Here is a 96,501-nt window from a genome sequence, read left to right on the forward strand (position 1 = left end):
TAGAACGTGTTTATAAGACCAATGGAAAGCGATTTAGGCGCGTCGTTTTTATCTTGGATATCTCTGGATCTATGGATCCTTACGCCCGCGCGCTACTACGATTCGTGCATGCTTCAGTTTTGGCACGTAGCCGAATAGAGGTCTTTACCTTCAGCACCCGGCTGACTCGAATTACTCGTGAATTGACTTGGCGCGAACCGGACCAAGCTTTGAATGACGTATCAAAGCGCGTTGCAGATTTCTCAGGCGGTACTCGATTAGGTGAGACGATCGGCGAGTTTAATAACAACTATGGGGTGCGAGGAATGGCGAGGGGAGCCAACGTCGTAATACTCTCTGATGGCTGGGATCGAGGGGATCCAGATCATCTTGGTTTGGAGATGGCGAGGCTTCATAGGGTGGCACGTAAAGTTATTTGGGTTAATCCCCTAAAGGCTCATGAGGGATATGCACCCCTGGCTCGCGGAATGGCCGCAGCTCTACCCTATGTCGACGTCTTTGTAGAGGGGCATTCCCTGAATGCGCTAGCAAATTTGGTTAGGGTTTTAGATGCGCCATGATTTTGAAGGCCCTTGACCACTTTATCGATCGTTTTCGTGAATGAAGGGCGTCTCGTTGTGGCCTGCGTCCATCTATAAGAGAGCCGTCAAGTTCGGTAGGTTGATTTTTTATTTGAAAGGAGCATACATTGAGGGATGTCTTATCTGATTTGATCCGATGGCGTGCCCAGGGTAAAGCTGTAGCAATAGCGCGAGTAGTAGGTACCGAAGGGTCCAGTCCGCGTGAGCCTGGTGCCACCATGGCAATAAGCGATATAGGAGAAGTTTCAGGTTCGGTTTCTGGCGGTTGCGTCGAGGGAGCCGTGGTGATGGAGGCACTCGCGGCGATGGGTGTCACTAGCGTAGCCGTCGGCAATAATACTGTAATGGATGTGGATGCATCTGGTGTGCAGGCATGTCCAAGCGTATCGGTCTTTGGCTATTCAGATGATGAGGCGTTTGCTGTGGGTCTGACCTGCGGCGGTACTTTGCGAATCTTAATTGAACCCAATGTGGATCGACCATATGATCTAGTCGCTCGACTGTTGGATGAAAATACTCCATTTGTGCGTGCCACCGTGGTCTCAGGTATCGGTGCAGTTCCTGGGAATGATGCTCCTGTAGAGCTACAGATCTCCAGTGAAGGGTTGTCGGCCTTTGAAGTCTTTGGGGCGCTTCCTAGCGTTGGATCAACGCTGATAATTGTCGACGGTAAAGCCATTTATTCGAATTTAGAGAATGATACCCTTTCGGATGTAATCATTCGAGATAGTCAAGGTGCATTGGCGTCTGGCACGACCATGGTTCGTCATTACGGCAGAAATGGACAAGCAAAGCTCGAAGAGGTAGAGGTTCTCTTTGAGACCTTCGCTCCGCCACCTCGCATGATTATCTTTGGCGCCGTAGATTTTACTGCTGCCCTTGCTAGAGTTGGTAAGTTGTTGGGATATAGTGTTTCGGTTTGCGATGCTCGACCTATCTTCGCTACGCGTGTGAGGTTTGCGATGGCTGACGAGGTGGTCGTGGACTGGCCGGATAAGTATTTAGATCGGATTGGTGGCTCACTTGGACAAAGAGATGCTATCTGTGTACTTACCCATGATCCAAAGTTCGATGTACCAGCAATTGTCGGAGCTCTCAAGACTAAAGTGGGCTATATAGGTGCGATGGGGTCGAGAAGGACGCATCAAGAGCGCAGCAAACGCCTGATAGATGTAGGCGTAGATCCTGACGAACTTTCACGGGTAATGGGACCAATTGGGTTAGATATTGGGGCTAGGACGCCCGAGGAGACGGCTATTTCCATTGCTGGAGAGATAATTGCACTACGGACCAATAAGGTACCCGTCTCATTAGCGCTGGGCGAAGGTCCAATTCATCCTAGGAGCCGTTGACAATGGTTATGGCTGGGATCTTACTCTGTGGTGGATCTGGTTCTAGATATAGGGGAGATACCCATAAATTAGAGGCGCCGTTTCGGGGATCTACAGTCTTTGAGCATTCGCTGGCGGGGCTTCGGGGAGCATCTATAGAGCCAATTGCCGTGGTCTTTGGGGTGATTGATCTATCGCATTTACTGCATGAGGGCGAGGTTGCACTTCTGAATCCTAACCCCAATTTAGGGATGGCATCTTCTCTGGCGATTGGGCTAGCGTGGGCGAAGAGCCTCGAGGCGTCCGAGGTAATTGTTGGTTTGGGGGATCAACCTTTAATTGGTTCATCCCCATGGTTAACTCTTGCACATGCAGGCGAAACCTCGCCTATTATGGTAGCAACATATGAGGGAAGACGTCGTAACCCGGTTCGAATTTCCCGCGAGCTTTTCGACCTCATTCCGAGCCAGGGCGAGGTTGGAGCCAGGTCGCTATATTCGCAATTTTCGGAGCAATTGCTAGAGGTCGAATGTGTTGGCGAGCCGATTGATATTGATACAAAAGAGGAGTTGGATAGATGGAATTGGTAAATAAGTTTTCTGTAAATGTTCCAATAGAGCAAGCGTGGGCGCTTTTGACTGACGTAGAAAAGATAGCACCTTGTCTCCCGGGAGCTGCTCTCGAGGAGATTGATGGCGATGAATTTCGTGGATCAGTCAAGGTTAAGGTGGGACCTATTACTGCTGCCTACAAAGGAAAAGCATCTTTTATAGAGCTAAATAAAGAGACACATACAGCGGTTCTCAGGGCAGAAGGTCGAGACACTAAGGGTCAAGGTAACGCCTCGGCTACCGTAACGGCACAGCTGGATGGAGATGAGAATTCGACAAACGTTTCCGTTACGACAAATTTAGCAATAACTGGCAAGGTTGCTTCGTTCGGTAGAGGGGTCTTGGCTGATGTTTCAAACAAGCTTCTAAGTCAGTTCGTAGTATCGCTTGAGGCGCTGGTTGAAAACGATGGCAAAGAGGTACCTTCGGCAGAACCACAATCCTCGGACCCGGCTGCGTCTCCGGCCAAAGAGGCGGTCAGCTCCAACGACGATGAAAAGCCTCCAACCATAAAGAAGACCTTTGCACCTACTGAAACTGCTCCGGTAGACCTTTTGGGCGTCGCTGGATCGCCAATAATAAAGCGGGTCGTTCCGGCTGCAGTGGGCAGTTTGCTCTTTTTGATTATGATACTAATCCGCCGCTCAAGAAAGCGAAAAGGTTAAGTTCAATTGAATATTGATCTTTGGGAAGGTCCTTCGGAAGTCGACTACAACCATGTTGAGCGCCTCTTGGGGCGACCTCCTCAAGGGCGCTTCGTGGTTGTGGCTAGGCGCATCTCCACAGGTATCCCTAGCGTGATTGCATGCTGGCCGATAATTGAGGAGAGGCTTCCGATGCCGACTCTCTTTTGGCTCTGTGACCCACAAATATCTCTTGCGGTTTCACGGCTAGAGTCGGGTGGAATTATCAAAGAGATCCGAGAGAGTCTTGACCTTGACCTGGTCGAATATGGCCACAGAACGTATTCTTCTATCCGCGATGGTTTGATTCCAGATGACTATTTGGGTCCTCGTCCCTCAGGAGGGGTTGGCGGCACTAGAAGTGGATTCAAATGTTTACATGCCCATGTGGGCTGGCACATCGTCTCTAAGGTAGATGCTCCAACTCTCTATGTATTGGAGCATCACCCGCAGAGTTTGGACTTGAGTGACGTTCGAGTTCTTGGGATGCCAGCGGGTTTGGGCCGCGTTATCGACCTCCACGTTGACGCGTTATCGTAACTATTGCACAGGGTGAATAATGCTTGATGGTTCACCCTGGGGCTGGCGCTTATTTGAGGTGATCTTTGATAGTGGAGGTGGTAGTTGCGACTGCGCTCCGTTTGATAATCTCAAATTATACCGTCGATTTAACTACCAAAGAGCGCCTTATTGTGTTGAAATAGGGGTCGCTAGTCGTTCAATTCGACGAACCTTTCCAGAGCTTTCATCTGATTTGCGTGGAACGAGCGTATCTTTTCGATAGAAAGGCCAAAGGATATTCTTCCTCTCTCGATAAATGTTACATAGGGATCGATTGCGCTCGATGCCATGAAATATTGATTTTGAGAACTCTCTGTTGCCGTGGGTGCGATAGATTCGGCGATGAAACGGCCATCTTGATCGAAGTGGCGAGTTACTTTTTTCGATCCCGGAATCGTCTCCTTGCCGATCGAAGCCTTAGAGACGCCAACCATTTCGCCATTGACTTCAATCTCGGAGAGTTTGTAAACCAAATTGGCGCTAGGGTGTCCTGAGCCAATTACAAAGCGCGTTCCTACACCGTAGCCATCGATTGGGGCATCTCTCAGACGTTGGATCTCAAATTCATCCAGGTCGCCCGTGACGATGATTCTCGTCGATTTGGCGCCCTTAGAGTCTAGAAGTTGTCTCGCGTTGGTGGCACCTTCAAAAAGATCTCCTGAGTCGATACGAATAGCTCCTGGTTCCCCGTCGCAAGCCATAATGGCATCTAAAATTCCGCTATCTTGATCGTATGTATCCACTAAAAAGGTAGATGATGCCCCTAGCGTCATAGCTTGAGCATGGAATGCCTCGATTTGATTTTCAAAAGCCATTACCAATGCATGGCCTGCCGTGCCAGACGCTGGAATATTGTAAATGCGTGCGGCACCAAGATTTGACGTAGATGCCATCCCTACGATGTATCCGATCCTTGCTGCGGCTAGAGCCGCTTCTTCATGAATCCGACGGGAGCCCATTTCGATTATTGGACGTCGATTGGCAGCCCTTACCATTCTCTCGCCAGCTGCAGCTAGAGCAGAGTCGAAATTTAGAATTGAAAGGACCAATGTCTCGATTATTAGGCACTCTGCAAAGGTCCCTTCGATCTTCAAAATCGGCGTTCCGCCAAAGTAGAAGCTTCCCTCTGGGAGTCCGGTTATAGTGCCGTGAAATTCGAAACTTTCTAGATAACCTATTGTTCGCTCACTTAAAAAGTTAGCTCTACGAAGAAAGGAGATATCAGCTTTTGAGAACTTGAATCTAGAAAGTGCTTCAAGAAGGCGTTGCTGGCCCCCTACGATTCCGTACTTTCGCCCTTGAGGTAGGCTTCGAGTGAAGACCTCGAAGACGGCTCTATGGAATGCTTTATCTGCATTTATGGCAGTATCGAGCATCGTGAATTCATATTTGTCGGTATGTAGAGCTGTAGTTTCAAGGCGGTTTTCAGTCAAGATTCCTTCTTGGTTTTAGATGATCTATTCTGTGATCTTTAAGATGGTTTGTTTTCGTCAGGTTGAAGGCCATCCACTAAGATGTGTTCGTTATCGTTGGCATTGGTCATTCCGGTATTGGTCGAATCTTCGCCCTCGCCGTCATAGACCTGTGTGTTTTGAGAGTTGCGTCTTTCTGGCGAGTTCAGAATTAGAAATGCACATGCCGAGCTTATGATCAAAATAATGGAGAATACCTCTACTGCATCCCATAGGCGGGGAACTGCTAGCCAGAAGTATTCGTCCCAAAATCTTGGGATCGACCATAGAAAAAGTCCAGCTATGGCTAGGCTGCCGCTTCGATACGGTGGAGCTTTTGTAGTCATCCATTTTTCAATTTTAAGGAGAATCAGAAAGATTATAAAGTCTTCAGTAGCCTGAAAAATGGGAACTGGTATTCGATATCCGACCTGCCCGGCGTATTGTAGACCATACCAAGCATTGGTAGGTCGTCCTCCACCTTGGAACATCAACTGTGGCCCCAAAATGCGACCTATCGACCAAGCTAAAATGAGCGCTGGAACCAGCTTGTCAAAGGTGTCGGCGATGCGGAGGTCTGGAGCATATTTACGCTTTAGATAAATACCAACGGGGATTGCTCCTGCTAATCCGCCAAACGAAGAGAGGCCGCCGTGCCAGATCAAGGGAATTTGTGCTGGAAATTTCAAATAGTATGAGATATTTGCTATGACATGGACTATTCTGGCGCCAACTACAGCTGCCGCAATTATCCACAGGAACGATTTTCCAACCCAGTTGTATGGCATCCCTGAATCTTTAAGTCGTTTCTCGAAATATCGATAGGCAACGTAGAATGCGATAGCCAATCCGATACCATAGGTGTGTACCTGAACGGGACCGATATTGAAAACGATGGGTATTGGTTTCATGTTTCACCTAAAATTGTGTGGTGCATAGATTTCTCGATGATCACTGAAATGGTCGTTACATAGTAAGTGCATTGGAAGCGTAATGATTCCATCTTTTTGGTCAATTATATTTTAGAGCTATTTTAAAGCTTTGAGGAGGAGATCTATGACAAAGCATTTGCCAGGCCAGTTTGGCATAGAGGGTAAAGTTGCGATTGTAACTGGTGCGTCGAGTGGGATCGGTGCTCGCCTTGCGACGGTATTGTCACAGGCGGGAGCGTCGGTGGTTTTAGCAGCACGGAGAGAAGAACGTATTGCGGCGCTCTCGTCCACCTTGCAAGATTCTATTCACGTGGTGTGTGACGTCACTTTGGATCACGACCTGGAGAATCTGGTTGCCAGAACGATTGAGCGCTTCGGAAAGATAGACATCTGTGTCAACAACGCCGGAATCGCCGAGCCATTGTCGGCCCTTGAGGAGTCGCCAGCTCAATTTAGGCGGATAGTAGAGACAAATTTGACATCGGTTTTCGTCCTATCGCAACTTGTCGCCCAGAAAATGATTGATTTGGGTGGTGGCGGTACCATTGTAAATGTTGCATCGGTGCTTGGACTTATCGCATCGAACTCTATTCCTCAGGCAAGCTATACCGCTTCAAAGGCTGGTGTCGTGAATCTGACAAGAGAGTTGGCTTATCAGTGGGCCAAGCATAAGATAAGGGTCAATGCTATCGCTCCAGGTTGGTTCCCTTCTGAAATGACTTCTGTAATGTTTGAGGAAGGGCGAGGTTTGAGTTGGATTAATCGTAATACGCCACTGGGACGCGGTGGTAATATCGATGAGCTCGACGGGCCTTTGCTACTGTTGGCATCGGATGCTTCTAGTTACATTACTGGCCAAACGCTTGTAGTGGATGGCGGGTGGTCTCTGACTTAGTGGCTAGTTGATGAATGCTACTGGCTCAAGAGGTTTCTTGAATTGTCTCTTTGTCATACTCTTTTACGACCCGGTGGGTCGGAGGGTCTTGGTCTGTGGTTTTGAGTGACTTGTCGAGATGGTAACCCTGTAGTGGCGTCGCGCATGAACTTTGTAAAGCGCATTAGTCGTAGTTTGCTTTAATGTGCGTATTTAGGTGGTGCGGATGCGAAAAGTGTATATGCGTCAGAAAATGGTGGCTTGCTTCATTCTAGCTGTCTCTCATAAGGTGGTTTTTGATAACTCAATCGCTATGTGATAGCCATAAAGGCACTGCCTAAGTGTCTCATGGAACCTTTTCTGGTCCAGATGGTATTTGGCAAAGAGACCGATAGCTGCGGTAAATGTTAAAGTGATCCCAGTGATCTGATTTAGGTTCAGATCACTGGGATCGGATAAGTGCGGCTATATGGTGATGATATCGATTCGGTTTGTGTCTCCAGATATTCGGCCTTGTGACCCCTGTGTTAGGAGTACTACTGACGTCGTGGGGTCGATCTCGGTCATAACCTCTCGAGTCTTGATCTCCCAGGTTGTATCATGAGGCTTGATGACTAAGGGAGCAACCCCTGAAGTAAAGGCTAGGCGTCTCGCGGTCGTTTCTTCTCGTGAAAGCGCTACGATCCAAGGCTTCATTCTGAACTTGGCAATGGATCTAGGAGTCGATCCTGACTCGGTCGGAGTGACGATGTAGTCCGGATCCAATTTTTCCACCGCAGAGAGCACCGATAAGGCGACAATTTCAGGAATTGTTGTGGCGTGATCGCGCATGTAGTCGGCAACCCGTTCACGTGACGGTATAAATGTGGCGTGTTCCTCGGTGTATCGAGCAACCTTGGCCAACGTTGCAACCGCTTCAACCGGGTACTTACCCATTGCGGACTCTTCGCTTAACATTACTGCGTCGGTGCCATCTAAGATTGCATTCGCCACATCTGTTACCTCAGCACGAGTCGGTCTTGGCGAGTCAACCATCGATTCCAACATTTGTGTTGCCGTTATGACTGGCTTTCCGATACAGTTTGCCCTAAAGATTAAGTCTTTTTGGACCAGTGGAATTTCTTCGAGAGGAAGTTCGATGCCAAGGTCGCCACGTGCCACCATAATCCCATCGCACGCATTGAGGATTGCATCGATGTCTCGAAGTGCTGCTGGATGTTCTATCTTGGCGAAAAGAAATGGAGAAAAGCCGTGCTCTCCTGCGATAGCTCTTGCCCGATGGAGGTCTTCAGCCCGTTGGACAAAAGAGATTGAAAGTGCATCTGCCCCCCTGGAGAGGGCGAAATATAAGAGCTCCGCGTCCTTATCTGTGAGTGATGAAATGTCAAGGGTGGCACCAGGAAGGTTGATTCCTTTGTGGGATGACAATTCTCCGCCTGCAGCAACGGTGCAGAGGATGCTTTCACCTTCGACTCGAACTACTTTGAGAGAGATAAATCCATCTGCTAGGTAGATGAGTGAACCTGGTCCAACCGCTCTGGCGATTCCAGGGAAATCAACAGGAATATTTATATCATTATCGACTGCCGGCGAACCGGTAGGGGCGAGCCTTACGGTCATTCCGCCCTTTAGCCCTATCGCTTGGTCTAACTTGCCGATCCTCATCTTTGGACCAGGAAGATCGGCAAGAATGGATATCATCTTTCCGGTATGTCGCTCTGCTCTGCGGACCAGTCCAATTAGTCGTACAATTGATGCTGGAGTTCCGTGAGCTAAATTTAGACGAGCTACATTCATTCCCGCTTTGGCCATCGCTACTACCGTATCAATATTGGCACAAGCGGGCCCGAGAGTTGCCACAATTTTGGTCTTTTTATCTTCGATCAAGGGTCCCCTTCCTTACTTCGAGTTTAAAACTACATACGACCTTAGCCACTGGATATTAAACAAAGGTTGTACACCAGGCAACAAAGTTACAGGATTGACCTGCATGGGTGTAAAAGGGTTTGAATTTATCAAGCCGCGGTGGCAAATATTTGAGATGGCGACCCTTTTTAAATTTGAAATTATCGTTTAGATCGAAAAATCCAAGATGAGCTTGCCTACTTTTGATTTGCTAAAGTCGCTATAGGCAAGTGCGGCCTTCGATGCGGGGTAGACCGCTGATATGAGTGGTCCGAAAGTTCCATCTTTGATTGCGGGTAGGATGTGGCTTTGAATTCGCTGCGCAATCTGCGCCTTCTCTCCAACGCTTCGGGGTCTTAGTGTCGAACCTCTAACAGTCGCTCTTTTAGCCATAATCATACGAAGGTCGACTTCAGCCTTTGGCCCTGCTCCGACTCCTATTATGACTATCCTGCCAAGAAGCGATAGAGCTTGAAGATTGGAGGCCATATTGACCCCGCCGACGAGTTCTAGTATAAGATCAAAAGGGCCAGATGTTGCGATTTGCGATGGCGAGATTGCCATAGCCCCCTGGCGTTCTATGGCCAAGAGTCCTTCGTCGGTCCGTGATACTCCAAAGACTGTGGCGCCAGCAAATTTTGCAAGCGCGATAGCGGCAGTTCCGACACCTCCAGTAGCTCCAGTGATCAAGACTCTATCTCCGGCGCTAATCTCACCTTGGCTAAAGAGTGCATCGTAAGCCGTTGTATAGGCCTCTGGTATCGCGGACCACTTCACTAGGGGTAATGTTTGGTCAACTTCTATTGCGTTGCTAAAGTGAATCTTTACCAATTCGGCCTGGGCTCCGCCTGCGACGATACCCATTATTGGTCTATTGATCCAGTTCGTGGGTACCTTTGATCCTTGAGCAACTACGGTCCCAGAAAATTCCAAGCCCGGAATATCGCTAACCACTCCATTTGGCGGGGGATAAAACCCTCCAACTTGGAGTAGGTCAGCCGCGTTTAATCCGGCACCGGCCACTCTGACGAGTAACTCTTCATCGCTGATAGTGGGATCTGGGCAAGTGGTGAATAGGATTGTTTTGTCTATGATCTTTGCAGCATTCATTGCAAAACAAGCATACGACCCATAGATAAAAATCAATCCACCTACAAGTTGGATCTAGGGACGTCCGGCTCCTACGGGACTTCCGTCCCAATAGAGGCTCCGCACCATGATTGGGTATGAAGGATTATCGGCCACTACTACTTCGCCATTGCCAATGTACATTGCAACGTGGTCTATGGGAGTGAAGTAAAAGACTAAATCCCCTGGTTGAAGGCTGTTGAGTGAGACGTGTTGAATTGAGTCGTATTGTGCTGCAGCGGAATGCGGGAGATAGACCCCAGCGTGCGCCCATGCGTACATTACAAAGCCAGAGCAGTCAAAGTAGTTGGGCCCGGCACCGCCAAATACGTAACTTTTACCGATTTGTGCCATCGCAACCGACACTGCTGTACCTGCTCCAGCACCTGGAGGAATTGCTACATATGCTGGAGCAGCACCTGCTCTAGTACCTGGAGGAATTGCTACATATGCAGGTTGGCCATTTGGGTTGCTTTGTTGAGCATTTGCACGACTTGTAGTAGTCGCACTTCGTTGTTGTTGAAGCTGCTGTTGTTGAAGCTGCTGTTGTTGAAGCTGCTGTTGTTGAAGCTGAAGATGCTGTGCAAGAGCAAGAGCTTGGGCCCGCTTTTGGGCCTGCAGGGCCGCGGCTTCTTGGGCTAGTTGCTGTTGCTTTTGTGCCTGGAGGACCAGTGATGCGATATTGGAATTGACTGTGAGTAATTGCGATTGCGCAGTATTCATCGCGGACTGCGCGGCGGCTTTTGAAGAGGCTGCGCTTTTTAGTGCCGCTGTTGCTAGGGCCTTTTCGGAGGCCAACTTAGCTTTTTCGATGTTGAGGTTGGCATTTGCAAGGTTGAACTGCGCGATTAATGTCTGTTGTGAGTTGGCTACGGTTCCCGCGAAGACGTCTCGCAAGGTTACGTCTGTGGATGAACCATTTAAGACGTCGGCAAAGGAAACGACTGATCCACCCTGGGTGTAAAAATTCACAGCTTCAGCGGCTAGTTTTTTTCTAAGCTCCGCGATCTTTGCTTCTGTGGAGGCAATTGAGGCTTTGCTTATTGAGATCTGCTGATTTAGGGTTTGTAGCTTCAGCTGCGCTTGGTCATAAGCTTCAGAGTAAGCGCTTACTTGGGCATTGAGGGTAGCAATTTTACTCGCAATTGCCGATGCTTGTGCTTTCGCGCTTGAAAGCTGATCGGCCGATGCGCTAGTTGCGAAAGTTGCTATCGGGGTCAACCCTAGTACTAGAGCTGAAATTCCGGTAAGCGCCTTTCGGCTAAATTTTTTGGACCGAACTTCGGTCACTTTGAATTCGGCATCTAAATCCGTATCATCGTTAGGCAGGTTCGTCACAATTCAAATATGATAGTAAGCTCCGCAGAGATATTTGGCTGATTCCATACATTAATGTCTGTTCTAAGGAATATTTTATTTCATCGACGCTTCTTCGAATCGACTTGAGCAGGTAGAGCGTTTTTGAGGGATTTTCCTCTAATAAGACAAAACTTATCTTTGAGATTCCTTGACTCCGAAACGATTCTGGCTGCCTTGACACGGAGGAAGCAGAGGGAATCTCTCATATTGATTGACTCTTACGAAATGGTGATTTTGAGGTCGTCGGTTAATTATTCTCCTCGTGTCGGGGGCTACATGGGGAATTGTAGCTGCTTCTAGCTCACCTAAAGGGATGGCTTTTCCATACGATACTTGGGTTCCAAGGCTCTGGTGTACCAGTGGAGACTAAGCGTAGGCTAGATTTTGTGGGATGGGTTTGGATATGCGTCTCGAATTTGTTGTTCATAGCTGATTCTGGTGAGCATGACGTTGCTAGCGTTATCATTGGCATAATGGTCATTGCAAATTAGCGACGGCATTTATATTTGTAGTAGTTTTGTGAATGATGAGTACAACTTCAAATTCCCAAAACTTCCGGTTAGAACACGATTCCATGGGCGACATTGCAGTCCCGTTACAAGCTAAGTGGCAAGCTCAGACCCAGCGAGCGGTTGAGAACTTTCCCATTTCAGGCCTTCGGATATCGAAACCTCTGATACGGGCTCTAGCGCTCATAAAATCCGCTGGCGCAATGGCTAACTCTCAAATTGGTACTCTGGATCCGAAAATTGCCAATGCCATTTCCAGCGCTGCAGAGCGCGTGGCTAATGGTGACTTCGACGACGAGTTTCCGATTGACGTCTTTCAGACTGGTTCTGGTACTTCTTCGAACATGAATATGAACGAAGTTTTAGCAACTCTGGCAAGTGAGATTCTCGTTGACGTTACCGTAAAGCCGAACGACCATACCAATGCCTCGCAATCTTCCAATGACGTTTTCCCAAGTGCCATTCACTTGGCTACCGCCAGTGAGCTAAAGTTCAACCTGATTCCGGCGCTTTTGGAACTGTCAGCCTCACTTGGTTCAAAAGCAATTGAATTCGAGAGCGTGGTCAAGTCTGGTCGAACCCACCTAATGGATGCTACTCCGGTTACCCTTGGGCAAGAGTTTTCTGGGTATCGTGCAGCAATCGACTACGGTATTGAGCGTATCGAATCAGTTCTACCTCGGGTGTGCGAGATACCCTTGGGCGGAACGGCCGTTGGAACTGGTATCAATGCCCCTAAAGAGTTCGCGCCTAAAGCTATTGCGCTCCTTCGCGAGTGGATGGACCTGCCCTTGACTGAGGCTAGAAACCACTTTGAGGCGCAGGGTTCGCGCGATGCTCTCGTGGAGGCTTCAGGAGTGCTTCGCACTATCGCGATCTCTCTGTATAAGATCGCAAATGACCTGAGGTGGATGGCTTCAGGCCCACGTTGTGGGCTCGGAGAGATCCACCTCCCCGATCTTCAACCAGGATCCTCAATTATGCCTGGCAAGGTGAATCCAGTTGTGCCAGAAGCAGTATGTCAAGTGGTTGCTCAAGTGATCGGTAATGATGCCGCTGTGGCATTCGGCGGAAGCGCCGGCATCCTTGAGCTAAATGTTATGCTTCCCGTGATAGCGCGAAACATAATTGAGTCGATTGAGTTGATCTCTTCCGTCTCAATTGCTCTGGCTCACAAGTGTGTTGATGGCATTGAGGCCGATGTTGAAAGATGTAGAAATTACGCACTATCTTCACCTTCTATTGGTACCTCGTTGAATCCCTATATTGGCTATGAGGCAGCTGCGAAAATTATCAAGCGATCTTTAGCCGAAAATAAGGACTTGCGAACTTTAGTATTAGAAGAAGGACTTCTAACTCCAGAGGAAGCAGATAAAGCATTAGACGTCTTTGCGATGACAAAGGGTGGATTAATAGGGTAACTTAGTAATATGAATCCCCTTGAAATTCTTCGCTATGTAGCGGGTCTTGATGATCGTTCTCCAGAGGTAGTGGCGCTCTCTGCGCTCGACTCGTTGGGTGCGCTTGCGGACCGTCCTGAAATGCTTTTAGTCGCAATTCGCCGCCTATTGGAGTCACATCCAAGAAATGGTCTTTTGTGGACGCTGGCCAATCGAATTTTACTCTCTATCGAGGTCGGTGATGAGGTCGAATTGATTCGGGATGAGATTTTAGGGGATCAGAGTATATCGGGTCTGTTTGGCCAGATCGACAATGGAATGGCTCTGTATTTTTTAGATATGAACCGGGCATTTGAGACGATGACTACTGGCCGTACCAAAGAAAATGGACGGTCAGTACGCTCTGTTTCAAGTAAGAATATTGACACCTTGGATACTCGAGATAAGATAAACTATTTCGATCCTATGAACTCGATCTCTCAGTTGATCGGGAAGGCACACCCCCCAAATCGTTCAGCATTGGTTTTGGAGCCATCTTCTTTTTCAGGCGGTCGGGTTGTAATTGCGAGTCACATAATCTCGATAGCCAACCAAGTCCTGGGGGATGGAGTTAGGGTTATTATCCGAATTCCGTTCGGGTTTGAGCTACCTAGCGAGCTATTTGACGCCCAAATTAGAGCCCTCGCTTTGGGGAGTTCTGAAGGTGGTAGCGAGCTCCACAAGGAGGTAACTACCCTCAGTGAGTTGCCTGGTTTTAGGGCTAATCCTGAGAGCGTCACCTATGTGATGGGGTCACGTAGAAGCACAAGAAACGATGCTGTTGCCTCCGAACTGATCTGACGTCCGTTTTTGTAACTAGTGGTTGGGCCCTTAGGTGGCTATACATACCAACATGGCTGATTTGATATTTATGACTCTATTCTTCAAGGTCTTCAATTGAGACCTTGGCTCCCCAACTCTAGATTTGGAGCGGGAGGCGATCTATTGGTTTTTTAAGGTGATATCAAGTCTCTTAGTAACAATCAAGGATAAGGATCTCATCTCTTTACATTTAGAAGAGAGATTTATTCACAGCATATATGTTCACGGCGTATAAAGGTATGTCTGACAAGGCAATGCCGTTGTAATCCGGAGAGTTCCTATCCTTGCTTTTTGACATTGCTAAAAGGTTTGCGCGAGAGACTCTTGGTGCGACTTTATATCTCTAGTGCTATTTATTTTTTGAGAGAAAAACCATTGGACCCTTGAAGTCCGTTTGTGCAATAAACTCACCACTTGGGCAATGCGTGCGATTGGTTCGATCTCCTATTTATTTTAATTTGGTGATCTTGGCTTTCTGATTAGGGTCGAAGTAAGGATCTCTATCGATGCTCTCTGAAGTCAAAGCTCTCCATCTCGGTTGGGCTTCCGCTCGATTTTAATGGGTTTGACTTTCCTTTTGAAATTTTGAACGAGTCGATTCGCAAATGCCGAAACCCCAGGTGGGGATCTTCAGGTAACAGATCTCGTATCTTTGTCTGACTGCTTTTTCGCGCCAGAGCCTAGCAATGAGAAGTTCGATTTGCCACTTTGCCTCAAGTTTTCCCTCCTATTGCCCTGCAATGTCGTGCAAATCTTGGATATGTTGACAATTATCCGTGAGGTCCAAGACACACCACGCTTTTGCTGGCTAATGTTGGAACTTTAGGACGCTTTTTACGATAGGAGATCACATTGGCCACCAGAAGAGACCTGATCAAGATGACCGAGGATGAATTAGCGGCCTTTTTGCACCTTCCGTCTTCAATGTCGGTCGCAACTCACTCGCCGTCTAACGCAATTCACCTTGTCGCTATGTGGTATGGATTTTACGGCGATGATCTTGCATTTTGGACCTATTCCAAGAGTCAAAAGGTAAAGAACCTTGAGCGCAACTCATCTATTACTTGTTTGGTGGAGAGTGGCAATAGCTATGATCAGCTTAGAGGCGTCGAGATAGTGGGCACTTGTGAGATAGTTCGAGATTTAGAGGTCGTTAGGAGCATCGGAAATTCAGTCTTTTCGAGATATTACCCAGAGGCTGATCCTGCTGCATCGCTCGTATTTCTCTCTAGTACTCCAAAGAGAGTTGGTGTCATAATTAAAGCAACGAAGATGGTTTCATGGGATCACTCGAAGTTGGCCGGCGCTTATTGAGAATTCAGCCATTCACCTCTAGCGACTAGGGTTTTCAAAGCTCTAAGAATTACTTTCGAAAGAGTTGCTTGTAAGAAGGAGTGATTATAACGTTAGATTTTTGAGATCCAGAGAGCTTTCATCTCTGTCCAAATACTATTTCAACCCAGGGATGAGCCGATAAAACGCCTTTGGTTCATTGAGTTTTGAATCGTTCAATTCCTTTCTGAGGAATTTTGTGGCATTTGCTTCACAGTCTTTTGGTCATCGAACTAATTGGATCTACTTTTCTGCTATCTTTAGAATTATGGGCAAAATGATTGAGTTTCCAAGTAATGGAACAAATGGCGTTGGTTATCTCGCGACGCCGACCACTAGCAATGGCAAAGCAATAGTCGTAATTCAAGAGTGGTGGGGTCTTGTCGATCACATAAAGGACGTGTGTGACCGTTTCGCCGCCCTTGGGTATTTGGCTCTCGCACCAGATTTGTACCACGGCAAAGTCGCGACAGAGCCAGACGAAGCGGGCAAGTACATGATGGCTCTTGAGATCGATAAATTCGCCAAGGATCTTTCTGGTGCTGTGGATGAACTGATGGTTCGGGCCGAGACATCTAAGGTCGGTGTCGTTGGGTTTTGCATGGGCGGAGGCTTGGCATTAGTCTTGGCGGCCAATAGACCAGATGCGGTTGGTGCGGTTGCACCGTTCTATGGAGTAATACCTTGGCCAGAGGCGGCGCCAGATTATTCGGCGATAACTGCATCCATCCAAGGTCACTATGCCGAGATCGACGATTTTGCTCCGCCAAAGGTATCCAGGGGACTGGAACGCAGCTTGGTCGAACTTGGTAAAGATGCGGAGTTTTTTGTGTATCCAAATACTGAGCACGCATTTTTCAATGATGCGAGACCTGAGGTCTATGATGCAGCTGCATCAAATCAGGCTTGGGATAGGTTGATTCCGTTTTTAGAGGAATCCCTTAGGTAGCCACCGGTGCAAGGTCAAAGTGCTTACTCATTAGTGATGTGCTTTTTTTGAGTGGAAGTTGCTCTCCAGGGTCGATGTAGCAGTCGTTTTCTGCTTTTTAATAATCCCAATGGGTTGCCTTATGAGGTAATCCATTGGGATTATTTTTATAGTTCGGGCAATGATGGCTTCAATTGGAATCAACGAGAAAACTGAACTCTTTTTGGATTTTTATTGATAGATACCTTTGAGCGGCCTTCCTTGTTTATAGGGCTATTGGAGATTCACTAGAGGCCACAGATGAAAACAGAAGGAGTATTTTTTTTCCGAGACTGGAAAAGCCCTCTCGCATACGGCTGAGATCGATGACCTTTTGTTTGTGTGTCATGTGAAGTTTGTCACTTATCTTCAACAAACCCATCTCTTAGTGGGATTTTGCTGGTATTTATTTTGGGGCTGACATTTAGTTTTAGGTCTTTGACTAGTAGTGCGTGATCAAATTGAGTTATTATTTTTGAATGTCTGATAGAAGTAGAAATTTACCAAGGCGTTCCTGCCTTTCAGTTCCCGGATCTTCTGAGCGCTTTCTTGCAAAGGCGCCAACGATTCCGGCCGATATGTCTTTTTTGGATCTCGAGGACTCGGTAGCACCTCTGGAAAAGGAGGGTGCTAGGACCAAGGTGGTAGAGGCGATACGTAACCTCGAATGGGATGATCGTGTATTGTGCGTGCGTGTGAATGCATGGGATACCAAGTGGACTTACGCCGATGTTATTGAAGTGGTGGGAAATGCTGGTGAGCGTCTTGATGAGATTATGCTCCCGAAAGTCCAGAGTGCAGCAGACGTGATAGCCATGGATCGCCTATTAACCCAAGTTGAGATCAACGCTGGCCTTCCTAAGGGTCATATTGGGATCGAGGCACAGATTGAATCGACTTTAGGTTTGATAAATGTCGAAGAGATATGTGCGGCTTCTCCCCGCCTCGAGACAATTGTCTTTGGACCGGCTGATTTTGCAGCTTCGATGGAGATGCCTGTTTTGACGGGTGGTGTTCAGATTCCTAATTACCCTGGTGATCATTTTCATTATGTCTTCTCGAAGATTTTGATGGCGGGACGTGCTTACGGGTTGCAGGTCATTGATGGACCATTCTTGAAGGTAAAAGACAGCCAAGCGCTTAGAGACTACTGCAATCGTACTGTAACCTTGGGCTATGACGGCAAATGGGCTTTGCATCCTGATCAAGTAACAGTGATAAACGAGATGTATTCGCCAACCGCCGAACAGTTTGAGCTAGCTTGGTCAATTTTGGACGCTTACAAAGTTGCCACCGAGGGTGATCGAAAAGGTGCAGTAATGTTCGGAGATGAGATGATCGATGAAGCATCAAGAAAGATGGCTACCAAGTTCGTTACTCGAGGTGAGAGAGCTGGCATGAAGAGAGTCGTCGAGGACTGAATACAAGACGCCACAGCTCTAGGGCGATAGATTATTGACCAATTCCCCGTGTATTTGTTCAGAGCATGAATACACGGGGAATTTTATATCTTTAAGTAGGAAGACGATGAAATGGAGATACCTCTTCTCTTCGGCTCGCCTTAATGCATTATGATTAAATTAATCGAGCTTGCAATGTGGCTAAGCTAGTGGCATTACCCTAGCTTAAGCTCTTGGGATCGCCACCATCGCTCACTCATCGGTTGCTTGGTGTGTTGTGGGTGAGCGGAGTCAGAATGCACTTGTTGGCAATTCCGGCTACGAAAGGTACAAGTCCAACTATCGAGATCACTATCCAGGCCTTTCCTGGAATCAAGCCCGCGAAAATCAAGATTAGTCCGGCTATAATTCGCGAGGATCTCCCTGTGGTGCTGTTCATAAAGGTAATAAATTTCATTGAGATCTCCTTTCTATATAGATATATACCCCCTATGGTATATATCTATTCCTGTAATCGAATGGCAAGGTCTTCGTGCCCTATTGCTTTTTTGGAGCGCCTTTTGGGCTGTGAAGAATGTTGGACAGACCACTGCCATGATCGGCCTGATTGTGAGGAAGGCGATTTGATTTTTAATGCATAGTCTCAAACCCGCGCCCTGGTCATCGTTTGACTAAGCTCTGTGAGTTTGGTTGCATCAAATTAACAATGGGGTCATTTTTGATTAGAGATGAACCCTTTTATTGATGAGTTGAAATTCGAGATAGTGTCGAATTTTTAACACGTTTTATGAGTAATTTGTCCTAGAATTTTATAAATGATGAGTGATATTTTCGGAGGTAGCCAAATGATAGGTTGTGATTATTAATATAGAATGAATAAAGTTTTATAATAGATACTCTATCTATAATTTGTTTTTGCGATTTAATTTGAGCAGATAATGCGGTTAGAAAAATGAAAGAAATGGGTTTGAATCGCTAGAACGTGGCCGAACTAATAGCATTCTTTTTGAACTGGGCTAACTTGAACTGGGCTAACTAGCGGAAGTTGGAAACTAATTTGGGATGTCGGTAGGCACCGTAGGTATCTTCGTTCTATGAGATAGGACAGTGGACAGTAGTCGCCCTTGCAAAAGTTTTTCTCAAAGATCGATATTCATAAGAACAATTCCATTGATTCGGAGGTGAATATTGTGATTGTTCATTTAAAATAGGATATTTTTAGAGACTGAGTTGACCTTGGCGGCTGCTTGGTTGACGATTTCATGCTTGTAGTCATTTTTGAATATTGATCTGATTGGATATGCATTATAGATACCTATCTCGCTATATTATACTATATTTACTCAAGGTAAAACCATTGATAAATTTGGATTTATGACCGTGGTTGAATCGCTTTTTCTAAATGATATTTGCTATTTTGAGCTACATAAGTTTGATAAAATATCTTGGATAGCGGACGATTTCCGAGATAGATTTACTCTTCGATTTGGTTGGGTAATATCAAATGGTTTTCGCCAATGCAGGTGGCTCGGCTAGGCATTAGGTCTTAGACTTTGTGCATTGCGGGTTATCGTTGAGGATTTGTTAGCAAAGTTGTGAATCGACCAAACGTCTAGCTGATCTCGACTACTTGGCGGTTATAGGTTTTACTTGATCAGATCGATGGTTTCGGCCACTTTTGTGCAGAGGGCAATGGTCTACGGAATGGAAGATTGATAGTTGCATAACAATAGCTCGGCGCCAAGGTTAAAGACAGAACGACTTACCTTTTTCGTTACTGCATTGGGCACCTATATGGCTTCGTTGGATCTCTCGATCGTAAATATCGCATTTCCTTCGATCGAACAATCATTTCCATATGATTCACGGGCAGCCCTATCCTGGGTGGTTAGCGGCTACACCATAATCTTTGGAGCGTTACTGGTTAGCGCTGGTAGATACGGTGATCGATCGGGACGTAGGAGGACCTTCTATCTCGGACTCGTTATCTTTTCCTTGGGATCGGCGCTATGTGCGCTTGCACCTTCGGTGGTTACTGTAATTCTGGGAAGGGTCGTACAGGGTCTCGGGGCGGCGGCATTGCTTCCAGCGTCTTTGGGTCTGCTTCTAGGTGCATTCTCACCCGAGCGGCGTTCGCAGGTGGTTACACTTTGGGCTGGAATTGGTGCATTGGCGGTCGCTACCGGTCCTACTCTTGGGGCTGGATTGATCTCTCTTGGTGGATGGCGATTGGTCTTTGTGGTAAATATTCCAATCGCGATAGTCGCACTTGTTCTTGGTAGGCGATGCTTGGTTGAATCTGAGCGTTCGGTTTCGACAATTCGACCGGATTATTTCGGTGTGGTTTTAGTGACAACATCAATTGCGAGTGTCGTCTTTGGAATATCCCAGGGTGCATCATGGGGGTGGACCTCTCGTTTTGTCCTATCGGCCTTTGCTCTTTCTTTGGTTAGTGGATACTGGTTTATTAGGCGGTCAATGAATCATCTACAACCCGTTGTAGATCTCAGTCTTTTTCGGATTCGTTCGTTCAGTGCAGCGAATGCGGCTACCTTTCTCTATGCGATGGCTTTTTTCGCGATGCTACTGGGCAATATCTTGTTCTTGACTAGCGTGTGGCATTTTTCTACATTGGACGCGGGGTTGTCTATTACACCTACTCCTATAGTCGTTGCCCTGGTTTCTGGCTTCGCAGGAAAGGTAGCCCGACGATATGGGTTTCGTATAGTGATGATCTTTGGTTCTGTTATCTATGCGTGCGGCTTAGCTTCCTTTGGAATATTTGCCGGAGGAGTTCCTAACTACCTTTTTCATTGGTTGCCCTCGTCTTTAATTGTGGGAGTTGGAATAGGTTCGACCTTTCCCATCCTGAGCGCCGCTGCAGTCGCTGACCTTTCTCCTTCGGACTTCGGAGTTGGAAGCGCGTTGAATCAAACAGCTCGCCAGATTGGTGGGGCCGTGGGCGTTGCTATTTTGGTCGTAATTTTGGCGGGTTCGTCACGGAGATCTGGGAATTTCGGTAATTTTCAAGATCTCTGGTGGTATGAGAGTGCAACGGCGATTGCATCTGGGGTCTTTGGATCGTTCTTATCGTCAAGGTCTAGGTCGCACTCCGACCTAAAGGCGAGCGCTGATTGAAGTTGAGACCAGCTGGATTGAGCTTTGTGACTTTGAACTGCGGTTGAATTGTTCTTGTAGGACTAGGTGGAGCCGGAGGTTTCTTGCGTGGGTCACCTTTTGGTAGATGGTTGTAGATCCAGGATCAGTTCCAAAAGAGATAAGCGAGCCTTCGATCTTGGTTTGGATGGATTTAGGCTTATGCCGGTTTTGGTACCAGTTTTGGCTAAACCAAGATCTTAGGGGCCAAGCGATGACGACTATAGCTTGGCGATAGATTTGATCGAATGTGGCTGGGGATACGAATGATTGCCATATTGGCTATAGAAATGGAATAAATCTTGGCAAACTAATGCAACCAATGCCAGTCACAAAGATCGTGATGTAGGTGGCGATAACGGGTCCACCGATGGCCTTTAGTACTATGGAGGCCACTGGTCCCCACGATATTGCGAGCATTGGTATTATCCATTGTGGAAGTATGAAGAAGACGAAGGCGTTGAAGAAGCTTATTGCAATTAGCCTCCAGCCGATCGCTTCAATGACATGTCTTCGCTTAGCTGCAATGATAAATGCGAATCCAAGCAGCAGTCCCGCGCCAACAAAGGCATCACGCTCGACTCGAGGAAGTGCTCGTTTTATAATTCCAAGATTCGGAAGGGAGGTGCCAGGTATGTTGATTACTAGAGGAGTCTTTTGTACCAGAGACGCTAGGGATGGGTCAATCGGTTGGAGAGACGATGCTAGGGTGTTTTGAAATGTTGGACCTCCTATGGTGATGGGGCCAAGTGAGGCGCCATTCAAGTGCGACTGAGCCTCCGATAGCGCATTTGCAAATATGTTTTGGACGGAGGCATTTTCGAAGGTCTTTTGGAGTGCAAGATTTACCTCGTTTGCACTTTGTGGCGATGTCATTCCCAATGTATTGGTTATTGATGAAGTGATTGCATTGGAGATGTCGGCTCTAACCGCGGAACTTGCCATAATTGTCTTTGCAGAATTCGCGAGAGTACCCTGTTGGAAGATGCTCTGCGTTGCCAGAAAGCTGAAGATGCCCACAAGGGCAAAGACCATACCAATATTCATAGCGATCCAGGCAACAGCGTCTCGTGCTTGTTTCATTGAATCTAAACCTCGTGTCGCTGTTAGATATAGGTCACATCTAGTTAACGGTTAAATATCGCAACCGGAACGAATTAATATTACAGTTTCTATCAATATAAGATATTTCGGCTCGTTTATGCCCCCGAATAAATAGTTTTTTAGAAGCTGCGATGGCTAAATGGTCGATCGATAGTACATATTTGCCACTTTGTGGTTGACTCTCTCAAGATAAAGTTCGAGGTCTCCCTGTAAAGTTCGATGGATCTAAATTTTTTACGAACCGAAAGCCCTTGTATGCCATAGCGCCGATGACTATCTAGAGTCGCTTTGAAAGCTAAAATCTGTTGGCGCATTTTCAACGCGGTGCAGGTGTCCAATCCAAAGCATTCTCGCTTAAATTACCCAAGGAACCAAGATGCATCTGCAGCCGACAGCCACAAATCCCGGGATAGTCCAAAGCGTGGAACTTACTGAAATCTTGTGGCTGTGGCCGTCTTCGTGAACTATTTAGAGATTTTGGAGTATTTCATTTTCGACGATTAACTTATGCTGTCGATAAGTTTTCGTGCTATGACCTTCAAAGAGAGGGTTTCGTCGGCACCTTCAAAGATTGAAAGGACTCGTGCGTCTAGAAAAAGGCGACTTACGGGGAACTCTTCGGCGTAGCCCATGCCACCGTGTATCTGCATTGCCTCACGAGTTACCCATTCTGCGGCTCGACATACATAGGCCTTTACCATAGATGCCTCTAGAGCCCCTTCGCCTTTGGCCATCAAAATACAGACTTGATAGGCGAGTTGGCGCGATGCTTGGATGATCGCCGCCATCTTTCCTAGCTTGTATTGGCTTAGCTGGTAGTCAATTATCGGTGCCCCAAAGACCTTTCTATTTTGTGCGTAGACGACGGCACTTTCATATGCTGCCTGCATGATTCCCACTGCTCGTGCTGCGGTTTGAATTCTTCCGTTTTCAAAGCCTTCCATCTGGTAGTAGAAACCTCTTCCAAGGCCGGAATCTTCTCCAACTAGGTTTTCGTTGGCCACGAACCAGTTTTCGATGGCAATTTCATACGAGTGCATGCCTCGATAACCTATAGTGTCGATTGGCCTGCCTTCCATTTTGGCAGGTGCTCCATCGGCGCTAGCTTGCTCAAAGAGAAATCCGCCTGAATCTCCGTGGGGCTTGGGAACAATAAAGAGGGAGAGGCCACGATGAGCCTTTGAGCGATCCGGGTCTGTTCTGGCAAGGACCATCAATACGTCGGCTCGAGCTCCAAAGGTACACCAGGTCTTTACTCCGTTCAAGAGCCAACCACCTTCAGTGCGAACCGCGCTCGTAGTTAATCCAGCCACATCTGAACCATAGTCTGGCTCGGTGACAGCTACGGCGGCCATTATCTCTCCTGAGGCTAGTTTCGGGAGCCAGTACTCTTTTTGGGCTTGTGTCCCTCCTCTAAGGAGTGCCCGAGCTAGTATCTCAGGTCGGGTGATCAATGATCCACCAGACGCAAGAGAGCAACGTGAGAGTTCTTCGGTGGCTATTACCATAGCAAGATAGTCGTTCTCGTTGCCGGTGGAGAAGCCTCCATATTCCTCGGGAATTGAAAGGCCAAAGGCTCCCATCTCGCCTAGGCCCGAAATTATAGATTCGGGTACGTCAAGATTTTTACGATGAATCTCATCGGCAAGCGGTGCGATTTGGTCTTGGGCGAATTTGCGAAATGTATCTCTTACCAGCTCGAAGTCAACGTCTAGGTGTGTTGGTCCCATCTGATTTGCAAGGCTGCTTACGTAATTTGGATCGCGGAAACGACGGACAAAATCGTGCAGGGTCTCCAATTGATTTTCATTTATACCCCAGAGTGACTCTCGGCCAAAGGCTCGCGATACCAGATCTCCAGCTACTTCTGCGATAAAGGCACACGCTAGGCGTGCCTCGATCGCACCGTTAGCACCATAGGTGATCATTGCCTTTGCCGCCTCAACTCCAGATGCCGCATGCGCGAGATCGTAAGCTACCACTTGGTTGGCGTCTATTCCAGAGTTTTTCATTTCGACAATTGCGCTAGCGACAATTTTTTTCGCTGTTTCAACGGCAGTGGCCGCTAACTGCATATCAGGTTCGTACATGAAAGGAGATTTTAGCCTATTTCGCCACTATTTTTGAATTGCCAAATAGCAAAAATTATTCATTTTCTCAAGATATGGATTATTCATCTAGCCATCTTTGCTTTCTCGGGTATCGATTGCGTAGCTTGTGCGTAGCTTGCGACTTCACTCGTTATTTTGAGATCCATCGCTACGTCGCAAGGGCCATTTCTGCGATCAAAGATTCAGCTGCCTAAATGGAGCAGCCAAGGCGTATTTGGCAATTTCGACTACGGAAGAAGTCTATACAAATTAGTTTTTCCCTCAATGGTTATCACTATTTTGCTTTCATGGTGCCCAGTGCTCTTTTCTGGCGCACTATTTCCTTTTGGGCTAACGATTAACTCGTCCTACTACTGTCACCACTGGTGGAAGCACGATCTGTTCATCTAGTACTTCAGTGTCCGTAAGGGCCTCGAGGTATGACGATACTGCTCCTGGGCCAATTCCCACTGGAGCTTCAATCCATGCGTCTTTTACTTCGAGATCTTGGTCTACGAGAAGTTCAAGGAGAGATGCCCCAATATCGGGGTCTACCACAAAATCACTGTCCATGCTTAGAGGTAAGCGACCTACTCGTCCGCAGCTCGTGATCGGTTCTTGGAGAATCACCCAACCTCCTTTTTTAGTCGCTTTGATCATTCGAGATATGACTATCTTTGGCTCTGGCACCGCCAACAAGAGAAATCGGCAGTAGGCTAAATCGACTTGTTCTGGCAACGTTAATTCCTGGGCGGCTTGAGTTAGCGCGATCACTTGAGAGAATTGTGCCGCATGGGTTGCGATCTCATTTCGACGGACTGGATCGATATCAACTGCGTAGATACGCCCATTTTGTCCGCAAAGTTCTGCCAGAGCAATTGAGACATCACCACCGCCAGCTCCTACGTCTACGCAGGAAAATCCTGTCATATCGCGCAGGTGTTGGAGTGCTCGAAGAAGCGGACTTTTATAAAGATCGTCGCGAAGTTGATATGGAATGGCAAATGTCACGCTAAAGACACTAGCGTATCTGACGTGAATGCTACATTACTTTTATGCGACTCCGCTGTGGTCTCTGAGGCCAAGCTATTTATCCTCGGTGGCGGCTGGAGCCTTGTTGGCCCTGGACCGACCCCAATGGCAATTGCTCTAAAGATTGACGTTGACTTTAACGCCGTCGACGACGAGCATCATTGGGAACTATTTCTCGAAGAGCAAAATGGCGACCCCATTATCTTTGAGACTCCGGATGGCCCGCGTCCAATTGAAGTTAGAGGTGACTTTCGTGTTGGCAGACCAGAGGAGATGCCTGCTGAAGCGGCAATTCCAGTCAATATTGCCATCAACTTGGGCCCCCTTCCCCTCGAGCCAGGTAAGTCATTTGTTTGGAGACTGACAGTTAATGGCTATAGCGATCCAAGCTGGAGCGCTTTTTTTGCCACACGAGCAATGCCTGACTTCACAATGATGGAAGGCAATCAGTGACAACCTACGATCGTCCGTTCGGGCGCTATTTTGAAGATTTTGTCCCTGGTGACATATTGAAACATTGGCCAGGAAAGACGATCACAGAGGCGGACGACCACCTTTTTTGTATGATCACTATGAATCATCATCCACTTCACACCAATTTATATTTTGCTGAGCACGAAAGCGTTCAGGGAAGAAATGTTGTGGTGGGGAATTTGGTCTATTCTCTGATTCTGGGTATGTCTGTACCTGATGTTTCAGGCGCCGCGATTGCGAACCTAGAGATCGAATCGTTGATCCATAGAAATCCCACATTCCATGGAGATACGATCTATGCCGAAACCCGCGTACTTGAGTTGATTGAATCTAAGTCCAAACCAGATAGGGGTATCGTTGTGGTTGAAACCAAGGGAATCAATCAAAATGGCCTTGAAGTGTGCTATTTCCGGCGACGAGTAATGGTTTGGAAGACAGAATTTGCTCCAGCGCGACAGCGCCCCTATGCCGGCGAAATTTGGGATTGACCTTAATCGGCATAATTCACTAGAAACTTTAGCAAAATATCACTAAAAGTGATAAATCTTTGATATAATGGCTTCATAAGCTTTTTTCCTACCATGAGTGGTAGGAAAAGGTGGTTACCAAATCAGGGGATAAGATGACGTTAAAGTTTCGAACGAGGGCCGCGATTGCGAGCAGTGTTTCTGTTGCAGGTGCACTGCTCGCTACTCTCATAGTGACAACCTATATTCCCAGTGGTGGTCATGGAACACTTGCCTCGGGTAACTTCTCAAGTCTCGTTTCATCAAATGATCGTCCAACGACGACTGTAGTTCAGCCTATACTTAGTTCTAGTACAACTCAAGTTGCGTCGTCTCAATCTCCAATTTCCACACCCGCCACAATTTCCACACCCGCCACAATTTCTAATACAACTTCTGCTCCTGCTTTGTCACCGAGCCAAACTCCTTCTCCATCTACGACAGGACAATCAAACTCTTTGGTTGTTTCTTCATCTCAAACCGCTCCTGTCGTCTACAACTGCACATCTAGCTCGTCTTTAGATTCCCCAGTCTTGACTCAAGTTCAAAACCCAAGCTCAACTATCTACAATGCGAACCTGGAGATTTTAGTAAAGGGTCAAAATTTGGCGCCCGTTACTCAGATCCTGCTCTGTCCTTTAGCGGGCGAGGCGATCGGGCCGGTATCTATTTCTACCTCAGATGTGAGCGGTAACTCGACCCAATTGAATATCTATCTTGGCTCGGCTGTTGTAAGTGGTGCTTCTTATGATGTTCGGATCGCCTCGGGAAACGGAATTAGCGCGATATCGAATACCGATCGTCTTTATAGCGCTGCGAACCCGTCGTCTGGATTACTGGCTCAGTAAGCTTTACAGATTTATAATAAAGTTTCCATTTTCACCTCCTGCAAAAGATAAAAATGGCCTAGGCGTCGACAGAAGTAATTCGGTCGACGCCTTTGTTTATCCCCATAGACATCGATTGTCTCTCATCCTTTGAGAGCTTTAGGGTCGATTTATACGCACTTTGTTTTGTGTTTTTCTTGAAGTGGATGGCTGAGTTCCACTGTGGTAGTCTTGTTAGTTTAATATTCAAGCACATAAAAGATAATCGTATTTTTGGCTAAACCCGCGCCTTGAATTGTTCGAAAATAAGCACAGCGTCTTAGCCAATGATTAATAAGCCGTTAGTCGTTTCTCAAAAAAGAGAGTTTAATATGATCGATTCGAGATCGTGGCATAAAGGTAGGTTTTCTATCGTCATCTCGATTGTTGCGCTAACCCTTTTTTGCCTAGATATTGTCCTAAGCGGCGGCAATCTCTTTGCTAGTGCATTTTCGGTTCATATGGTCCGAACAACAACTCTTTTTGGCTTGTATCTAGCCACAGAATCCTTCTCGGTGCTTAGGAGATCAGATAATAAGCAAAGACCTTCCGAGGTCTATTCATGGACTTTTTTGTTCGCTTTGATTTTGGTTAATCCATCGCCTCTATTTGTTATGGGGATTGCAATTGCCAAGGTGTTTATTGAGCTGATCGCAAGGCGATCTGTTGGGACAGCTATATTTTCAGGTGCGTCACTCATGATCTCACTTAGCTTTGGAGAACTGATCCTACGAGTTTTTCGCGTGATCCCAGAGGCGGTACCTAGCCTGGCCCTTGACAGGGTGGATCTTTTCACGGTTGTCTTTGCCGGTTTGTTTATCGCGGTTTTTCATGGAGTGCTACGTTCAATTTATTGGTCCAACTCCAGAGATTCATCATGGATATTGGGCCTCAGGAGTGAGACCTTCGACACTACCGTATACGACCTAGTTCTGATCATGCTTGGCGTTTTGGTAACGACATTTGTCTTGAGCGGGTTGGAATCTCTCCCATTGGCGGGAGTCATCGGTTTTGCTATATCCATTGGAGCATCTCTTTCGATTGAAGCTAAGAGAAGTAGAGGTCTGGATTCGCTTACGAATCTTCCCAATCGATGGGCATTTGAGCGTCAAATCGAACGTTATGTTCTTGAAGCGTCTCGTCGTCATGGTCGATTTGGCGTTTTGTTGATTGATCTAGATGATTTTGGTGAGTTGAATGACAAATTGGGAAGTGCCGCAGGAGATGCAACGCTAAGAGCAATGGCAGGCCGACTTGATGGCACCAAGAGACCGAGCGATTTAGTTTCAAGATTGAGTGATGACACATTTGGCTTTTTGGCTTTTGAGATTAAATCCGACGGTGACATTAAAGCAGTAGCGGAAAGGCTTAGGGCTCTAATATCTTTGGATCTGGATGTTGATGGCTTTCCGGTTGTATTGCGAGGTACGATTGGTGCTGCAATCTTTCCAGATCACGCTGGTACGGCATTTGAGTTACTTCGGATGGCCGATGTGGCACTTTATAGGGCGAAGCAGTCCAATAGCGGAGTGGGAATATATGCCGGCAATGGGGAGCGCTTCAATGGAGGTAGATTCTCGTTACTCGCAGATCTATCGGCTGCCATAGGCTCCGACCAACTCCATCTGGTTTATCAACCTAAAGTTGATCTAGCGACGGATCGTGTAACGGGGGTCGAGGCCCTTCTTCGTTGGGATCATCCTAAGTTGGGATCAATTTCGCCATCTCAATTTATGCCATTTGCAGAACAGACCGAATTGATGATACCTCTTACCAAGTGGGTGTTGGAGTCGGCGCTGGACCAGTGTTCACGTTGGCATGCAGCGGGATTGAGGATTGGGGTTTCGGTAAATGGGTCTGCTAGAAATCTCCATGATTTTGAATTTCCCGCAGTGGTTGACTCTGCCCTGCGGCGATTTGGAGTGAGTCCGCAGTGGTTGGAGATCGAGATCACTGAGAGTTCCGTAATGGCGGATCCAGGCAGATCTAAAGCCATTTTAGAGAATCTCCGAAATTTGGGCGTAGCGGTTTCAGTAGACGACTTTGGCACTGGCTATTCGTCATTTACGTATTTGAAGAATTTGCCAATTTCAAGTGTAAAGATAGATTCGTCTTTCGTGACCTCAATGAATGTCGATGAGAGCGGACATGCGATCGTGCGAGCCATAATCGACTTGGCTAGAAATTTGAGTTTGACTACTGTAGCAGAGGGTGTTGAGACCTTTGACGTTATGGATTCACTTCGCGGGTTAGGTTGCTCTATGGCGCAAGGGTTTTACATCTCAAAGCCCGCTATTGCGAGCGAGATTACTAGCTGGATAGCGCTTGACGGGGCGAATCGAAAGGCATCTAGTCATCTTTTAGAGTAGCTTTGATTTTTGGCGAAATTCCTAAGGGGCTAGCCGATCAAAGACGTTAGCGTTCTTGGTGGATAGCTTTGCACAAAGCCGATAAATTATTGCCTGGTGGCTCCGCGAAGCATTCTCGGCTAGTTATATTTGGCTACTAACAAGCGCTTTTAGTCGTTTCCACATTTTTACTGCTGTTTTTTGGCCCATCGTCCGCATTGTATTTATTCTGTCAAATGTGCCCACACGTAAGTAGCGAGACAGCAGGCGGATCAATCTTTCCTTTTTTGCTTGTCTTGCCTTGGGTTTTAGCGGTGTGATCTTTGTTTTGGGATTAGAAACCTTGTGGCCGTTAGCTTTTGAAAGCTGCTAATGGTAGGATGTACGACTTTAAAGTGCGGCTGTATTAATGCCGATTTCATGGTTGTGCATCCTGAAGTGTTAGATGGTTTATTGCGGATCTTAGTTTCCCGGAAGGGTTCCGATCTGCACGTTAAGGTCGGCGTTCCTCCGAGAATTCGAGTCAAGGGACTGTTGAGCGAGATTGGGGGAATACCCCCGGCAACTGCAGTTTTGGTCCAAGAACTGGTTCGCAAATCGATACCTGCAGAGATGTGGGATGAGTTCTTGCATTCAAAGCAGGCCGATTATGCCTACCAATCGCATGATGGTAACCGATTTAGGGTGAATGCATTCTTTCAACGAGGGAATATCTCTATCGCGTTTCGCTTGGTCGCCTCTTCACCGGCATCGATCGAAGAGTTGTATCTACCGGAGGTGGTATCTGCGCTTGCCAATGAGAGAAGAGGCCTGATTTTAGTGACTGGACCGACCGGTTCAGGGAAGTCGTCTACCTTAGCGGCGATGGTTCAAAGGATTAATGAGACTCGAAGTGCTCATATAATCACAATCGAAGATCCAATAGAGACCTTGCATAGCGACATCTGCTCTTTGATAAATCAACGCGAAGTTGGATTTGACGTCACTACATTTCTAGACGCGATAAGGGCGGCTATGCGTGAGGACCCAGATGTTATCTTGATCGGAGAAATGCGTGACGAAGAGACGGTTCGCGCCGCGATTTCGGCGGCAGAGACGGGTCATTTGGTGCTTTCAACGCTCCACACTTTAAATGCAAAGGAGACAGTTTCTAGAATTATTGACTTCTTTCCCTCTCATCAACATCAACAGATTAGATCCTCGTTGGCTGGATCTTTGCGAGGAGTAATCTGTCAACGATTGGTTCGAGTTAACGATTCATCGTTGCGTCCAGTTTTGGAGGTTATGGTCGCAAATGGACGAATAATCCAGTGCATTCTCGAGCCCTCCAAAGGTTCGGAGATACCTGTGATTATCAAAGAGGGGGAGTACTATGGAATGCGAACATTTGAAAGGTCTCTTTTTGATCTGATCGAGAGTGGGCTTATCTCCTCCAGCGAGGCGATGCTTTCAGCGACTTCTCCACAAGATCTTCAGGTTATGTTGCAGCGAAGCGGCTTAGTTTGAGTGGACCCGGACGATTTTGGCTTCATTTAGAGGCGGCCTAAGAGGTGATTGATGTCTCAAATCGTTTGTCTTGGGAATCTTTGGGGTAGTTTGTAAAACCAGTGGCAATAAAAGTTAAATTTTACGGAACTCGCGGTTCGACGCCAAAAGCTGGGGATGATTTCGCAACTTTTGGAGGCGACACCTCTACGGTAGTCCTTTTTGGAGCGGGAGTTCCAGTAATTTTGGATTTAGGAACAGGACTCAGCAATTTTGCACAGGAGTTAGATCCACTTAGTAGCTTCGGCGCCTACGTCCTATTGAGTCACTTTCATTTTGATCACATTCAAGGGCTTGGCTTTTTTGTTCCGTTGGATCAACCCGGAGCATGGCTCGAAGTGCACGGTCCCAATCTCGAATTCGATCCTCTCCGTGCCCTTTTTACTCCACCGTATTTCCCAGTCTCTCCCTATGACGATTTCGCCGGAGAGCTGAGATTTGTAGGCCATGAGCCAGGTTCGTTCTGGCTAGAGGGGTCTTTTGCTCGGATAACTTGTGGAGTGATTGCGCACTCTAATTTGGCGTTTGGCTTTCGAATCGAGATGGGTTCGCACTCGATCGCTTACCTACCAGATCATCAGCAGCCCTATGGCGCCCAAGGCGTCGATAAAGTTGCCTTGGCCTTGGCCGACGATGTAGATCTTTTGATCCATGATGCGCAATACTCTCAGGATGAGTTTGAATCCAAGTCCACTTGGGGGCATTCCACCTTTGAATTTGCGATAGATTTCGCCAGGTCGGCCAATGTAAAGCGCTTAGCGATGTTTCACCACGATCCATCACACAACGATGAATATCTACGCGAGGTTCAGCAGCGCTATGGATTTGTCAACGGAAGTGGGAGCTTGAAAGAGGTCTTTGTCGCAAAGCAAGGTAAAGTGGTGGAGTTCGACTGACCAAGATCTAGAGGCCGAGCCACTAATATCGATCTTGAAGTTCGGGCTTTGCGTGTCGAAATAAGAGGTTCAATTAAAATGTCTCAGATAAATCCATCATCGACGATTGCTGACGTTATTGTCATCGAGCCAATCGCATTCGGCGATGACAGAGGTAAATTCACTGAAACTTACCGTCGATCTTGGTTTCCAATTGGGCGTGAAATGGTGCAAGGCTCGAGGTCGGATAAGATAGCCGACAGTCTTGTAGGTCTTCACTACCATTTGCACCAAGCTGATTACTGGTACGTTGTCACTGGCAGAGCCAAGGTGGTGCTGCACGACCTTAGAGTTGGATCACCGACCAATGGTGCTACATTGAATATCGAACTAGGGGAGGAGAACCCAGTTGGGCTCTATATCCCCCCTGGCGTAGCTCACGGATTTGCAGCAATCTCCGATATGGTCTTAACCTATCTAGTCGATAGTTATTACAACCCATCTGATGAGCTTGGCGTGGCCTATGATGATCCTGAGATTGCCGCAGATTGGGGCGTCTCTGAACCCGTGGTCTCGGAGCGTGATCGTAAAAATCCCTTAAGAGCAGCGATTCCTGAACATTTGCGACCCAGAGTTACTCTTAGGACCTAAGAAATAGTTTAATTCTGGAATTTAACGCTCAGAGTGGTGTTTTTCTACTGGTGTTGTGCTAATTTATATTTACTATGGTTAACGTAACCCGAACAATTCAAGAAGCAGGCCCATGGCTGTTTGTTCCGCCTACCGACGTCGACATCACCCACAAAAGATGGCGTCGGAGACGTTCGTTGATATGGTTGGGAATACTGGTTCCAGTTGCTCTTCTTAGCCTTGCTAGACTTGGCACCTATTTGTGGTTCGATAATCTGATTTCGTTCCCGTCGATACATATTGGCTCTTCGCCTTATCTGATCCCAGCGCTTTTGATAATTGTGCTTATCTTGGTAATGCTTCTGCCGACTTTGGCGCTTGGACGATCGCCTCACGTTCGGTTTGATCCTAGCGATATTAGCGTTGACTTTGGATCCGTCAAAGGCCTAGCTCCTGAGGTTGCGGAAATCAAAAAGACGCTTGAGCTCTTTATGTATCGGGATCGTTTTGGAAGCGAGATGGGTGGACAGGCTAGAAGGGGAGTCCTCTTCGAAGGCCCTCCGGGGACCGGAAAGACCATGATGGCAAAGGCTATGGCCAAAGAGGCCGGGGTGCCGTTTTTGTACGCATCTGCATCCTCATTTCAAGCAATGTATTATGGTCAGACGAACCGAAAGATTAGAGCCTACTTTAAGTCGTTGCGAACCTTGGCAACTCGCTATGGGGGCGCTATCGGCTTTATAGACGAGTTTGATGCAATTGGTGCTGCGCGCAGGGGATTGGGTTCCGGAAGTACCGAGGGAGTGACTGGCGTTGTCTCCGAACTTCTGGTTCAGATGCAGAGTTTCGAGATCCCAAGTCGTTTTGCTCGGTGGAGAGCAAGTATTGGTCGTGGCATACCTTTGTTGGCCCGGCGAAGCCCAAAGGCTACATATGTGCCTAACGTCTTGATGGTTGCCGCAACCAATAGGGCCTCTGATCTGGATCCAGCATTGGTTCGACCAGGTCGTTTTGACCGCATCATTAGTTTTGGACTCCCTTCTCGTTCTGAAAGAATGGAGTTGATTGACTTCTTTCTGACCAGTCGATCTCATGATTATGATTTGGATGTCGAGCTCAATCGCGAGCGAATTGCTGCTAAGACTTCGGGCTATTCTCCTGCGATGCTCGAGCGCCTCTTTGACGAAGCACTTGTGGTTGCAACTAGATATGGCATTTCTGTGATGCGCTACTCTCATATTGAAGAAGCTCTTCTCACCGTCTCGATTGGCATAGCTAGGGTCGAACCGTATCCAACTTCTCAAAGGGTTGCCATCGCCACCCATGAAGCTGGCCATGCCATTATGACCTGGGCATGTGGAAAGAATCGCACAGTTGAGATGGTTTCAATTCTAAAGAGAGGCCCAGCGCTTGGTGCGACCCTTCATGATGGAATAGAGGAGTCATTTGTTGAGACTAGAAGTGAACTTCATGCGATGATGAAGATATCTTTTGGTGGGATGGTCGCCGAGGAGGTACTGCTCGGCGAGTCTAGTTCTGGAGCTTCTGGAGATTTGATAAATGCAACTCAGATCGGTGCGAGATGCGTCGGCACATATGGAATGGAGGGCCTCTTTCTTTCGTTAGCGTCCACTGGGCGTCCCAACGACGACGTAGCTAATGTCGTCAACGATGCTAAGGCACGTGATCTGCTCGAGGACCTATTGGAGAAGATGTATGCCGAGACAGTTGCGATAATCAAAGTCCACAGGGACCTTGTCTCGAAAGTGGCAGACGAATTACTTTTGCATGAGGAGTTGACGAAAGAGCAGCTTTATGAGCTTTTGCCTCAAGGGGATGCTGAGGTGCTTGACCTGAGGGAAAGTTGAAGGAAGCCCCTGCAACTTGAAGATACTCCGTAAGATATTTGGTCAGTCCTACTAGAGTATTGTTTGTATACTCCCCTATTTGGGTCATGGACTAATTGACTGGAGTTGGAGTGAAACTACTACTACTACTCCTGATTGTTTTCGGAGTTGGCGGATTTTTGATGTCGTGGCTTGCGACGGCTTACTCGCGCGAAAGGCGATCAATCGCTCGTCACAATCAGGCTATGGGCGTTATGCATAAGATTTCTGGTGATGCACCTGGTGTCGCTGGGGTTATACCGGTCGAGGCGAATCCTCATATTAGAGTAGTAAAGCCCGGTGGTAACCATGAGGGTGATGATCTTGTAGTTAAAGCATCCAGTGACGCGGTACCCCCGCAAAATTTGCCTGCTGATTCCATAGAGAAAGTTCCTGATCCACCTTCACTCCCAGCTGCGAAGTCGGTTGGTTTTAGTGATGGTATCTCAGGAGACGAACCTAGCGTTTCGAGGCGCCTAGTTTCTGCTTCTAACAATTTCAAGAAAGAGCCGAATTTAGATGAGTTCAATCTCGATTCAACGGGTGAGTTCGCTCCTCGATTTGGCGCTCCACTTGTTTTTGATGAGACTGCTTCACTAGATCCATCTCTGTCTAACAAAAGCCTTGGTCGTTCACCCCGCTTTGGTTGGAATAGGCCACGAGGTTTGGGGAGGGGTTCTGCAACTCCAGTTTTAGCAGCGAGTTCGGTAGCTCTGGTTTTGATAGTTATTATAGGTTTTTTCGCCTTCTCTAAGTCCCCGGCGACAGTCAAGTCGAATATAGTCACAACCACCGTTCCGCCAGTACCTAAAAACAAGACCACAGCTTCAACCACCACCACGGTTCCGTCTTTTCTCGCGCCATCAAGCTCGAATTATTTGGGGGCCAGCTATCCAGCACCGACAGGTAGCTATAGCGTTGTTGTCTCAGTAACATCTGGTGCGTGCTGGGTTGCCCAGAGCACTGCGGCGGGCGCTGTGATATCTTGGGAAGCTGTCTTGCAGGCTGGCCAGATTCGAACTATCTCAACAACCGGTCCTTTGTGGATCCGAGTGGGAAATTCCACAGTAGCTACGCTGTCGATAAATGGGGTACCGCTTCACTTTACATCGAAGCCTGGACCCTACAATTTCACATTTGTGCCAAGTCAAGGGTCGCAGATCTAAACTTTGTAGTAGCCCCTAGTGCTCACTTCGATTCGGTGGATAAGTTATTTTGCGTGTTTTGGCCAGTCGATAACCTGTCCAATTACAAGGTTATCCAAAAGGTCAAGTCCTTGAGTTTGCCGGAGTAGCCCAATTGGAATGCCTATCCAGTGGCCGATTCGCGCCTTTCTTTGCTTTGGGATCCTAAAATCTTTATTGCCTCAATGGCGCTATGGCTATGAATTGTACCAAGAGGAACTTTATTGGTATCTATTTGGGTTTAATTCACAGTCGATTTGGGATCTCTCTTGAGGTGGCTTTGGATGGCGAGCTTTCTCTATTGAACAAATGGACAATTGTGCCTAGTTGACTTTGTTATTTAGCTCTTCGATATCGTCGAAGAGGCATCCCAAGACAAATGCGTAGATTCGAGATTCCATCTCCCACTCGTTGAAACGCCCGGAAGTGCCAAAATGTCCCGCTGAGGTCTCTGTCCATAAAATCACCTTTGGATTGGTGGTTATTTCTCTTATCTTTGCGACCCATTTTGATGGTTCAACGTAGGAGACTCTTGGGTCTGTCAACCCAGAGGTGACTAAAAGCGGAGGATATTCGACTCCAGCTGCGACGTTATCATATGGAGAGTACGAGAGCATCTCTTTGTAAATTGTGTAGTCATCTAATGGATTTCCCCACTCTTCCCATTCGGGTATTGTAAGGGGTAGGCTTGGATTTGAAATAGTGGTGAGACAATCTACGAAGGGAACTTCTGCGATCACTCCTCCAAAGAGTGATGGATCTTGGTTTAGAGCCGCTCCTACCAGCATCCCGCCAGCACTGCCGCCCATGATCATAATCTTGCCTGGTTGGGTCCAACCCAGGTCTACTAGGCCTCGCGCGACATCGACGAAGTCGTTGAAAGTGTTATGCTTTTTAACGAGTTTTCCATCCAGGTACCATTGACGCCCTAACTCTCCGCCTCCTCTGATGTGGGCGATTGCAAAGATGGCTCCACGAGAACAGAGCGATAACCTAAGAGTTGAAAACCTCGGGTCGATGGAATGTTCATACGAGCCATACCCATAGAGAACGACCGGATTGTTGCCATCCTGTGAGATATCGCGGGGATATATCAAAGATACGCCAACTTCGACGCCATCTCGGGCTCGTATTCTTATTACTGCCGAAGAATAGTCGCTCGGATCAAAGCCTCCGAGGACCTTAGTTTGCTTGAGGAGTTTGATCTCTTTGGACTTTAGGTCTATTTCGAAAGTCGATCGTGGTGTCGTCATCGAGGTATAGCTATAACGCAGCGAGTTGGCGTCCATCTCGGGATTTGCACTCAACTCTAGCGTCGAAGCTTCGTCTTGAACTGGGATCTCAAATGAACTTTGATCCAAAAGATCCACAATTCTAATTCTGGCGAACCCATCTCGTCGTTCTTCGATTGCGAGATGATGGTCGAAGATCTCGATTGCTTCGATCTTTATATTGGGTTCAATGGGCAGTAGATCGCTCCAGTTTTCCAGTGACATCTGGCCTCTTGGACAGATTGAGATATGGAAGTTATCGTTTTTTAGATTTGAGAGGATGTAAATCTGATCGCCTATTGGCTCCACTGAGTACTCCAGGCCGTTAGTGCGCCTCTGGAATAGCTCTAGTTGTGCCTGTGGATCGCTCAGATCTAGGAAGTACGCCTCAGAAGATGTTGTTGAACTTGAGTCAACGATGAGAGTCTTGTTGTCTTTGGAGCGGCCTATTGAAACTCCGAACGACTGGTCATCATCTTTGTATAGTTCCATAGAACCCTGCTCTATATTGTTCAGATCAATGACGTTGACTTTGTATGGCCTAGTCGCGTCGTCGCTTTCGACCCAGAAGAGTCGTTTTGCTTGGATATCGAATTCCAAACCGTATGTGGCATTCTGAGTTGGAATGTGGATCGTCTTGCCCGTTGATAGATCCTTGATGTAGATCTCATAGTTTTCTGCTCCAGTGGTATCTATTCCATAGGCGATTAGGTTTTCGTCGTCAGAGAGGGCCGTTGATCCTAGCGAAAAAAATTCATGACCTTGGGCAAGTTCGTTCTCGTTGAGCACAACTTCTACATCTTGTTCTACGATTGTGGGTTCACCGTAACCTCTGTCTTTGTATCGAAAGTGAATCTCATACTGCGACTCTTTATCAGTGGCGCCGTAATACCAGAAATGTTTTCTTCGCTGAGGTACACCGTGATCTTCAAGCTCAATTCTCTCTAGAAATTCGGAGTAAACCTTCTCTCGCAGAGGTTCAAGATTTGACAGAACTGTGCGCGCGAAGGCATTTTCCTCGTCAATAAAGGTGCGTACAGAGGGATTTTCACTCTCGTTCATCCAGAAGTAGTTGTCGATACGGGGCTCACCAAGGCCCAGCAGGATGGATGGATTCTTGGGTGGTAGTTTAGGCGGGGTTAGTGATTTGAAGATCTTTGAAACTGCTGACACAGTTATGACCTTATAGGCGCTTTGATTTGTTTATACCGATTGCACTAAATTTATATTACGCTGGATTCGCAGGTGCCATTTCTAAGTGCTGGCCTTTTTTGGTTTCGGCGAGATCCTAGATAGAAATTTACCTTCGGCGATAGAGATTTCAGAAGGACGACTGCTTTAGCTGAAGCTAGTTTAGATATTTGAAATATTTTCTCCTATCTGTATAGGAGAAATTACTTAGATGGGCTAGTCTTAAAGTAATTCTTGAATGCGTTTGGTTTTCTTTTTTATTATTTTCAAGTGAGGTCCAATGAGTACTGTCGATCTAGATCTTGGTAAGTACAAGCTCGGTTGGTCCGACCGGGAAGACTATGTCTTCAAGCCAAAGAAGGGTATCAACTCTGAGATCGTCAAAGAGATGTCTTGGATGAAGAATGAGCCCGATTGGATGAAGGCCTTTCGGATGCGATCTTTGGCTAACTTCGAGCGCAAGCCGATGTTACAATGGTTTGCAGTAAATATGCCTGATATTGATTTCGATGATATCTATTACTACATAAAGCCAATCGAAAAGCAGGTATCTTCCTGGGATCAGTTACCAGAATCGGTCAAGGCAACTTACGAGAAGCTCGGGATACCAGAGGCAGAGCGAAAGTACTTAGCTGGAGTTACGGCTCAATATGAGTCTGAGGTCGTCTACCACCGAAACCGTGAGGACCTAGAAGAGATGGGTGTCATCTTTTGCGACATGGATACTGCAGTTAGGGAACATTCCGATCTTGTCCGACAGTATTTTGGCACAGTGATCCCACCAAATGACAATAAATTTGCTGCATTAAACTCAGCCGTCTGGTCTGGGGGCTCGTTTATCTATGTGCCTCCTGGCGTAGAGGTGGATATGCCACTTCAGGCATATTTCCGTATAAATGCTGAGAACATGGGGCAGTTCGAGAGAACCTTGATCATTGCAGACGAAGGTTCAAAGGTCCACTACATCGAAGGTTGCTCTGCGCCTGTTTATACTACGGATTCGCTTCACTCGGCTGTGGTCGAGTTAATCGCTAAGCCGGGAGCGCGGATCACCTATACAACGATTCAGAACTGGTCTTCGAACGTCTACAACTTGGTAACCAAGAGGGCAATTGCCGAGACGGAAGCACGCGTTGAATGGATCGATGGCAACATTGGTTCCAAGTTGACGATGAAGTATCCCGCGGTCTATCTTATGGGGCCTAAAGCACAAGGTGAGGTTCTGTCTGTCGCTTATGCAGGAGAGGGTCAGCACCAAGACGCAGGAGCCAAGATGGTTCATGCGGCTCCAGAGACTACATCTACCATCATCTCCAAGTCAATTTCAAAGGACGGTGGAAAGACCACCTATCGAGGATTGGTGCACGTAGATGAGGGAGCTAAGGGGTCTAAGAGCTTTGTTCGTTGTGACGCGCTTCTTTTGGATGATATCTCCGTCTCTGAAACTAAGCCATATATGGAAGTACAGGAGCAGAACGCGCAAATTGGCCACGAAGCGACAGTTTCTAAGATCGGTGACGATCAATTGTTTTACCTCATGAGTCGTGGCTTGAGCGAGTCTGCGGCTATGAGCTTGATTGTAAATGGCTTTATCGAACCAGTCACCAAGACGTTGCCAATGGAGTATGCCGTTGAATGGAGTCGTCTGATTGAATTGCAAATGGATGGTTCTATAGGCTAGTTCTGAAGTCTTATTGATCCTTTGAAGTGCCATCTCACGATGATTTCCTGTATATGAAAATGGGCCCGACGTTATAATCGGGTCCATTTTTATATTTGCATCTTGCCGACTTGGACCCTAGGAGCTCGTGGTGGAGATCTTATTTGGGCACCGAGTGAAAGATATTGCTCAGCCCCGAATCGTCGCCCAGAAGGCTTTGGACAGGGATTGAAAAGGGAACTGTCTGATTCGCCACCTTGAGACCTTTGGGGTAATTTGTCGGTCTGAATTACATTGAATAGTTGGAGTAGCCTTCTTATCGTGCGATTCGTAAAAGGATCAAAATTGCCTATAGCGAGTTTGGTGCCTTGCACTAATGGTCCTTGGGTAGTGGCCTGAATCAGGGGCGTGGGTTTGGCAACTACCATAGCTGTTTTATGCTAGCTACTTGAAAGCTTCAAGGATGGAACTGCCAAATTCATAGGCTGATTCTGCGTGCAAGGACGTATCCATTCCTTCGTTCTCTTGCTCTTGAGAAATTCTTAGGCCCATTGTCTTGTCGATAGTTTTTGCGATCAGCCATGTCATCGAAAACGAATAAAGCCCGCATGCCAGGACTGCTATCAACTGATGCAGGAGGAGCAATGCGCTGCCTCCGTAGAGTATGCCGTTGATTCCAGAGACGGCTGAGGTGCCAACAACTCCGATAAGTAACGTTCCGACTATTCCACCTACAAGGTGGACCCCGCCTACATCAAGTGCATCATCCACGCCGGCTTTGAACTTCAAAGTGATCGCATAGGCACAAACCAATCCGGCAATAAGTCCGATTGCGCTGGCACCGTAGATGTCAACAAAGCCACACGATGGAGTGATAGCTACGAGCCCTGCTACTGCACCCGAGACCGCGCCTAAGGTAGTAGACTTTCCTCCGCGAAGTCGCTCAAATACCAACCAACTCAACATTCCACATGCGCCTGCAGTATTGGTATTTATAAAGGCGTGGGCAGCTAATGTGTTGGCGGCTAGTGCCGAGCCAGCGTTGAATCCGAACCAACCGAACCATAGGATGCCACCACCCAAGAGGGCCAATGGCACGCTATGTGGAGCCATCGGTTTGTGTGGCCACCCTCGTCGTTTTCCTATAACAATTGCTAGAGCTACACCAGCGGCTCCTGAATTAATTTCAACGACATTTCCACCGGCGAAATCTTCTACTTTGAGCTTAAATAGCCAACCGTTGGGGGAAAATACCCAGTGCGCCACAGGCGCATAGACAAGGATTGACCAAAGAATTATAAAGACCACGAACGGTCCAAACGCCAGACGATCTGCAGAGGATCCAGTTATGATCGCCGGAGTTATGATTGCGAAAGACATTTGAAAAATGACAAAGACCAATGGAGGTATATGTTGAGTCAGCGGGCCAGAGTAACCCGGTACGGCTTGTGTTATGTGACCCAGCCCAAAGAAATGGAGAGTTCCAATCACTCCAAATCCGCCTAGGTCCACACCAAATGCCAATGAATAGGTTACAAAGACCCAAAGAACGCTAACTATGCCCATTACGACAAAGTTTTGCATGAGCATGGCTAGAACGTTTTTAGATCGAACCATGCCGCCGTAAAAGAATGCAAGGCCTGGAGTCATAAAGATGACCAATGCTCCAGCGATTAGGACCCATGCGGTATCTCCCGAATTGAAATTCATATCTCTCCCCTGATCGGCGACTGGTGATTTTCCGAGCGAAGGCGGCGCTTGCGCTTAGGATAACTCCCGATTCGTGTCACAATAAATGGGAAATGTTTCTAACAGAATTCCAGAATGTTTCCAAAATGTTTCGTCTTGTTTTTTTGAGATGAATTGGCTTTAGACAGTGTCGCTGGTGGAAAATTTAAAGGTATAAAAATAGACAATGCTTGTGTGGCTCCTGGCCTTAATGAGACAGGAGAGCGGGGCGAATCTCAGATTTCATATAGACCGACTTGCCTGGTCGTTGTCTAAATTGCATCAATGCCGCGTTCGCCGGTTCGAACGCGTATTAGTTCGTCTAGGTCTATCACCCAAACCTTGCCGTCACCGATCTTTTCAGTTCGGGCTGCGGTCACAACGAGTTCCATAACTTCATCGAGGGCTTCATCGGCCACGACTATCTCCACTTTGAGCTTTGGGACAAATCTTGTCTGGTACTCTGCTCCTCGGTACACCTCGGTATGTCCGGCTTGACGGCCATACCCCTGGACTTCGGAGACGGTCATGCCTTTAATGTCTATCTTTGATAGTGCGTTTGCGACGTCCTCAAGTTTGAACGGCTTTATAATGGCGACGATCAATTTCATATCGATTGTAAACCTTTGATTTAGGACCATATTGGTGCGAGATGTCGGAGTCAATGTTAGTGTTTTCTTCGGGTGTCGATTCCTTAAAGTTCAGTTGGGCCGGTACCTACTTTTTGTAGGTGCCAAGCAAAAAGCTTGGGTAAGAACCAAGAGTATGAGCGCCTTCGTGGCGCCTTGTTGTTTGGATCTCTACTGGAGGTGCTACATATTTACGCGTATCCATGTTGCTATTGCTTGATGGTCATTGTGTTAGCTAGCTTTATCAATTAGAGCAAACTCAAGAGAGCGTCGATTTGACCGAAATCTTACCTTTTCACTCCAGGACGGGATCTGCTTGCTTATCTGAACCGTAGCTTACATGGTGGTAATTCCCGCGTAACTTTTTTAGAACACGAGCCAAAAACGGAGGGCTCCCATGCATCGATTTCGGTAACCGTGGGTTCAGATGGCAGAAAAGCCAATCAGATTTAGTTATCATGCTTTTTGATGCGCAGTGATTTCTATTTTTGGAAAATCGATTGAGATCTAGATTGGAAAATCTTAAGCCAGCGGGTGGAAGTTCTGTATGGATATGGCGCCTTGGGTGCCAAATGCTTTTGGTTTCAAAAGGTGGCGCTATGGGCGCTTCGAAGGTGGTAGATGACATGTAATTTCAACTACGAGCACCTTTAGTTCAAATACCAGTTTCAGCGTTATTTATCTTGGACACCCCGGTCCAGGTAAAGTTTGAGTTACCTAGCCCGGGGCTTTTGTTCCAAATATCTCTAATGGTATTTTCGAAGATCTAGCTGATCGAAATCCTAGGAGTTACTTTTATATTGTTTTCCTCGTGGCCAGAGAATTACTGAACCAACTATTGCCAATAGTGCTGCCAGGTACCAATAGACCAGGGTTCCCATGGTTTGCCCGTGTGGGTTGAGGGTACGACTACTTGTGAAGCTGATTTTGGCACAGTAGTTGCCGGATTGGCCGTCGAAGGTGCTGTCACCGGTACCAGTGTTGTCGGAGGCGTCGTGGTCGAGGAAGAAAAGCTAGGCACAGTCACCGGCGTTGTAGTTGGCGGAGCCGTCGTGGTCGTGGTCGAAAGGCTAGGCGCGGTTACCGGCGTTGTAGTTGGCGGAGCCGTCGTGGTCGTGGTCGAAAGGCTAGGCGCGGTTACCGGCGTTGTAGTTGGCGGAGCCGTCGTGGTCGTGGTCGAAAGGCTAGGCGCGGTTACCGGCGTTGTAGTTGGCGGAGCCGTCGTGGTCGTGGTGGTAGCGGGCGAGGAGACCGTTACCGTGTCACTCCATTGTACTGGATTGGCGTCTTCTGATTCCGCTGTGGCGGTGTTGGTAAAGCTTCCAGTCGCGTTTGCTTTTACTCCTACGGTTATGGGTGGAAGTGTCGTGCCCGGGGCAATCGGCGATGCCGGGGTGTATGAACAGCTGAATGAGTTTTGCGGATGATTAATTTGACAATTCCAATTTGGCGTTGCTCCGCTAGGGCCGCTAACGGTGTCGAGGCTAAATTGTGATGGTACGGGGTCAGTTACAGTTATTGTTTTCGATTCGGATCTGTTTTGAATATTTCCAATTTGAGTCGGCAAACCGACAGTTACGGTAAAGTTGAAGTTGCTATCTATCGTCGTGCTTCCGCCGGTGGTAGTGAAGCTTGAGGTACTAGCTATTCCGCCAACGCTATCAGTCTTTTTGATGGAAAGTGTTGGTCCTCCAAAATAGTAGATTGGGTTACCGTTGGCGTAAAGCGCAAAGTCGTCGGCTCCTTCACTTACTCCTGTTGGAGTTTTGTACCAAGTTGGAGTGAGGGTTTTTACGCTAGATGTCCCTGTTACTGAACTTGACAATGCGTTTATGTTGAAATAGCCAAAACTCACATTGGAATATGGGACCCCATTTACGTTGCCAGAGGCAATCCATAGATTGCCTGAATGTGGATCATAAGTCATTGATTCAATTTCGTTGTTAGGACTACCTCCTATCTGATAGTCGTACCCAGTTATGCTTCCGGTGGTTGCAATTGGGATATAACCGACTTGTTTGTTGAATTCACGCACGAACCATAGCTCGGAACTACTTCCGTTGGTGGTGACCCCTTGAAAGTCTCCGAATCCTCCTCCGTTTGAGGGTACGCTATAGACGACATTTGGGGTATTTGGGTTTGATGCAGTGTTATTTGCAGGGGAAAGAGTGCTGAGTAAATAGGAATAGATGTGGTGCGATGCGCCGCCGATATAGGCGTATTTACCGTAGATGCCCATCGCTGACCCAATTGTTTCGGTGGGGTCCAAAATAAATGCAGTAGCAGCCAGAGAGGTGGTTGTCGTGCTGTTTGCATTCTTGATTTCCCATAGAACGTTATAATAAGTGCGCGTAGTGGCAGGGTTCAGAACTAGGGAAGGTTGCGTTAGATAGACGTTGGTTCCATCTGTTGCAATCGAATATGAGGACTGGCCACTTAGGGCTTTGCCCGTTGAACTATTTACTACGCAATTTAATTTCGGAGTGGTGTATTGAAGTGATCCAGCGCTAGTAAAAGTTAATCCGCTTAGTGAGAGCTCAACGACTGTGCAATTGCTTGATCCTTGGTTTATGAAATATAGACGATCAGAACTTCCAGCAACAGGTACTACTACGCCATCGTAGAGTTGATCGGCGGTATGGATATAGCCTATTGCAGAATCCGAGATACCGGAGAATTCAATTAAATACCCACTCGTTGTTGATACCCAGTAGTTGCCATCGGAGGTTTTGAGGGTTTGCTCAAAGTGAGTGCTAGAAGATACAACTTGACTTGTGATGAGATTCGAAAGGTTGAAGGCAATAGGCGTGTATTTCGTGTTCGATGCGGGATCTGCGGAGGCTGTATTTGTGCTGGAGAAAACGGTAGCTAGGCTCGCGGCACCTATCATCGTAAGTGACGAGCCTAGCAAGGCGGCTTTTCTTAGAGAAGTTTTCACAGGGTTTCTACTATTCTTTTCGATTAGGGCGGTCACGATCTCATCTCTGTTGACCGACTGATGATCAATTTTCTTTTATCCGTAGCTTCGGGTCTTTTTGGCTCGGGTGCTCAAGATCTTTAACGTTGGAAGATTTGTTACTTTTTGATGATCGAATCTAAGACCTGCCCACATGGCTGTTGATCTCTGGAAGCTCCATTGATGTATATTCCGGAATAATTCCTTGATGTGTGCGATTCGGCTAGACATTTCTATCCCTGGCGGCGGGTTCGATGGTGTGTCTTTTGTTACGTCGGGCGATGTGTCCTCGAAGCAGCTCATTTCTTTTTGACTCGAAGGTGCAAATTGTCTTTGAAGATTTAGGTCAGGTTTATCTTCAATATCTCTTTTTTCGGCGGATTTTGAGCCTGGGTTAAACATATCAGTAAATATTTTGAAATTTCAATCATTCCAATGTTAGCAATCCTTTGACATTGTCAATTACACCTCGGCGTCATTACTAAAGTTCATTGGTAATACTTTTGTGTGGGTTTTAGCCATACTGGGCGATACGAGAAGTGGATTCTGGTGAGTTTTGATTGGATAAATATCTTTTTGCATCGATCCGCCGTGATCTAGCTCGTAAAAAGGTCTTAGTTGGATAATCTTAGTCATAAATGGCAAATTTAGAATTATTAAAGATTACGTAAGCTAGCTGTAGTCAATGTATGATTTATCTTTTAAATAATTTTTCAGGTTCTGCTGATTCTAGAAAATATAAATTGTCGTTAAATTTTCTGTCTAAATCAATGAATTTCTGACTAAGTTGAACCATTTAGCAACCTTAAAGATTATTTTTTCAAGTATCTGACATTGTCGTAGAGCACATTAGCCATCGTGACTTGGACCTATTGAAGGGAGATCCCTATTGAAGGCAGAATCACATGTAGGTCTCTATGTCAATATTTTCGTAGACGTTTATAGCAATCGGGGAGATTGATGGCAAGATTACTCCAGTTTTGCTAGAAATATGATTTAAGATTGGCTATTTTGTTTCAAAACCATCTCCGGTTAGGTTGGTGTTTACTTCGCGTTGAGACCATAGGTGGCGTTCGATGGATCTATTAGATTTTTATCGAGTTAGCTTATCGTAGAGGCCTATCTGGCCAATACGGGAAGTTGATTAGTTGTCTACCAAGTACTTATTTGTTACTTTATGATTTTTGTTACTTTATGAATTTTTTCAAAAGGAATGCTTTGGTTGTTTAATACAAATCATTATTGCTTTTCACTTAGGTAAAGTGGGTTGTTGATAAAAGTGTACTGAGGCTTTCCCGCGGCTTTTTGGACATGGCAATCAAAGGCGCGTTCGTCCATGGCATTGTTGGGAACCATGTATAAAACATGAAACCTAAGGAAGCTTTGCTTGGCTCTCCTAGTCATTATGTGGTTCGAGGAAAAGAGAAAGCTAGGGCTAAGGGTGGCTTGGTTTGGGCTGTGGCATCATGGGTGGATAGGGCTTCAATTGCGCTCCAAGGCCGGAGTGAGTTCGTTATTCGGGCGATCTTAGCTGGCTGGTTGGCATCAAAGAGGCTCGGCACTTAGGTCTTTGACTTTCTCGCGAGCTCTTTGACGATAATTGCCTTCTCCTTGGAATTTTCCAGTTCTCCTGGGGAGCACCTCGATGGTACTGCGGGTATCGGTCATGGTTGGTTGTGCTTGTGAATTTCAGGGATCGGTTGTCTTTGTGTGGGCATCCATCTCGATAAATTGACCTTGGTGGATAACTTAATCTTTTTGCTCGTTCGAGATAGGCATGGATAAGTAGGGGTCATAATTGGTTAGAAGCACAACATTGTCTTTTGTTGCGATTTCTCTACCTGATGCGCTATTTCGATCGTTTGAGAGGTTTCGCCAGATGAGTCTCCAACAGATAATGATGCTCTGTTGAATAACGTTCTATCAGCTAATTCCAAGATGGTCAAGGTGGCCATTAAATAATGGTCTTGGTTCGCAGGTCTTGTGATCATGAATCCTGGGTGAATCCCTGGTTAAATCTTTAAGCTCCGATGATCTATCAAAAGCGCAAACGAGAGCAATAGTTCAAGGTAGCTTCTTTTTTGAGAGTGGTCGAATTAGGCTCGGTGGCTAGTTTTGGCGGCGCCGTCGAAAGATGTCTCCATGATGTTAAATGGAGATATTCTCTTTGGCGTTGTGAAAGGTTTGCTTGCTGATTGGCAATGGCCTATCTCTATTTCGTCATTACTGGCACACGCCAGACCAGATGTTATTTTTTTGCGTGCTCTAAAAATTGGCTACTCCAACCCAAAACAGAGCGATCTTGCGATAACTTTTTCTAAAGCTGGGTTAGTCGATATCAAATAAGACGATTCTTGAGCAAGTGGCTCATCGGGGTAAAGGGTTAACTAGATTTTTACGATTTCGTGCCATTTGTCCGCCAAGGTATGATCGCCGATTAGCTCTAGATTCTCGTAGGCGAATCGATTCCATAGCCACCCATAAAGCGCGCTTGCGGTACCGCGTAGCGCAAGATCACACTTTTGGTGCAATTGCTTTGCTTCTATGGTCGTAGTGCCAAAGAGGAAGACCCATTCGGTATCTGAGACATCATTTGCATGGATATGGATGGAAAATGGCTCGGAACTCCCTTCGTACTTGGCATTTAATCGGCCCAGAAATACATTAACAAATTCCGCGATTCCGTCACTGGCAAATTTTGGATTGAAATATTTATTGACATCTTGGACTAAATTCAATGCGAGTGCAATGTCGAGAGAGTGTACCGCTACTTCGTGGGCCGTACGACGCTTTAACCAAGCGCTATTTTGATTTGATCCCGTCCAATTCCAGGCAGGTGTTTGATCGCTCGTGGTTTTCAACGTTGCAATAAGACGATTCGAAGTCTCGGTGTATTGCTCAAGATGGTCGATGGTTCCCGTCGCACTTTCGCCAGCTTTGGGTTCTTCGGTCTTTCCAATGCGATTTATTGCCCTCTCTAAGACTAACGAAAGGTGTTCGAGTAGGTCGCTTACACGCCACGACCCAAGGTGAGCCAAGGCCAAGTCGAGATTGGAGGGGGCCTGTTCGCTAATCTGGGCAGCGTATTTCTCTAATTCATCTATCAATTCAGATGTTTCTATTGCCATTTCGATCCTTAGTATGAGTCAGAAGGTGTTCCGCGGGTAGAAATTGATAAAAAACAATGGAAAGGTCCTTCCAAACGAGCACCTTCGCCAGTTGACTGAATTCCTAGAAGAAGCTCCGATGAAGATGAATGCATTGTCTTTTAATTTATCTATTTTATGAGCTGCTCTAGTCTTATCGTAGCTTTAATATTTATAATATCTAGGAGTGAGTAGATTGTGATGGCGAATTTTACGATCCGCTACCGAATGAGACCGGGGGGTCGCCGCTCAAAGGTGAATCGATCGATCCCAGGTTGTTTTGGGCGGTGTTTGGGCCCTGATTGGCGATTGGAAGTTCTACTCCAATGGTAATGCCTTTTCCAATTCCGCCAGAGGTTATCCAAACCTTTCCATTGTGCGATTCGGTAATCGATTGAACGAGGGAAAGACCTAGTCCTGCTCCACCTTGGGATCGCGTTCGAGATGGGTCAGCTCGGTAGAAACGCTCAAATACGTGGTCAAGTTGCTCTTTTGAGAGACCTGGTCCCCAATCCCTCACTGATAGCTGACAGATTGGAGCCCCCTGTTCATCTGCTGTCACCCCTAGGGTAATTTCAGCCTGGGTATTTTCTGTCGTATGTGTTCTTAGGTTCGACATAATGTTCGAGACGACTTGGGTGAGCCTTGGCTGGTCTCCGATTACATGTATATCCGGCGCGATAGATGCATTAAGTGGTCTGTTGGGCTCCACTACGTGGGCATCGGCCACTACAGCTGCGACTATTTGAGAAAAGTTTACGTCGAGTTTTTGCAGGGCTCGAGCTTGGTCCAACCGAGCAAGAAGTAAAAGGTCTTCGACCAATCCCGCCATCCTAACCGATTCAGTTGTGATACGTTCGGCGGCGGAGTATATATCTTCGGGTTTAGAGATCAAGCCGGTTTCGATTAGCTCTGCATAACCTCTGATTGAGGTAAGCGGCGTCCGTAATTCGTGAGATGCATCAGCAACGAATCGCTTTAGACGCCCTTCGGAGGCTTCGCGTTTTTCAATCTCGGCTTGAATCGTTCCCAACATGTAATTAAGGGCGTCCGCCAGTTTTTCAACTTCTGCATCTCGTGATTCTGCTTCGATTCGTCGCGAGAAATCGCCCTTTGAGATTTGATCAGCAGTCTCGGTCATTCGATCAAGAGGTGCCAGACCAATCCCAATTAGATAGAATCCAAGTGCGATCAGAATTACCAGTAAGGTCAGCGACACGAGCGTTGTGACTATGGCTAGACGTGATAGGGTCGCATGTAGACCAGTCTCTGGAATAGCTAAGATGACTGTAACATTTCCAACTGAGGTAGTAATGGCTAACGCGCGATATTGAATTTGGCTACCGTTGGAAGCTGTAACGGTCGTTGGGTGATTCACTTTAATTGCCTGTGAGCCGCTTAGTTGGATCTTGGGTGGCGAACCTTGGAGAGTTCCGGGTTGAACGAATGCAACGCTAAAAACTATTCTACCGCCCGAAGCTATTTCTCCCCAAGACCCATCGGGTACCATGGCTGGTATAGAACCGTTGCCAGGTCTTCCCTGAAATGATTCGAAAAGTGCTTGCGCCGTGGATCCAATTGTAGTTTGGAGCTGCTGGTCTAATTTTTGGTAGAGAAAAGATTGCAAGGCTGTATACGTTGCGAGATCAGCTATCCCAAGTCCAAAGGCCACCAGTAGTGCCACTGTTATTAGAAGCTTAGCTTTTAGTGTTGATTTCGGTTTTTTATTTCGAGCGTCTGCTTGGCTTTGTTGAGTTGCTTCAATTCTTCGCCTTAGGATTTCCTTTACTGCAACCAATCCAATGTCTTTCATCTCGAAATTGGCACTTCATTTTGGTTGAATGAAGTGCCTAAATTTTGTATTTGGATCTCTCATTGAGCGTCATAGCTATTGGGCATTCGCATTGAGTATCCAGCTCCTCGAACGGTTCGAATGAGCGAAGGTTCGCTATCTGAGTCGATCTTTCTTCGCAGATAGGAGATGTAGGTCTCCACGATGTTAGCGTCCCCACCGAAGTCGTAATGCCAGACGTGATCGAGGATCTGTGATTTAGATACGACCCGTCGGGCATTTTCCATCAGATATTGAAGTAGATTGAACTCGGTTGAGGTGAGCTCGACCTGTTGTCCTTTTCTAAATACTTCATGCGTTTCTAGATCGAGGATGAGATCCGCGAAGACCAACCTCGTCGAAATCTCATTATCTTTCTTAGTGCGTCTGATGATTGCATCGACTCGGGCAGCTAGTTCTTCAAGCGAAAATGGCTTTGTTACGTAGTCATCGCCGCCGATTTTGAGGCCTGAGACCTTGTCCTCAGTCGTATCTTTGGCTGTTAGAAAGATTATCGGCGTATCGATCTTTTCCATTCGCAAGCGTCTTGCCACTTCGAAGCCGTCTAACTCTGGCATCATTACGTCAAGCAAAATAATATCTGGAGAGAATGAGCGAACTTTTTCAAGTCCCTCTCTGGCACCCGATGCCTTTTCTACTTTGTATCCTTGGAAACCAAGGGCTAGTGAGACCAGATCGGTTATGGAGCTTTCGTCATCGATAACTAGAACTCTAGGGGCTGTGGTTGGTTCGCTCAATTTTGGCTCTCTGCTCGTTGAAACCTTGGGAATGAGATTCGTCACTTTGATCCTATCGGCTTTTTATTGTGCGTCATGACGACTAGGCGGTCGGGGCTGCTGCCAAGGTCACCGTCGCAGAATTGGTGCCTTGTGCGTTGACCCATTTGACAGTCAGAGATTGCCCAGGCTTGTGTGAATGTATCGCTGTGACAAGGCTCGATGCACTGGTAATGGCCTTCGAATTGACGTTGGTGATTACGGATCCTGGGGTAATTCCAGCTTGATTTGCTGGTGCTCCTGCTGTGACCTGGTCGACTAGAGCGCCATTTAGGGATGTTGGTAGACCGAGTTGGCTAGCGATGGAAGGAGTCAGTGTTTCCACAGCTACACCGAGGTATGCCGTTTGTCCAGTGACAGGGGTAGTTGTAGTAAATGTGTTCGGGTGAGCTTCGATCTTGGCGACGATTGGAAGTACAGAGTCTATTGATTCGGCAAATCCTAGATTTTGAGCAGGTTCGGTACCGGTTCCTGTCAAGATTTCGGTATTCATTCCAATTACTTGCCCGGATGCATTTACCAACGGTCCGCCTGAGTTGCCAGGATTGATCGGTGCATCGGTTTGGATGAGACCGCTAAGGGTGCTAGTTGACGACTGTAGCGTTCGATTAAGGCCAGAGACGATTCCCTGGGTCACAGTCGGCATTCCTTGAAGTGCCAGTGCATTACCAATAGCGACAACGCTGTCTCCAACTTGAAGGGCTGATGACTTTCCAAATGTTACAGTAGGCAGATTGGATGCGCCTTGAATTTGAAGTACAGCTACATCGTGGGCCGTATCTCGGCCTATGACGGTAGCGTTGTATGATTTGGATTGACCAAGTAAAGTCACGCGAATTGTACTTGCATTCGCGACAACGTGTGCATTTGTTAGCACCTTACCATTGGGTGTCATTATCATTCCTGTACCGGCAGCCGAGAAGCTGCTAGAGCCTCCGAAGAAGCCATTGGATTGAACGCCGGTGGTAGAGATGTCCACTATCGCAGGTTCAACCTTCGCGAGGATAGCTTGGATACTCATCGCTCCATTGGCCGACGTAATTGCGGCAGCAGCCTGAGCTGTTGTGGTTGCATTTGTTTGGACTGCAGAGGGAACGGTTGTGCTTGTGGTGGTGGAGCTAGCTAGCTTGTAGCCGCCATATCCACCAACTGCGCTGACCACTAGGGCTGTTAGTGCGACGCCAGCAAAGAGGCGACCATTTCCTCTTCTTCGCCTTTGCGTTCTCTGTTTTTGCGCTATGGGTGCTGCAGTGTAGAGGTTTTGCCCATTGAAGCTGGTACCTGCTGACGTATCTGTCGGTTCGTTTAGATATCCCGGGTTTGTGAACTTCGGTGCCTGCTCCTGGGAAGGTTGATCGCCTTGGGATTCAAATGAGGTTGTTGGCTCAAAATCTTCGAAACTCTGGCTCGTAATGATTGCTTCTTCTGAAGTTGGTTTTGGTCCACTTTCTGCCAGTGAGCTGAGCGCTTCGTCGAATGGATCAATATCGGAACTCTTGTCGTTTGGGGTGTCACCTTGGGGGGTAAAGTTTTCTTCCATTGCGTATCCCTCGTTTTTGTCTCGTCTTGTCATCGTTTGGGTTTTGAAAAAACCTTATGAGACCACTATCGAGGTTGAACCTTTGAGGATTCTGAAATATCGCTAAAGGATCGCGTATAATTGCCGATAATAAATATGCGACCCAATGAGAGTCTAAAAGGGGCCCCACTCTCTCCCTCTAAAGGGTCGACAGATATTAGTTGTAGTGCTTTTTGTGATGATTTCCCCCATCACTATTTTTTTTAATCCGTTAAATCATTTGGGAAAGTTGGGCCCTCCTAACTTAGATGTGGATCAAGCAACCCGCTCGTAGGGGAGCCTTGGGGCAATTGGTCCCCATTAAAGCATTACCAAAGCAAGTTTCGATTTTGCCATAGGAAGACCATGGGTTCTAACATCGTGTTTTCAAGGCGGCCCAATATCTTGGTAATTTTCTTAGTTGAGTTTTTGTCGGGATTTCATCTTGGTGACGTAATCAGTCATCTGTTTTTTTAAATGGATAATCCATGGGGCATCTTCGTGAACGAATTGAGTTTCCGATATTTTTGTTATTGAGTCTCTCCATATTGGCCATCTTTGATTTCGCCCATTTGAACTGGATATTCGATCGATTTAGGAGCCATTTAGGTTGGTCGTTTTGAGGTCGTATTCATAGTTAAATGAGCATGTAATTTTTCATTGTTCGTCAAAAGTGTTGAGCTTGGACTAGTCTTTGCCAAAAGGGTTCGACGCTGGAAGAAGGAAATGTCGGATGGGGATGCGTCAAGAGTGTAAAAACTATCAGAGCCGTACATATGATACGGGCGATGTTGCGAGGTATTGCGTTTTGGGCCTTGCCCCAGAGGCACCATGGAAGTGTCCAGATAATTGTCCGAAATATGAGCGAAGACTTGCAGATGTTGGTTGGCAACATGGAAAATTGGTTTCGCCGCCTGTGGTTCCTATCGATATCCCGCAAGACGAAGAGCGCGATATCGAGGAGCTCTTAAATCGTGCTGAAGATGTTGTCAATTCCGCAGTCTTTGACACGATGAACGAATTAAAAGAATCGAAGAAACGGCGAGGCCTTTTCCGACGCAAAGATCGCGACTAGGTAAGGTAGCTTATTCGGCGATAAAAGCTCGTCTTTTGTCGTACTGGATGTGTTGTACGCGATGGGCGAACCAAGCCCAATCTGAGGTCTAGCACGTCGCGTTCCATTTCGCTCAATTTATGGATACCTTGGAAATGGCGGTTCGACAAGGTGCTAAATCACCTTATTGAGCGAGAATCCAATAAGGTGATTTAGATCTTTTATTTGGCTGTGGTGTCCGCCTCTTACTACGTTGGGTCTTTGTGGCCCATCTGCCTTGCCAGCTACCTTACTACTCTCCGGTAAAGTTAGGGGGTCGCTTTTCTATGAAGGAGCCAATGGCTTCGTTTAGGTCATTTGAGCGCAGGAAGGCTGAGTTCCAAAGGCCAACCCTGTCAAGGTCTTCAGATAGGTGGTGACCATAAACTGAATTGAGAATATTTTTTGTGCCAGCTGTGGCGAGCGGCGAGTTGGCAGCGATTTTTTTAGCAACCTCAAAGGCTGCTTCAATTACTTCTTCTTTTGTCGGGAGTATCCTATTGATCAAGTTTATCTCTAGGGCTCGGTCGGCTCCAAAGTCCTCAGCCGTTAGTGCGAGCTCATAAAGGTGGCCTCGTGGAATTATCGAGGGAAGCCTTTGCAGAGATCCCAGGTCGGCAACGATAGCGATCTTGGCTTCCCTTATGGAAAAGATTGCATCCGCAGATGCGATTCGGATATCACATGCAGCAATCAAATCGACACCGCCACCGATACAATATCCGCTGATCGCGGCGATTACAGGAATCGAAGTATTTTCTAAGACTGAAAAAGAGTCCTGCAGAGCTTTGACTCTTTCGTACATGATCGAAGCCGATTTAGCTACTGATCCACCAGGTGAATGGAGTATCGACTCTTTTAGATCTAGGCCGACTGTAAAGTCATTTCCACTTGAACTAATTACGATGGCTCTGACTTGGCCATCTTTAACTAACTCTTTGATGGCTAGAGGGAATTCTTCGAAGAATGCAGGATTCATTGCATTTCTTCGCTCTTGACGTGAGAGGATTACGTGACCAATGTGGCCATTGATTTTGTATTCGATACATTGGTTACTAGACATTTCATAATGCTAACATCAACAAATTGTCGGTTTTTTCGATTATCTAGATTTGCCCTACATTGTGGCTCTTGGCCGGGTTAGATCCATTAATTCGGTCTGGAAGGATTGGCTTGCAAATGGGCTGAAGTCGCCGATATTCCTTTGCAAATTTGAAGAACTAGGTTTGACAATCCGTTTGTAGGCGAATTCCAATTGGGATTCTACTATCGTGATAGGAGAAATTATTTTTGAAATTGCGATCGAGGTGACCGTGTCGAGCGAAATTGGCAGCGTCCAAGCATTCGAACTTGAAAACCAGACTGTTTTAGGAGGGGATGGCTCTTGGCTAACCTCTCTTCGGGAGGACGCCCGGAAAAAGGCGATCGAAATTGGCTTTCCAGCTCCCAGCGAGGAGATTTGGCGTTATTCGAGAGTTGAGGATTTGACTTCACTCTCGTTAAGAGTTGGCCTTTCAAAGCCAATAATCAAGCTATTCGATGGAGTTCCACCGCTATTAGATGGCCTAAAAGCATCTCTCGTGGCATCTTCTTCACTGTATCTAGAAGTTGCTCCAGGTTCTTTGGACATCTATGACCGGGCTAAAAACTCTGAGGTTCTCAGTGTCTCTCATATCTCTGATATAACAAAACCTCATTGGGACGAGTATCTATTGATGGACGACTTTTTTTCTGCATACTCCTTGGCGTACTCGCAAGATCATTACGTCATATCGATTGCCGACAATGCGAAGATTGATGAACCGATAGTCATAAGCTACAGGGTGCCTGGTGAGGATGTGGCGTTTTTGCCACGCGTTGTCGTGGTTTTGGGAGATGGATCCCAAGCAAATGTCATTGAGTTCATATCTTCGGAGCCTTCTGTCTCCTTCGTAGGGGCAAACTTTCTTAGTTGCTTAGGGGCAGGCTCCAACCTCTATCACTATCAGATTCAAGACCTTTCTAAAGATGGTTATATCGTTGCCAACTGCTCGGCACGCATTAGCGATCATGCCAAGCTTGAATTTGGCGTTTTTAGCTTTGGCGGTAGCTACGCTCGTGTTCGCGCGGAGAGCCACTTGGATGGAGCCGATGCCAAGGCCTACCTGAAGGCTGCTTATTTTGCAAGCGGTAGCCAGATGCTAGACTTTCGCACTCTCCAGGATCATCATGCTCCAAATACCTTTTCGGAGTTGCTCTTCAAAGGGGCAGTTTCGGAGAATTCGCACTCGGTATACTCTGGTTTAGTCCGCATTGAAGAGGGCGCCTCGCGTTCCGATGCCTTTCAGACAAATCGAAACCTCGTGCTTTCTGAAGGCGCGCGCGCTGATTCGGTGCCAAATTTGGATATCAGAGAGAACAATGTTCGATGTTCGCATGCGTCAGCAGTAGGACCGATCGATCCAGAGATGGTCTTTTATTTGGAATCTCGCGGAATTGACCCAGAACGTGCCAAGCGGATTATCGTTAAGGGGTTTTTCAACGAGATTATGGAGGGGATCGCTTCGTCAGAGGCGGTTGAGGTAATCAATGAATTGGTTGATATCAAATTGAGGGAGACCTTGTAATGCACGATAGTATCGCTCTTGGAACGGTTGAAGAGTTCGAGGTCGGAAAGGCGCGAAGCGTCGAGGTCGGTGGTCATCGAATAGCAATTGTCAGAATAGGCGATGATTTTTATGCCATTGGAGACAAATGCAGCCACGCAGATTATGCATTGAGCGAAGGTGAAGTCTATTCGCAAGAGAAGGAACTGGAGTGCTGGAAGCACGGAAGTACTTTCTCTCTTGTCACAGGCAAGCCCACTACGCTACCTGCAACGCGTGCTGTGCCCGTCTATGACGTTCACGTAGAAGATGGAAAGTTATGGGTGACAATCAAATGACGATAGCTGCCAAGACCTCAGTAGATTCGGTCATGCGCCTTGTGGATCTTCATATTGAGATAGACCACAAAGAGATAGTCAAGGGCGTTGATTTGACTATAAAGGCCGGCGAAGTCCACGCGATAATGGGCCCTAATGGCTCAGGCAAGACGACGCTTGCATCTACCATCATGGGAAAGAATCCATATGTGGTGACCTCTGGCGGGATTTTTTTGAATGATTTGGAACTTACTAATCTTCCGACCTACCAAAGGGCCCGGGCTGGGTTGTTCATGATTGCCCAGTACCCTCCCGAACTGGTGGGCGTGAGCTTTGATGACCTTGCCCGTGAGCTGAATTTGGACGAAGCTAGGTTGGCTGCTAAAGACTTAAGTAAAGAGGCAGTTGCAATTGGTCTTTCGCCAGAGCTTCTTTCGCGAAGTGTAAACGTTGGATTTTCTGGTGGCGAGAAAAAGCGGGCCGAGACCTTTCAGCTGGCTACCTTCGGCGCGAAGATTGCGATCTTGGACGAGCTCGATTCCGGTCTAGATATTGATGCTCTGCGTGACGTCTCTCGCCGTATCGCTTTGATGGTTAAGGAAGAGGGGCTAGGTGTACTTGTCATCACTCATTACTCCCGCCTTCTGCGTGAGCTCGAGCCTGACTTTGTGCACGTCTTTGAAGATGGACACATAAATCGTAGCGGTGGTCCGGAGTTGGCTTTCGAGCTTGAACGAACAGGTTATGGTCCAAAAAAGAGGTGAAATTCCTCTTTGTGGCTGATAAATCCTTCCCTGCGGCAATAATTTCATCAGATTTTAATTTTTTTTAGAGGTTTCTACCTTTAGTGATTTGTGACTTAAGTCACTGGTGTGTATACTGGTTCTCAGTGAAGCGCAAGGAAATTCACAGGCCGTGCGAAAGCAACTTGGGGGAGTTTGGTCAGTGTAGTGGGGATTTCCAGGCGCTTGCTTTTTCTGGATGGGGGAAGTCAAGGAGGCGCATAGCGCCTCCTTCTTCGTTTAATCTTCTATATCTGTATCGTCTTTGTTGGTCGCTTCTGAAATCATTTCTTTTTGCTTTGGACGAAATCTATCCAGGGCGACTGGCTGTCCTCAGAATTTTGATCCCCAAGGGCCATGGCCCTTGGTCAGGGATGTCAGCAGCTAGAGGTATCTCTCTTCGCCATAATTAGCCCGATTTCACTCGGCCTTTGCAACTGGACTCTAGATAAAATGGCAAGTATTTTCGCTTGGGGTTCTAGCGGTAAGATTTTAGGTATTAGATACAGCAGGTAACACATAGGGCACGTGTTTCTAATGATGGGGCAAAGTAGGCGCTTTGGACCAATGCAGTTACCACTTGCCATATTTGAAGGCTCGCTAGAGTTCGAGGTGATTACAGCCTGAACAAATGAAGTTGATTTGAGCACCTCAAGCGTGTGGCTTTTGAAATTGCCTAGTTGGTTATCGTCTAAATTGCGTTATCTTTGGTGGATCATCTTCAACCTATGATCGAGAGCGCTTGGGTCGGACACGATTCAACCGCTTCGATCAATGTTTCGCGAAGTTCTTCGTCTGGTGTATCGTTTAGAACGTAGAGATATCCGTCTTCTCTAACTTCAAAGATTGTTGGCGCAATTCGCATGCAAATTGCATTTGACTGACACTTTTCAAAGTCGACTTCTACTTTCATTGAAAGCTCCTTGGTTGATGTGATCTAAAACCAAAGGTTAGCCTATTTTTCAAAGTGAGAATAGACCTTTGCCGATTTAGAAATTTGACTCTTTGTTAGCTTTCATGAAGATTACTTATAATGTCGGTGGGTTCTTGATAATCTTGGTGCCAGATTTTAGGTTAGGTGAGTGATATGCGGCTGCTGGTTGTTGAGGACGAGGTAAGGCTCGCCGAGGCGTTACGACGTGGCTTGCAGGCTGAGGGTTTCGCAGTCGATATAGCAAATAGTGGAACTGAAGGTTTGCGACTAGCCAAGGAGAGCCCATATGATGTGATCCTTCTTGACATTATGTTGCCCGGGATCAATGGATTTAAGCTATGTGCAATGCTTCGTGAATCTGAGATTTGGTGCCCGATAATGATGCTAACTGCAAAGGATGGAGAACTCGATGAGGCCGAGGCATTAGATACCGGCGCTGACGACTTTTTATCGAAGCCATTTTCTTTTACAGTATTGTTAGCTCGGATTCGGGCCCTGCTGCGGCGGTCATCGCCTTCTCGGCCAGCCCAGTTGAGCGTCGATGATTTGATTCTTGACCCAGCGAGCCATGGAGTGAGCCGTGGTTTGGTGGAGATTGAACTGACATCTCGAGAATTTTCTTTACTCGAGCTTTTGCTTCGGCGAAAAGGCGAGGTGTTGACCAAATCTGAAATCATAGAGCACGTTTGGGACTATGACTTCGAAGGTGACTCAAACATCGTTGAGGTCTATGTCGGATATCTGCGCAAGAAGATCGATGCACCATTTGGAACAAAGACAATTCGAACTATTCGAGGAGCTGGTTATGTCATATCATAATTTGCCTGCTTGGCGCACTTCGATTGGCCTGTTTGTTTGTGTGTTTCGTCTTTGTCGGTGATTTGCGTTCTGGCTTTAAATCACAGTTTACATTCAGGGAGGTTTGCGCTTAAAAGTAGCCCAATGATCCCTGGGCGTTATATCCAGGACAGGTCTCAGGCGTCATCTCACCTAAAGTTCAGCCGATCTTCATCCGTTAGCATCTGTATGGATTCTGTTGCTTATCGTCGCTGGAGCTTTTAGTCAACGCTTTTTTACCGCGGATACGGTTTGCGCTGTGGCTTGATTTAGAGACCTGGAGCTTTGTCTTTGGTGCAGGTCTGACTTTCTGAGCGTGTTGGCGCTTTCTGGATGTTGACTATATTTTTTGTTTTAGATCTTACGTGCCAATGTGTTTTTTTGGTTTAGAGTTGGTTGATTCCGTAGCTGGGATCCATCTCTTTTTTGGGGAGGTCGTAGCTCGGTGGCTCTAGGTTGATTTGTTTTGAAAAGTCATCTAGACGTGTGTGAAAAAGTGGTGTCAAGCTGGCAATGGATCGAAAGATACAAAACGAAGTTAAGGCTAAGACTCGATCCTTTTATAGGTCCGTACGTGCACGGACAACGTTTGCGGCAGTTCTAGTAGTCTCTCTGGCCCTTTTTTTGGCTGGAGTTGTATTACTTCGTAATACGTTAGATGCCTTCGATCAGGCGGCAATGAACTTAGCTCGCACGGAGCTCGGTACTGTATCTATTATGCTCCACAGCAGGGATATTCTTAATCCATTGCCGGCTCCTCGGGGAGATTTGGGAGTTCAAATCATTGATTCCCAGGGACGCGTAGTAGCATCAACTGGAAATTTTAGCGGATTGGGTCCAATCACTAAGATTCCGCCGGCTCAAGGTGCCGTCAACTTGACCTATACGCCTCCATCTTCGAATCTTCATCGCCGTTTTGTTCGTGATTCAAACGGAGTTATAGTAGGTGCTGCAGTTCCGGTTTCAAGCGAGGGACTCAGTATTGTGAAGTTCTCATCGGGAGCTACTCCGGATATAGGACTTCCAGAGCGATCGGAGACTCCAGTTCTTACTACAAAAAAGGAGATAGGTCCTGCCGCTGGGAATCAAAAGCTTGCTAGCGCTAAGGTCTATGTCTTTGTCTGGGCTTCGTTAGCCTCGCGAGAACAGTCAATTAATGCTATTGAGACGTCGCTCTTTGTTGTCTTTCCACTTTTGGTGATACTGGTTGGATTGATCGTTTGGTTTGTTACAGGACTAGCTCTTTCTCCGGTTGAGAAGATCAGAAGTGAAGTTAGCGATATCTCCGGTTCCAATCTGCATCGGCGAGTCTTTGTTCCACAAACAAAAGATGAGATAGCGGCCCTTGCTTTTACGATGAATGCAATGCTCGATCGAATTGAGGTCTCGACTGAGCGTCAACGTCAGTTCGTCTCTGACGCATCTCATGAGCTGAGAAGTCCCATATCGTCGATTCGGGCCGAACTTGAGGTGGCGCTTTTGCATCCAGAAGCCACCGATATACCTCAGTCCTTGAATGCAGCGCTGGATGAAGCTCAGAGAATGCAGCGGATTGTGGCAGATTTGTTGACCTTGGCCAAGCTCGACGAAAAGGTGATTCGACCATCCCTAGAGTCGGTAGATCTAGATGAGATTATCTCCGCAGAGGCGCGACGGGTTCGAATCCACAATCAGAAGATCGTGGATGCCACTAGGGTGAGCGCGGCGCGAGTTAGGGCAGATAGGGATCAAATAATACGTGTCATCCGGAATTTACTCGAAAACGCTGCTCGCCATTCGAGATCTACGATTTCGATTGGTCTAAGAACTATTGATTACCATGGAGAGGCTAGCGTTGAGTTACGCATCGGAGACGATGGGCCGGGCATAGCACCTGAGATGAGAGAGAAAGTCTTCGAGAGGTTTCACAGGGTTGATGAAGATCGCGCGCGAATTAGTGGCGGGTCAGGGCTAGGTCTGTCGATCGTCGCTGCGTTGGTTGAACTTCATCAGGGTACAATTGAAGTATCGGCTGAACCTGCTGAATTAGGGGGAGCGGAGTTTATACTGCATCTTCCTATAGATCCAGACTTTGCTGACCTTGATGTTGAGTCAATTCAGCAAATTCATACGTAGACCATTTATGTTGTAGTAGGTAGTTTTTGCCCTGTGGCTTTTATTGAATCAGCTACAGTCGGTATGAAGATTTTCAGCTAATAGAAATTAGCGAGAAGTGGAATAATGCAAAGAACCTATAGCCGTAGACGTTTTCGACCAAGATATTTTAGAATTTCAATAGTCTTAGTTGGGGCAATTCTCATATCCACCGTAGCGTGGTCTTATGGAACAGCCCTTACTGCCCCTGGTAGTAGTAGCTTGGGGGTAAAGACAGTTGAGTGGATTCGTGGTCACGGTGGAGCTTCGATTGTTCGCTATGCAGAGAACTTCTGGTATAGCCACAACAAGCCACCAGTAGGTGGCAAACCACCAGCCGGGGCGATTGCCAAGGTGACGAAGTCTACGACTACAACTATAGCTAAGGGTCCTGCCCATCTGCCCCCACCTAAATCTTTGGTTCCATTCGTATCTCCGTCTATAGCTGGAGAAGGCGTTTGGCAGCCTCAGGGTAGATTGATCGGCGGGGTGGCTGGTCTTTACACCACGACCATTCGTCCTTCTACGGTCTATACATCCCTAGTGGCTGGAGTGGCATGGATGGATCCGAATTTGCTCTCGTTTACCCTTTTTGCAGGGGCGGCAGAGCCAGGTCATGGACCATGGACCTACATGGCCCCATTTTCCACGACAGAAGAGCAAAGCTTGGTCGCTGCCTTCAACGCGGGCTTTAGAATGCAGGATGCCAAGGGCGGCTGGTATTCTGAGGGTCGTCAGGTCTATCCGTTAGTAAATGGCGCAGCGTCTTTTGTAATCTATAAAAATGGTACTGCCAATGTCGTGCAGTGGGGTAGAGATCAGACGCTAACTTCAGATGTGGCGTCTGTGCGACAGAATCTATCATTGATTGTCGATAATGGGAAAGTTAATCCTGCGGTCTACTCCAATAACTTTCTCATTTGGGGGGCAACTGTTGGGAATGCTGTTTTGGTTTGGCGGTCTGGAGTCGGTGTGACGGCTAACGGAGCGATAATCTATGCAGCAGGAGCGGGTCTTAGTACTGCCAACTTGGCGAACATTCTCATTAGGGCAGGGGCCGTTCGCGCTATGGAGATGGATATCAACTCCACTTGGACCAACTTCTTCTATTTCAATCCATCGACAAATAACGGTCTAGCGTTACCTAGTAATGGATCCCGTCTGGTCTACAATATGCTGCGGCCGCCTGCTCGCTACTTTGAAGGTACCGCTCGAGACTTTATTGCCGCCTTTGCTCGGCCTACGGATGCAAATGGGCATGTAATTCCTCAGACATCGTCATCTACAACCTCAAGCGTGCCAGCTGGTTGAAATTATACCGAGCGAGATAGCTACGTTGGTTGCAATGTAGCTATTTTAGCTCCAGCCTTTCGGCTTTAGCGTGGTTTTACTCGTGAACTATCTGGGTTCTAGTCACGGCTTCGAACCCTCCCTGCCTTTACGGACGTGGCTTCTGGCCCCTATCGTTTGGTTGAGGTTGCCTCACATGCCGTCCATCACGCCACCACGAACATCTGGTCGGGTATCGAGGAATTGATACTGGTAGGTGAGGTTGCTAGTTATTGGCTTGCGCTGGTCTGAGATAAATCAGACAGGGCCCGGTTCGGGGTGCTACTTTGGGCTCTGGCCTTGCGACCGTGAACCTGGGGTGTATGCCTTACGTTGATCTAGCGACCAACGTTTGACGGATTGGAGATGTGCCGACTCGGACTTTTATTTCCGGGCCAATTGGGGTGTATCTGTTGCCAGTAACATTAAATTGACCACCCCAGTAAGCCTTATATTGGAACGTTCAAAACCACCCGGGAGTCATCAAATGCCAAAGGTTAGGCCATCAATGAATTGATTAGAAATTAGGAGCCCAAGGACACAGCTGTCTCGAAATAGCCAAACTTATCGGAGACAAGAGCAAAGTTATCTTAGTCCTTAGCCACCTTTGATTAGCATTTATTTTTAGTTTTTCCAATGAATTTAGGTATTTCAGTTGGTTGGGTGTATTCGGTGGCCATAGACCTTATTTAGGAATGACTAAGCCGCCTAGGGTTAAATGGTCGCATCTATCTCATCTAGAATTTGAGAAAATGTGTTCCAAGCGAGGGTCGCACATTTGATGCGAACTGGGAATTTCACCACACCCTGAAGCGCGGCTAGTTCGCCTAGAGCCCTTAGGTCTTCGTTGGTTTGAATCTCTACTGTTTCATGATCATCTGCAAGAGATAGTAGAGATTTAAAGGTCTTAATTACTCCCCGGGCCTCCTCTAAGGATTTGCCTTTTACGGAGATTGTCATAAGCGAGGCTGAGGAGCGAGAGATCGAACAACCCTGTCCAGCCATTTTTATATCGGCTATCTTGTCACCATCCCAATTTACATAGATGGTAACTTCATCACCACATAGCGGATTGTAACCCTCATTCTTCAGTGCCGGTGGCGATTCCAATGTTCCTGAATTTCTTGGGTTCTTGTAGTGGTCAAGGATGATCTCCCTGTATAGATCCTCTAATCCCTGCATTTCCTTCGTACCTTCATTCAAAATTTATCGATTAAGAGTCTAATCGTCGTATTGCAATGGCCCCTTTTGGGTGATTGCCTTTGGCGGGTGGCTTTTATGATTAGCTAAAGTAGCGCTGTGCTTCGGCAAGCGCCTCTACCAGTGCGTCGACGTCATCTTCGTCGTTGTAGATATGAAATGAGGCTCGAGCCGTTGCTGCTACACCCAATTCACGCATCAATGGCTTTGCACAATGGTGGCCAGCTCGTACGCACACGCCATGGAGGTCGAGTATTTGTGATATGTCGTGGGGGTGCACGTTTTCAAAGCTAAACGAGATGCAGCCGGAGCGCTCCTTGTAGTCTTTTGGACCATAAATCTTGATGGTGTCTCCAAAGCGATCATTGATTTTTTCGAGAGCAATCTTCATTATTGCTCGATCGTGATTAGCGATATTTTGCATACCAAGATTATTCAAGTAGTCAACGGCTGCTCCTAAGCCAATGACTTCAGCGATTGGTGGTGTCCCCGCTTCAAATTTATATGGAAGTTCATTAGGGGTATAGCTTTCAAGGCGTACATCGGCGATCATGTCGCCACCTCCTAAGAAGGGCGGCATCGATTCAAGGGTTTTGAGATTTCCCCATAGCACGCCAACACCTGTTGGTCCGAGCATCTTATGACCAGTGAATGCTACCAAGTCAGCACCAAGCTCTTTTACGTTTAAGGGCATATGTGGCACATATTGAGAGGCATCCCCAACGACAATTGCACCATAACTGTGAGCGACTTGAGCTATCTGACTAAAAGGAGTAATCGTTCCTAGCACGTTTGAGGCGAGAGTGAGCGATACGACTTTGGCGCCATCTAATGTTTGATCTAAGTTATCTAGGATAAGGCGACCTTGTTCATCGTGGTCGATGAATTCTAGTTTTATACCAAGATAAGATGCAAGCATGATCCAGGGAACGTGATTAGCGTGGTGTTCCATTTTGGTTAGGACGACCTTGTCACCTGCGTGCAAGTAACCGTGACCAAGCGAATTGGCAATTAGATTTAGTGATTCGGTTGAGTTCTTTGAGAAGACAATCTCTTTGGATGGATTGGGCGCACCTATAAAGTTACCGATTTTTAGGCGGGCGGCTTCATAGCGGTTTGTCGCCTCTTCAGCTAGAGCGTAAACTCCCCGATGGACGTTGGCGTGTGTGGTGCGGTAGTAGTCGTCCATGGCGTCTAGTACTGACGTGGGTCTTTGTGAAGATGCTCCGGAATCTAAAAAGACAAGCGGCTTATCTCGGTTTTGGGAAAATATGGGGAAATCTTTTTTGATTACCTTTGGATCGAAACTCAATTCATTTAAATTCGGCATCTCCGGTAGAGTCCCCATTTGTGTTATCTCCATCCTTCGTAGCCGCTTATTTCTAGGGTTTCTACGATCTCCATGCCACCACTAGCGATTATCTTTCCATCGATAAGGATGTGAATTTTATCTGGATGTACCTCGTCGAGAAAACGCTGGTAGTGCGTTACTAATAAGGCTCCCAGATTCGGATTGATTGAGCGCACTTCATTGATACCTCTAGATACGACTCTAAGTGCGTCGATATCGAGGCCCGAGTCGGTTTCATCTAATATTGCGAAATCGGGATTCAAAAGGGCAAGCTGGAGGACTTCATTGCGCTTTTTTTCGCCGCCTGAAAATCCTTCGTTTAGATAACGTTCAGCGAAGGACGGGTCCATTCCAAGGCGATCCATCCAATCTAGCATTTCAAAGCGTACTTCAAGGGCCGATACATCTACCCCTCTACGAGCACTCATGGCCTGGCGTAGGAACTGCACTACCGAGACGCCGCTAATGGCTTCAGGATATTGAAATGCTAGGAAGATCCCGGCTTTTCCTCGGGCGTCAGTACTCCATTCGGTGATATCTTCACCGTGGAACAAGATCGACCCCGAGGTTATGCGATACCCTCGGTGACCCAGAAGGGCTGAGGCCAAAGTGGTCTTTCCTGAGCCATTTGGTCCCATGAGCGCGTGAACCTCACCGATGGGTATCGTGAGGTTCACGCCTTTGAGGATTTCTTTGTCATCGTCAGTGCTGACGTGTAGATCGCGAAGTTCGAAGAGAGGGAAAGCCATGTTTTTAAATAATAGTGGCTGTTGGTAGATATTTTCCCTATCTAGATAGTAATAATACCTATGACTCCCACTTCGATACGATATCGCTTAGTTCCGGATCGTTTGGCTCTGGGGTGATACCGTCTTTGTAGGATCCAAAATAGAGGAAACCTATAAGATAATCTGTTTTTGCTAATCCGAGCGCCTCTTTTATGAATGGATCAAAGAGGACATCGCCGCTGCGCCACATCGAACCGTAGCCGAAAGAAGTTGCTGCTAGTAGCATATTTTGTGCGGCTGCGGCACCGGCGCAAATTAACTCTTCATCGGGTAGGACTATCTCTGGGTGTTTTTTGGCAGCGACCGCAATGACTAGGGGTGCTCTTAGGAATTTTGTCTTTTCTTTTGTGATTTGACCTTGAGTTGGTTCGATGCCTAAGGCTAAACTGCGACGAGTCATAGATTCGGCTAAGACTTCTCCGAATTCAAGGCGTGCGTCACCTTCAAAGACGATAAACCAAAAGGGTCTGGTCAATTTGTGATCTGGTGCTGCAGCTCCGGCTCGAAGTATTGTAATCAATTCTGCTTCGCTTGGTCCCGGTGGGTTGAGTTTGCCACTCGATCGTCGATTGAATATTGTTGCTATTGTAGCGTTATTACCGGTCTTCAATGTTTCCTTCTTTAGTAGAAATCGGTGCGTAATTAAGGGCTAATTCGAAAATCAGGGTTGTTTCTATGAGTTAGTTAGGATATACGCCTTATCTTAAGATTTTCGAGCGAATTTTAATTGTTACCTACAATTTTATTACTGTTATTCTTTTGCGACTTTATGTGAATGCGACTATCGAAATTTCATTGGCGAAATTAACCTTTTCGTAAACGACCCGTAACCTTTTGTTCGCTTTGTCAGACTGTGCATGAATTGATAGGGTCATTGGCGGTTTGGGTCAGTAGCCTCTTGAGATCCATTCGTTGAGATTTGGAGCTTCATTTGCGATGGTGGTATTTTCACCGTGACCGGGTAATACTATCGTTGTTCCGTCAAATCTTGCGAATAGCTTTCGTTCGATTGAATTGATTATCTCTTGGAAGTTACCTCCAGGAAAGTGTGTAGCGCCGGGTCCTCCTGGAAATAATGTATCTCCAGAGAAAAGTAGTGGGCTATCTTGAAGGTGAAAGCTTAAGGAGCCTGGAGTGTGGCCTGGAGTGTGAATAACCTCTACCTTGAGTCTTCCGATGGTGATGATAGCTTCATCAATTAATATTTGGTCGTAAGATTTGAGCATGGATGAATCCTGGGCGGAGATGGCAACGTTATACCCCGCATCTCTAAGCGCTGGCACCGCTGCGATATGGTCATCGTGGCCATGGGTCTCTAGAACATTTCGAACGTTATAGGTTTCGCAAAGCTGTTGAAGGTAGTCATCTTCATTTGCTGCATCAATAAGGACTGATTCGCCACTGTCGCGGCATTGCAGAATGTAGACGTTGTTGTCAAGTGGACCTACTACGCATTTGTATAAGTTAAAGGCGGAGTCCTGATAGAGCTTGATAAGGGATGGTGTCATGGCTTTATTCCTGCACTCTTTCAATGTCGATACTTTGGACCATGTGGTAGTGTTTTTATAAATCTAGGTCTCAATTAGCAATTACCACACATTTGTATTGAACTTTGGCTAGATTTGGGTTTTGGTTTGGCATCAAATGGTTTTATAGGAAGCCTACGAATGGGGATGAGATGAATTTCGCATTTTCTGAAGAACAGGAAGAGTTGCGTAAGTCGGTTAGGCGTTTTATGGAAGATAAATCGCCAACTTCTAGCGTCAGAGCGCAGATGGAGACGCAAGAGGGATATGACCGTGAGGTATGGGATATCTTAAATAATCAGCTGGGCCTTTGCAGCTTAGCGATTCCAGAAGAGTTTGGTGGCGCTGGATTTGGCCCACTCGAGTTGACTGTTGTATTCGAGGAGATGGGCAGGGCGCTTTTTTGCGGCCCCTATTTTTCTAGTGTTGCGCTTGGAGCAAATGCGATTCTCCAAAGTGATGATGAGGTGGCAAAGGCCGATCTTCTTCCTTCGATTGCCTCTGGTGAGACCTTGGTAACCTTGGCTATCACCGAAGGGGATGGTCGATGGGATCTGGATGGGATCTCGACGACGGCTACAGCTATCGACTCGTCTTGGGTTATCAATGGCGAGAAGCGTTATGTGATTGATGGCAGCATCGCCGACAAGATAATTGTTGTGGCTCGCACCACCGATGGCATTTCAATGCTTGTTGTAGAGTCCGATGCCCCCAACATGACTATAACTCCCATCGTGACCTTGGATTCAACCCGAAAGATGGCCACAATAGAGTTCAATGGTACTCCAGCGCGGTTGATTGGCACTCAAGGTGCATCTGCTAGAGCAATTGAAACAACTCTCGATCTAGCTGGAGTCGCTTTGGCGGCCGAGCAGGTTGGAGGTGCCTCACGTTGTTTGGAGATGGCTGTGGATTACGCTAAATCCAGAATCCAATTTGGGCGACCGATTGGAAGTTTCCAGGCGATAAAGCATAAGTGTGCTGATGTACTTCTCGAGGTTGAATCAGCAAAGTCGGCAGCCTATTACGCAGCGTGGGCGGCGAGTGAGCAAAATGAAGAGTTTGAGATTTCAGCTCCCTTGGCGAAGGCATTCTGTTCAGATGCCTATTTCAAAGCTGCCGCTGAGAATATCCAGATTCACGGTGGAATTGGCTTCACATGGGAGCACGACGCACATCTTTATTTCAAGCGCGCAAAGGCTTCCCAGTTGCTATTTGGGGATTCTTCCTATCATCGTGAACGTCTCGCACAAAAGATAGGTCTTTAGTCCGCTTTTTGCTTGGACTAATCGGTGAGATGGTGATCTACTGGCGGGACCCTTTTGTGTGGCCCGCCAAGATCTTGGTATTTAGCAGATGATTTATCTATTTAGATTTTTGATAGATTTGCCATAGAAGTTATTTCTGATATGAAAATTTTTTGATATTGGAATTGATAAATCTTGCTAAGTCAAAAGTTGGAGGTGCTACATGGATGAAAGCCATGGCCATTATCAGAGTCTCTCGAGGGATCTTTCACTTCCGGCAAAGGAGTTGCGGGCACTTACACCAGATGTATGGAAGGGCTTCGCTGATCTCTCTCGAGCTGCGATGGCAGAGGGAGAGTTGCCAGCTAAATACAAGGAGTTGATCGCTCTCTCTATCGCGATTGCCCGCGAATGTGACGGTTGTATCTCCTCGCATGCGCGAGGGGCCGCACGAAAGGGCGTGACCCCTCAAGAGGTCGCCGAGATGGTTGGAGTTACGATTCTAATGCTAGGGGGTCCGGGTACTGTTTATGGCCCTCGAGCTTGGCAAGCTTTTAATGAGTTTTACACTCCCCAGGTTGATGAAGGTTAATGGACGATACGCGGAATTTCCATCGGGGTTATACTTCAACTTCTAACATGCGACGATATCGGTCGTCTTCTTCGGGTATGAATTCAGGCTTGACTCTGTGATTATTGAGATTCCATCGGGTGGAAAACGCCTGAATGTATCGGTGGTAGAGGATTCTAAGTCCAAAATGGACAATCTTCCTCCCCCAAAGGCACTGATTTTAGCCTATGGTGCTCCCACCGCTCCACGAGTTTCCGGAGTCGAGGTCGACTTCTATCTGGATAACTTTCAGCAACGTCTAGTTACATCATCGGGGTGTATGGTGGCGGTAGTTAATTTGTCCGGTGTGGGTGGTTCTCAGGGTGCTTTCTCGCCTTTGACGTGGCGCCAGGACCTCGTGAATACTGTTTCATATTTTCGAGATGAAATGCACGTAGATCGTGTATTTATGGTTGGCTTTGAGTTGGCTACGATTCCAGTTTTGGCCGCCGCGGCCGAGATCCGTGACCTGCAAGGTGTCGTCACAGTGTCCACTATTCCGACCGTTCCTCCCTATGGCCTTTCCGTCTATGAATTGGCCGATCAACTTGAGAGTCTCGGGGTTGGTGTGCCTGGATCAATAGAGATGATCAAAAGCTGGGAGAATGAATTTCATGCGATTGATCCCAGCTTGAGCGTGCAGAGCCTATCTACCATTCCTTGGTTGATTATTCAAGGTGGTGACGACAATGCGATAGACGCCAACGACCTACGCAAGCTGGTTGAGGATGTGGCAGGTCACGGTGAGCTACACTTCATCTCAGCCGGTGGCGAAAGTCTAAGAGCAGACCCACGACTGTTGGCCCTTGTGGTTGGTTGGATCGCACGAATAGATGAGTAGTTAACCATTTTGGACTAAGCGACAAACCGGACTCCTACCAATATTGGTCGATAGCGTCCCTTAGTTTTTTTGCTGAAAGAAATGCATCTTTTGCTTGAGTGATATATCGCACTACGACAAAGTGGGAGATACCCAAAGGACTTAACTCGTGGATTTTTTCCGGTGTTATCCCACCTGTGATAAAAACCGGTCGCGGGGATGTCTTTATGGCATATTGCGCATAGTCCACTCCAACGGGATCTCTCAATGGTTTTGTGGGAGTTTTTTCGATGGGGCCAGCTGAGATGTATGCTATCTCTTCGTCGAGCGACCTTTGGCACTCGGCTACTGAATGGGTTGACCTGCCTATGGCTGTTTCAGGCCCTAAGATTGTCCGCGCTTGGGTAGGGGATATGTCACCTTGACCTAGGTGAACTCCATCTGAGGCTACTATCTTGGCAATATCTACACGATCGTTGATAAAAAATGGAATGTCGTTCCTCTTTAATATCTCCTTTAAGGCTAAGGCGGTCTCAATGATTGGCTGAGCTTCAGCATTTTTTTCGCGCAGCTGTACTACATCAACCCCACCGTCGATGGCGGCACGCACAACGTCGCGGACTTGCTCTGAGATCCCAATGCACAGATATAGCCGTCTATCGGAATAGTCAAACTTCATCGGTCTTCGCCTTCTTGGCCAGCTTCATCTCTTGCTTGAATTGGCGCACACTAGCAAATGTCGCATCATCGATAATGTCCGCGACGCTTATAGTGGTACCTTCTTCTCCGAATGGTTGACATACTTCCTGCCAGCCATCTATCTTTATTCCAACCTGTTTGCCTAGGAGTGCTATGAAGATCTTGGTCTTATCGATCCCAAAGCCAGGGAGGTCGCAGATGCGTTTGAAGAGGTCGCTTGGAGAAGTTGCGTTATTCCAAATTGCTCCTGCGTCGTTATTGTAATCAACGGCAACTAGCCTTGCCACCTCTGCGACTCGCTTAGCCATTGCTGATGGGAACCGATGTAGCGCGGGCTTGATTGAAAATATTTCTTGAAGCTTTTCGGGATCCATGGTGGCAATATATTGCGCATCGAGAGGTTGCCCGAGTCGATTTTGAAGGAGGTACGGTGCCGAGAAGGCCCGCTCCATTGGTATTTGTTGATCTAAAACCATACCAATGAGTAGCGCTAGCGGGGATTGATCCAGTAATAAATTGGCATTTTCTTCTGCTGCAATATAAAAAGGCATATGGTTCCTTGTGAGAAGGTCTCGACTGGTTAGGTTGTTGTTTTATAAGTTAGTTGCTCACTGGATCACAAAGACTTGCTCTTCGCATAAATCTTTAGTCAGGTAACTCCGGTTGGTTCATGAAAGGAGGTACCACAAAAGGGGGCTATTGCCTTCGTCTTGGTTGAGATGGAGGTCTGTTGATCCACAGGTGCGTCGATGAGAGATCGATTTCGGGGAGGTTTTTTGGGTTCGATTTACCTTTTCTTCGTAGCTTGTGTGATCCTTTATTACCATGATCTTCTAGGATGAAGGGAGATATAAAGAAGCCTCTTTTGGTGATTTTAGATAATCGACCAAGACCTTCTGCCTCTTCGAGGTGATTGTCGTAAATTGGCTAAAGGTGCAACCACTTGGTTGGGGTGGCCAGTTTTTAAGTGCTTCTGAGTACTTAGGGTCGTGACTTCAAATAGGCGACATTGATGATGTGCGCGCTAGAGATTGTACGGGTAATACGGGCAATTCAGGAGATGAGGATGGTTCAATTCCATGTAATCTCCCGGAACGATAGCGCAAAGGTGTGGCTTTTTTCTGAAAATGAAGACGCTCTCGCTACCAGCCAGCAGCTGTTGTTGTGGTCGACCACCCACTTCCTCCACAGGTGGTGGGCATTTGGGTAGATTTTAGGTATTGAATAGGCGCCATAGATGTGCCGCCGTTGTCATAGATAGAATAATAATTCCCGGTTTGAGAGTAGGTAGTTATGCACTCGGGCGCGTAGGTTCCATGTGGAACGCCTCCAGTGGCATACCAGACGTCTACTTCGTTTACTTTACTGGGGGCTATGGCGTCGACATAGCTCAGAGAAGGTTCAATCTTGGCCAACTGTGTGGCGTTGATAGAGCTGTAGCCGTTGTGTTGGAAGAAGTAGATCTTCTCTGCCGAAAATGCATTTCTAAGAGTGGCTTCCGCCTGTTTATTCTGCGCGGATGCTGAAACGCCAAGATAGGTTGGGATGGCGATAGCTGCTAGGATTCCAATGATCAAGACTATGACCATCAGCTCCACCATGGTGAATCCGTCTTGAATATCGGTAAGTCTACTGGCAGCCGCCAAGCGCCTTTTCATCTTCTTGTCGAACTTCCTTGCTCGATAATCCTTGCTCAAAGAGATTGAAGGTGGTGATTGATCCTCCTCATCTTGCGAGATCTATCGTCAGTCCTTAGAACTTCCTTTAAGATCTATTATTGGTAAAATTATCTTCTTATACTCGGCCACTTTGATTATTGAGATCTCCTTTACTAGATGCCGCCACTATAACCAAACCGCCTTTATCTCCATAGGAAGAGCCTCCAGTTATCGTGGACCTAACGGTGAGTGTGTATTTAGCTTTTTTACTTTGATGAACAGGCAAAAAGAGATCTGCTTGGCAATAATTATGTAGATTTTGGTCCTGTGGGACTATGAGTGCGGCCAAGATTTGAGCTGAGGTATTTGTGGACTATGTCACTTTTTGAAGTCCTCGGAATGACGTTCTAATTTTGCAACCAGGTAGAGATAGATCGAAAAAAGGAGGTGATGGCGCTTTTATATCGATCTTGCCGTTATCAGCGAGTTATTGATTACACAGTGAGATACTGCTCCGAGTCGAGGTCAATCTCCACTTAGAGCAGTATCTTGTGATTATAAATGAACAATCAGTCGTCTTATTTAGATGGTTCTGAGCGGATCCGTTTTGGATGCGTCGATTCCAAGTTCATCGATAGCACTTTGCACCAATGTCATTGGGACCAGCTTCTCCTGCGCGAGGGAATTTAATATTCCCACTACGATTTGTGGAGCATCTATTTCAAAGTATCTGCGTAGGTTCTCTCTTGTATCAGATCTACCGAAGCCATCTGTTCCCAGTGGAGTAAAGTTCCTATTGGCAAGGAATCGTCCCACTTGATCTGGAACTGCTTTCATGAAATCTGATACCGCAAGAATGGGTCCTGAGGATGCATCGAGAACGGAACTGATAGTTGATTGACGAGGGGCGGAGAGGGGGTGGAGACGGTTGTAACGCTCGGTTTCAAGAGCATCTTCACGCAGACTCTTGTACGAGGTGACCGAGTATAGGTCAGCCGCCACAGAGTATCTCTCTGTTAGTATCTTCTGAGCTTCTACAGCAGCTAGCCAAGCAGTTCCCGAGAAGAGAATTGTTGCCCTAAGGTTTCCATTTTCATTCTCGATCGATGGCGCTTGTCTAAATAGATAGATCCCATTTATTATCCCGGCTTTTACCTCCTCGAAGTCCACGCCTTCTGGCATAGCTGGCATCTGGTAGTTCTCGTTGTAGAGGGTGATGTAATAGATCTCATCTTTTTGAGGCACCCCATACATCTCATTTATCCCGTGTTCTACCAAGATTGCCATCTCGTAGGCGAATGCTGGGTCATACGCCCGAACGCTAGGAACGGTAGAAGCTAGCAAGAGGGAGTGACCGTCGTTGTGCTGAAGTCCTTCACCCATCAGAGTGGTACGCCCTGCGGTACCGCCAATTAGAAAGCCGCGCGACCTAGCATCGCTCGCGGCCCATATCTGATCGCCAGTGCGTTGAAATCCAAACATTGAATAGAACATGTAGAACGGAATTGTGGGGCATCCAAAGGTGGAATAGCTGGTTCCAGCGACCTGGAAGGTTGCCATTGAGCCAGCCTCGGTAATTCCCTCCTCGAGGATTTGCCCGTCCACGCCCTCTTCGTAGGAGAGTAGTAGGCCGGCGTCCACAGGGGTATACCTTTGTCCCTGCGACGCGTAGATCTTGACATCTTTGATGAGCGATTCAAGGCCAAAAGTTCGAGCTTCATCTGGAATTATCGGAACCACTCGGTTGCCTATACTTGGATCTCGAACAAGATTTTTTAGCAATTTGGCAAATGCCATCGTCGTGGACGCCGAGACCCGTCCTGAGCCTTGATAGAACTCTTTGAAGCATGCCTGCGCTGGCATGGGAAGCGGTGACGCCTTTACAGTGCGAGATGGCGAGTTTCCTCCCAAGCTCCTTCTCTTTTGAATCATGTATTCATAGACATCGCTGCCTGGCTTGGGGCGAATGTATGGTGGTAATTTTGTTTCAAAAGCAGAATCTGGAAGTTCTAGATCTAAATCTAGGGTTTCACGAAGGGCAAGCAACTGATCCCTTGACATCTTTTTGATCTGGTGAGTTGCGTTTCGTGCCTCTATTCCTGATCCTAGAGTCCATCCTTTGACCGTCTTTGCCAAAATAGCCGTTGGTGCACCACTATGTTCGGTTGCAGCTTTATAGGCCGCATAGAGCTTCTTGTAGTCGTGGCCGCCTCTTGGAAGCTTTACCAATTCATCGTCAGATAAATGCTCAACCAATCGTCTAAGTCGAGGATCTGGCCCGAAGAAGTGCTCTCGTATGTATGCACCAGTTTCGGTAGCGAGTTTTTGAAATTCCCCGTCACAGGTTGAATTCATCTTGTTGAGCAGAACACCGTCGATATCTCTGGCTAGCAGTTCGTCCCATGCACTTCCCCAGATCACCTTTATGACGTTCCATCCAGATCCACGCAAGGTGGCTTCGAGCTCTTGTATTATCTTTCCATTGCCTCGAACTGGGCCATCTAGGCGTTGTAGGTTGCAGTTGACGACCATTACTAAGTTGTCAAGTTTCTCGCGACCGGCAAGTGAGAGCCCTGCAGTGGTCTCGGGTTCGTCAAATTCACCGTCACCGACGAAGGCCCAAACGGTAGATTCAGAGGTATCACAGAGCTGGCGATTTTGTAGATATCTATTGAAATATGCTTGGTTGATTGCCGTGAGCGGCCCGATTCCCATTGAGACTGTTGGAAATTCCCAAAAGTCAGGTAGACATCTTGGATGCGGATACGAAGGAAGTCCATTTCCACCCGTCTCCATTCTGTAATTGTCGAGTTGTGCCTCGCTCAATCGACCTTCAACAAATGCGCGTGAATAGATTCCTGGCGATGCATGGCCCTGAAAAAAGACCTGATCACCAGGCCCACCATTTGATTTTCCCTTGAAAAAGTGGTTGAAACCAACTTCATACAAGGTGGCCGAGCTTGCATAGGTTGCCAAGTGACCCCCGATGCCATCGGATTTCATGTTTGCTCTGGTCACCATAACTGCGGCGTTCCATCGAATGTAACGACGTATCTGTCGTTCCATCTCCTCGTCGCCAGGGAACCACGGCTGTTGTTCGGGTGGTATCGAATTTATGTATGGAGTTGAAACGGTTGCTGGAAACCCTACTTGACTCGATCGAGCAGCTTCGAGGAGTCTCAGAAGGATATAACTTGCCCTTGATTTTCCCTTCCCGTCAACGAGGGAATTGAAGGAATCAACCCACTCCGTGGTCTCTTGAGGGTCGATATCTGGTATTTGGTGTGAAAAGCCATCGATTATCATACTCTGAATCTAAGCACTTTTTTTGCTCTCTGTCACATCTGAGCATTAAAGGTGATAAATTGTCTCCTTCGATTTGGCGACATAGTTGTAGTATTACCAGTTCAAAGTAGTTTTCAATCACCGCAGACTCCTTGGTTCGATCCATAGTTTCCATCGAGGGAGGTCCTTGATCGAGATGGCGTTGTTTGGAGTCCTTGAATTGTGAACAATGACGGTTGAAATTAACAAGCATTTTTGCCCTAAATTGAGCTTTGAGGGACGGAATTGGTCGAATTAGCTGTCGAGCCGTTAAATTGACTCTAAATTCTATACCATGGATATTTCTGGAGCATCTGCAATTGTCAGCGGGGGAGCATCCGGTCTCGGAGCCGCCGCCGTTAGAAGAATAATCGAGGCTGGGGCCTTTTGTACCGTCTTGGATCGCGATGAAGAGCGTGCCAAGGCATTCGCTGGCACTTTTGGAGATCGAGCCGACTATTTTGGAGGTGATGTCTCCGATCCGACCGACGTTTTGGGCGCTATCGAATTGGCGTCCTCGAAGGCACCATTGCGTCTCGCTGTAAACTGTGCCGGAATCGGTGCTGCTGAGCGTACTATCGGTAAAGATGGGTCCCCACACAAGCTCGAAACCTTCGAGAGAATCATGCGAGTGAACCTTATAGGAACCTTCAACCTGTTGCGTCTTGGTGCTCAGGCGATCTCAAAGTCCGAGCCAATGGAACATGGTGAGCGAGGTCTTGTCGTAAATACTGCTTCGATAGCGGCTTACGATGGACAGATCGGTCAGCTTGCCTACTCCGCATCAAAGGGTGGAATCGTTGGTATGACACTGCCTGCTGCACGAGATTTGGCTGCTGCTGGGATTCGAGTAGTAACGATTGCCCCAGGAATAATGGATACACCACTACTTGGTCAGCTGCCCGATGAGATTCGTGGTATTTTGGCCGCTGGAGTTCCTTTTCCGCATCGACTCGGTCTGCCAGAAGACTTTGCATCTTTGGTAATGGAGATTGTTCGAAATGGCTACATCAACGGCGAAGTCATTCGTTTGGATGGCGCACTTCGGATGCCACCCAAATAGGCCTTAACTGCAGTCGTGCCATTCGACTATCAATATTTCGACTATCCATGAGAGTTAATTCCGTCTCTATCCATCGATAAGGAATTAGACCGACAACGATTAGCTCGACATTATCGAAGTGAGATTTTCCCTAGGGCCAATCGTTGCTTCTAGGGATTTCCTTTCTAAGAGCGGTGATAGCGCCCGAAGTGCTATCGGCGAATGGTTAGGTGCGGTCTTTGTCGCTGCTTTTATGTGAGGGATTCTTTTGCTTGGCCACAACCTAACTCCTGGTTAGGTGTATTCGATTCTCAAATAGCATTAGTTAAGTGAAATATTACGATCTTGGAGATCAAAAGATCTCCGCAGTGGGCCTTGGAACGTGGCAATTTGGATCAAGAGAGTGGAATTACGGTTCAGATTACGCCTCCTCGATGGCTCGTGCGATACTAGAGCGCGCGCTTGAATTGGGTGTCACCCTAATTGATACGGCTGAACTATATGGATTTGGAGAGTCTGAGCGAATAATCGGAAGAGTTCTAGGACGACAAGCCAAGGACGTTTGCGTCGCGACTAAGGTTTGGCCGGTCTATACCTCTGAAAAGTATTTTGCCCTGCACGCCAAGAAGAGTTCTGAACGCCTCCAGTCGTCAAAGATAGACCTCTATCAGGTACATTTTCGAAATCCAGCATTTTCGAATTCATCTTTATCTCGCGCTCTTGATGGCGTGGTATCGAGAGATTTAGCGGGTAAGTTCGGAATATCTAACTTTTCTAGGTATGACTGGGAAGATCTCGAGAGAAAATTTGGCCGACCGATATATTCAAATCAAGTTCACTACTCGCTCTTGCATCGGCGAGCGGAAGAGGAGATTATTCCATTTGCTCAGGCGACCAAACACCTAGTGATTGCATATTCTCCCTTAGAGCAAGGTATTTTATCGGGGAAATATAGTTTTGATAATCGTCCACGCGATATTCGTCGCATAAATAAACACTTTGGAATCGATGCAATCGAGCGAATGCAGCCACTTCTCATTGCCTTGGCGAAGATCGGTGCCAAATATGGTGCATCCAGTGCACAAATTGCATTGGCTTGGATAATTTCACACCCGAATGTTGTTGTGATACCTGGCGCTTCAAGTGTCTCTCAGCTAGAGGCAAATGTTGGCGCCGGAGAGATCGTTTTGGAGAATGGTGAGATTGAAGAGCTCAATGAGCGATCTTATCAATATGAGCAATCGGCCATGATGCCGATTCTTCGAACCTTGAGAACTCGGCTGGGTATTTAGATCTTTGGTTTAAAGTCCATGGTGTCGCCTTGAAACAGTTGTTTTGAATTGAAATTTTAGGAAGTGTACAGATATGCCCAAGTTGATAAAATCCAAGAAGGCTGCTATCTTGAGCCTTCGTATAACTGCTGGTTGGACTTTTTATGTGTGGGCACGGCTAGTGCGTAATATGGTTAGAGACAAGGATCATTCTCGCACATTTAGATTTGTACATATCGCCCTTGGTATCGTCTCAATAGTTCTTGGATTTTCTGGGTTGGCCGTCTCGAACTATATCTCTGACGAGGTGGGCCAATCGGTTAATCCTAAAAATTAATGCCTCCGGAGACAAGAATTAAATCAAATAATTGGGTGAGACGACTTGCGAAAATAGTATTTTCTCATCGTCTTGCAGTGACTACAGCCCTCGTAACTTCTGTTTTGGGCATGTTGATTCAAGTTGTGATACCGCTTTTGGAGCGTCAGATCATCGACTCTACGATGGTAGTACATAAGTACAGTCCTGCCGGTCTTGCTATTGGTATTATCATTCTGGCACTTGGAGCATTTGGCCTCTCGTTTCTGCGACGTTATTTTGGGGGCCGACTCGCCTTTGACGTTCAGCATGACATTCGAAGTAGGATCTTTTCTCACTTGCAACGCCTTGACTTTGCCCGTCACGATCAGCTTCAGAGCGGGCAGCTTGTATCTAGAGCCAATTCGGATGTCGGGCTAATTCAGGGTCTTTTATCTTTTTTGCCTTTGATGTTTGGAAATCTGTTCATGCTCGTTGTGAGCCTTGGCGTGATGTTCTATCTCTCTCCGATATTGGGATTGATAGAGTTCTGTGCTATCCCCTTGCTTGGAAGTGTCGCCTATAGACTCCGCGCAAAGGTTTTTCCTGCAGTCTATGACGCTCAAGTAAAAGAAGGCGAAGTCGCGGTTGTCGTAGAAGAGTCGATCAGTGGCGTTCGAGTCGTAAAGGGGTTTGGACGCGAGAAGGCGCGCTTGGCAGAGCTATCGCGGGCCGCTCTCGCTCTATTTCGCTCCTCGGTCAGAGTCGACAAGATTGAGGCTCGACTCCAATCTTCGCTCTCTTCGTTGCCGGGACTCATACAGGCGCTGGTTTTGTTGGTCGGTGGTTACCTGGGGCTGCACCATGAGATGACAATTGGCACCTTCTTGGTCTTTTTTTCCTATATAGTTCAGATCGGTGCACCTATTCGACAGGTTTCGGTTCTGGTAACCTTTTCGCAGCAGGCAAAGGCGGGTGCAGAGCGAATCTTTGAACTCCTAGACGCTAATCCGCTTGTCAAGGATGCGGAATTTCCAAGCGAGATGCCTCTTCTTCCGGCAACGATAGCCTTTAGTGATGCCTACTTTGAATATCAACCTGGAAATCCAGTCCTAAAGGGTCTCTCCCTAGAGGTAGAGGGTGGATCTGTAACAGCTTTTGTCGGCCTTTCGGGTTCGGGAAAATCCACTTTGGCGCTATTGCTACCGCGCTTTTATGACCTAAATCGCGGTTCGATCGCTATTGGCGGCGTTGATATAAAAGAGCTCTCAATTGCGCAGTTGCGAAAAAAGATAGGAGTTGTCTTTGAAGAGAGTTTCTTATTTTCGGATACGATCGCTAAAAATATTGCCTTCGGCTATCCCGATGCGACATTGGAGGAGATTCGAATTGCAGCTGAACGGGCGGGCGCCCTATCTTTTATCGAGGGTCTTTCAAATGGCTTTGACACTGTGGTCGGAGAGTATGGAATTACTCTCTCTGGCGGTCAACGCCAGAGAGTTGCTCTTGCTAGAGCACTCATAACAGATCCTGATATTTTGATTTTGGATGACGCCACCTCTTCGGTAGATGTGACAACTGAGGCTGAGATCAACCAGGCTCTTCGTGAATTTGCCAAGGGGAGAACGGTCTTGGTTATTGCCCATCGCCGTTCTACTTTGAGCCTCGCTCAGCGGATAGTCGTCCTTGATTCCGGGCGTGTGGAAGATAGTGGAAGCCATAGCGAGTTGATCGATCGATCTGCGATCTACAGAAAGCTGATCTCTGCTGAGGGCGATGAGATCTCTGAGGGCGATGAAGAGTTAACTACTACCTTATCTGGATCAACGACCAAAGCACCTTCAACTCCGTTAGCTCAGTCTCAAGGTTTTCGTCTTGCACGGGGTGGCAGGGGAGGCGGTGGTGGTCCGAGAGATGCTGCACTTAGCCTAACTCCGGGGTTGGCGCAAGCTCTAAACAGCCTTCCGGCCGAGGAGATGACTCCAGATGTCGATGAGGAGTTAGTGACCAAAGATGTTGATCATTTTGCATTTTGGCGTTTTATATCGCCATTTCGCTGGAAACTACTAGCCAGTTTTGCCTTCTTGTTGGCTGATACGATCCTTTCACTCGCTGGCCCATATGCAATAAAGACCGGTATCGACAAGGCGTAGTAGGTGGCTCTTTGTCGATGATCGTTCTTGTCTCCATCTTCTATGTCTTTGTGGTCCTTTGTGACTGGGGCGCTGTCTACATGCAGAACATCCTCTCTAATATCACTACCGAGCGAATCCTCTATGGCTTGCGGTTGCGGATCTTCTCTCATTTGCAACGTTTGGGGCTTAGCTTTTACGAATCTGAGATGTCCGGCCGTATCTTGACTCGCATGACTACCGACGTGGTTGCTCTTTCGAATTTGCTACAGAGCGGTTTGACTGGCGCCTTGGTGAACCTATTCAGTTTTGTGGCAATCTCGATAGTTATGTTGGTTATCGATCCACGTTTGGCCCTGGCTGCCCTCTATGTTCTCATTCCGCTTGCCATAGCTACAGTTTGGTTTCAACGTCGCTCAACGAGAGCTTATAGAGTTTCACGAGAGAAGATAGCTGCGGTGAATGCCAATCTTCAAGAGGGGATCTCTGGGGTTAGGGTGACCCAGGCCTTTTCCCGCGAAGCTCAAAATGCAAAAGAGTTCAATCGGGTATCGCAAGGGTATCGTGACTCTAGGGTAAAGGCGCAGCGCTTAGTGGCTATCTACTTTCCGTTTGTCCTCTTTCTCTCTGACTTAGCTTCGACTTCGGTTTTATGGTATGGATCGAATCTTGTCAACGCAAAGGTGATATCGGTTGGCGCTGTGATTGCTTTTACCCTATATATCGATCAACTTTTTGCGCCACTTCAGCAGCTTTCTCAGACCTTTGACCAATTTCAACAGGCAAGAGTATCTCTGGTTCAAGTCGATCGACTCTTGAATATGCCAACAACGACACCGGCCTCTTTGACGCCGATAAAGCCGCTGATAGATAGTGGCGAGATCGTCTTTGAGGATGTGGGATTCTCCTATGACGGAAGTGATCGAAACGTTATCGAGGCTATCTCAATGCACATCAAAGGTGGCGATACCGTAGCTCTAGTCGGTGAGACAGGAGCAGGAAAGTCTACAATTGTGAAGTTGATCGCCCGGCTTTATGATCCAACTGATGGGCGAATTCTTATAGATGGCCAACCGCTTAAAGATCTTGATCTAGATGACTTTAGATCCCATCTAGGTTATGTGCCCCAAGAGGCTTTTCTCTTTTCTGGGACCATTGCATCCAATATTTCATTTGCTCGTCCTCAGGCTTCATTCGAGGAGATCAAGGAGGCGGCAACGGCTGTAGGGGCCGATTCTTTTATCGATAAGATTCCAGGTGGTTATAGCTATGAAGTGAGCGAGAGAGGTAGAGCGTTATCTAGTGGACAGCGTCAACTGATCGCTTTAGCTCGTGCATATCTGGCTCGACCGAAGATCTTGATTTTAGATGAAGCTACCGCCAATTTGGATCTATCTAGCGAACGCAAGGTGACACAAGCAATGGGAGTGGTTGCAAGTGGCCGCACATGTATCTTGATAGCACATCGACTTCAGAGCGCTGCTCTTGCTGATCGAATCTTTGTAATTGGCGATGGTCGACTTCTTGAGGAGGGTTCTCACGATGAACTCTTGCGTAATGATTCCGTTTATGCATCTCTTTGGCGTGAATCTAACGACTCTAGCACCTCAAGGATTGCATGATTTGGTGATCTTTCGTTTCAATTTGAATTTTTGCTCGGAATAGCCCGGGCGACTGCCACTAGGAGACAATCGCGCAATTCATAGATCAACTATTTCGGATGGTATTTTTTGACCCAGACTGCAATTGCCTTGCCTTACTTGGCATTAAGTACAGAGTTTATAATCCAAAACGGGTTAAATCCACTTGTGCAATTATCCCTCAGACCTCATTGCTAGATTGAAGAAAGAAAGCAGATCTATATGGGTTTTGCCCAATGCGCTAGCTCGTGGTGCTTAGATTCTGCCATGGCAGTGAGAGCTTGCCACACACTTACACTTATGCTATGGAGTTCTGGAACCACAACACCGCCTACCATGTCTTCATTCTTGAGGTAGCTCATGGCCTGAATGGGGACGTGCTTGACGTTTCGGTGTGGGGAGGGCCTTTTGCTTGAACGACTATCTTTCCTTTCGCGATCTGTAGTTGGGATCGACCCTGATTCTTGGGCGATCATGCGAGCCCGTGTGCGAATTGATGGGTTAGAGAATGTGAGAGTCATCGAGGGTGATTTCATGGAATTGATATCGAGTACGACTCTTATGACCTGGTCACAATGGTTGCTAGCCTTCATCACATGGAATTTGAGAGAGCGATTTCACGGGTAAAACTGCTCTTGCGTCCCGGGGGCAAATTGATAGTGATTGGTCTTAGCGCTAATAAGTCGATCGGAGATTGGACGCTATCAGGGTTGTTTCTTCCGGCCGTTCGCCTTATGAGTCGACTTCACTGGGAAGTTCGAGAGATCCAGGTGGTGACTAAGGTTCCGAGTCAGAGTCTGCGAGAGATCAAAGTGATCGCTGGTCATCTTTTACTGAATTGTAAGATCAAAAGAGGGCTTTATTATCGCTACATCCTTAGCTGGACGAAGGTCTAATAGTCAATGTGGTATCGATATTTTCAGAGATAGCATAATTTTCAGATAGAACGGGGAGGCTGTATTATACAAAGCTCTCCAACTCATATGTGAGACTTGGGGTGTTATTGGGGCTTCTTTGGTCAGATGGTTATCTAATTTTGGTTTTCGTCTGGGGTCTCTCGAAATTTTGTTATCGCTGCGATGGTTGTCTAGTAGGTCTCTGTGGTGACTTTATAGGAGTAGAAATATGAACGTTGGCGACTTGGTGGCAGATTTTGAACTGTATGACCAGAATGAGCAGTTATTTCGTTTGAGCGAAAAGTTAAAGGGCGGTCCAATAGTTCTGTTTTTTTATCCCGCTGCCATGACTAAGGGATGCACCGCCGAGAGTTGTCATTTTCGCGATCTCAAAGAGGAGTTTGAGCGGGCTGGCGCACAGCGCGTTGGGATTAGCGCCGATAAAGTTGCCAAACAAAAGGAGTTTTCCAACCTTCATGACTTTGATTACCCGCTTTTATCTGATGTCGATCAGGTCGTAGCTGAGCAATTTGGGGTAAAAAGGCGATTTGGTCCTATACCCGTCAAGAGGCACACCTTCGTTATTGGTCAAGATCAGAGGGTTCTTGAGATCTTTGCCTCTGAGTTTGCAATGAATGCTCATGCTGATAAGGCCCTTGAGTTCTTTAGGACCAGACAAGCCGGGTAGGTTGGCAGGTTGATCCAGAAAACTTTTGAGCGATCTTTTTTATAGATCAGTTATTCCTGAACTTTAAAGATATCTATCCATTTACAAACTATATTGAACATATGTTCGATATAGTTTTATTATGGGCAGACAGGATTTAGCTAAATTTTCGGCAATTGTTGCTCCAACAACTTTAGCTATCGATCAGCGGATAGAGGTTCTGGATAAGTTTAGGGACATCTTACCTAACTCTTCTTTGCGTCGGGGATCGGTTGGTGTGCTTGGCGGTGAATTAGGGAGCGGAATTACATCACTCTTATTTGGACTTCTGGCAAGACCTAGCTCTATGGGGAACTGGATTGCTATCGTAGGCAGCCCGAATCTTGGTTTTGCTGCAGCTAGGGATCATGGCGTCGACTTGAAGAGACTTCTCAATGTGAAGTGTACCTCTTCGGAGGCGGTTGAGATCGCCGCCATTATGTTAGATGGCTTTGATATTGTAGTTTTATCTTCTCCGCTTGATGCGACTCGCGCACGAAAGCTTTCGGAACGCACAAGAAAGACAAAGTCGATCCTTATCTATCTTTCTACCCTTGGAAAAAAAGGGGCGACCTGGCCGGGTAGTTGTGACTTTTCCTTATTGGCCAAAGGATCGAGTTGGCAACTCGATGGAAGTGCTCCAATTGCAACTAGAACGCTGAAGATTGAAGTGAGCGCAAACAAGTGGGCCGCTTCCAAGATGCAACTGGTCGTTGGACTATGAGGCGTTATGGATCCAGTCAGAGTCTGTTCGAAGAGTTAGATCAGGTAAATACTCCACGAATGCTCGTCATCTTTGTCCCTAACTGGCCTTTTCTGTCACGTTCGATCTCTCAAGATCAACAGGCGATTGTGGTTGACAACAAAAGGGTAGTGGCGGTTACATTGGCTGCACGGGCTCTTGGCATAAGAGTTGAAGATCGCATTGAGGCCACATTGGAAAAATCCTCGGAGTTGTTGGTGATCGACTCCGACTACGACTTAGAGCTCTCGCAATTTGAAAGAGTGATCAATGTCGCAGAGGAGTTTTGCCCTGAGGTCGAGGTCTTTTCTCCTGGTCTGTGTGGCTTCAACCTAAAGGGACCGGCAAAGTATTTTGGTGGTGAGGCGTCTCTCTTGAAAAAGCTCGCAAAGGCGCTGGGAAAGATTGACTTTGAGGTCTATGCGAATCCCAGCAAAAAGAGGCGGAGTCCGGATCGACCTTTCTCAAATTCCACCTTAGAAGAGGAGTCAACTTCTGACTATGGTAGTTGGTTTTTGTTCGGCGTGGCCGATGGCCTCTTTTGCGCTAAGGTCGCCTCTGGCTTTGGCGTTGTGGTCAAGGTGGGTTTCACCAAGGAGTTTCTATCGGGTTTCCCTATAGAGGTCTTCGGGCAAGGACACGACTTTGAAACTATGAGATCCTCTGGCATCGATAAGGTCTCCGACCTACTGGAGCTTCCTCGCAATTTGCTTATCGAACGATTTGGTTCGATGGGTAGACGACTGTTCGAGCTGGGAAATGGGATAGATGGCAGTGGGATTCAAAAGAGGGATGTGAAGGCCAGCCACTCTGTTAGAGTCGAATTTGATCCTCCGGGCTATTTGGCTGAGACAATTATCTTTTCCATGAGATCAAATGTGGATCTTCTTTTTTCCTCCCTTTACGACAGAGGACTCTATCCGCTAAGGGTGAGAGTGGTCTTTGAGACGGAGTCGGCCGAGACTTTCTCTAGGGTGTGGACCAGTGGGATTCCTATATCTACTCAGTTTCTTTTGAGTTGGTCCCGATGGCAACTTGACTCGTGGACTACGCCTAATTCAAAGACCAATCGAGAGCCACCAAGTTCAGGGGTGGTCTATTGTGAGGTTGAGGTCCTAGATGTCACCTCGAACCCCTCGGTACAGCTGGATCTCTATTCCTGCGCCTTTCACCCCAAAGAGCAGGTCTTGAGGGCGATTGAAAGGGCCAAGGCGCGCCTTGGAGACGGCTCGATTACCGTTCCGAAGAGCAATTCGGGAAGATCTCCGAGAGATAAGTTTAAGTTGATTGAGTGGCAGTTGCAACTCTTTGAAGAACCTCAAGATTCATCGAGGATTAGCTCTTCTCCTTGGCCGGGCCAGGTCCCAGGTCCTGAACCATCTTTGGTCTTTGACCCTGTGGTTCCAATGGAGATATTAGGAGTTGATGGCCTAAAGGTAAGCGTTAGCGGATCGGGGGAGTTTACCTCGGAGCCGCACGAGATAGTTATCAACTCTCTTTTTGAGAGGCCTAAGAAGATCTCAAAGATTATAGGACCATGGCCGATGAACGAGAAGTGGTGGGACTCCAAAAACTCTAAAAGGCTAGCAAGAATCCAAGTTGTGGCTGATGACGGAGTTGCGATGATGGCGATAATTCAAAACTCTAGATGGTACCTGGAGGCGATCTATGATTGATCATCTTACGGCTGGTCGATTCTTTAGGCCCCTTGAGGTCGAGAGGTATTTGCCCCAGAGACCCTTGGTCGTTCGGGTTCACAACTAATATTGTAATCGAACAGATGTTCGATTACAATATTAGTTGTGAACGATAACCCAAAATACGCCGAGCTTCACTGCCACTCTAATTTCAGTTTTTTGGATGGTGTTTCAAGTCCAAGTGAGATAGTTGAACGAGCGATAGATGCGGAACTTCCGATCTGTGCCATAACTGATCACAATGGCCTCTATGGCGTCGTGGCTTTTGCAGGAGCTGCACGAGGGACCTCTCTCAAGACGGTTTTTGGGGCTGAGTTGACCATAAACTCCACAAAGCCAAGAGACAATATTGAAGATCCTCAAGGTGAACATCTAGTTATCTTGGCTAAAAACCCCAGTGGCTATGCGAGCCTTTCTCGCGTGATTTCCAAAGGTCATTTAAAAGATTCAAATAAGGGGGTCTTTGATCTTTCTCTTGATGACCTGTCTCGTTGTGACTATACGGATTGGGTCATACTTAGTGGATGTCGCAAGGGTGGCTTGTCGTCCGCTTTGATTGAAAATGGTCCCCAGGCTGCTCGAAGAGTTGCCAAAGAGCTCTCTGAAATCTTTGGTAGAGATAGGTTTGTTATCGAGTGTTGGGATCATGGAGATCCCCTAGATCAAGCCCGTAACGATGAATTTGTTAAGATCGCCACAGACCTTGACTTGAATTGTGTTGCTAGCAATAACGTTCACTACGCCAGTACTAAGAACGCTAAATTGCATTCGGTTACCGCTGCTATTAGGGCTGGCAAGAATCTAGATGGAATTGACGGATGGCTTCCGGTGGATCAGATGGCGCACTTGCGTTCTCCGAGGGATCAACTTCGTCGCTTTCGTAGATATCCAGAGCTGGTCTCTCGGGCCTATGAGATTGGCCTTGAATGCGCATTTGATCTTTCACTGCTCGCTCCGGCTCTGCCTAATTCTTTGGTTCCCCATGGTCAGTCTCAGACGTACTACCTTAGAAGCCTGACTATGAAAGGGGCGACCGAACGCTATGGTCCAAAGGATAACGAGAGGGTCAAGGGGGCCTATGCTCAGCTTGAGTACGAACTTAAAATAATTGAAAGGTTGGGATTTGGTGGATATTTTTTGATTGTTTGGGATATTGTACAATTCGCTAGATCCTCTAATATCTACTGCCAAGGCAGGGGGTCGGCTGCAAACTCTGCAGTTTGCTATGCCCTTGGAATAACCAATGTTGATCCGGTCTCGCTGGGGTTGCTATTTGAGAGGTTTCTTTCAACAGAGCGAGATGGCCCTCCAGATATCGACGTTGACTTTGAAAGTGAGGCTCGGGAAGAGGTTATTCAGTATGTCTATGAAAAGTACGGTCGTGACCGTGCCGCCCAAGTTAGCAATGTAATTACCTATAGATCGCGTTCAGCCATACGAGATGTGGCGAGGGCTTTTGGCTATCCAACCTCTGTGATCAACACTTGGTCAAAGCAAGTGGACCGCTATAAGTCCTTGGCGGAAATGGTGGCTGTTAGAGATGCAAAAGGGGAGCCGATTTTAGATCTTCCGCCAAGAGTTGCGCAGTTCGCCACTGAGATTGAACGGTCTCCGCGACATTTGGGTATTCATACCGGTGGAATGGTGATTTGCGATCGGCCAATTGTGGAGGTATGCCCGGTTGAGTGGGCTCGTCGTCCTGGAAGAACCGTACTCCAATGGGATAAGGATGATTGCGCTATAGCGGGTTTGGTCAAGTTTGACCTTTTGGGTCTGGGCATGCTAGAGGCCCTTCATCGCATGGTGGATACGGTCTTTGGTTACTACGGGCAAAGGTGCGACTTGGCGCTAATTCCCCAAGAAGATGTCGTCTACGAGATGCTCTCACAGGCGGATACGGTAGGAGTCTTTCAAGTCGAGAGTCGGGCACAGATGGCAACGCTACCTCGACTGAGACCAAGACACTTTTATGATCTTGTTGTTGAGGTGGCTCTGATAAGGCCAGGACCCATCCAAGGTGGTTCGGTTCACCCCTATATCCGCCGACGAAATGGTCTAGAGAAGGTTACCTATCTTCATCCATTGTTAGAGAAATCTCTCTCTAAGACTCTTGGGGTACCTCTATTTCAAGAGCAACTCATGCAGATGGCAATCGATGTGGCCGGATTTACCCCATCTGAAGCAGACCAGTTGCGCCAGGCTATGGGATCCAAGAGATCTAAAGATCGAATGGAAAAACTCAAAGTTCGCTTTTATGAGGGGATGGCTCGAAATGGTATCGTCGAGAGGACGGCAGATGAGATCTTTGCGAAATTGGAGGCCTTTGCCAACTTTGGGTTTCCCGAGAGTCATTCGGCGTCGTTTGCCTATCTGGTCTACGCTTCGGCTTGGTTCAAGTACTTCTATACTGCTGCATTTACAGCCTCGATTATAAATTCTCAGCCAATGGGTTTTTGGTCAAGAGAGACTCTTATAGAAGATGCTAAGAGACACGGTGTTGAAGTGCTAGGTCCACATGTGAACTTCTCAAGCGTTGAATGCACCTTGGAAGGGCCATCGGTCGTGAGGGACCCCTCTTTTGTTGCCTCTGGGAATGAGAGGCCGAAATCCGAAGGTGGCTACATCTCTGACATCCATGAACGTTGTCGGATTGGGCCCAATCTACGAATAGGAATTGGTCAGATAGCCAAGGTAGGCAAAGCCATGGCATCTTCAATAGTTGCGAATGCACCATATCTAAATATTGAAGATCTTGTGATCAAGACGTCAATTGATAGAGCGCAACTTGAGTCTTTAGCTAGCTCAGGGGCCCTCGAGGGACTTACCTCAAGTGGGGCTGGAGCTACCTTGACGAGGAGGCAGGCGATTTGGATAGCAGAGCCTTTGGCTAGGCGTGCCTCGAATGGTTTGCCCGGAATGACACTTGGAGACGAGGCTCCAAAACTAAAGGAGATGACCTCTAAGGATAGGAGCTACATGGATTTAGCCGCATTTGGAATGACACCAACTAGTCATCCAATGGCATTTTTTCGGGATCGATTGTCTGGTTTTGGTGTCTCTTTGGCAAGTGAGCTAGTGGCGCGTAGAAATAGAGATCGAATTAAGGTCGCAGGAGTCGTGACCCATCGTCAGCGACCGGCAACGGCTAACGGGGTAACTTTTATCAGCCTTGAAGATGAGACTGGATTGATGAATGTGGTGGTGGCAAGGGATATATGGGATAGCCACAGACAGATAGTTAGGCTTTCGAATGCATTGATCATCGAGGGAGTTTTGGAGAGCTATTCCGGAGTGGTAAATATCGTGGCTAAGCATATTGAGCCTCTCGATATCTCCATAGGTTCAATGTCGAGAGATTTTCACTAGCTCTTTCGACGTCGAACGGATATGGTGATATTAATTTAAGTTCGTGAACAAGATCCCAAGTCTTGTTATTTTTAGCTATTTCCTGTTGTTCTTTAAGATAGATCTTTATATAGATTATTTTGCTAGATCTCTTTAGCGTCAAATACTTCAAATCTAATTTTGTACCTTATGCCTTTGATATCCAAGTTAAGTTTTGCTCGTTAGATAATTAAGCTAGGTAAATAACCATTTTAATGTGACTTTTTATGTGAGATAGCGTTTAGTGATTTGATCCGATTTTTATAAGTAAAAAGTTGCTAGCCGTTTTAATTATAAAGTGTGTCATTAGCTTAGATAATTGATTAATTATAAATTTATATTGAATAAGTATTCTCAGCTTTTATAAAGTGACTTCGGTGCTTTGGTCGCCACGATGGATCGAGGATCAACTTGATCGGTACCGAAGATGGAACTAGGCACTTGGTAAAAGATATAGCTAACCTATAAGACGATGAAAGCGGTGACTGTAGGTATGAATATCTGGACTTGATTGTCCAAAATGCGCTATATCGCTTTTATGTGTTGGTCTTTAGTACTCTAATAGCTATCTCAGAGCTATCGAAATAGCTAAAAGGTCGACTCTTTGGTTGGCGGTGACATCGAACTTCTCAAAGGTTTTTATTCTATCTTTGTAACCATCCATCTGGTCTATGACCTTCCTTCGGTGCCTCATTCGTGTTTGGTACTTTCGGCGGACAAGATATAGTGATTGGCGAGGTGATGGCGCCTTTGACGGTCATCTTTGACTCCATTGAAAGCGCCTCATTTTATTGATCTTTCATTTCATTCATCTTTGTGCTGCTGATCTCTGCGCTAGTTGGTTTAACTTTCAAAGAAAGAGATATTGATTTTTAATTGAGGGTTAAGGCATGGTTTCCACCTGAAATATTAGACATATTAGGATTTTCATATTTCAGATAAGATTACCTATCTGGCTAATTTATTACTACGAAATCTGTCAGTGGTAATAGCGACCATTAATTCAAAGATGTATCTATTTTTGGTTGTTGGTTAGTTCCATCTACGACGACAAAAACTAATGCGCCTATCGCAATTGTGGTGCCGATGATTTGGTTGAGATTTACCTTATCTCCAAGTAATATCCAAGCAAATATCATTGTCACAATCGGAGTGCCAAGGGTAAGAATAGAGGCCAGAGTTAGCTCCAAATGGCTGTGAGCCCAATTGATGAAGAAGTGACCACTACCTGGAATGATCGTAAGAATTGCAACCAAATATAGGCTGTGTATTGTGATTGAGCTGGCACCGCCCAGAAAGATGCCAAATGGAAGGACTACCAACGCAGCGGAGATTTGCATGCCTGCTTGGTATTCAATGGTATCTATTTTGAGGCGGGCTTGTTTGGAAAATATAAAGTAAAGTGCATAGGTTACTAGAGCCAATAGGGCAAGGAAGTCTCCAAAGAGTGAGTCGTGTCCCGACCTAGGGGCGCCAAAGACGACAAGTGCTGTGGCTGCTATGGCGACAATGGAACCGAATATCGTTTTGGTGGTGACTTTTTCTCCGAAGAGTCTTCCAGATACCGTCATCAAGAGGGCAGGCTGCAGCGCGCCGATGACTGTTGCTGTGGTCGGTGAGGTGTACTTTACCGCGCTGAAGAAAAAGAGGCTGTTTAGGCCGAATGCCACACCTCCCCAGAGGCCCAGCTTTAGGATTCTAACGGTAAGTTTTCGGCGGGTTAAATAAGCCATTGCGATGGCAATTATGGCTCCAAGGCTCATTCTAAGGACCGATAACAGAGGTCCGGAGATTGGAATCATTCTTGCTAGAACGTTGCCGTAACCCCATACAGCGACTGCATATGATGCTGCGAGAACTCCACCTGGTGAGTTTTTGGTGGTGGCGTGCTTAACATTCATCTTTGGCGGTTCCTATTCTTTGTGTTGCAGCTTTTAAAGGGTTGACTTTTTGGGTCTCCCATCAAGCTTCAAAAGGAAGTTGGTTGATTCGATGAATCAAATGATCTTCCCGATTTAAGGCGATCTATCCCAAATTGAGTGATATGGCGTGCTTAATTAACTATTAAAAGTTTGCCTTTGCGAGCTTTGGAATTTGCCGACCCCGCTCGTATGGAATCCTGCTGGCTGCTCTCAAAGCATTTGACATTATTTGTCAAATAGCTCTCATTCCCACAGGGCAGAATCTCTTGCGGAACCCCCAGTAAAGCTTATTGTTTTACCTTGAGGTGATCTGTCATTTATAGCGACAAAATAATCCATTGTTTGTTGGAAGAATAAATATATGGTCATTAGTGAGTTATTCGTTTCCCTAACGGCTTATTGGTGGGGTATGGCTCGGTTAGGCGGAAAGAATTGGGCGATAAATGTTACAAATTCGCAGATATCGACCTTGGATGATGTCAAACTCTGTTATGGAAAATTCGAGATTGATCGCGGACGAGGTTACAGTTCGATTTGGCGGTCTGGTTGCCTTGGATCGAGTTTCGCTAAATGCTAATTTGGGTGAGGTTCATGGAGTTATTGGCCCAAACGGGGCGGGGAAAACGACACTCTTTAATGTCTTGTGCGGATTCGTAAAGCCGTCATCGGGAAAGTTGACCTACTTTGGGAATGAAGTCAAGACGCTACGACCAGAGCAGCTTTCAAAGATGGGAGTCTCTCGGACCTTGCAAGGTCTTGGCCTCTTCTCTCGAATGACAGTGCTTGAAAATGTGATGATTGGCGCGACGTCGCTGACCAAAGTGGGGCCATTTCGCTCCCTATTGGGAGTAGGAACGACTGTCACCGAGGAGGCTCGAATCAAGGATTTGGCGCTTTCGGTGATTGAAGATTTGGGTCTTTCCTCTTTTGCTAAACGCCTTCCTCCGTCGTTACCCTATGCCATCCAAAAGAAGGTTGCTCTAGCTCGAGCACTAGTTCTATCTCCGAAGTTTATCCTTCTTGATGAACCAGCTTCTGGTCTTTCCAACGTTGAGATGGACGAGCTCGGTGATTTAATCCTAGGTCTCTCCAAGAATTTGGGTGTTTTGCTAGTCGAGCATCATATGGATTTGGTCATGCGGGTATGTTCGACAATCACAGTCTTGGACTTCGGACGGGTGATAGCGAACGGGAATCCCAGCGAAATTAGGGTAAATCCAATAGTAACCCAAGCTTACCTTGGGGAAGATGTTACTATTTGACACCTTCGATTAATGGTTAGAAGTTTACTTTTTACAGGGGGAGAAAAAGTTGCTCATAGTTGAAGGGCTTTCCGCGAGTTATGGCCCGGTGAGGGCGCTACGCGGAGTTACCATGTCGGTCGATCGATCTAAGATCACGGCGGTCCTTGGAGCTAATGGTGCTGGTAAAACGACGTTGCTTCGTACGCTATCTGGATTGGTAAAGGCAATTGATGGAAGTGCTTCCATAGACGGATTGCACTTCGAGAACAAGAACCCAGAAGACATAGCTCGAATGGGAATCTCACACGTTCCCGAAGGGCGTGGCGTTGTTCAGGAGATGACGGTGGATGAAAACCTTCGCTTGGGAGCAATTTGGAAGAAGGATTTTGACATTAAATCCAAATTGAATTGGGTCTATGAACTATTTCCACCACTGCTTCCGCGATCCACTAAGGCAGCCTTTACCCTTTCTGGAGGTGAGAGACAGATGCTTGCCGTAGGACGAGCATTGATGTCTGAGCCAAAAGCTCTTCTTTTGGATGAACCATCCTTAGGGCTGGCTCCATTGGTTACTGCTGGGATAATGTCACTTCTTCGAAAGCTATGTGACGATCAGGGCCTTGCAGTCTTACTAGTTGAGCAAAATGCGAGAAGTGCCTTATCGGTCGCTGACGAAGCTGTGGTGCTCTCTTTGGGCGAGGTGGTCGTATCAGACAAGGCCTCTGCTATCAAGGAAGATGCCGCTTTGCGTCATCACTATTTAGGTTTTTAGGTGCCCAATGGGAGACTTTTTGACGATGGAATTTGATTTGGGGGAAGATTGAGTAACCTTGGTAACTTTGTGCTGATTGGTTTGAGCAATGGCTTGATCTATTCAGTTGTGGCGATATGTATCGTTTTGATCTTTCGGTCCACCAGAGTGATTAATTTTTCACAAGCCGCATTGGCTATGTTCTCTACCTATGTGGCTGTCTCCCTCATAGATCGGGGTGTGCCTTACTATCTGGCATTTTTGATCGCGGTAATCTTTGGTTTTATAGCCGGGGCACTGATTGAGCGCTTTTTGATGAGGAGGGTTGAATCGAAATCGCCCCTTAATGCTGTGATCGTTGCAGTTGGCGTACTTATCACCCTTGAAGCGATGGCCGGCGTCATCTGGGGGGCAACTCTCAGAAACTTTCCATCCCATTTTTCTTTGATAGGAATCAAAATTGGGAAATCAAGATTAGGTATTTCACCCTTTGACATATTCATATTGGTTGTTGTCTTGGTCTTGCTTGGTGCTTTAGTCTTTTTGTTTCGCTATACCAAACTTGGAATGATGATGCGGGCTTCGGCTTTTGCTCCCGAGGTGGCACGACTCTTAGGGGTTAGGGTTGGAAGGATGTTGACGTTAGGGTGGGCGTTGGCCGGTGCTGGCGGTGCCGTTGCAGGAATGCTCGCAGCCCCGCGTGTCTTTCTATTTCCAAACAATATGGATGCAGTTTTAGTTTTTGCCTTTACAGCTGCAATCATAGGTGGACTTGATTCGCCGGTAGGCGCTCTTGTTGGAGGGTTGATAATGGGAGTATCACTCTCGCTAATAGGCGGCTATCTGGGTTCGGACCTAGAGAATCCGGGTGCATTTTTGATTCTGGTGGTAGTACTGATGGCCCGGCCACAAGGACTCTTTTCTTCAATTTCGGAACGGAGGGTCTAATGGAGGAGTCAACGATTTCAGGTGAATCAAATGAGAATCTCGTCTCAGAGATTCCACCAAAGCAATTGGATCAAGCTGCGTCAGAGAAGATCAAGTTGCCCTTATGGAGATTGCCACTTATTCGTAATTGCGGAATAGGAATTGTCGCAATTGCCTTGTTTTTTGTAATAAGCGGTCACTTAAGCCTCTATCGCAACTATCAACTTGCTGAGGTGGGGCCCTATATATTGGCGCTTTTGGGTCTGTCTCTTTTGGTTGGCCAGAATGGTCAGATCTCCATTGGACATGGAGCCTTAATGGCGATCGGAGCTTGGACCTTTGCCCTTTTTCAACTTCATACCAAATTACCATTAGCGGTTCTTTTGATCTTGGCGACGCTGGTGACCTTTATCTTTGGTTCTTTGTTGGGATTGGTGGCTGCTCGACTGAGGGGACCCTATTTGGCAGGCACTACCCTCGCTTTGGCGTTGGGATTACCCGATATAGCGACTCGATATCGATCTCTTTTTGGTGGTTATCAGGGGCTTCAAATTACACAACCATCTCCACCTGCCTTTTTGGGCGCAACCTTTTCTGCTCAGCAATATCTAGCTGTTATTGATATGATTTGTATCGTAATTGGTATCATCATATTTGCAAACCTCATACGCTCCAAGACGGGGCGCAATATGAGGGCTGTGAGGGATGACGAAATTGCAAGTCGAATTTCGGGAATTTCAGTTCAAAAGACCCAAGTCTTCGCCTTTGCTGTCTCCGCTGGGGCTGCTGGTTTGGGCGGCGCATTGTTGGCTTTGGTCTCGTCGAATGTCTCTCCGGGCGCATTTACCCTTACCCTTTCAATATCTCTTTTGGCTGGAATGGTAATCGGGGGAACTGGAACCATAGCAGGTCCGATTTGGGGCGCATTCATAATGGTCTACGTACCACAGTGGGCCACCACGGCTACAGAGAAATTGAACCTGAACCAGGGAATCGCGGCGAATCTATCCTTGGGCTTATATGGAGTACTTTTGATCGTGATTATCTTGTTGGCTCCAATGGGGATACAGGGTCTTTTGAGAAGTGGATTTTCAAAGCTTGTGTTGAGACGACAAGGCAAATTATCTAAGTGAGACTATTGAGCCTTCTGGCTGACTTTCATCATTTTTATCCCATGATTACGCTTTGAAGCTCCATAATTCGATGGCGGCGATCAGATGGATATCTTTATTATTTGACTATAGATCATCCCAAGTCGGAGTTTTTGTGCCTTGAGGTCGGCTTTTAATTTTTAAGGTTTTTATCTGATACGGGATCGGCCATCTTATTCGAATAATTTTCTTATCGATCTCTATTTTTATCTCCTAAAACTGTGAATTGACCAACATTTCGTCCGCGGATTGTCTAGTCTTAGTGAATCACATCAGACAACTATTGATTTTGGTTCGGGCGGGGTGCCCGAAGCCATGAATGGTCAGTATTCGTCGTTGATAATTAGGGGGAAATAAATGGGGAATAAGCGTTCATCGTTGACGAAACGCTTTCGTATCTTGGCAGCGGCTGCTTCATTAAGTTTGCTAGCAGCAGCCTGTGGTAGTTCGACAACTTCGTCCGGATCTTCTGGGTCGAGTTCGACTCCAGGGGCAACAAAAAACACTGCATCTGCTCCTGGGATTACTGCTACAAGCATTTTGTTTGGATCGCACCAGCCATTGACTGGACCAGCAGCACCGGGTTATTCCGAGATAGCGCCAGCAATACAGGCATTTTTTGACTATCTCAACGCCCATGGTGGGGTATACGGGCGAAGTATTACCCTAAAGTACGAAGATGATGCGTATAATCCGGCTCAGACTGTTCAGGTGGTACAAAAGCTTGTCTTACAGGATAATGTGTTTGGTATTTTGGGCGGTTTGGGTACGCCAACTCACCAAGCAGTCGTCAACTTTTTGAATACCAATAAGATTCCGGATATCTTTGTTTCTTCGGGTTGTGATTGTTGGAATCAGCCTAAGATCCACCCTTATACCTATGGATTTGAGCCTGATTACATAATTGAAGGCAAGATCTTAGGAACCTATATCAAGAGCAAGTATCCCGGAATGAAGATCGGTGTCCTCTATCAAAATGATGATTTCGGTGGCGGTGGATTGATCGGCCTCAAGCAGATATTGACCTCAGGACAGATCGTCTCGGCTCAACCGTATGACCCAACTACTCTTGCTAATGGCCTTGGAACGCAGGTTGCCTCACTTCATGCGGCAGGTGCCC

77 protein-coding genes (1 of these 77 running past the window's edge) are annotated in these 96,501 nt (G+C 47.0%); 48 read left to right on the forward strand and 29 right to left on the reverse strand.

Translation table 11 applies throughout. From position 1 onward, the window contains the following. The 5 genes from ACIDITHRIX25_RS000000102435 to ACIDITHRIX25_RS000000102455 form a co-directional block, all read left to right on the forward strand. Nucleotides 1-560, forward strand: partial view of a vWA domain-containing protein gene (locus ACIDITHRIX25_RS000000102435; protein WP_201732093.1) — the 3' portion only. It extends 559 nt beyond the left edge of the window; 560 of the gene's 1,119 nt are visible here — the last part of the coding sequence; the start codon falls outside the window, past its left edge; the stop codon is at nucleotides 558-560. A 128-nt stretch (nucleotides 561-688) separates the two neighbouring features. Then, nucleotides 689-1,933: an XdhC family protein gene (locus ACIDITHRIX25_RS000000102440; protein ID WP_052605145.1), complete on the forward strand. Its 1,245-nt coding sequence runs from the start codon at nucleotides 689-691 to the stop codon at nucleotides 1,931-1,933. Nucleotides 1,934-1,935: 2 nt separating this feature from the next. Next, nucleotides 1,936-2,502 (forward strand): nucleotidyltransferase family protein, encoded by a 567-nt coding sequence (locus tag ACIDITHRIX25_RS000000102445; RefSeq protein ID WP_201732094.1) that lies wholly within the window; start codon nucleotides 1,936-1,938, stop codon nucleotides 2,500-2,502. Further along, nucleotides 2,490-3,188 carry an SRPBCC family protein gene (locus ACIDITHRIX25_RS000000102450; protein WP_201732095.1) on the forward strand — a complete coding sequence of 233 codons (699 nt, stop codon included), beginning with the start codon at nucleotides 2,490-2,492 and terminating at the stop codon, nucleotides 3,186-3,188. The genes ACIDITHRIX25_RS000000102445 and ACIDITHRIX25_RS000000102450 overlap by 13 nt, the downstream gene beginning before the upstream one ends. A 6-nt stretch (nucleotides 3,189-3,194) precedes the next feature. Beyond that, entirely contained in the window at nucleotides 3,195-3,746 is a 552-nt protein-coding gene (locus tag ACIDITHRIX25_RS000000102455) for a DUF501 domain-containing protein (protein WP_201732096.1), read from the forward strand. Between the two features lie 170 nt (nucleotides 3,747-3,916). Here ACIDITHRIX25_RS000000102455 and pncB read toward each other — a convergent pair whose 3' ends face one another. Both pncB and ACIDITHRIX25_RS000000102465 read right to left on the reverse strand, forming a co-directional pair. After that, nucleotides 3,917-5,200: a nicotinate phosphoribosyltransferase gene (gene pncB / locus ACIDITHRIX25_RS000000102460; RefSeq protein WP_201732097.1), complete on the reverse strand. Its 1,284-nt coding sequence runs from the start codon at nucleotides 5,198-5,200 to the stop codon at nucleotides 3,917-3,919. Nucleotides 5,201-5,238: 38 nt separating this feature from the next. Continuing rightward, the gene (locus ACIDITHRIX25_RS000000102465; RefSeq protein ID WP_201732098.1) at nucleotides 5,239-6,129 is read right to left on the reverse strand and encodes a prolipoprotein diacylglyceryl transferase; all 891 of its coding nucleotides are present in this window, start codon (nucleotides 6,127-6,129) and stop codon (nucleotides 5,239-5,241) included. A gap of 145 nt (nucleotides 6,130-6,274) precedes the next feature. Here ACIDITHRIX25_RS000000102465 and ACIDITHRIX25_RS000000102470 point away from each other — a divergent pair, with 145 nt between their 5' ends. Continuing rightward, on the forward strand, nucleotides 6,275-7,045 hold the full coding sequence (locus ACIDITHRIX25_RS000000102470; protein ID WP_052605139.1) for an SDR family NAD(P)-dependent oxidoreductase: 771 nt from the start codon (nucleotides 6,275-6,277) through the stop codon (nucleotides 7,043-7,045). A 444-nt stretch (nucleotides 7,046-7,489) separates the two neighbouring features. On the opposite strand, the gene pyk is transcribed toward ACIDITHRIX25_RS000000102470, so the two are convergent. The 3 genes from pyk to ACIDITHRIX25_RS000000102485 all read right to left on the reverse strand — a co-directional run bounded on the left by pyk (nucleotide 7,490) and on the right by ACIDITHRIX25_RS000000102485 (nucleotide 11,395). Continuing rightward, nucleotides 7,490-8,911 carry a pyruvate kinase gene (pyk, locus tag ACIDITHRIX25_RS000000102475; RefSeq protein WP_052605138.1) on the reverse strand — a complete coding sequence of 474 codons (1,422 nt, stop codon included), beginning with the start codon at nucleotides 8,909-8,911 and terminating at the stop codon, nucleotides 7,490-7,492. Nucleotides 8,912-9,097: 186 nt separating this feature from the next. Further along, nucleotides 9,098-10,075, reverse strand: coding sequence for a zinc-binding dehydrogenase (locus tag ACIDITHRIX25_RS000000102480; RefSeq protein WP_201732099.1), 978 nt, complete (start codon nucleotides 10,073-10,075; stop codon nucleotides 9,098-9,100). 18 nt (nucleotides 10,076-10,093) lie between these two features. Continuing rightward, on the reverse strand, nucleotides 10,094-11,395 hold the full coding sequence (locus ACIDITHRIX25_RS000000102485; protein WP_201732100.1) for a C40 family peptidase: 1,302 nt from the start codon (nucleotides 11,393-11,395) through the stop codon (nucleotides 10,094-10,096). 544 nt (nucleotides 11,396-11,939) lie between these two features. On the opposite strand from ACIDITHRIX25_RS000000102485, the gene ACIDITHRIX25_RS000000102490 reads away from it, so the two are divergent. From ACIDITHRIX25_RS000000102490 to ACIDITHRIX25_RS000000102510, 5 genes are all read left to right on the forward strand, one after another. Then, nucleotides 11,940-13,346 carry a class II fumarate hydratase gene (locus ACIDITHRIX25_RS000000102490; protein WP_249685827.1) on the forward strand — a complete coding sequence of 469 codons (1,407 nt, stop codon included), beginning with the start codon at nucleotides 11,940-11,942 and terminating at the stop codon, nucleotides 13,344-13,346. A 9-nt stretch (nucleotides 13,347-13,355) separates the two neighbouring features. Continuing rightward, nucleotides 13,356-14,165, forward strand: a complete 810-nt coding sequence (locus tag ACIDITHRIX25_RS000000102495) for a hypothetical protein (protein WP_052605133.1) — start codon at nucleotides 13,356-13,358, stop codon at nucleotides 14,163-14,165. Between the two features lie 873 nt (nucleotides 14,166-15,038). Then, on the forward strand, nucleotides 15,039-15,500 hold the full coding sequence (locus ACIDITHRIX25_RS000000102500; protein WP_201732101.1) for a pyridoxamine 5'-phosphate oxidase family protein: 462 nt from the start codon (nucleotides 15,039-15,041) through the stop codon (nucleotides 15,498-15,500). 217 nt (nucleotides 15,501-15,717) lie between these two features. Continuing rightward, entirely contained in the window at nucleotides 15,718-16,467 is a 750-nt protein-coding gene (locus tag ACIDITHRIX25_RS000000102505; protein WP_201732102.1) for a dienelactone hydrolase family protein, read from the forward strand. 497 nt (nucleotides 16,468-16,964) lie between these two features. Beyond that, the gene (locus ACIDITHRIX25_RS000000102510; RefSeq protein ID WP_201732103.1) at nucleotides 16,965-17,906 is read left to right on the forward strand and encodes an HpcH/HpaI aldolase/citrate lyase family protein; all 942 of its coding nucleotides are present in this window, start codon (nucleotides 16,965-16,967) and stop codon (nucleotides 17,904-17,906) included. 235 nt (nucleotides 17,907-18,141) lie between these two features. Here ACIDITHRIX25_RS000000102510 and ACIDITHRIX25_RS000000102515 read toward each other — a convergent pair whose 3' ends face one another. Next, nucleotides 18,142-18,342, reverse strand: a complete 201-nt coding sequence (locus ACIDITHRIX25_RS000000102515) for a YgaP-like transmembrane domain (protein WP_201732104.1) — start codon at nucleotides 18,340-18,342, stop codon at nucleotides 18,142-18,144. 1,262 nt (nucleotides 18,343-19,604) lie between these two features. On the opposite strand from ACIDITHRIX25_RS000000102515, the gene ACIDITHRIX25_RS000000102520 reads away from it, so the two are divergent. Further along, nucleotides 19,605-21,023 (forward strand): MFS transporter, encoded by a 1,419-nt coding sequence (locus tag ACIDITHRIX25_RS000000102520; RefSeq protein WP_201732105.1) that lies wholly within the window; start codon nucleotides 19,605-19,607, stop codon nucleotides 21,021-21,023. A gap of 300 nt (nucleotides 21,024-21,323) precedes the next feature. Here the strand turns inward: ACIDITHRIX25_RS000000102520 and ACIDITHRIX25_RS000000102525 are convergent, their stop codons facing one another. The 3 genes from ACIDITHRIX25_RS000000102525 to ACIDITHRIX25_RS000000102535 form a co-directional block, all read right to left on the reverse strand. Beyond that, nucleotides 21,324-22,124: a hypothetical protein gene (locus ACIDITHRIX25_RS000000102525; RefSeq protein WP_201732106.1), complete on the reverse strand. Its 801-nt coding sequence runs from the start codon at nucleotides 22,122-22,124 to the stop codon at nucleotides 21,324-21,326. Nucleotides 22,125-22,645: 521 nt separating this feature from the next. Beyond that, nucleotides 22,646-24,235 carry an acyl-CoA dehydrogenase family protein gene (locus tag ACIDITHRIX25_RS000000102530; RefSeq protein WP_201732107.1) on the reverse strand — a complete coding sequence of 530 codons (1,590 nt, stop codon included), beginning with the start codon at nucleotides 24,233-24,235 and terminating at the stop codon, nucleotides 22,646-22,648. Between the two features lie 351 nt (nucleotides 24,236-24,586). Beyond that, complete coding sequence (locus tag ACIDITHRIX25_RS000000102535; protein ID WP_201732108.1) at nucleotides 24,587-25,246, reverse strand: class I SAM-dependent methyltransferase; 660 nt, start codon at nucleotides 25,244-25,246, stop codon at nucleotides 24,587-24,589. A 24-nt stretch (nucleotides 25,247-25,270) separates the two neighbouring features. On the opposite strand from ACIDITHRIX25_RS000000102535, the gene ACIDITHRIX25_RS000000102540 reads away from it, so the two are divergent. The 9 genes from ACIDITHRIX25_RS000000102540 to ACIDITHRIX25_RS000000102580 all read left to right on the forward strand — a co-directional run bounded on the left by ACIDITHRIX25_RS000000102540 (nucleotide 25,271) and on the right by ACIDITHRIX25_RS000000102580 (nucleotide 35,563). Then, nucleotides 25,271-25,720 (forward strand): DUF6941 family protein, encoded by a 450-nt coding sequence (locus tag ACIDITHRIX25_RS000000102540; RefSeq protein ID WP_152625908.1) that lies wholly within the window; start codon nucleotides 25,271-25,273, stop codon nucleotides 25,718-25,720. Further along, nucleotides 25,717-26,229: a MaoC family dehydratase gene (locus ACIDITHRIX25_RS000000102545; protein ID WP_052605091.1), complete on the forward strand. Its 513-nt coding sequence runs from the start codon at nucleotides 25,717-25,719 to the stop codon at nucleotides 26,227-26,229. The genes ACIDITHRIX25_RS000000102540 and ACIDITHRIX25_RS000000102545 overlap by 4 nt, the downstream gene beginning before the upstream one ends. Nucleotides 26,230-26,339: 110 nt before the next feature. After that, on the forward strand, nucleotides 26,340-27,095 hold the full coding sequence (locus tag ACIDITHRIX25_RS000000102550; protein WP_213333488.1) for a hypothetical protein: 756 nt from the start codon (nucleotides 26,340-26,342) through the stop codon (nucleotides 27,093-27,095). Nucleotides 27,096-27,445: 350 nt separating this feature from the next. Continuing rightward, nucleotides 27,446-29,482, forward strand: coding sequence for a putative bifunctional diguanylate cyclase/phosphodiesterase (locus ACIDITHRIX25_RS000000102555; RefSeq protein ID WP_201732110.1), 2,037 nt, complete (start codon nucleotides 27,446-27,448; stop codon nucleotides 29,480-29,482). Nucleotides 29,483-29,881: 399 nt separating this feature from the next. After that, nucleotides 29,882-30,967, forward strand: a complete 1,086-nt coding sequence (locus ACIDITHRIX25_RS000000102560) for a type IV pilus twitching motility protein PilT (protein ID WP_502756225.1) — start codon at nucleotides 29,882-29,884, stop codon at nucleotides 30,965-30,967. 101 nt (nucleotides 30,968-31,068) lie between these two features. Then, complete coding sequence (locus tag ACIDITHRIX25_RS000000102565) at nucleotides 31,069-31,902, forward strand: MBL fold metallo-hydrolase (RefSeq protein WP_201732112.1); 834 nt, start codon at nucleotides 31,069-31,071, stop codon at nucleotides 31,900-31,902. Between the two features lie 78 nt (nucleotides 31,903-31,980). After that, the gene (locus ACIDITHRIX25_RS000000102570; RefSeq protein ID WP_082058538.1) at nucleotides 31,981-32,532 is read left to right on the forward strand and encodes a dTDP-4-dehydrorhamnose 3,5-epimerase family protein; all 552 of its coding nucleotides are present in this window, start codon (nucleotides 31,981-31,983) and stop codon (nucleotides 32,530-32,532) included. A 74-nt stretch (nucleotides 32,533-32,606) separates the two neighbouring features. Then, on the forward strand, nucleotides 32,607-34,379 hold the full coding sequence (locus ACIDITHRIX25_RS000000102575) for an AAA family ATPase (protein ID WP_082058537.1): 1,773 nt from the start codon (nucleotides 32,607-32,609) through the stop codon (nucleotides 34,377-34,379). Between the two features lie 110 nt (nucleotides 34,380-34,489). Then, the gene (locus ACIDITHRIX25_RS000000102580; protein WP_201732113.1) at nucleotides 34,490-35,563 is read left to right on the forward strand and encodes a DUF4115 domain-containing protein; all 1,074 of its coding nucleotides are present in this window, start codon (nucleotides 34,490-34,492) and stop codon (nucleotides 35,561-35,563) included. Between the two features lie 341 nt (nucleotides 35,564-35,904). Here ACIDITHRIX25_RS000000102580 and ACIDITHRIX25_RS000000102585 read toward each other — a convergent pair whose 3' ends face one another. After that, entirely contained in the window at nucleotides 35,905-38,025 is a 2,121-nt protein-coding gene (locus ACIDITHRIX25_RS000000102585) for a S9 family peptidase (protein WP_052605082.1), read from the reverse strand. 298 nt (nucleotides 38,026-38,323) lie between these two features. Between ACIDITHRIX25_RS000000102585 and sufB the strand changes: the two genes are divergently transcribed. Beyond that, nucleotides 38,324-39,724, forward strand: a complete 1,401-nt coding sequence (gene sufB / locus ACIDITHRIX25_RS000000102590; RefSeq protein ID WP_201732114.1) for a Fe-S cluster assembly protein SufB — start codon at nucleotides 38,324-38,326, stop codon at nucleotides 39,722-39,724. A gap of 423 nt (nucleotides 39,725-40,147) precedes the next feature. Here sufB and ACIDITHRIX25_RS000000102595 read toward each other — a convergent pair whose 3' ends face one another. From ACIDITHRIX25_RS000000102595 to ACIDITHRIX25_RS000000102605, 3 genes are all read right to left on the reverse strand, one after another. Next, nucleotides 40,148-41,413, reverse strand: a complete 1,266-nt coding sequence (locus ACIDITHRIX25_RS000000102595; protein WP_201732115.1) for an ammonium transporter — start codon at nucleotides 41,411-41,413, stop codon at nucleotides 40,148-40,150. A gap of 290 nt (nucleotides 41,414-41,703) precedes the next feature. Continuing rightward, on the reverse strand, nucleotides 41,704-42,042 hold the full coding sequence (locus ACIDITHRIX25_RS000000102600) for a P-II family nitrogen regulator (RefSeq protein ID WP_052605104.1): 339 nt from the start codon (nucleotides 42,040-42,042) through the stop codon (nucleotides 41,704-41,706). 853 nt (nucleotides 42,043-42,895) lie between these two features. Then, nucleotides 42,896-44,998: a hypothetical protein gene (locus tag ACIDITHRIX25_RS000000102605; protein WP_201732116.1), complete on the reverse strand. Its 2,103-nt coding sequence runs from the start codon at nucleotides 44,996-44,998 to the stop codon at nucleotides 42,896-42,898. Between the two features lie 2,160 nt (nucleotides 44,999-47,158). Between ACIDITHRIX25_RS000000102605 and ACIDITHRIX25_RS000000102610 the strand changes: the two genes are divergently transcribed. Next, the gene (locus ACIDITHRIX25_RS000000102610; RefSeq protein WP_052605075.1) at nucleotides 47,159-47,362 is read left to right on the forward strand and encodes a hypothetical protein; all 204 of its coding nucleotides are present in this window, start codon (nucleotides 47,159-47,161) and stop codon (nucleotides 47,360-47,362) included. A gap of 41 nt (nucleotides 47,363-47,403) precedes the next feature. On the opposite strand, the gene ACIDITHRIX25_RS000000102615 is transcribed toward ACIDITHRIX25_RS000000102610, so the two are convergent. From ACIDITHRIX25_RS000000102615 to ACIDITHRIX25_RS000000102630, 4 genes are all read right to left on the reverse strand, one after another. Continuing rightward, nucleotides 47,404-48,144 carry a maleylpyruvate isomerase N-terminal domain-containing protein gene (locus ACIDITHRIX25_RS000000102615; RefSeq protein WP_201732117.1) on the reverse strand — a complete coding sequence of 247 codons (741 nt, stop codon included), beginning with the start codon at nucleotides 48,142-48,144 and terminating at the stop codon, nucleotides 47,404-47,406. 229 nt (nucleotides 48,145-48,373) lie between these two features. After that, on the reverse strand, nucleotides 48,374-49,975 hold the full coding sequence (locus tag ACIDITHRIX25_RS000000102620; protein WP_201732118.1) for a sensor histidine kinase: 1,602 nt from the start codon (nucleotides 49,973-49,975) through the stop codon (nucleotides 48,374-48,376). 59 nt (nucleotides 49,976-50,034) lie between these two features. Then, the gene (locus ACIDITHRIX25_RS000000102625) at nucleotides 50,035-50,751 is read right to left on the reverse strand and encodes a response regulator transcription factor (RefSeq protein ID WP_052605103.1); all 717 of its coding nucleotides are present in this window, start codon (nucleotides 50,749-50,751) and stop codon (nucleotides 50,035-50,037) included. A gap of 82 nt (nucleotides 50,752-50,833) precedes the next feature. Further along, complete coding sequence (locus tag ACIDITHRIX25_RS000000102630; protein ID WP_160291752.1) at nucleotides 50,834-52,330, reverse strand: S1C family serine protease; 1,497 nt, start codon at nucleotides 52,328-52,330, stop codon at nucleotides 50,834-50,836. Nucleotides 52,331-53,087: 757 nt separating this feature from the next. Between ACIDITHRIX25_RS000000102630 and ACIDITHRIX25_RS000000102635 the strand changes: the two genes are divergently transcribed. Next, on the forward strand, nucleotides 53,088-53,423 hold the full coding sequence (locus ACIDITHRIX25_RS000000102635; protein ID WP_201732119.1) for a hypothetical protein: 336 nt from the start codon (nucleotides 53,088-53,090) through the stop codon (nucleotides 53,421-53,423). A gap of 271 nt (nucleotides 53,424-53,694) precedes the next feature. On the opposite strand, the gene ACIDITHRIX25_RS000000102640 is transcribed toward ACIDITHRIX25_RS000000102635, so the two are convergent. After that, the gene (locus tag ACIDITHRIX25_RS000000102640) at nucleotides 53,695-54,504 is read right to left on the reverse strand and encodes an enoyl-CoA hydratase-related protein (protein WP_052605070.1); all 810 of its coding nucleotides are present in this window, start codon (nucleotides 54,502-54,504) and stop codon (nucleotides 53,695-53,697) included. Between the two features lie 208 nt (nucleotides 54,505-54,712). Here ACIDITHRIX25_RS000000102640 and sufD point away from each other — a divergent pair, with 208 nt between their 5' ends. Genes sufD through sufC (ACIDITHRIX25_RS000000102655) form a run of 3 tightly spaced genes read left to right on the forward strand, consistent with a single transcriptional unit; the run spans nucleotide 54,713 to nucleotide 57,107 of the window. Next, nucleotides 54,713-56,047 (forward strand): Fe-S cluster assembly protein SufD, encoded by a 1,335-nt coding sequence (sufD, locus tag ACIDITHRIX25_RS000000102645; protein ID WP_201732120.1) that lies wholly within the window; start codon nucleotides 54,713-54,715, stop codon nucleotides 56,045-56,047. Then, complete coding sequence (locus tag ACIDITHRIX25_RS000000102650) at nucleotides 56,047-56,364, forward strand: non-heme iron oxygenase ferredoxin subunit (RefSeq protein WP_052605068.1); 318 nt, start codon at nucleotides 56,047-56,049, stop codon at nucleotides 56,362-56,364. Before sufD ends, ACIDITHRIX25_RS000000102650 begins: the two co-directional genes overlap by 1 nt. Beyond that, nucleotides 56,346-57,107 (forward strand): Fe-S cluster assembly ATPase SufC, encoded by a 762-nt coding sequence (gene sufC / locus ACIDITHRIX25_RS000000102655; RefSeq protein ID WP_235347673.1) that lies wholly within the window; start codon nucleotides 56,346-56,348, stop codon nucleotides 57,105-57,107. The genes ACIDITHRIX25_RS000000102650 and sufC (ACIDITHRIX25_RS000000102655) overlap by 19 nt, the downstream gene beginning before the upstream one ends. A gap of 739 nt (nucleotides 57,108-57,846) precedes the next feature. Here the strand turns inward: sufC (ACIDITHRIX25_RS000000102655) and ACIDITHRIX25_RS000000102660 are convergent. Next, nucleotides 57,847-58,038 carry a ferredoxin gene (locus ACIDITHRIX25_RS000000102660; RefSeq protein ID WP_052605067.1) on the reverse strand — a complete coding sequence of 64 codons (192 nt, stop codon included), beginning with the start codon at nucleotides 58,036-58,038 and terminating at the stop codon, nucleotides 57,847-57,849. 174 nt (nucleotides 58,039-58,212) lie between these two features. On the opposite strand from ACIDITHRIX25_RS000000102660, the gene ACIDITHRIX25_RS000000102665 reads away from it, so the two are divergent. The 3 genes from ACIDITHRIX25_RS000000102665 (at nucleotide 58,213) to ACIDITHRIX25_RS000000102675 (ending at nucleotide 62,340) form a co-directional block, all read left to right on the forward strand. Then, complete coding sequence (locus ACIDITHRIX25_RS000000102665; RefSeq protein WP_052605066.1) at nucleotides 58,213-58,878, forward strand: response regulator transcription factor; 666 nt, start codon at nucleotides 58,213-58,215, stop codon at nucleotides 58,876-58,878. A gap of 531 nt (nucleotides 58,879-59,409) precedes the next feature. Then, nucleotides 59,410-61,011, forward strand: coding sequence for a sensor histidine kinase (locus ACIDITHRIX25_RS000000102670; RefSeq protein ID WP_201732121.1), 1,602 nt, complete (start codon nucleotides 59,410-59,412; stop codon nucleotides 61,009-61,011). Nucleotides 61,012-61,116: 105 nt separating this feature from the next. Further along, nucleotides 61,117-62,340 carry a phosphodiester glycosidase family protein gene (locus ACIDITHRIX25_RS000000102675; protein WP_052605064.1) on the forward strand — a complete coding sequence of 408 codons (1,224 nt, stop codon included), beginning with the start codon at nucleotides 61,117-61,119 and terminating at the stop codon, nucleotides 62,338-62,340. Between the two features lie 732 nt (nucleotides 62,341-63,072). Here ACIDITHRIX25_RS000000102675 and sufU read toward each other — a convergent pair. The 5 genes from sufU to ACIDITHRIX25_RS000000102700 all read right to left on the reverse strand — a co-directional run bounded on the left by sufU (nucleotide 63,073) and on the right by ACIDITHRIX25_RS000000102700 (nucleotide 67,205). After that, nucleotides 63,073-63,540: a Fe-S cluster assembly sulfur transfer protein SufU gene (gene sufU, locus ACIDITHRIX25_RS000000102680; RefSeq protein ID WP_052605063.1), complete on the reverse strand. Its 468-nt coding sequence runs from the start codon at nucleotides 63,538-63,540 to the stop codon at nucleotides 63,073-63,075. A 100-nt stretch (nucleotides 63,541-63,640) separates the two neighbouring features. Beyond that, complete coding sequence (locus ACIDITHRIX25_RS000000102685) at nucleotides 63,641-64,906, reverse strand: aminotransferase class V-fold PLP-dependent enzyme (protein ID WP_235347671.1); 1,266 nt, start codon at nucleotides 64,904-64,906, stop codon at nucleotides 63,641-63,643. Nucleotides 64,907-64,911: 5 nt separating this feature from the next. Beyond that, nucleotides 64,912-65,658, reverse strand: a complete 747-nt coding sequence (gene sufC, locus ACIDITHRIX25_RS000000102690; RefSeq protein WP_052605062.1) for a Fe-S cluster assembly ATPase SufC — start codon at nucleotides 65,656-65,658, stop codon at nucleotides 64,912-64,914. A 58-nt stretch (nucleotides 65,659-65,716) separates the two neighbouring features. Further along, nucleotides 65,717-66,307, reverse strand: coding sequence for a nitroreductase family protein (locus tag ACIDITHRIX25_RS000000102695; protein WP_201732122.1), 591 nt, complete (start codon nucleotides 66,305-66,307; stop codon nucleotides 65,717-65,719). A 277-nt stretch (nucleotides 66,308-66,584) separates the two neighbouring features. Beyond that, the gene (locus ACIDITHRIX25_RS000000102700) at nucleotides 66,585-67,205 is read right to left on the reverse strand and encodes an MBL fold metallo-hydrolase (protein WP_052605060.1); all 621 of its coding nucleotides are present in this window, start codon (nucleotides 67,203-67,205) and stop codon (nucleotides 66,585-66,587) included. A 170-nt stretch (nucleotides 67,206-67,375) separates the two neighbouring features. Here ACIDITHRIX25_RS000000102700 and ACIDITHRIX25_RS000000102705 point away from each other — a divergent pair, with 170 nt between their 5' ends. The 3 genes from ACIDITHRIX25_RS000000102705 (at nucleotide 67,376) to ACIDITHRIX25_RS000000102715 (ending at nucleotide 69,921) form a co-directional block, all read left to right on the forward strand. Beyond that, nucleotides 67,376-68,491 (forward strand): acyl-CoA dehydrogenase family protein, encoded by a 1,116-nt coding sequence (locus ACIDITHRIX25_RS000000102705; protein ID WP_052605059.1) that lies wholly within the window; start codon nucleotides 67,376-67,378, stop codon nucleotides 68,489-68,491. 202 nt (nucleotides 68,492-68,693) lie between these two features. Then, entirely contained in the window at nucleotides 68,694-69,062 is a 369-nt protein-coding gene (locus ACIDITHRIX25_RS000000102710) for a carboxymuconolactone decarboxylase family protein (RefSeq protein WP_201732123.1), read from the forward strand. Between the two features lie 97 nt (nucleotides 69,063-69,159). Continuing rightward, entirely contained in the window at nucleotides 69,160-69,921 is a 762-nt protein-coding gene (locus tag ACIDITHRIX25_RS000000102715; protein ID WP_201732124.1) for a hypothetical protein, read from the forward strand. Nucleotides 69,922-69,955: 34 nt separating this feature from the next. Here the strand turns inward: ACIDITHRIX25_RS000000102715 and thiE are convergent, their stop codons facing one another. The 4 genes from thiE to aceE all read right to left on the reverse strand — a co-directional run bounded on the left by thiE (nucleotide 69,956) and on the right by aceE (nucleotide 75,563). Continuing rightward, nucleotides 69,956-70,579 carry a thiamine phosphate synthase gene (gene thiE, locus ACIDITHRIX25_RS000000102720; RefSeq protein ID WP_201732125.1) on the reverse strand — a complete coding sequence of 208 codons (624 nt, stop codon included), beginning with the start codon at nucleotides 70,577-70,579 and terminating at the stop codon, nucleotides 69,956-69,958. Beyond that, nucleotides 70,569-71,150: an HhH-GPD-type base excision DNA repair protein gene (locus tag ACIDITHRIX25_RS000000102725; protein ID WP_201732126.1), complete on the reverse strand. Its 582-nt coding sequence runs from the start codon at nucleotides 71,148-71,150 to the stop codon at nucleotides 70,569-70,571. Before ACIDITHRIX25_RS000000102725 ends, thiE begins: the two co-directional genes overlap by 11 nt. Before the next feature lie 591 nt (nucleotides 71,151-71,741). Further along, complete coding sequence (locus ACIDITHRIX25_RS000000102730; protein ID WP_082058542.1) at nucleotides 71,742-72,257, reverse strand: prepilin-type N-terminal cleavage/methylation domain-containing protein; 516 nt, start codon at nucleotides 72,255-72,257, stop codon at nucleotides 71,742-71,744. Between the two features lie 582 nt (nucleotides 72,258-72,839). Then, nucleotides 72,840-75,563 (reverse strand): pyruvate dehydrogenase (acetyl-transferring), homodimeric type, encoded by a 2,724-nt coding sequence (aceE, locus tag ACIDITHRIX25_RS000000102735; protein ID WP_213333489.1) that lies wholly within the window; start codon nucleotides 75,561-75,563, stop codon nucleotides 72,840-72,842. Nucleotides 75,564-75,876: 313 nt separating this feature from the next. Here aceE and ACIDITHRIX25_RS000000102740 point away from each other — a divergent pair, with 313 nt between their 5' ends. The 10 genes from ACIDITHRIX25_RS000000102740 to ACIDITHRIX25_RS000000102785 all read left to right on the forward strand — a co-directional run bounded on the left by ACIDITHRIX25_RS000000102740 (nucleotide 75,877) and on the right by ACIDITHRIX25_RS000000102785 (nucleotide 89,368). After that, nucleotides 75,877-76,644: an SDR family NAD(P)-dependent oxidoreductase gene (locus ACIDITHRIX25_RS000000102740; protein ID WP_052605052.1), complete on the forward strand. Its 768-nt coding sequence runs from the start codon at nucleotides 75,877-75,879 to the stop codon at nucleotides 76,642-76,644. 308 nt (nucleotides 76,645-76,952) lie between these two features. Beyond that, nucleotides 76,953-77,915, forward strand: a complete 963-nt coding sequence (locus tag ACIDITHRIX25_RS000000102745) for an aldo/keto reductase (RefSeq protein WP_201732127.1) — start codon at nucleotides 76,953-76,955, stop codon at nucleotides 77,913-77,915. A gap of 73 nt (nucleotides 77,916-77,988) precedes the next feature. Then, entirely contained in the window at nucleotides 77,989-78,231 is a 243-nt protein-coding gene (locus tag ACIDITHRIX25_RS000000102750) for a hypothetical protein (protein WP_052605050.1), read from the forward strand. Nucleotides 78,232-78,308: 77 nt separating this feature from the next. Then, on the forward strand, nucleotides 78,309-80,342 hold the full coding sequence (locus tag ACIDITHRIX25_RS000000102755) for an ABC transporter ATP-binding protein (RefSeq protein ID WP_201732128.1): 2,034 nt from the start codon (nucleotides 78,309-78,311) through the stop codon (nucleotides 80,340-80,342). A gap of 17 nt (nucleotides 80,343-80,359) precedes the next feature. Further along, nucleotides 80,360-81,943, forward strand: a complete 1,584-nt coding sequence (locus tag ACIDITHRIX25_RS000000102760) for an ABC transporter ATP-binding protein (RefSeq protein WP_201732129.1) — start codon at nucleotides 80,360-80,362, stop codon at nucleotides 81,941-81,943. Nucleotides 81,944-82,506: 563 nt separating this feature from the next. After that, nucleotides 82,507-82,857 carry a class I SAM-dependent methyltransferase gene (locus ACIDITHRIX25_RS000000102765; protein ID WP_283770456.1) on the forward strand — a complete coding sequence of 117 codons (351 nt, stop codon included), beginning with the start codon at nucleotides 82,507-82,509 and terminating at the stop codon, nucleotides 82,855-82,857. Nucleotides 82,858-83,086: 229 nt separating this feature from the next. Next, the gene (locus ACIDITHRIX25_RS000000102770) at nucleotides 83,087-83,545 is read left to right on the forward strand and encodes a peroxiredoxin (protein ID WP_052605047.1); all 459 of its coding nucleotides are present in this window, start codon (nucleotides 83,087-83,089) and stop codon (nucleotides 83,543-83,545) included. 121 nt (nucleotides 83,546-83,666) lie between these two features. Continuing rightward, entirely contained in the window at nucleotides 83,667-84,287 is a 621-nt protein-coding gene (gene imuA', locus ACIDITHRIX25_RS000000102775) for a DnaE2-dependent mutagenesis accessory factor ImuA' (protein WP_201732131.1), read from the forward strand. After that, nucleotides 84,248-85,981: a DNA polymerase Y family protein gene (locus tag ACIDITHRIX25_RS000000102780; RefSeq protein WP_201732132.1), complete on the forward strand. Its 1,734-nt coding sequence runs from the start codon at nucleotides 84,248-84,250 to the stop codon at nucleotides 85,979-85,981. The genes imuA' and ACIDITHRIX25_RS000000102780 overlap by 40 nt, the downstream gene beginning before the upstream one ends. 126 nt (nucleotides 85,982-86,107) lie before the next feature. Continuing rightward, nucleotides 86,108-89,368 (forward strand): error-prone DNA polymerase, encoded by a 3,261-nt coding sequence (locus ACIDITHRIX25_RS000000102785; RefSeq protein ID WP_249685830.1) that lies wholly within the window; start codon nucleotides 86,108-86,110, stop codon nucleotides 89,366-89,368. A 1,016-nt stretch (nucleotides 89,369-90,384) separates the two neighbouring features. Here ACIDITHRIX25_RS000000102785 and ACIDITHRIX25_RS000000102790 read toward each other — a convergent pair. Continuing rightward, entirely contained in the window at nucleotides 90,385-91,287 is a 903-nt protein-coding gene (locus ACIDITHRIX25_RS000000102790; protein WP_201732133.1) for a DMT family transporter, read from the reverse strand. Between the two features lie 512 nt (nucleotides 91,288-91,799). Here ACIDITHRIX25_RS000000102790 and ACIDITHRIX25_RS000000102795 point away from each other — a divergent pair. From ACIDITHRIX25_RS000000102795 to ACIDITHRIX25_RS000000102815, 5 genes are all read left to right on the forward strand, one after another. Continuing rightward, nucleotides 91,800-92,570 (forward strand): ABC transporter ATP-binding protein, encoded by a 771-nt coding sequence (locus ACIDITHRIX25_RS000000102795; RefSeq protein ID WP_201732134.1) that lies wholly within the window; start codon nucleotides 91,800-91,802, stop codon nucleotides 92,568-92,570. A 49-nt stretch (nucleotides 92,571-92,619) separates the two neighbouring features. After that, nucleotides 92,620-93,324 (forward strand): ABC transporter ATP-binding protein, encoded by a 705-nt coding sequence (locus ACIDITHRIX25_RS000000102800; protein ID WP_201732135.1) that lies wholly within the window; start codon nucleotides 92,620-92,622, stop codon nucleotides 93,322-93,324. Nucleotides 93,325-93,372: 48 nt separating this feature from the next. Beyond that, entirely contained in the window at nucleotides 93,373-94,251 is an 879-nt protein-coding gene (locus ACIDITHRIX25_RS000000102805) for a branched-chain amino acid ABC transporter permease (protein ID WP_052605041.1), read from the forward strand. Continuing rightward, nucleotides 94,251-95,363: a branched-chain amino acid ABC transporter permease gene (locus tag ACIDITHRIX25_RS000000102810; RefSeq protein ID WP_201732136.1), complete on the forward strand. Its 1,113-nt coding sequence runs from the start codon at nucleotides 94,251-94,253 to the stop codon at nucleotides 95,361-95,363. Before ACIDITHRIX25_RS000000102805 ends, ACIDITHRIX25_RS000000102810 begins: the two co-directional genes overlap by 1 nt. Before the next feature lie 375 nt (nucleotides 95,364-95,738). After that, on the forward strand, nucleotides 95,739-96,501 hold a 763-nt coding region (locus tag ACIDITHRIX25_RS000000102815; protein WP_213333490.1), incomplete at its 3' end, for an ABC transporter substrate-binding protein.

This window comes from Acidithrix sp. C25, from assembly GCF_904848545.2.

What these genes read in the sequence shown, in the direction of transcription:
- ACIDITHRIX25_RS000000102710 (WP_201732123.1), top strand. Translation starts at nt 68,694, where the DNA reads ATGGATGAAAGCCATGGCCATTATCAGAGTCTCTCGAGGGATCTTTCA.
- ACIDITHRIX25_RS000000102510 (WP_201732103.1), top strand. Translation starts at nt 16,965, where the DNA reads ATGTCTGATAGAAGTAGAAATTTACCAAGGCGTTCCTGCCTTTCAGTT.
- ACIDITHRIX25_RS000000102635 (WP_201732119.1), top strand. Translation starts at nt 53,088, where the DNA reads ATGCGTCAAGAGTGTAAAAACTATCAGAGCCGTACATATGATACGGGC.
- ACIDITHRIX25_RS000000102795 (WP_201732134.1), top strand. Translation starts at nt 91,800, where the DNA reads ATGGAAAATTCGAGATTGATCGCGGACGAGGTTACAGTTCGATTTGGC.
- sufU (WP_052605063.1), bottom strand. Translation starts at nt 63,540, where the DNA reads ATGCAGGGATTAGAGGATCTATACAGGGAGATCATCCTTGACCACTAC.
- ACIDITHRIX25_RS000000102490 (WP_249685827.1), top strand. Translation starts at nt 11,940, where the DNA reads ATGATGAGTACAACTTCAAATTCCCAAAACTTCCGGTTAGAACACGAT.
- ACIDITHRIX25_RS000000102630 (WP_160291752.1), bottom strand. Translation starts at nt 52,330, where the DNA reads ATGGAAGAAAACTTTACCCCCCAAGGTGACACCCCAAACGACAAGAGT.
- ACIDITHRIX25_RS000000102600 (WP_052605104.1), bottom strand. Translation starts at nt 42,042, where the DNA reads ATGAAATTGATCGTCGCCATTATAAAGCCGTTCAAACTTGAGGACGTC.
- ACIDITHRIX25_RS000000102760 (WP_201732129.1), top strand. Translation starts at nt 80,360, where the DNA reads ATGATCGTTCTTGTCTCCATCTTCTATGTCTTTGTGGTCCTTTGTGAC.
- ACIDITHRIX25_RS000000102740 (WP_052605052.1), top strand. Translation starts at nt 75,877, where the DNA reads ATGGATATTTCTGGAGCATCTGCAATTGTCAGCGGGGGAGCATCCGGT.
- ACIDITHRIX25_RS000000102515 (WP_201732104.1), bottom strand. Translation starts at nt 18,342, where the DNA reads ATGAAATTTATTACCTTTATGAACAGCACCACAGGGAGATCCTCGCGA.
- ACIDITHRIX25_RS000000102750 (WP_052605050.1), top strand. Translation starts at nt 77,989, where the DNA reads ATGCCCAAGTTGATAAAATCCAAGAAGGCTGCTATCTTGAGCCTTCGT.
- ACIDITHRIX25_RS000000102730 (WP_082058542.1), bottom strand. Translation starts at nt 72,257, where the DNA reads ATGAAAAGGCGCTTGGCGGCTGCCAGTAGACTTACCGATATTCAAGAC.
- ACIDITHRIX25_RS000000102445 (WP_201732094.1), top strand. Translation starts at nt 1,936, where the DNA reads ATGGTTATGGCTGGGATCTTACTCTGTGGTGGATCTGGTTCTAGATAT.
- ACIDITHRIX25_RS000000102790 (WP_201732133.1), bottom strand. Translation starts at nt 91,287, where the DNA reads ATGAATGTTAAGCACGCCACCACCAAAAACTCACCAGGTGGAGTTCTC.
- ACIDITHRIX25_RS000000102470 (WP_052605139.1), top strand. Translation starts at nt 6,275, where the DNA reads ATGACAAAGCATTTGCCAGGCCAGTTTGGCATAGAGGGTAAAGTTGCG.
- ACIDITHRIX25_RS000000102615 (WP_201732117.1), bottom strand. Translation starts at nt 48,144, where the DNA reads ATGGCAATAGAAACATCTGAATTGATAGATGAATTAGAGAAATACGCT.
- thiE (WP_201732125.1), bottom strand. Translation starts at nt 70,579, where the DNA reads ATGAAGTTTGACTATTCCGATAGACGGCTATATCTGTGCATTGGGATC.
- ACIDITHRIX25_RS000000102770 (WP_052605047.1), top strand. Translation starts at nt 83,087, where the DNA reads ATGAACGTTGGCGACTTGGTGGCAGATTTTGAACTGTATGACCAGAAT.
- sufC (WP_235347673.1), top strand. Translation starts at nt 56,346, where the DNA reads ATGGGTGACAATCAAATGACGATAGCTGCCAAGACCTCAGTAGATTCG.
- imuA' (WP_201732131.1), top strand. Translation starts at nt 83,667, where the DNA reads ATGGGCAGACAGGATTTAGCTAAATTTTCGGCAATTGTTGCTCCAACA.
- ACIDITHRIX25_RS000000102620 (WP_201732118.1), bottom strand. Translation starts at nt 49,975, where the DNA reads ATGAAAGACATTGGATTGGTTGCAGTAAAGGAAATCCTAAGGCGAAGA.
- ACIDITHRIX25_RS000000102685 (WP_235347671.1), bottom strand. Translation starts at nt 64,906, where the DNA reads ATGGGGACTCTACCGGAGATGCCGAATTTAAATGAATTGAGTTTCGAT.
- ACIDITHRIX25_RS000000102465 (WP_201732098.1), bottom strand. Translation starts at nt 6,129, where the DNA reads ATGAAACCAATACCCATCGTTTTCAATATCGGTCCCGTTCAGGTACAC.
- ACIDITHRIX25_RS000000102525 (WP_201732106.1), bottom strand. Translation starts at nt 22,124, where the DNA reads ATGAAACAAGCACGAGACGCTGTTGCCTGGATCGCTATGAATATTGGT.
- ACIDITHRIX25_RS000000102575 (WP_082058537.1), top strand. Translation starts at nt 32,607, where the DNA reads ATGGTTAACGTAACCCGAACAATTCAAGAAGCAGGCCCATGGCTGTTT.
- ACIDITHRIX25_RS000000102705 (WP_052605059.1), top strand. Translation starts at nt 67,376, where the DNA reads ATGAATTTCGCATTTTCTGAAGAACAGGAAGAGTTGCGTAAGTCGGTT.
- ACIDITHRIX25_RS000000102675 (WP_052605064.1), top strand. Translation starts at nt 61,117, where the DNA reads ATGCAAAGAACCTATAGCCGTAGACGTTTTCGACCAAGATATTTTAGA.
- ACIDITHRIX25_RS000000102810 (WP_201732136.1), top strand. Translation starts at nt 94,251, where the DNA reads ATGGAGGAGTCAACGATTTCAGGTGAATCAAATGAGAATCTCGTCTCA.
- ACIDITHRIX25_RS000000102555 (WP_201732110.1), top strand. Translation starts at nt 27,446, where the DNA reads ATGATCGATTCGAGATCGTGGCATAAAGGTAGGTTTTCTATCGTCATC.
- ACIDITHRIX25_RS000000102610 (WP_052605075.1), top strand. Translation starts at nt 47,159, where the DNA reads ATGATGTTAAATGGAGATATTCTCTTTGGCGTTGTGAAAGGTTTGCTT.
- ACIDITHRIX25_RS000000102640 (WP_052605070.1), bottom strand. Translation starts at nt 54,504, where the DNA reads ATGTCTAGTAACCAATGTATCGAATACAAAATCAATGGCCACATTGGT.
- ACIDITHRIX25_RS000000102560 (WP_502756225.1), top strand. Translation starts at nt 29,882, where the DNA reads ATGGTTGTGCATCCTGAAGTGTTAGATGGTTTATTGCGGATCTTAGTT.
- ACIDITHRIX25_RS000000102450 (WP_201732095.1), top strand. Translation starts at nt 2,490, where the DNA reads ATGGAATTGGTAAATAAGTTTTCTGTAAATGTTCCAATAGAGCAAGCG.
- ACIDITHRIX25_RS000000102650 (WP_052605068.1), top strand. Translation starts at nt 56,047, where the DNA reads ATGCACGATAGTATCGCTCTTGGAACGGTTGAAGAGTTCGAGGTCGGA.
- ACIDITHRIX25_RS000000102570 (WP_082058538.1), top strand. Translation starts at nt 31,981, where the DNA reads ATGTCTCAGATAAATCCATCATCGACGATTGCTGACGTTATTGTCATC.
- ACIDITHRIX25_RS000000102660 (WP_052605067.1), bottom strand. Translation starts at nt 58,038, where the DNA reads ATGAAAGTAGAAGTCGACTTTGAAAAGTGTCAGTCAAATGCAATTTGC.
- ACIDITHRIX25_RS000000102595 (WP_201732115.1), bottom strand. Translation starts at nt 41,413, where the DNA reads ATGAATTTCAATTCGGGAGATACCGCATGGGTCCTAATCGCTGGAGCA.
- ACIDITHRIX25_RS000000102725 (WP_201732126.1), bottom strand. Translation starts at nt 71,150, where the DNA reads ATGCCTTTTTATATTGCAGCAGAAGAAAATGCCAATTTATTACTGGAT.
- ACIDITHRIX25_RS000000102700 (WP_052605060.1), bottom strand. Translation starts at nt 67,205, where the DNA reads ATGACACCATCCCTTATCAAGCTCTATCAGGACTCCGCCTTTAACTTA.
- ACIDITHRIX25_RS000000102670 (WP_201732121.1), top strand. Translation starts at nt 59,410, where the DNA reads ATGGATCGAAAGATACAAAACGAAGTTAAGGCTAAGACTCGATCCTTT.
- ACIDITHRIX25_RS000000102665 (WP_052605066.1), top strand. Translation starts at nt 58,213, where the DNA reads ATGCGGCTGCTGGTTGTTGAGGACGAGGTAAGGCTCGCCGAGGCGTTA.
- sufC (WP_052605062.1), bottom strand. Translation starts at nt 65,658, where the DNA reads ATGGCTTTCCCTCTCTTCGAACTTCGCGATCTACACGTCAGCACTGAC.
- ACIDITHRIX25_RS000000102495 (WP_052605133.1), top strand. Translation starts at nt 13,356, where the DNA reads ATGAATCCCCTTGAAATTCTTCGCTATGTAGCGGGTCTTGATGATCGT.
- aceE (WP_213333489.1), bottom strand. Translation starts at nt 75,563, where the DNA reads ATGATAATCGATGGCTTTTCACACCAAATACCAGATATCGACCCTCAA.
- sufB (WP_201732114.1), top strand. Translation starts at nt 38,324, where the DNA reads ATGAGTACTGTCGATCTAGATCTTGGTAAGTACAAGCTCGGTTGGTCC.
- ACIDITHRIX25_RS000000102530 (WP_201732107.1), bottom strand. Translation starts at nt 24,235, where the DNA reads ATGTACGAACCTGATATGCAGTTAGCGGCCACTGCCGTTGAAACAGCG.